The 115,343-nt window shown below is 49.7% G+C and carries 109 protein-coding genes, 1 tRNA gene and 7 pseudogenes (1 of these 117 running past the window's edge); 56 read left to right on the top strand and 61 right to left on the bottom strand.

The features are described from left to right. From DXA36_RS14870 to DXA36_RS14840, 7 genes are all read left to right on the top strand, one after another. Positions 1-142, top strand: the 3' portion of a protein-coding gene (locus DXA36_RS14870) for a hypothetical protein (RefSeq protein WP_118680307.1). Its footprint begins 1,007 nt before the window's first position; the window shows 142 of its 1,149 coding nt (coding positions 1,008-1,149); its start codon lies beyond the left edge, outside the window; the stop codon is at positions 140-142. 32 nt (positions 143-174) lie between these two features. Next, on the top strand, positions 175-633 hold the full coding sequence (locus tag DXA36_RS14865) for a hypothetical protein (protein ID WP_118680306.1): 459 nt from the start codon (positions 175-177) through the stop codon (positions 631-633). Between the two features lie 43 nt (positions 634-676). Continuing rightward, a complete protein-coding gene (locus DXA36_RS14860; protein ID WP_118680305.1) occupies positions 677-1,234 on the top strand; it encodes a hypothetical protein in 558 nt (185 codons plus the stop codon). 218 nt (positions 1,235-1,452) lie between these two features. Continuing rightward, positions 1,453-3,654, top strand: coding sequence for a helix-turn-helix transcriptional regulator (locus DXA36_RS14855; RefSeq protein WP_118680304.1), 2,202 nt, complete (start codon positions 1,453-1,455; stop codon positions 3,652-3,654). Between the two features lie 139 nt (positions 3,655-3,793). Continuing rightward, positions 3,794-4,762 (top strand): ABC transporter permease, encoded by a 969-nt coding sequence (locus DXA36_RS14850; protein ID WP_118680303.1) that lies wholly within the window; start codon positions 3,794-3,796, stop codon positions 4,760-4,762. A gap of 12 nt (positions 4,763-4,774) precedes the next feature. After that, a complete protein-coding gene (locus DXA36_RS14845) occupies positions 4,775-5,671 on the top strand; it encodes a carbohydrate ABC transporter permease (RefSeq protein ID WP_118680302.1) in 897 nt (298 codons plus the stop codon). A 41-nt stretch (positions 5,672-5,712) separates the two neighbouring features. Next, entirely contained in the window at positions 5,713-7,251 is a 1,539-nt protein-coding gene (locus DXA36_RS14840) for an extracellular solute-binding protein (RefSeq protein WP_118680301.1), read from the top strand. Between the two features lie 163 nt (positions 7,252-7,414). Here DXA36_RS14840 and DXA36_RS14835 read toward each other — a convergent pair whose 3' ends face one another. Then, on the bottom strand, positions 7,415-9,034 hold the full coding sequence (locus DXA36_RS14835; RefSeq protein ID WP_118680300.1) for a glycoside hydrolase family 32 protein: 1,620 nt from the start codon (positions 9,032-9,034) through the stop codon (positions 7,415-7,417). 12 nt (positions 9,035-9,046) lie between these two features. Further along, positions 9,047-10,066, bottom strand: coding sequence for a LacI family DNA-binding transcriptional regulator (locus tag DXA36_RS14830; RefSeq protein WP_182479084.1), 1,020 nt, complete (start codon positions 10,064-10,066; stop codon positions 9,047-9,049). Positions 10,067-10,402: 336 nt separating this feature from the next. Here DXA36_RS14830 and DXA36_RS14825 point away from each other — a divergent pair, with 336 nt between their 5' ends. From DXA36_RS14825 to DXA36_RS33580, 6 genes are all read left to right on the top strand, one after another. Then, a complete protein-coding gene (locus DXA36_RS14825; protein ID WP_118680298.1) occupies positions 10,403-11,329 on the top strand; it encodes an ABC transporter permease in 927 nt (308 codons plus the stop codon). 14 nt (positions 11,330-11,343) lie between these two features. Then, positions 11,344-12,240 carry a carbohydrate ABC transporter permease gene (locus DXA36_RS14820; RefSeq protein WP_118680297.1) on the top strand — a complete coding sequence of 299 codons (897 nt, stop codon included), beginning with the start codon at positions 11,344-11,346 and terminating at the stop codon, positions 12,238-12,240. 39 nt (positions 12,241-12,279) lie between these two features. Further along, positions 12,280-14,046, top strand: coding sequence for an extracellular solute-binding protein (locus DXA36_RS14815; RefSeq protein WP_118680296.1), 1,767 nt, complete (start codon positions 12,280-12,282; stop codon positions 14,044-14,046). A gap of 64 nt (positions 14,047-14,110) precedes the next feature. Continuing rightward, complete coding sequence (locus DXA36_RS14810) at positions 14,111-15,838, top strand: family 43 glycosylhydrolase (RefSeq protein ID WP_182479083.1); 1,728 nt, start codon at positions 14,111-14,113, stop codon at positions 15,836-15,838. 52 nt (positions 15,839-15,890) lie between these two features. After that, on the top strand, positions 15,891-16,349 hold the full coding sequence (locus DXA36_RS14805) for a SulP family inorganic anion transporter (protein WP_243114664.1): 459 nt from the start codon (positions 15,891-15,893) through the stop codon (positions 16,347-16,349). A 5-nt stretch (positions 16,350-16,354) separates the two neighbouring features. Continuing rightward, positions 16,355-16,633 carry a hypothetical protein gene (locus tag DXA36_RS33580; RefSeq protein ID WP_243114663.1) on the top strand — a complete coding sequence of 93 codons (279 nt, stop codon included), beginning with the start codon at positions 16,355-16,357 and terminating at the stop codon, positions 16,631-16,633. Positions 16,634-16,837: 204 nt separating this feature from the next. On the opposite strand, the gene DXA36_RS14800 is transcribed toward DXA36_RS33580, so the two are convergent. Together DXA36_RS14800 and DXA36_RS32715 are read right to left on the bottom strand one after the other, a co-directional pair. Next, entirely contained in the window at positions 16,838-17,629 is a 792-nt protein-coding gene (locus DXA36_RS14800; RefSeq protein ID WP_147366602.1) for a hypothetical protein, read from the bottom strand. 176 nt (positions 17,630-17,805) lie between these two features. After that, on the bottom strand, positions 17,806-18,075 hold the full coding sequence (locus DXA36_RS32715; RefSeq protein WP_182479082.1) for a hypothetical protein: 270 nt from the start codon (positions 18,073-18,075) through the stop codon (positions 17,806-17,808). A gap of 176 nt (positions 18,076-18,251) precedes the next feature. Between DXA36_RS32715 and DXA36_RS14785 the strand changes: the two genes are divergently transcribed. Both DXA36_RS14785 and DXA36_RS14780 read left to right on the top strand, forming a co-directional pair. Next, entirely contained in the window at positions 18,252-18,599 is a 348-nt protein-coding gene (locus DXA36_RS14785) for a hypothetical protein (RefSeq protein WP_147366600.1), read from the top strand. After that, a complete protein-coding gene (locus tag DXA36_RS14780) occupies positions 18,599-18,892 on the top strand; it encodes a hypothetical protein (protein WP_118680290.1) in 294 nt (97 codons plus the stop codon). Before DXA36_RS14785 ends, DXA36_RS14780 begins: the two co-directional genes overlap by 1 nt. Before the next feature lie 8 nt (positions 18,893-18,900). Here DXA36_RS14780 and DXA36_RS14775 read toward each other — a convergent pair whose 3' ends face one another. Further along, complete coding sequence (locus DXA36_RS14775) at positions 18,901-19,269, bottom strand: helix-turn-helix domain-containing protein (RefSeq protein WP_118680289.1); 369 nt, start codon at positions 19,267-19,269, stop codon at positions 18,901-18,903. A gap of 309 nt (positions 19,270-19,578) precedes the next feature. Here DXA36_RS14775 and DXA36_RS14770 point away from each other — a divergent pair, with 309 nt between their 5' ends. The 11 genes from DXA36_RS14770 to DXA36_RS33570 all read left to right on the top strand — a co-directional run bounded on the left by DXA36_RS14770 (position 19,579) and on the right by DXA36_RS33570 (position 29,611). Then, entirely contained in the window at positions 19,579-19,854 is a 276-nt protein-coding gene (locus tag DXA36_RS14770) for a helix-turn-helix domain-containing protein (protein WP_182479081.1), read from the top strand. Between the two features lie 93 nt (positions 19,855-19,947). Continuing rightward, positions 19,948-21,648 (top strand): hypothetical protein, encoded by a 1,701-nt coding sequence (locus DXA36_RS14765; RefSeq protein ID WP_118680287.1) that lies wholly within the window; start codon positions 19,948-19,950, stop codon positions 21,646-21,648. A gap of 89 nt (positions 21,649-21,737) precedes the next feature. After that, positions 21,738-22,694 carry an ABC transporter permease gene (locus DXA36_RS14760; RefSeq protein WP_118680286.1) on the top strand — a complete coding sequence of 319 codons (957 nt, stop codon included), beginning with the start codon at positions 21,738-21,740 and terminating at the stop codon, positions 22,692-22,694. Positions 22,695-22,712: 18 nt separating this feature from the next. After that, positions 22,713-23,618, top strand: coding sequence for a carbohydrate ABC transporter permease (locus DXA36_RS14755; protein WP_118680285.1), 906 nt, complete (start codon positions 22,713-22,715; stop codon positions 23,616-23,618). A gap of 171 nt (positions 23,619-23,789) precedes the next feature. Then, positions 23,790-24,818, top strand: a complete 1,029-nt coding sequence (locus DXA36_RS14750; protein ID WP_118680284.1) for a hypothetical protein — start codon at positions 23,790-23,792, stop codon at positions 24,816-24,818. A gap of 332 nt (positions 24,819-25,150) precedes the next feature. Then, complete coding sequence (locus DXA36_RS14745; protein WP_182479080.1) at positions 25,151-26,260, top strand: C45 family autoproteolytic acyltransferase/hydolase; 1,110 nt, start codon at positions 25,151-25,153, stop codon at positions 26,258-26,260. Positions 26,261-26,554: 294 nt separating this feature from the next. Further along, a complete protein-coding gene (locus DXA36_RS14740; protein ID WP_118680282.1) occupies positions 26,555-27,127 on the top strand; it encodes a hypothetical protein in 573 nt (190 codons plus the stop codon). Positions 27,128-27,248: 121 nt separating this feature from the next. Further along, the gene (locus DXA36_RS14735; protein ID WP_118680281.1) at positions 27,249-27,890 is read left to right on the top strand and encodes a class I SAM-dependent methyltransferase; all 642 of its coding nucleotides are present in this window, start codon (positions 27,249-27,251) and stop codon (positions 27,888-27,890) included. A 17-nt stretch (positions 27,891-27,907) separates the two neighbouring features. Further along, complete coding sequence (locus DXA36_RS14730; protein ID WP_118680339.1) at positions 27,908-28,837, top strand: class I SAM-dependent methyltransferase; 930 nt, start codon at positions 27,908-27,910, stop codon at positions 28,835-28,837. A 196-nt stretch (positions 28,838-29,033) separates the two neighbouring features. Further along, positions 29,034-29,330 (top strand): hypothetical protein, encoded by a 297-nt coding sequence (locus DXA36_RS33575; RefSeq protein WP_243114662.1) that lies wholly within the window; start codon positions 29,034-29,036, stop codon positions 29,328-29,330. Between the two features lie 44 nt (positions 29,331-29,374). Continuing rightward, positions 29,375-29,611 (top strand): hypothetical protein, encoded by a 237-nt coding sequence (locus tag DXA36_RS33570; protein WP_243114661.1) that lies wholly within the window; start codon positions 29,375-29,377, stop codon positions 29,609-29,611. 122 nt (positions 29,612-29,733) lie between these two features. On the opposite strand, the gene DXA36_RS14720 is transcribed toward DXA36_RS33570, so the two are convergent. The 7 genes and pseudogenes from DXA36_RS14720 to DXA36_RS14690 form a co-directional block, all read right to left on the bottom strand. After that, positions 29,734-30,279: a GrpB family protein gene (locus DXA36_RS14720; RefSeq protein ID WP_330425038.1), complete on the bottom strand. Its 546-nt coding sequence runs from the start codon at positions 30,277-30,279 to the stop codon at positions 29,734-29,736. 163 nt (positions 30,280-30,442) lie between these two features. After that, positions 30,443-31,723: pseudogene (locus tag DXA36_RS14715) on the bottom strand (tyrosine-type recombinase/integrase). Between the two features lie 106 nt (positions 31,724-31,829). Then, on the bottom strand, positions 31,830-32,060 hold the full coding sequence (locus DXA36_RS14710; RefSeq protein ID WP_040412913.1) for a helix-turn-helix domain-containing protein: 231 nt from the start codon (positions 32,058-32,060) through the stop codon (positions 31,830-31,832). Positions 32,061-32,584: 524 nt separating this feature from the next. Then, positions 32,585-33,100, bottom strand: coding sequence for a sigma-70 family RNA polymerase sigma factor (locus DXA36_RS14705; RefSeq protein ID WP_118680279.1), 516 nt, complete (start codon positions 33,098-33,100; stop codon positions 32,585-32,587). 450 nt (positions 33,101-33,550) lie between these two features. After that, positions 33,551-34,126, bottom strand: a complete 576-nt coding sequence (locus tag DXA36_RS14700) for a helix-turn-helix domain-containing protein (protein WP_243114660.1) — start codon at positions 34,124-34,126, stop codon at positions 33,551-33,553. A gap of 205 nt (positions 34,127-34,331) precedes the next feature. Further along, a pseudogene (locus tag DXA36_RS34245) lies at positions 34,332-34,442 on the bottom strand (glucan-binding protein); the annotation flags it as partial. Next, positions 34,443-35,393, bottom strand: coding sequence for an S-layer homology domain-containing protein (locus DXA36_RS14690; protein ID WP_243114659.1), 951 nt, complete (start codon positions 35,391-35,393; stop codon positions 34,443-34,445). It abuts the pseudogene before it with no gap. Between DXA36_RS14690 and DXA36_RS14685 the strand changes: the two genes are divergently transcribed. After that, entirely contained in the window at positions 35,349-35,918 is a 570-nt protein-coding gene (locus tag DXA36_RS14685) for a response regulator transcription factor (protein ID WP_243114658.1), read from the top strand. The two genes, DXA36_RS14690 and DXA36_RS14685, sit on opposite strands and share 45 nt — an antisense overlap. Before the next feature lie 353 nt (positions 35,919-36,271). Here the strand turns inward: DXA36_RS14685 and DXA36_RS32935 are convergent, their stop codons facing one another. The 16 genes and pseudogenes from DXA36_RS32935 to DXA36_RS14605 all read right to left on the bottom strand — a co-directional run bounded on the left by DXA36_RS32935 (position 36,272) and on the right by DXA36_RS14605 (position 48,427). After that, positions 36,272-36,430, bottom strand: a complete 159-nt coding sequence (locus DXA36_RS32935) for a hypothetical protein (protein ID WP_182479088.1) — start codon at positions 36,428-36,430, stop codon at positions 36,272-36,274. A 57-nt stretch (positions 36,431-36,487) separates the two neighbouring features. After that, positions 36,488-36,916: pseudogene (locus tag DXA36_RS14675) on the bottom strand (RNA polymerase sigma factor). A gap of 612 nt (positions 36,917-37,528) precedes the next feature. Continuing rightward, complete coding sequence (locus tag DXA36_RS14670) at positions 37,529-37,939, bottom strand: hypothetical protein (protein ID WP_118680277.1); 411 nt, start codon at positions 37,937-37,939, stop codon at positions 37,529-37,531. Between the two features lie 56 nt (positions 37,940-37,995). Then, positions 37,996-38,430: a hypothetical protein gene (locus DXA36_RS14665; protein WP_118680276.1), complete on the bottom strand. Its 435-nt coding sequence runs from the start codon at positions 38,428-38,430 to the stop codon at positions 37,996-37,998. Between the two features lie 197 nt (positions 38,431-38,627). Further along, positions 38,628-39,926 carry a flagellin hook IN motif-containing protein gene (locus tag DXA36_RS14660; RefSeq protein WP_182479078.1) on the bottom strand — a complete coding sequence of 433 codons (1,299 nt, stop codon included), beginning with the start codon at positions 39,924-39,926 and terminating at the stop codon, positions 38,628-38,630. Positions 39,927-40,005: 79 nt separating this feature from the next. Continuing rightward, positions 40,006-41,325, bottom strand: a complete 1,320-nt coding sequence (locus tag DXA36_RS14655; RefSeq protein WP_118680274.1) for a sensor histidine kinase — start codon at positions 41,323-41,325, stop codon at positions 40,006-40,008. Then, positions 41,325-42,032 (bottom strand): LytR/AlgR family response regulator transcription factor, encoded by a 708-nt coding sequence (locus DXA36_RS14650; RefSeq protein WP_118680273.1) that lies wholly within the window; start codon positions 42,030-42,032, stop codon positions 41,325-41,327. The genes DXA36_RS14655 and DXA36_RS14650 overlap by 1 nt, the downstream gene beginning before the upstream one ends. Further along, positions 42,029-42,250 carry a helix-turn-helix domain-containing protein gene (locus DXA36_RS14645; RefSeq protein ID WP_118680272.1) on the bottom strand — a complete coding sequence of 74 codons (222 nt, stop codon included), beginning with the start codon at positions 42,248-42,250 and terminating at the stop codon, positions 42,029-42,031. Before DXA36_RS14645 ends, DXA36_RS14650 begins: the two co-directional genes overlap by 4 nt. Before the next feature lie 173 nt (positions 42,251-42,423). After that, positions 42,424-42,504, bottom strand: a pseudogene (locus tag DXA36_RS34420) (Maff2 family mobile element protein); the annotation flags it as partial. 36 nt (positions 42,505-42,540) lie between these two features. Then, a complete protein-coding gene (locus tag DXA36_RS14640) occupies positions 42,541-44,151 on the bottom strand; it encodes a recombinase family protein (protein WP_055222985.1) in 1,611 nt (536 codons plus the stop codon). A gap of 111 nt (positions 44,152-44,262) precedes the next feature. Beyond that, positions 44,263-44,451 (bottom strand): transposon-encoded TnpW family protein, encoded by a 189-nt coding sequence (locus tag DXA36_RS14635; protein ID WP_002569233.1) that lies wholly within the window; start codon positions 44,449-44,451, stop codon positions 44,263-44,265. After that, a complete protein-coding gene (locus DXA36_RS14630; RefSeq protein WP_118680271.1) occupies positions 44,448-45,302 on the bottom strand; it encodes an ATP-binding protein in 855 nt (284 codons plus the stop codon). The genes DXA36_RS14635 and DXA36_RS14630 overlap by 4 nt, the downstream gene beginning before the upstream one ends. Next, positions 45,299-46,048 (bottom strand): phage replisome organizer N-terminal domain-containing protein, encoded by a 750-nt coding sequence (locus DXA36_RS14625; RefSeq protein ID WP_006555734.1) that lies wholly within the window; start codon positions 46,046-46,048, stop codon positions 45,299-45,301. Before DXA36_RS14625 ends, DXA36_RS14630 begins: the two co-directional genes overlap by 4 nt. Then, on the bottom strand, positions 46,038-46,250 hold the full coding sequence (locus DXA36_RS14620) for a hypothetical protein (protein WP_005927784.1): 213 nt from the start codon (positions 46,248-46,250) through the stop codon (positions 46,038-46,040). Before DXA36_RS14620 ends, DXA36_RS14625 begins: the two co-directional genes overlap by 11 nt. Positions 46,251-46,434: 184 nt before the next feature. After that, positions 46,435-48,057 carry a relaxase/mobilization nuclease domain-containing protein gene (locus tag DXA36_RS14610; RefSeq protein WP_055261120.1) on the bottom strand — a complete coding sequence of 541 codons (1,623 nt, stop codon included), beginning with the start codon at positions 48,055-48,057 and terminating at the stop codon, positions 46,435-46,437. After that, positions 48,029-48,427 (bottom strand): plasmid mobilization protein, encoded by a 399-nt coding sequence (locus DXA36_RS14605; protein ID WP_117907923.1) that lies wholly within the window; start codon positions 48,425-48,427, stop codon positions 48,029-48,031. The genes DXA36_RS14610 and DXA36_RS14605 overlap by 29 nt, the downstream gene beginning before the upstream one ends. Positions 48,428-48,500: 73 nt before the next feature. On the opposite strand from DXA36_RS14605, the gene DXA36_RS32930 reads away from it, so the two are divergent. After that, positions 48,501-49,013 carry a hypothetical protein gene (locus tag DXA36_RS32930; RefSeq protein WP_172679137.1) on the top strand — a complete coding sequence of 171 codons (513 nt, stop codon included), beginning with the start codon at positions 48,501-48,503 and terminating at the stop codon, positions 49,011-49,013. On the opposite strand, the gene DXA36_RS14595 is transcribed toward DXA36_RS32930, so the two are convergent. The 15 genes and pseudogenes from DXA36_RS14595 to DXA36_RS14525 all read right to left on the bottom strand — a co-directional run bounded on the left by DXA36_RS14595 (position 48,958) and on the right by DXA36_RS14525 (position 58,608). Beyond that, positions 48,958-49,368, bottom strand: a complete 411-nt coding sequence (locus DXA36_RS14595; protein ID WP_015527903.1) for a hypothetical protein — start codon at positions 49,366-49,368, stop codon at positions 48,958-48,960. The two genes, DXA36_RS32930 and DXA36_RS14595, sit on opposite strands and share 56 nt — an antisense overlap. 57 nt (positions 49,369-49,425) lie before the next feature. Next, positions 49,426-49,623 (bottom strand): helix-turn-helix domain-containing protein, encoded by a 198-nt coding sequence (locus tag DXA36_RS14590; RefSeq protein ID WP_005921293.1) that lies wholly within the window; start codon positions 49,621-49,623, stop codon positions 49,426-49,428. Then, positions 49,601-50,059, bottom strand: coding sequence for an RNA polymerase sigma factor (locus tag DXA36_RS14585; protein WP_023921375.1), 459 nt, complete (start codon positions 50,057-50,059; stop codon positions 49,601-49,603). The genes DXA36_RS14590 and DXA36_RS14585 overlap by 23 nt, the downstream gene beginning before the upstream one ends. A 158-nt stretch (positions 50,060-50,217) precedes the next feature. After that, entirely contained in the window at positions 50,218-50,922 is a 705-nt protein-coding gene (locus tag DXA36_RS14580; protein ID WP_005921297.1) for a zf-HC2 domain-containing protein, read from the bottom strand. Beyond that, positions 50,915-51,400 carry an RNA polymerase sigma factor gene (locus tag DXA36_RS14575; RefSeq protein ID WP_008818014.1) on the bottom strand — a complete coding sequence of 162 codons (486 nt, stop codon included), beginning with the start codon at positions 51,398-51,400 and terminating at the stop codon, positions 50,915-50,917. The genes DXA36_RS14580 and DXA36_RS14575 overlap by 8 nt, the downstream gene beginning before the upstream one ends. 272 nt (positions 51,401-51,672) lie before the next feature. Then, positions 51,673-51,813 carry a Maff2 family mobile element protein gene (locus DXA36_RS14570; RefSeq protein ID WP_118680270.1) on the bottom strand — a complete coding sequence of 47 codons (141 nt, stop codon included), beginning with the start codon at positions 51,811-51,813 and terminating at the stop codon, positions 51,673-51,675. A 69-nt stretch (positions 51,814-51,882) separates the two neighbouring features. Next, positions 51,883-53,387, bottom strand: a pseudogene (locus DXA36_RS14565) (type IV secretory system conjugative DNA transfer family protein). Next, on the bottom strand, positions 53,384-53,695 hold the full coding sequence (locus DXA36_RS14560) for a PcfB family protein (protein WP_330425036.1): 312 nt from the start codon (positions 53,693-53,695) through the stop codon (positions 53,384-53,386). Before DXA36_RS14560 ends, DXA36_RS14565 begins: the two are co-directional and overlap by 4 nt. 33 nt (positions 53,696-53,728) lie before the next feature. Next, on the bottom strand, positions 53,729-53,863 hold the full coding sequence (locus tag DXA36_RS34415) for a hypothetical protein (protein ID WP_330425035.1): 135 nt from the start codon (positions 53,861-53,863) through the stop codon (positions 53,729-53,731). 90 nt (positions 53,864-53,953) lie between these two features. Beyond that, positions 53,954-54,184 (bottom strand): annotated as a pseudogene (locus tag DXA36_RS14555) (DUF7768 domain-containing protein); the annotation flags it as partial. Between the two features lie 47 nt (positions 54,185-54,231). Further along, a complete protein-coding gene (locus DXA36_RS14550) occupies positions 54,232-55,125 on the bottom strand; it encodes a DUF6017 domain-containing protein (protein ID WP_118680269.1) in 894 nt (297 codons plus the stop codon). 6 nt (positions 55,126-55,131) lie between these two features. After that, positions 55,132-55,413, bottom strand: a complete 282-nt coding sequence (locus DXA36_RS14545) for a DUF5720 family protein (protein ID WP_118680268.1) — start codon at positions 55,411-55,413, stop codon at positions 55,132-55,134. Beyond that, positions 55,410-55,766, bottom strand: a complete 357-nt coding sequence (locus DXA36_RS33565) for a hypothetical protein (RefSeq protein WP_243114657.1) — start codon at positions 55,764-55,766, stop codon at positions 55,410-55,412. The genes DXA36_RS14545 and DXA36_RS33565 overlap by 4 nt, the downstream gene beginning before the upstream one ends. A 320-nt stretch (positions 55,767-56,086) precedes the next feature. Then, positions 56,087-57,046: a ParB/RepB/Spo0J family partition protein gene (locus DXA36_RS14535; protein ID WP_118680267.1), complete on the bottom strand. Its 960-nt coding sequence runs from the start codon at positions 57,044-57,046 to the stop codon at positions 56,087-56,089. Between the two features lie 788 nt (positions 57,047-57,834). Next, positions 57,835-58,608: a helix-turn-helix domain-containing protein gene (locus DXA36_RS14525; RefSeq protein ID WP_118680265.1), complete on the bottom strand. Its 774-nt coding sequence runs from the start codon at positions 58,606-58,608 to the stop codon at positions 57,835-57,837. A 99-nt stretch (positions 58,609-58,707) separates the two neighbouring features. Between DXA36_RS14525 and DXA36_RS14520 the strand changes: the two genes are divergently transcribed. The 3 genes from DXA36_RS14520 (at position 58,708) to DXA36_RS14510 (ending at position 62,230) form a co-directional block, all read left to right on the top strand. Next, positions 58,708-60,549, top strand: coding sequence for a beta-L-arabinofuranosidase domain-containing protein (locus DXA36_RS14520; RefSeq protein ID WP_118680264.1), 1,842 nt, complete (start codon positions 58,708-58,710; stop codon positions 60,547-60,549). Positions 60,550-60,682: 133 nt separating this feature from the next. Beyond that, positions 60,683-61,540: a hypothetical protein gene (locus tag DXA36_RS14515; RefSeq protein ID WP_118680263.1), complete on the top strand. Its 858-nt coding sequence runs from the start codon at positions 60,683-60,685 to the stop codon at positions 61,538-61,540. Between the two features lie 111 nt (positions 61,541-61,651). Further along, the gene (locus DXA36_RS14510; RefSeq protein ID WP_118680262.1) at positions 61,652-62,230 is read left to right on the top strand and encodes an NUDIX hydrolase; all 579 of its coding nucleotides are present in this window, start codon (positions 61,652-61,654) and stop codon (positions 62,228-62,230) included. Positions 62,231-62,371: 141 nt separating this feature from the next. Here the strand turns inward: DXA36_RS14510 and DXA36_RS14505 are convergent, their stop codons facing one another. The 4 genes from DXA36_RS14505 to DXA36_RS14490 are packed head-to-tail and all read right to left on the bottom strand — an operon-like array spanning position 62,372 to position 67,004. Then, complete coding sequence (locus tag DXA36_RS14505) at positions 62,372-62,797, bottom strand: VOC family protein (RefSeq protein WP_118680261.1); 426 nt, start codon at positions 62,795-62,797, stop codon at positions 62,372-62,374. 26 nt (positions 62,798-62,823) lie between these two features. Continuing rightward, positions 62,824-64,566, bottom strand: coding sequence for a [FeFe] hydrogenase, group A (locus DXA36_RS14500; RefSeq protein WP_118680260.1), 1,743 nt, complete (start codon positions 64,564-64,566; stop codon positions 62,824-62,826). 31 nt (positions 64,567-64,597) lie between these two features. Continuing rightward, entirely contained in the window at positions 64,598-66,526 is a 1,929-nt protein-coding gene (locus DXA36_RS14495) for an NADH-quinone oxidoreductase subunit NuoF (protein WP_118680259.1), read from the bottom strand. Then, positions 66,516-67,004, bottom strand: a complete 489-nt coding sequence (locus tag DXA36_RS14490) for an NADH-quinone oxidoreductase subunit NuoE family protein (RefSeq protein WP_118680258.1) — start codon at positions 67,002-67,004, stop codon at positions 66,516-66,518. The genes DXA36_RS14495 and DXA36_RS14490 overlap by 11 nt, the downstream gene beginning before the upstream one ends. A gap of 508 nt (positions 67,005-67,512) precedes the next feature. On the opposite strand from DXA36_RS14490, the gene DXA36_RS14485 reads away from it, so the two are divergent. From DXA36_RS14485 to DXA36_RS14455, 7 genes are all read left to right on the top strand, one after another. After that, on the top strand, positions 67,513-68,265 hold the full coding sequence (locus DXA36_RS14485) for an alpha/beta hydrolase (protein WP_118680257.1): 753 nt from the start codon (positions 67,513-67,515) through the stop codon (positions 68,263-68,265). An 18-nt stretch (positions 68,266-68,283) separates the two neighbouring features. After that, positions 68,284-69,882: an extracellular solute-binding protein gene (locus DXA36_RS14480; protein WP_118680256.1), complete on the top strand. Its 1,599-nt coding sequence runs from the start codon at positions 68,284-68,286 to the stop codon at positions 69,880-69,882. Further along, positions 69,883-72,039, top strand: a complete 2,157-nt coding sequence (locus DXA36_RS14475; RefSeq protein WP_118680255.1) for a helix-turn-helix domain-containing protein — start codon at positions 69,883-69,885, stop codon at positions 72,037-72,039. It begins immediately after the preceding gene. A 208-nt stretch (positions 72,040-72,247) separates the two neighbouring features. Beyond that, on the top strand, positions 72,248-72,775 hold the full coding sequence (locus DXA36_RS14470; protein WP_118680254.1) for an RNA polymerase sigma factor: 528 nt from the start codon (positions 72,248-72,250) through the stop codon (positions 72,773-72,775). Beyond that, entirely contained in the window at positions 72,765-73,571 is an 807-nt protein-coding gene (locus DXA36_RS14465; RefSeq protein ID WP_118680253.1) for a hypothetical protein, read from the top strand. Before DXA36_RS14470 ends, DXA36_RS14465 begins: the two co-directional genes overlap by 11 nt. 118 nt (positions 73,572-73,689) lie before the next feature. Then, the gene (locus tag DXA36_RS14460; protein WP_118680252.1) at positions 73,690-74,601 is read left to right on the top strand and encodes an ABC transporter ATP-binding protein; all 912 of its coding nucleotides are present in this window, start codon (positions 73,690-73,692) and stop codon (positions 74,599-74,601) included. After that, positions 74,598-75,839, top strand: a complete 1,242-nt coding sequence (locus DXA36_RS14455) for an ABC transporter permease (RefSeq protein WP_118680251.1) — start codon at positions 74,598-74,600, stop codon at positions 75,837-75,839. Before DXA36_RS14460 ends, DXA36_RS14455 begins: the two co-directional genes overlap by 4 nt. A gap of 100 nt (positions 75,840-75,939) precedes the next feature. On the opposite strand, the gene DXA36_RS14450 is transcribed toward DXA36_RS14455, so the two are convergent. From DXA36_RS14450 to DXA36_RS14435, 4 genes are all read right to left on the bottom strand, one after another. After that, positions 75,940-76,230, bottom strand: a complete 291-nt coding sequence (locus DXA36_RS14450) for a helix-turn-helix domain-containing protein (RefSeq protein WP_118680250.1) — start codon at positions 76,228-76,230, stop codon at positions 75,940-75,942. 2 nt (positions 76,231-76,232) lie between these two features. Next, positions 76,233-76,463 carry a type II toxin-antitoxin system RelE/ParE family toxin gene (locus DXA36_RS14445; RefSeq protein ID WP_118680249.1) on the bottom strand — a complete coding sequence of 77 codons (231 nt, stop codon included), beginning with the start codon at positions 76,461-76,463 and terminating at the stop codon, positions 76,233-76,235. Positions 76,464-76,525: 62 nt separating this feature from the next. Then, positions 76,526-76,864: a helix-turn-helix domain-containing protein gene (locus tag DXA36_RS14440; protein WP_118680248.1), complete on the bottom strand. Its 339-nt coding sequence runs from the start codon at positions 76,862-76,864 to the stop codon at positions 76,526-76,528. A 132-nt stretch (positions 76,865-76,996) separates the two neighbouring features. Next, a complete protein-coding gene (locus DXA36_RS14435) occupies positions 76,997-77,263 on the bottom strand; it encodes a helix-turn-helix domain-containing protein (RefSeq protein ID WP_118680247.1) in 267 nt (88 codons plus the stop codon). Positions 77,264-77,444: 181 nt separating this feature from the next. Here DXA36_RS14435 and DXA36_RS14430 point away from each other — a divergent pair, with 181 nt between their 5' ends. From DXA36_RS14430 to DXA36_RS14380, 11 genes are all read left to right on the top strand, one after another. Beyond that, positions 77,445-78,419: an ABC transporter permease gene (locus DXA36_RS14430; protein WP_118680246.1), complete on the top strand. Its 975-nt coding sequence runs from the start codon at positions 77,445-77,447 to the stop codon at positions 78,417-78,419. Positions 78,420-78,429: 10 nt separating this feature from the next. Beyond that, positions 78,430-79,347, top strand: a complete 918-nt coding sequence (locus DXA36_RS14425) for a carbohydrate ABC transporter permease (RefSeq protein WP_243114656.1) — start codon at positions 78,430-78,432, stop codon at positions 79,345-79,347. A 135-nt stretch (positions 79,348-79,482) separates the two neighbouring features. Next, entirely contained in the window at positions 79,483-81,195 is a 1,713-nt protein-coding gene (locus DXA36_RS14420) for an extracellular solute-binding protein (RefSeq protein ID WP_118680245.1), read from the top strand. A 172-nt stretch (positions 81,196-81,367) separates the two neighbouring features. Further along, positions 81,368-83,710, top strand: coding sequence for a glycoside hydrolase family 95 protein (locus tag DXA36_RS14415; RefSeq protein WP_118680244.1), 2,343 nt, complete (start codon positions 81,368-81,370; stop codon positions 83,708-83,710). Beyond that, positions 83,707-84,522: a tautomerase family protein gene (locus DXA36_RS14410; protein ID WP_147366598.1), complete on the top strand. Its 816-nt coding sequence runs from the start codon at positions 83,707-83,709 to the stop codon at positions 84,520-84,522. Before DXA36_RS14415 ends, DXA36_RS14410 begins: the two co-directional genes overlap by 4 nt. Positions 84,523-84,904: 382 nt before the next feature. Beyond that, entirely contained in the window at positions 84,905-85,165 is a 261-nt protein-coding gene (locus DXA36_RS33560) for a hypothetical protein (protein ID WP_243114655.1), read from the top strand. A gap of 351 nt (positions 85,166-85,516) precedes the next feature. Beyond that, positions 85,517-87,199 carry an extracellular solute-binding protein gene (locus tag DXA36_RS14400; protein WP_118680242.1) on the top strand — a complete coding sequence of 561 codons (1,683 nt, stop codon included), beginning with the start codon at positions 85,517-85,519 and terminating at the stop codon, positions 87,197-87,199. Positions 87,200-87,263: 64 nt separating this feature from the next. After that, the gene (locus DXA36_RS14395; RefSeq protein ID WP_118680241.1) at positions 87,264-88,175 is read left to right on the top strand and encodes an ABC transporter permease; all 912 of its coding nucleotides are present in this window, start codon (positions 87,264-87,266) and stop codon (positions 88,173-88,175) included. 55 nt (positions 88,176-88,230) lie between these two features. After that, complete coding sequence (locus tag DXA36_RS14390; protein WP_118680240.1) at positions 88,231-89,124, top strand: carbohydrate ABC transporter permease; 894 nt, start codon at positions 88,231-88,233, stop codon at positions 89,122-89,124. 41 nt (positions 89,125-89,165) lie between these two features. Continuing rightward, positions 89,166-90,854, top strand: coding sequence for a sulfatase family protein (locus tag DXA36_RS14385; protein WP_182479077.1), 1,689 nt, complete (start codon positions 89,166-89,168; stop codon positions 90,852-90,854). 16 nt (positions 90,855-90,870) lie between these two features. Then, entirely contained in the window at positions 90,871-92,490 is a 1,620-nt protein-coding gene (locus DXA36_RS14380; protein WP_118680238.1) for an arylsulfatase, read from the top strand. A gap of 10 nt (positions 92,491-92,500) precedes the next feature. On the opposite strand, the gene DXA36_RS14375 is transcribed toward DXA36_RS14380, so the two are convergent. The 3 genes from DXA36_RS14375 to DXA36_RS14365 all read right to left on the bottom strand — a co-directional run bounded on the left by DXA36_RS14375 (position 92,501) and on the right by DXA36_RS14365 (position 95,767). Beyond that, positions 92,501-93,787 carry a hypothetical protein gene (locus DXA36_RS14375; protein WP_118680237.1) on the bottom strand — a complete coding sequence of 429 codons (1,287 nt, stop codon included), beginning with the start codon at positions 93,785-93,787 and terminating at the stop codon, positions 92,501-92,503. A gap of 82 nt (positions 93,788-93,869) precedes the next feature. After that, positions 93,870-94,769: a carbohydrate ABC transporter permease gene (locus DXA36_RS14370; protein WP_118680236.1), complete on the bottom strand. Its 900-nt coding sequence runs from the start codon at positions 94,767-94,769 to the stop codon at positions 93,870-93,872. 56 nt (positions 94,770-94,825) lie between these two features. Beyond that, the gene (locus DXA36_RS14365) at positions 94,826-95,767 is read right to left on the bottom strand and encodes an ABC transporter permease (RefSeq protein WP_118680335.1); all 942 of its coding nucleotides are present in this window, start codon (positions 95,765-95,767) and stop codon (positions 94,826-94,828) included. 301 nt (positions 95,768-96,068) lie between these two features. Here DXA36_RS14365 and DXA36_RS14360 point away from each other — a divergent pair, with 301 nt between their 5' ends. Both DXA36_RS14360 and DXA36_RS14355 read left to right on the top strand, forming a co-directional pair. Then, complete coding sequence (locus DXA36_RS14360) at positions 96,069-97,784, top strand: sensor histidine kinase (protein WP_118680235.1); 1,716 nt, start codon at positions 96,069-96,071, stop codon at positions 97,782-97,784. A 13-nt stretch (positions 97,785-97,797) separates the two neighbouring features. After that, complete coding sequence (locus DXA36_RS14355; protein WP_182479076.1) at positions 97,798-99,375, top strand: response regulator transcription factor; 1,578 nt, start codon at positions 97,798-97,800, stop codon at positions 99,373-99,375. Positions 99,376-99,453: 78 nt separating this feature from the next. Here the strand turns inward: DXA36_RS14355 and DXA36_RS14350 are convergent, their stop codons facing one another. Further along, complete coding sequence (locus tag DXA36_RS14350; protein ID WP_118680233.1) at positions 99,454-101,031, bottom strand: ABC transporter substrate-binding protein; 1,578 nt, start codon at positions 101,029-101,031, stop codon at positions 99,454-99,456. Positions 101,032-101,271: 240 nt separating this feature from the next. On the opposite strand from DXA36_RS14350, the gene DXA36_RS14340 reads away from it, so the two are divergent. After that, positions 101,272-102,147, top strand: a complete 876-nt coding sequence (locus DXA36_RS14340; protein WP_118680231.1) for an alpha/beta hydrolase — start codon at positions 101,272-101,274, stop codon at positions 102,145-102,147. Between the two features lie 126 nt (positions 102,148-102,273). On the opposite strand, the gene DXA36_RS14335 is transcribed toward DXA36_RS14340, so the two are convergent. The 4 genes from DXA36_RS14335 to DXA36_RS14320 all read right to left on the bottom strand — a co-directional run bounded on the left by DXA36_RS14335 (position 102,274) and on the right by DXA36_RS14320 (position 107,677). Continuing rightward, positions 102,274-102,957, bottom strand: coding sequence for an ABC transporter ATP-binding protein (locus tag DXA36_RS14335; RefSeq protein WP_118680334.1), 684 nt, complete (start codon positions 102,955-102,957; stop codon positions 102,274-102,276). A 19-nt stretch (positions 102,958-102,976) separates the two neighbouring features. Then, the gene (locus DXA36_RS14330; RefSeq protein ID WP_412250089.1) at positions 102,977-105,448 is read right to left on the bottom strand and encodes an ABC transporter permease; all 2,472 of its coding nucleotides are present in this window, start codon (positions 105,446-105,448) and stop codon (positions 102,977-102,979) included. Between the two features lie 108 nt (positions 105,449-105,556). After that, positions 105,557-106,969 carry a sensor histidine kinase gene (locus DXA36_RS14325; RefSeq protein WP_118680229.1) on the bottom strand — a complete coding sequence of 471 codons (1,413 nt, stop codon included), beginning with the start codon at positions 106,967-106,969 and terminating at the stop codon, positions 105,557-105,559. Positions 106,970-106,975: 6 nt separating this feature from the next. Next, positions 106,976-107,677 carry a response regulator transcription factor gene (locus tag DXA36_RS14320; protein ID WP_182479075.1) on the bottom strand — a complete coding sequence of 234 codons (702 nt, stop codon included), beginning with the start codon at positions 107,675-107,677 and terminating at the stop codon, positions 106,976-106,978. A gap of 280 nt (positions 107,678-107,957) precedes the next feature. Between DXA36_RS14320 and DXA36_RS14315 the strand changes: the two genes are divergently transcribed. The 4 genes from DXA36_RS14315 (at position 107,958) to DXA36_RS14300 (ending at position 114,369) form a co-directional block, all read left to right on the top strand. Next, positions 107,958-111,224: a DEAD/DEAH box helicase gene (locus DXA36_RS14315; RefSeq protein WP_182479074.1), complete on the top strand. Its 3,267-nt coding sequence runs from the start codon at positions 107,958-107,960 to the stop codon at positions 111,222-111,224. A 95-nt stretch (positions 111,225-111,319) separates the two neighbouring features. Next, entirely contained in the window at positions 111,320-113,485 is a 2,166-nt protein-coding gene (locus DXA36_RS14310) for a glycoside hydrolase family 95 protein (RefSeq protein WP_118680227.1), read from the top strand. Positions 113,486-113,522: 37 nt separating this feature from the next. After that, positions 113,523-113,594, top strand: a complete 72-nt coding sequence (locus DXA36_RS34410; protein ID WP_118680332.1) for a M55 family metallopeptidase — start codon at positions 113,523-113,525, stop codon at positions 113,592-113,594. After that, positions 113,572-114,369: a M55 family metallopeptidase gene (locus DXA36_RS14300; protein ID WP_243114669.1), complete on the top strand. Its 798-nt coding sequence runs from the start codon at positions 113,572-113,574 to the stop codon at positions 114,367-114,369. Before DXA36_RS34410 ends, DXA36_RS14300 begins: the two co-directional genes overlap by 23 nt. A gap of 169 nt (positions 114,370-114,538) precedes the next feature. On the opposite strand, the gene DXA36_RS14295 is transcribed toward DXA36_RS14300, so the two are convergent. Further along, positions 114,539-114,612, bottom strand: a tRNA-Arg gene (locus tag DXA36_RS14295). 185 nt (positions 114,613-114,797) lie between these two features. Next, positions 114,798-115,343: pseudogene (locus DXA36_RS33555) on the bottom strand (hypothetical protein); the annotation flags it as partial.

Genomic DNA, 115,343 nt, shown 5'->3' with positions numbered 1-115,343 from the left:
CGCGCAATGTACCCGCGGTCAGGCTTATATCCTTGATGGTAGAGAGTATTGGCATTGTGCCTGCTCCGGCGGATTGTTTACCATGCGCCCCGAAATAAGGTATTTAAGCGATTACATCAATTTGGTGGAAATTGGAAAATGAAAATCAGGAAGCACTAATAAAAGGAGGAAACGTTGGAAAAAACACCAATAGAAATGATACGTATTTTACCTGCAGATAAATTTGCAGACGCGGAAAAATTTATAAAATTAGGGGAACAGTTGAATTGCAAAAGCAAGGTGCGTTTTGCCGTTGCTCATAAAACGTGGAAATGCGTTTTCTCGAAGAGGAAGCCATCCAGAGTACTCTTTACGGTTGAATGTACCGATGCGATCTGGCAAATTAAAGCGATGCTCTCCAATATTGAAAAGTATAAGGATGCGCTTGATCATTGCTCCGATCATTTGATTCATTTGATAAAAACGGCCTACGATTGCCATAAGTGCAACAACCATTGTAAAGGTCCTAATCCGTTTACTATAGATGGGATTGAATATCGAAAATGTCTTGGATGCAGCTTCTATTTCCCAGAGCTGGATTGTGCTGACCAGGATAGTTTACTTGCTTTGATAAAGAGGGAAGCTGTTTACTGATGCCGGAAGAATGGTATTTATAATGATTAGAAGGAGGTACAAAATGCAAAATACGAATCATCCGCTGGAAACGCTTGTACAAACGCTCACCTGTAAGGGCGTGACATTTGAAGTGGTAGAGCGCCCTGATGTGCTATGGGTGGGCTGCGTGGATTACGCCGAAAACAACACCGATGAGTCGGATATCGGCGCTACGCTGAAACGGTATCGGGAAGAACTTATCGGTATTCCGAAACAGGATCTGGTTCATCCCGATTGGAGCGCCGCTCTTTCAATTAACTATGGGAATGACAACAAACCCTGCGGTTTGATGTTCGCCCAGGAAACGTATTCGGACAAGCAGGATGAACGGTATGACCTGCTCATACAACCGGGCGGATTATGGCTTAGGGTGAGCATCACCGCGGAAACGGATAACGCTCTGCTTGGCAGGAGCAGCAATGGTGCTTGGGAGTATTTCGGGGTATTGGAAGCCGTGGCGGAGGAAAACGGTTATAAACAAGCTCCTGATATTCCGGTTCAGGTGGAGTACCAGTGCCATGCCGAGTATGGCAATCTGACGCATACGAATTACGCTTACATAGCTGTTAAAAACAAGTGACAGTACAGATGAATTAGGACTCAGGCGTGGCATTCAGCTCATTTTGCTTCTATAAATTTCATACAGCAATTATATGGAGAAAGCTGCCGCTTTACTGATTAAAAATCATAAAGCCGGCAGCTTTTTCTGCAGAGTATGATATAATGTAAGAGCTGTAATTTATTAGTTGTTTACAAATAAGATGCCGAAGGGGCAACAGGAAATACAGGTATATAGTCATGGCAAAATATTTTAAGCTAGATATTGCAGATAAGAAATACAGATCCGTATTACTGCTGAGTTACAGTATAATCGCCATTCTTGCAGTTGCTATTGTAATAACCGGGGTTTTTGCCTGGTTCAATTTGTATACGCAAAAGGTGGTATATGACATGTCCATGGTCCAGCTGCAGAATCTGGATACCACATTTACGAACAGGATTGATACGTGCCGGACACAGCTTCAGACAGCCTGGCAGGATTCCAATATTAAGCAGCATATCTATACACAGAATGAGAGCTGGAAAAATGAGAACTGGATTGGCAGTTATTTTCAGCGTCTTTGCGTAAATAATGGGTTTGCAGAATATATCTGCCTGTTCCGGAATGAAGAGGAGTTCCGGTATTATGGCTGGCGTTATCCTTCCGAGACAGAGATGAAGCAAATAGAACAGGGCATCATGCTGACCTCTAATGATACGCAGCAGATACTTATACATACGGATACCCGCAGCAATCTGTGCATTTTTTTCACGGAACGGAATGCGTTGGGGGAGAAACCGGTGCGCGGCATCATATATTCCCTGGATTTGGATGCCTTGGAAAAGACACTGATTTCGCAGGACGTTGAGGATACCACCTTGCTCGTATATAAAGCGGATGGGCAGGCTGTGATGAAAGGAAAGCTGTCTTTGGAACAGAGGGAAGAGGTATGGAATTATGTAAGCAGAGAGGATTTTGGCGGCAGCAGCCGGGAAATATTTCTGAATGATACGAAGTACCTCTGCAACAGTATCTATAATGATACCCTGGATATGCATTTTGTTATGCTGCAGGATTATCATATTATGCAGACAAAGCTGTCCGAGATTAAAAAAGCGGCTTTTTTCAGTGTTATCATTAGCTTGATTACGGCGTTGCTTTTAGCCGTATTTCTGGCGAATAAGCTGTATTATCCTCTGGAGGATTTTTTCAGGCGAATCAGTTCCGGACCGGAGCTGATTCCGGGAAATGAAGAATACAGTAAAAAGCAGGCCGAAATTACCAGCGATAAAATAATCAGTCAGATACATATGCTGTCCCAGCAATACCATTCCGATAAGGTTCTGGGTTTTCTTGGCGGGAATGAGGCTGATACGTTATTACCGTCTGTTCTGAAGCTGAAGGATCGGACAGAGCACTGCATACTTATTTTATTCTGGACGGATGAACATGTGATGGACAGCCGGGTTACCAATGATATTTATCGCACGCTGGACGAAAATCATGCAGGCTGCAAAATCAGTTCTTTTTCCGATGCAAGATCCTCTTTCCTCTTAATTCTGATAAAGGAGCCTGTGAGGATTGGCATTCTAAAGGACAGATGCAGGGTATCCGGGATGTTAAGCAAGGAATGCGGAGAGATACAGAAAAGGGTCCCTGTCCGGATTTATTATGCGTTATCCTGTCTGTTGTCAGATGAAAAGGAACTCAGACCGGCCTTCAGGGATCTGCAGACATTGCAGAAATACCATCTTTTGGGCAGGAGTTCGGCCGGCATGACGGTTGAGCTTCTGAATGACGGGAAGGAGAATACAGTCCCCGGAAAAATATATGATGGTATTCTAAATAATATCCGGGCAGGGAAAACGCAGGATTCCGTGGCATGTATCTCAGGAATACTGGATGAATTGTCCGGCTATGAAATAAGAAAGGTTCTGTTATCCCTTTCGGATCTGTGCGTTCAAATTGAGCAGTGTATTATGGGATGTGAGCTGACCGGAAGGCAGAGACAGGAAAAATATCTGGATCATTATGTTAAAATTACATCTTTATATGATAAGAGCGATTTGGAGCACTATCTGAAGCATTTAACAGAAGAGATTTGTTTTGAAAACAGTGTTTTCCAGGAAAAAACATTGCGTATGAATATGCTGGATGCGGTGGAATACATCCGGAATCATTATAAGGATGATGACATCTGCGTGGAACTGGTGGCGGGTCAATTCCATATGTCGGTCTCCTATTTCAGCAAATTATTTAATGAATATGTAGGTATGACCTTTCCGGAATTCATTAATGATCTTCGTCTTACCTATGCATCCGGGATGCTCAGATCAAACCCTGAGGTGAATATCAAGAGGGTTGCGGAAATATGCGGCTTTGGAAATACTTCCTACTTTTCTTCGCAATTTAAGAAAAAATTTGGCATTTCTCCATCTGCTTTCAGGAACAGCAGATAAAAACAACATAAAAATATAAAATTGATACGCATTCTATTCCTATTTTTGCGGGAAAATGAATAGAATGCGTATCTTTTTTATTTTCAACCGCAGCCTTCGTATACTACAATAAGTCCATCAAAAAACGGGAGGCAAAAAGATGTTCAGACAAAAAAAACCATCTGCGCCGGTCAGTACTATACGAAATAAGTCCGGTTTCAGAAAATTCCGGCAGGATATTCCTCTTTATATCCTGGCTTTGCCCGGAGTAATTGCCCTTCTTCTATTTTCTTATTTTCCGATGGCCGGAATTGTCCTGGTGTTTAAAGATTACAATTTCAGGGGAGGGATATTCGGAAGCCCATGGGCGGATCCGATTTATAAGAACTTTCGTTTCTTCTTTAATAACATTTCCACGGCCATGCGTTCCACCGGTCTTACCGTAATGTATAATCTTCTTTTTTTTACAGTAGGAACCATTTTTGCAGTGGCAGTTGCCATAATGCTCAGTGAGATAAAAGGGAAACTGTTTATTAAGATTTCCCAGAGCCTTATGTTTTTGCCATATTTTATTTCATGGATGGTTATGGGGGCAATTCTTTACGCGTTGCTGAATGCGGATTCGGGACTCCTGAACCAGATACTGGTGTCATTCGGAAAAGAGCCTGTTGATTTTTATGCGAGTCCTAAAGCATGGGTAGCAATTCTTACTATAGTTAATACCTGGCAGAGCTGCGGATATACATCAATTATATATTATGGTGTTCTGACAGGGATAGATTCTTCCCTTTATGAAGCTGCGAAGGTAGACGGCGCGTCCAAGCTGCAGTGCATCCGCAAAATAACCATTCCGCTTCTGAAGCCTACAATAATTATTCTCTTTCTGCTGTCGGTTGGAAATATGCTGAAGGGTAATCTGAATATGATAATCGGACTTACCAATTTAAACCCCGTATTATTTTCAACAACGGATTTAATTGATGTATTTGTGTACAGAAGCGGCGTAAGAAACGGAGAAATGGCTTTTGCCTCCGCAATATCCTTATATCAGTCCATCTTTGGTTTCCTTCTCGTGATTACGGCAAATAAAATTGCGGGGAAATTTGATAAAGATGCCACATTATTTTAGAAGGGAGTCAACATGATACATAATAGAAAGAAATCAGGGGCAGATACTATCCTGTTATTTATTTTTTATTTTTTACTCACTGTTATCGCGGTGCTCTGTATTTTTCCGATTATTTTTGCGGTGATAGGTTCCTTCACTCCGGAAAGCGAAGTTGCCGTCCATGGATTTACGCTTTTTCCCGGGGAGCTATCCCTGGAAACCTATCATTATGTATTCCAGTCCCAGGGCAGCAAGCTTTTAAATGCATATAAAAACAGCATACTCACAACCTTATGCGGAACCGTCCTTTCCGTATTGATAACGGTTTGTTATGCCTATGTCCTGTCTGTAAAGGGGTTTCGTTTCGGAAACAAGCTGGCATTCTTTGCATACTTTACCATGCTTTTTAACGGAGGAATGCTGGCCTGGTATCTGGTATGCACTAAATATCTGGGTATGAGGGACAATTATGCGGCAATGTTCCTTCCTTATGCCATGAATGTATTTAATATGTATCTGATGAAAAACTTTTTTAACGGGCTGCCCTATGAGCTTGTGGAAAGCGCAAAAATTGACGGCGCAGGCCATTTCAGAATTCTCGCACAGATAGTACTGCCGCTGTCCAAAGCCGGTATTGTGACAATCACCCTGTTTTATGCGCTGCAGTACTGGAATGATTTTTACCTGCCGCTGATGCTTATTAATGACGAGAAATATTATACGATTCAGTACATTCTCTATAAAATGATGTCAAACATCCAATATCTGGCGGCAAATCCGTCCAGCAGTGTGGCATCTCATATAGTACTGCCTGCGCAGACGATAAAAATGGCAATTACCTGTATCGCTATCGGCCCGATTATACTGATTTATCCTTTTATCCAGAAGCATTTTGTAAAGGGAGTAACGGTGGGCGCATTAAAGGGTTAATTTGGTGAAAACCAAACTATAAAAAGGAGGAATTAAAGGATATGAAAAAAAGGAATGTTGCAGCGTTTATTGCCGCTGCGGTAATGACCATGTCGGTATTGCTGACCGGCTGCGGGGGAAAATCGGATGCATCTGGAGATAATAATGCTGCAGGAAGCCAGGAAACGTCCGGAGAAGAAGCTCCCACACAGGCTACACTTATTCTGTATGGAGAGGCATCTGCAAGAATGTCTGATTTTGCGGAAAATGAGTTTCATGACAAGGTGCTGGAGGCCATTAATGTGGATGTTAAAGTGCAGTATCTTCCCTGGTCCGAATATGCGGGAGGAAAAACGGAACTGATGCTTTCTTCCGGTGAGAAATTTGTGACTTATACGGATACTGCATTTTTGTCCAAATGTGTCTCGAAAGGATATTATGCGGATATCACGGACGCGGCGGAAACGTATGCAGGGGATTTGAAGAAGAACTGCGGCGGGGAAGAAGCATTTGATATCTGGAAGGTGAATGGAAAGCTGTATGCGCTCCCTTTTGGAAATAAACCAAATGCAGGCGAGAACTATGTAATTACAACCAGACAGGATCTTCTGGAAGAGGTTGGAATGACAGAAATTAAAACTCTGGAGGACGTGGAAAAATTCTATACGCTTGCCAAAGAAAAACATCCGGATATCATCGGTTTCGGACGCGGGGGAATTCTCCCGCAGATGGTAAATGGGGCGATTGAAAGCGACATGAATGTATTCCGCCTGAACAATTTCGTATCCACGGATGGGAACAAGGCTGACGATCCCACCGTATTTAATTATTATGCATCTGAGGAATATAAGCAGGCCTGCAGAATTTTCAGGGAATGGTACCAGAAGGGAATGATTCCCAGTTATGTGATGTCCAATGGATCTCAGATTGATGCCGAATTTATGTCAGGGAAAGCCCTTTTTGCCGCAGGTGCAAGCTATCGTGTATTTGAGTATGAGGATGCCGTAAGGAAAGCGGATCCCAACGCAAAATTCAAAAACTATTATCTCGGAGATCCGTCCAAAAAGCCGCTCATGTCCAGGGGAACCTATTCAACGGCCTTTGCCGTAAGCGCCAATGTGGAAGGAAGGGAACTGGAAGGTTATGTTAAGCTGATTAATCTTCTGCAGAGCAGCCAGGAGTGGTGTGACCTTATTCTTTACGGGGTGGAAGGAAAGGATTATACAATTGGTGACGACGGCCAGCTGGAGATGATGAATACAGATACCTTATTCGAAACATGGCTGCCTGATAATATCAACTTCAAAAGGTATCAGAGCTATATTACGGACGATCAGATTAAGACCTATGAAAACTGGAATGACGGCTGTATCCCTCAAAAGGATCTGGGCTTCTCCTTTGATATGACGCCGGTACAGACCGAGTACGCACAGATGCAGGCGGTTGAACAGGAATATTTCAACCCGATAACCAACGGTCTGGTGGAATATGACGAAGCGATTGACGAAGCGCTTAAAAAACTGGAGGAAGCGGGAATCAATCGTTTCCTGGAAGAATATCAGAAGCAGTTTCATGCATTTTATGAGAGTAAAAGTAAGTAACAGATGTGGTCAGGTATAAGCGGTTCCTGCAGAATGCGGGAAACAGCATGGAGCACTCTTTGAAAAAGGAAATAGCGTCGTCTGTGTTTAGTATCAGTAAAGTACCGGACACAGGCAACGCTTTTTCTTTTGTGCGGGAGCTGCCTAATAGATTAGGATTTCTTTATTTAGTCCAGATGTTTTTCATTTTATAGCATGAATAAACGATATTACATTCTCCTTTTGCTATCAGGCTCATATGCGAAGGAGGCATGGCATAAGTGGCCATAACAGTATTCTCAAAACAAAACTCCATTGTCGTAGTGTCAATATACAAATCGAAGTTTAAGTCTTTTCCGTCACAAAGAACTTCGCAGCCGTTCTCAAAATGTAACATACAGGTACCTGCATTGTAATGTATTGTGTGAGAACCGGCGCGGATAGTAATAGTGTCCTTGATGTCCTTCAAGCTAACGTTATAGCAGGTAGGATTATGTATCGGCAGCGCAGTTTCCGAGGTCTGGGGGACTGAGCCCGTTTGAATCGGTTCTTTTGCAAGAGCTGCTATCCCGGAAATTGGAGTCCTGCAGACAAGCAGGCCATTGCGGCAGCGGCGGAGGGTAATTTCTGCAGGAATGGTCATACATTGGGAAAAGGGCATTCCCTCGTATCCGAGATCTTCTCCAACGCCTCCCATGCCGCGGACCCAGCTGATATGGACTCTTTTCCCATTCGGATGATGACTCCAGGTCTGGCCTGCATAAGTGGCATTGCCGTAGTCCAGAGGATTGTACAGGCCTGATTCCACGAAATGATACCCATCAAAATCGCCGATTCTCGCCATGCCGTCGGCACCATAGAGAACCCATTTCGTTTCTTCTTCCCCTTCGATCTTCAGCGGGAAAATATCAGGGCATTCGAACAGATCGTCATTGCGGGAGGTACGCTTCCAGGTATGAAAATCATCTGATACGTAAAAAGAAACACAATTGCGGCCGCACTCATCCGTTTCATAAACTGCCATTACATAATGGTTTTCATAGCGGAACAGCCGGGGATCACGCCAGCCCTCACCATTGCAGGTTGGTACTGTGGCTTCATGGGAAAAACGGAGAAAGGTATCGCCCCCATCAATACTTGCCGCAAGAAACTGCCCGCCGCTGGAATAGCCGGGTTTTTGAGGATCTAAATTTGGCGTGCCCAGAACAGTAAAAGCTGCAATGATTGCATTTTTTCCATAACCGGCTCTGTTTTCATAATCCACAACAGCGCTGCCGGAAGCAACAGACCAATCGCGGCGCCAGGGGCGAATGGCATCTTTTCTTTCCTCCCAGTGAAGCAGATCGGTACTGACCGCATGGCCCCAGCAGATATTTACGCCCCCGTGCGGCGTGCCCAGCGGATTATGCTGGTAATACATATGGTAAATGCCGTCCGAATATACAAGGCCATTTGGATCATTCAGCCAGCCCCGGCGGCTGGAAAAGTGAAAAGCAGGGCGAAGCGGTTCACGGTAAAGATTTGTATACAGCGGATTTGATGAAACGGCAGCTCCGCCGCATTGAATACGCATAAGGCTTTTTTCTGAAATGCCCTTCGGTTCGGGAACAAGAAAGGTAAGAATCCGGCCTTTATAATTACTGACATCCAGGAAAAAGAATTCACCGCCTTCATCTGTCAGGGCAAGACAGGGACTTAATATTAAATCTCCGTTATTCCAGATCTGCAGATCGTTCCGGGGGCCGCCGGGAATGATGGGAATGTGCAAAAAATCGGTTTCACATAACAGTTCTCTCTTGATCATCGGTAGTACTCCTTAGTTATTTTTTATTGGTTGGTTATTATCTTTTGGAACGTGTAACGGAAGGACAGATTGGCGCTCCACAAGAAACGGCTTAAAGCTTGTGGCAGACGGATAGACCTCTCCGTCTGCTGTTTCATAAGACAAAATCTCCCGTACAATTGAGGCGGCAAGCGCCTGGGTAGGATGTCCGATTACAGAAATCCTCATAAGCGCGAGCCAGCGTTCATCATCAAAAGCCAGGAAAGAGATATCTTCGGGAACCTTAAGCTTCAGTTCATTCAGTACCTCATAAGTTATATAGCTTAAAGATGTGGATACTGCAAAAACAGCTGTAGGCCTCTGGGCAAGGATTGCTGCTTTTATGCTGGAAAAGCTTTCTTCATCATTCTTCCCTGTAATATCATGATAGGCATGGACAGGCTTCTCATGATATTCTTCATAGGCGCGGAAGTAGCCTGCCGTGCGGTTTACGCCTCCCACCATAAGAATATTCCGATGCCCGTTGGAAAGAAGATGCTTTGTTCCCAAATATGCCCCCAGGTTGTCATCAAATTTAAAACTGGTGACATCCTCATAGTCGTCAGCGACTAACTGAATAAAATGGATATCTGTCTGCTGCATCCAGTTATGCAGCCTTTCTTTGTACTCTTCCTCGTAAATGAGGGGCGTAAAAAGTATGGTGTTTACCTGGGCGCTGGCCAGGGACTGTAAGATATTCCATTGCTGCTCAGGGTCTTCATCGTCAAAGGAAATCAGCAGACGATAACCATGTTTGGCGAGTTCTGTTTCTATGGAATGGGTAATCTCCAAAAACAGGGGGTTAAAACCGTGTGATATGATAAAACCGACGGTTTTTGTTTTTTTCTGCCTTAAACTGGAAGCAATCTGATTGGGAACATATCCCAATTCTTCAGAAATTCTCATGATACGTTCATAGGTTTCAGGCTTGATTTTAGAATCATTCCGAAAGGCCCTGGAAACGGTGGTATGGGAAACTCCGGCAAGTCTGGCAACGTCTTTGCTTGTTATCATATATTTATACCTGCGTTCTATAGTATTTGGAAAAAATGTGATACTGTCCGGTAAAAGGAATGCGAAACATATGGGGAGACAGCAGCGCACACACTTTCCATGTGAAAAGCATAACATTTTGAATTAACGTTGACAATATAAAAAGTATATGATACTATTTAGAAAATGTCAACGATAACATTTTATAATATAAATTACATAAAATTATTTGCCAAAATGATTAAAATATATATAGATATTTCTATATTACTGCTGTATATCACATAAAATACGCGATATAAATTTATATATACGCAAGATATGTTGTGCCAACGTTAACATATTAGGAGGAGAAATATGAAAGGAACAAAGAAAAAGAAAAGGGGATTTTTCAATTCAGTTAGAAGAAACTGGCAGCTATGGTTATTACTTACTCCGGCACTTGTGTATATTCTGATATTTGCCTATCAGCCCATGTATGGTGCGCTGATAGCGTTCAAGGATTTTAATCCGCGGCTTGGTATTATGAAGAGTCCCTGGGCCGGGTTTAAATATTTTCAACAGTTTTTTCAGACAAGCATTTTTTCAAAGACTTTGATCAATACAATACTGCTAAGTGTATTTAATCTGCTATGGTCATTTCCCATTCCGATTATCTTTGCGCTTCTCTTAAATCAGGTCAGGAATAAGCGTTTTAAAGCGTTTATCCAGACTGTGACCTATGCACCGAACTTCATTTCTGTTGTGGTATTAGTCGGAATGGTTACGCTATTTTTAGCTCCCGGTTCCGGTTTCCTGACAGGCGTTTTCCAGAAGATGGGGGCAAAGGACTCTCTGTATTTAGTTAGGCCGGAATATTTCAGGACGATTTATGTGGCCTCCGGGGTATGGCAGACGATGGGGTTTTCCTCCATTATCTTCCTGGCGGCGTTAACGGGCGTGAGCCCGGAGCTGCACGAATCCGCTATGATAGACGGTGCAGGCATTGTAAAGAGAATATGGCATATTGATATCCCGGCTATTCTGCCTACAATAGTCATCATGCTGATTATGGCGATTGGCAATATTTTGAGTATCGGTTATGAAAAGGTATACTTGCTGCAAAACGGTATGAACTTGGAAGTGAGCGAGATTATATCCACCTATGTCTTTAAAACAGGGATTCGGAGCGCACAGTACAGCTTTGCAACGGCGGTGGGATTGTTTAATTCCGTAATTAATTTGATTCTGCTGGTAGCTGCCAATTTCATTGCAAAAAAGACAACGGAAATCAGTCTGTTTTAGGAAGGAGGCGCAAAATGAACAGAAAAAGGAAAAAACTGAGCTGGGAGGACAGACTTTTTCATATAGGGAATACGGCCATTATGATTTTGATTGGAATTATAATGGTATATCCTCTTTATTATATTGTGCTGGCCTCCATTACAAATCCAACAGTCGTAAATTCGGGAAAGCTGTTGCTTTTTCCGGAAAATATATATTTAGAAGGCTACAAAGCGGCGTTTGAGTATAAACAGCTTTTTACAGGTTTTTTTAATTCCATAGTTTATACCTTTACAGGTACCGTTATCAGCATTGGGCTGACGATTCCCGGAGCCTATGCTCTTTCAAGGAAGGAGCTGAAAGGACGAAATGCAGTGATGTTCCTTTTTACCTTTACGATGTTCTTTTCCGGAGGAATGGTACCGGCCTATATGCTGGTAAATAAGCTTCACTTTATTGATACGATGTGGGCCATGGTCCTTCCGGGAGCATTATCCGTATATAACATGATTGTGGTACGGACTTTTTTCCAAACCAATATTCCGGATGAATTATTAGAAGCGGCTAAGGTGGACGGCTGTTCGGATCTCCGGTTTTTCTGGAGTATTGCGCTGAAGGTATCCGGTACAATTATAGCTGTCATGGTGCTTTTTTATGCGGTAGCGTTGTGGAATTCTTACTTTAACGCAATTATGTACCTGAATAGCCGTTCCAGGATGCCGCTGCAGGCGGTCCTGAGGGATTTGCTGATATTAAATACGGTGACAAATGAACTGCCGATTGATGCAACGGAGACAGTGGATAGAATGATGAGGGCGGATCAGCTGAAATATTGCGTAATCATCATTTCTACGGTACCCATGATGATATTGTATCCGTTTATCCAAAAACATTTTACAAAAGGAGTTATGATCGGTTCTATAAAGGGCTGACATAAAAATAAAAAAGAAAAAAAGAAAAGAGGAAAAGGTATGAAAAAACAGATTGCATTATTCATGGCGGGACTGATGGCAGCTGTTTCCCTGGCTGCATGCGGGAGTGCGGATAATCCGACGCGGGCGGCGGAGGGAACGGTGCAGGAAACGGCTGCTTCAGAGGGAACGGTGCAGGAAACGGCTGCTTCAGAGGGAACGGTGCAGGAAGAGGGGTGGTTTGCCGAGACAGGATATCCTATTGTTACAGATACAGCTAAGATGCCGGAAATTAAGGTGTATAAAGGAATAGCGGATCTGGAGCCGGAGGATCCCAATGAAAATCTCTGGATGCAGAAAGCAGCAGCGGATACGGGCGTTACATTCAATTGGATAACGGTTCCTAATAACAGCTCTGCGGAGCGCGTTGCTATGATGCTGGCAACTAATGATTTGCCGGACGTATTCTGGGGCGGTGTTACGAGAGAACAGGTGCTTCAGTATATGGATGCGGAACTATTTATGCCTGTAGAGGATCTTGTGGAAAAGTATATGCCTAACCTTCAGAAAATTTTCGAGGATAGGCCTCAATATAAGGCGATGTGCACAGCGCCGGACGGACATATGTACGGATTTCCCCGGGTAGAGGAAATGAACGGCCTGACAAGTACACCCGGAGGGGTTTATGTAAATCAGGATTGGCTGGATCAGGTTGGCTTGTCCGTTCCTGCAACTTTGGATGAGTGGGTGGATATGCTGTATGCATTTAAGGATGCGGGTGATCTGAACGGAAATGGTGTGGCAGATGAATACGCAATAAGCTGGGACTATTCGGAAGGCTGGGATAATATTTTTGCATGGGTATCCGGCTGTTACGGTACTCCTGATGTAACAAATGGGCCAATCACCGCGCAGGAATCCCTGACCAATCATCTGTTTGTTAAGGATAATAAGATCGGATATGCCCCTTTGGAGGAATCCTACCAAAAAACGGCGGAGCTTTTCCATCAATTTTATGTGGACGGTATTTTAAATCCTGATTCCTTTGCACCTGCAACAAGCGGTACAAGCCTGCATAAGCAGAAATTACAGCAGGATTTGCCGATGCTGGGAACCTTCATGGCCTGGGGGCGCGATGGAAATATTACAAACAGGGATGTGCTGGCAGCATATGTACCGCAGCCCAGAATTCAGGGACCGGCAGGGAAATCAGGTTATATAAGGAACACGTCCGAGCTTTCAACCACAAGCCTGGGCATGATTACTACGGCATGTGAATATCCCGAGCTTGTAGCGAGATTTGTAGATTACTGTTATGCGCCCGAAAATTCGGTAACATTAAACTGGGGGGCAGAAGATTTTGTATACAAAAAGGATGAAAATGGTATTCTGCGCTGGGATGTGGATGAAAACGGAGATATGATATTTAAAAATGATTTTACGGAATTTTGGCAGATGCGCGAACACTCCACTATCGGCGGGCCAAATATCATTCTGAATGAGTATTATGACACAGTTGTAGAATATCCGTTAGATGCACAGACGCTTTATGACGAACAGGTGGCGTGCGGGAAAAAAGAACTGCTTGAAGAGTATACGGCTGTTACTCCCAGGGTGTGGTTTCTTTCCGAGGAACAGGCACAGATTGATCAGCTCCGGCCGCAAATCAACAATGTAGTGGATGCCACTATACAAAGATGGATTATTGACGGCGGTGCGGATACGGAGTTTGAAAAATTCAAACAGGATCTGGACGGAGCGGGACTTCAAACCTTCCTTCAGGTTTATCAGACAGCGTATGACAGATATCTGGAAAATATGAATTGAGTAATTTAATACAATGGGCGCGGCAGTGACGCGCCCATTTCCATATATTGAAAGGAAAGAAAAGATGGACTTTGTGGAAAACGGGAATCGGTGGACACTGAAATTTTTTTTAAAAGAGTCAGGCCGCGATTTCCTGAAAGAAAAGGAACTTCTGTGGGTGGAAGAAAAGGGTGAAAACCCTATATGTATTTGGTGTGAGGATGGAATATTGTATGCCGTCCTGAAAATGAACGGTACAGATACGCCTTTAACATTAAAAGCAGAATTTGGACCGGAAACAAAAGAAGTGGAATTGGTCTGGCTTGGCTTTAGGACAGAGCTTTGGACAGATGGAAAGCTCAGAGATGAAGAGTGGCCCGTTGGGGACTGCCTGGAAAGCAGAGAACCCATCATACATAGTGCGGAAACGGTAGAAAAAAAAGAATGGTTTGACTTCGTACAGAAGAAAAAAACGGAGCATGCCCTTATAAATAATATTCAATATTGGGCGCCGGAGCTTGGAAAAAACAACGTTGGAGATTGTATGCCTTTTTCGGATCAGGGAATTTATCATCTTTTTTATTTAAAAGACCGCCATCAGCATCAAAGTAAATGGGGAAAGGGAGCTCATCAGTTTGCCCATATTTCCAGTACGGATTTGATTCACTGGCAGGAACATCCACTGGCAGTGGAAATCACCCATCAATGGGAGGGGTCCATATGTACCGGATCGGTGATTAGGGCAGATGATACTTACTATATCTTTTATGCGGTGAGAATGATGGATGGAGGCAGTGCGAAAATAAGCTGGGCAACAAGCAGGGACTGTATTCATTTTGTAAAATCGGAACAGTATTTTACATTAACTGCGCCTTATGAAACTACATCGGTAAGGGATCCTGAAGTTTTTTTGGGCAAAGACGGAAAATATCATATGCTGGTAACTACAAACTGGGAAATGGCAGAGCCTGTGGAAAGAAACGGGTGCCTGGCACATCTGGTCAGTGATGATCTGCGCAATTGGGAGCAGAAGGAACCTTTTTTAATTCCCGGATACACAGATCAGCCGGAATGCTGTGATTATTTTGAATGGAACGGATGGTATTATCTGATTTTCAGTAATTATGGAACGGCGAAATACAGGTATTCCGAACATCCCTTTGGCCCCTGGCTCTGTCCTGAAAACGAAATAATTGATGGTCTTTTATACCGGGTACCTAAAACGGCGGATTTTCATGGCCGGCGGATTGCTGCAGGATTTTTATGTATCAATACAGAAGGCAGCAGCTATGCAGGGAGTCTTGTCCTGCGGGAATTGAAGCAGCATGGAGATGGCACGCTAAAGACGTGCTTTGTGAAAGAATTAACTCCTGAGTACAATACCTTTGAGAAAAAAATCATTTTGGATACTGAGTATTTGGGAGGCTATTGTGATCGGAAAATACGAGATGGAGGGGATCATCTGCATGCCGTAATCAGGAGCAACAATAACAGCGGTAGCTTTGGTATAACCTTCGGTGTGCCGGGAAAACAAACTTATGAAATCCGCTTTGCTCCGGCCTTAAAAACAGTCGGAGTATATCCGGAACACAGTAACCTCTACTATTTTCCTACCAAAAGGATCCTGCTGGGGGTAGACGGACTGAAAGGGGAATGCAGGCTGGAAATTATTCTTGCAGATGATATTCTGGATATCTGCGTTAATGAAGAACGGACGCTGGTATGCAGACTTGAGGAAAAACAAACCGGAGAACAAAATATTAAATGGGGATGTTTTGTGAAGGACTGCCGGGCAGAATTTGAGGTTAAGTAATTTGACCGTAAAACAGTACTTAATTATTGATGTATAAGGCTGCCGGAGAACTATGCGGGGATACCGTCTGGATCTTGCAGCGCTGAATCCCGGGGATATAAAAGGGCTTCTCGGCCCGGCGGTGAGTATTGCCCTGCTGGGTATGATTGAAAGCCTGCTCTGTGGGGCCAGTGCCGGAAAAATGGCTAATGTCAGGCTCAACAGCGATCAGGAGCTGGTGGCGCAGGGGATCGGAAATATTATCCTGCCCTTTTTCGGAGGGATTCCCGCGACTGCGGCTATCGCCCGGACAAGCATTGCACTGAAATCCGGGGCGCGTACAAGGCTGACCGGGATATTTCATGCGCTTGGGCTTCTTGTTTTTATGTTTATCCTGGGGCCTGTAATGGCAAAGATCCCGTTGTCCGCCCTTGCCGGGGTTCTGATGGTGACAGCTTTCCGTATGAATGACTGGAAAGAAATCAGGTATATTTTTTCCATCATTTCAAGGGTGCCGCTGCCAAATATCTGATTACCATGGCGGCTGCCATTGTATTTGATCTGACCATGGCGATCCTGCTGGGCGTAGTAACCGGACTGGTTCTTCTGGTCAGCCGTTTATCCCATATAGAAATCAACTATGAGAAAGTGGATATGAGCCGTATCAATAATACGGACGAAAAGCTGAATAAGAAGTACGAAAATGCGGCGGTCGCCTATCATCTCCAGCACACCTCCATTGCCGTCCGGTACAAGAATGCTGAAAGTACGGTGGGCATAAATTATGTTTTGAGGAAGTTCAAACATCAGCCGTAAAGGCTCCTGCGTATTTCTGTCCGCGCTGACCCTGCTTCCTTCTGTCTGCAGTCCTGCCGCCGCTTCAGCCTGTTCTTTTGCCATTATCACAGCAATTCCGTTTATCTGCCGGGCTGAATATACGCCTGCAAGAGTGGAAACAACAGTTCTTCCGTCCGTACCTTTTACCTGATTGGCATTTATTTCAGGAGGGAGATCCTCCTGCTATTCCTTTGATTGGCCATGACTTCCCTCCGACTGTAAAGGACTTTCCGTCTTTTCTGGATCCGGTCTTGGATACAGATGATTTTCCAGGAACCGGCGCATTTCCTGTATCCTGCCTGCCGCCTTGTCAATCTTTTCCGACAGAACGTTCAGGGACTCCCAATTTCCCGTTTTGTCGGCACTGTTCAGCGTATCACTGCACTCCTCTAATGTTTTATAGACCCAGTCCATATTCTCGGCTTCATTCCCTCCCCAAAACTCATGCCAGGCATCAGAAAGAATCCAGTAATGACCCGACGGAATCAGGGAATTCATTCCATTAATAAATGTCTCATTCGCTGTTTCCCCTTCCTTCAATTCAATCACATGGACATTTTTCACGCTGCTGCTTTCGTCCTCCGCATCTTCATAGCTGTCCGTAAGGCTGTTCACTTTATTCCAGGCATTTTCCAGTTTATCATAAAGCGAATCCAGGGCGGCCGGACGCGGCCCGGTCTTAATATTATCCTCCACATCCTTCACACACTGTTTCAGCGCTTCATACAGCAACTTATGGTTATCCGTATTTTTAGGTGCGTTAAACTGTTCTTTGGCTTCATCACCGGCGTCTCCTGCTGCCCATAACTCGTCTGCTTTTTCCCTAAACGCATCAACAAAGCTCTTACCGACATATTCCTGTCCTTCCGGAATATCCTTTGGATCCATTGATTTCCCATCTTCATACACCGCCTCATCCAGACTTCTGCCCGGGATATAGGAGCGCAGCATGTGTTCCTTTCCGGCTTCTTGCATGTAGAAAACAGCCTCCGGGAGTTGGTGGTGAGAAAGCGTCCGAAGAATCCGGAATTCTTTTTCCAGGGAATCCGGCTGTCCCGCAGGCCGTTAACCGGCATCTTTCTTTTATGGCTTCGGGAAGATATACTTTGCTCAAAATATCCTGTTCATACCGCCTGGCAAATTTTTCGGCTTCACTCATCCCGTTTCTCTCCATACATTGGATTTTCATCCAATTCTTCTAACAGCAGCTCGGCTTCTATAAGCGTGCTTTTTTTATCCAACGCATAAATAATTGCCGCATCCCTTCTTACCTTAGGATAAAGAACACTGTTGCCCGAAAGGGTAAGCAGACGCTGTGTTTCCTCAACGGAAAGGCGCATTCCAAAAGCAATCCGCATCATCACGTCCCTTCCGGCCTTTCTTTTCCCCTCAAAGATCTGATAGATATAAGACTTACTCAACCCGGAAGATATCATTATCTGGGGAACTTGCTGGCGGATATTACAGGTGCAAATTTTTGAAAAAGGATACACAAAACGCACATCGCTGTATTGGAACCGGTCTTACAATTACTCTGCTCCTTCCCGGCTTTTATGCTGATGAATAGGATGAACCACAGATTATACGCGACGGAGGAATGATGAATATTTTCCGTTCCATAGGCTGCATCGGAGACAGCCTTTCCCGCGGGGGGCTTACGGCCTGTCAGCTTTATAGGGAGGCGGACATGCAGACAAGCCCTGTTGCGGATATCAACCGGCTATTTGACCCGGCATCTGCCAAGCAGGGATATATCATAGCTCTGGGGGTTAATGATCTGAAAGGGAAGGATAACCTGAAAAATATCTACGGGGGCGAGGTTGGAAATGTGCAGACGGATATCGATCGGGTGAATTATAAGAACAACAAGGGAACTCTGATGGGGGGTATGCCAGGATCATACAAAGACTGCAGTCCATTCAGCCGGACGCCAAATTTTTTCTGATGACTATGCCGAAAGAGGACGGGAGCGAAGAAGCCTTTGCCGAGGTGATAAAAAGCATAGCGGGCAGGTTAAGAAACTGCTATGTCATTGATTTATATACGTATGCCCCTCCTTATGATGAAGCCTTTAAGAAAAAATACTTCTGCGGGCATATGAATGCCATGGGTTATCTGCTTACGGCGCATTATGTTATGACGTATATTGATTGGATTATCAGACATAATGCGGATGATTTTGCGTTTGTACAGTTTATTGGAAGCGGTTATAAGCCCTTTGACGGAAGGGGATCATAAAACATGCTTTAATGGCCCGAAGAACTTCTGTATTTTGCAATAAGTGTTAAATTTTCCAATTGCCGTGCCGCTTCTTTTTTCCCTTTCGCGTTCAGCTTCCTGAAATAATGAAGCATGCGTTCTTCCTCCCCGGGAATCTCCGGCGGCGGATTCGTCATAGACTCCCATCCCAGCAGATAAGGCGGAGAACACTGGAGAATCTCCGCAAGCATAGCCAGCTTGTCATAGGGGATATTCTTGATTTCACCGCTTTCGTATCTTTGGGCAGTGGGCTGTGTGATATCCAGTGCTTCAGCTATTTCGGTCAGCGTTATATTTAATATCGTTCTGCGTTCTTTCATACGTGAGCGGAATGTTTCGTATGGATTCGGATTCATGAATTATCACCTGTTTACAAAATGTTTCTCATGCTTAAAAGTCAATACTGATACATAGTAAATATATCATAAATTTACACGCTAAGCAACGAATGTGGGTGCAGATAAAAATTCTGTGTGCCCTCTGAACGATTCCCTCTGGACGGCATGCAGAATTTTTATCCATACCCCAAAACAGGAGACAGGGGACTACGAATGGGAACGGAAATAGAATGACACGATCTTACAAGACGGATTGACATTTTCCTGAAGATTGTGTTACTATAAATATACTTATTGAGCATAATTTTGCGTTAGAGATAAATGCGTATGAAGTATGTAGTTGATTTGAACATATTAAAATCGGAAATCGAGCGGAAAGGAATTCAATCCGTAGAAGAGCTTTCCCGGAAAAGCAGGATTAACGAAAGCCAGCTTATGCGTGTGCTGAATGGGAAGCAGATGCCTGCAATGGATGAAATGGTGGAGTTAGTCTCCGTGCTGGATTTGTCCCCGGAAAAAGCGAAAGAAATTTTTTTTAAATCAATTATGCGTGATACGTATAAAAAAGAAGGGAAATACGGGGAAGGAAAAAGCAACTGTTAAGAGGGATTTAACAGGGGAATCAAAAAACGGGGAAACCCGTTTTATGGGGAAGCTGTTGAACAAATAAAACTATTTTAAAAAGGAGAGGGTTACATGAAAAAAAGAGTTACATCGATCCTGGCACTGGGGATGTCAGCGGTTATGCTGCTGTCCCAGGCAGGCTGCGGCAGCGGCGCGGGGGAAAAAGAAAACACGGCGGCATCCGCGGCGCAGACAGAAAACACGGAAAAGCCGGACGACGGCGGGGAAGCTGTCACAGCGGAAGCAGGAAGCGTCACATATCCGTTAAGCAGCGATAGAAAAGTCCGCTGGTATGCACAGGATAATATACTGCCTCATGAAAAATTTGCGGATGCATCGGAGTCTCCATTCCACATCGGACTTGCCGAGAAATTGGGAGTGGATATCGAATGGATGTTTCCCACCACCGGTTCCGACGGGACAACCTTTACCACGACTCTGCTGGCGGACCCCGCTAATCTGCCGGATATTATGGGCGTATATTGGATGAATAACGCCAACCAGTATATAGAGGACGGCATCATCTGGGATCTGACAGATTATATTCAGGAATATGCGCCGGACTACTATACCTGGCTTCAGACCAATCCTTCCTATGACCGGGCCATGAAAACGGACGACGGCCGGTATTATGCATTTGGTTTTTTCCGGGAGGACGGCGGCTGGAATGACAGCTACCAGGGTCCTGTGCTGCGGGAGGACTGGCTGAAGGAATGCGGGCTGGAAATTCCGGAAACGATTTCCGGGTTTGAGAACGTGATCCGCATGTTCCATGAGAAATACGGCGCAACCTTTAATTCGGCCTATTCGGTCAGGTATAAAGCGGAGGGTGTTGCCGGCGCATTCGGCGCTTATGGGAATGCGGATGCCGGAAACGGCTGGTACGTGAAGGACGGCACGGTCGGATTCGGCCAGGCGGAGCCAGAGTGGCGCGATTATGTAAGCTGGCAGAATAAGCTGTGGGAGGACGGACTGATTGACCAGGATATCCTGACGGAGGACGACACCACGATCAAGGATAAGATCCATAATGACAAGTGCGGCGTGGCAATTACCTCCATGGGACAGATGAATATCTGGAATACGGAACGGGAAGCGGACGGCAAAGAGCCGGTATGGATCGGGATTCCTTATCCCAAGTCGGATGACGGGGAAATCTCATCTATATTCGGCGGCCCCGGTATCGGCACGCAGACGTCAGTCATTACGAAATCGGCGGATGAAGAGACGATGAAGCTGTGCCTTCAGATATTGAATTATTCTTATACGGAGGAAGGTTCTCTGTACTGGAATTACGGGACGGAAGGGGTATCCTGGGAATATGATGATCAAGGCGTTCCGGCCTTTACCGCTCTTGTCACAGAAGATAAGGATACGGATCCGATGACCAAATATAACGGCCTGACCTGGGGGGCTCCGGGAATTCAGGCAACCAACCTGCTGTATCTGAAGAACAGCGAGGCGGCGATTGCAGCCAACGATACATGGTATTATGTATATCCGGAGGATGAGGAAAAGAATCTGGCGGTTACCAGCGGCTGGAAATGGCCGGTGGGCGTTACTTTTACTACGGAAGAGGCGGACGAACTGGACGAGATCGCCCAGAATATCCCCACCTTCGTGGAGGAAAGCTATGCGGCCTTCCTCACAGGTTCCAAAGACATCGATGATGATGCCGTATGGGAAAAGTATCTGGCTGATTTGGAAACCTATCATTTGTCCCGTATCCTTGCGATCCGTCAGGCCTGCTATGATCGGTATAAGGAGCGTTAACGGAAAGCCGAGAGCTTGCGGCAGCAGTGAAAGACGCATGTCTTTCGCTGCTGTCCGGTTTTATGCACTTTGAAAGGAGAAGAACACATATGAATGCTGATGCTGCAAAAAGCGGTGCCGGAATGCTCGGAAAAAGGCTGCGCAGGGATTGGAACATGAATAAGTGGAAATATATCATGATCCTTCCGGTTTTGGTTTATCTGGCCCTGTTCTGCTATAAACCCATGTACGGCCTTATCATAGCTTTCAAGGATTACAAAATCACAAGGGGGATCCAGGGATCGTCCTGGGCCAATCCCTGGTACAAATGGTTTGCCAATTTTGTGACCGATCCTTATTTCCCGCGTGTGATTAAGAATACCTTCCTGCTCAGCGGGCTGACAATCGTATTCAGCTTTCCTGCGCCGATCCTTCTGGCACTTCTCATAAATGAGGTGCGTCACAGGACTTTCAAAAAAACCGTACAGACGATCACCTATATGCCGTATTTTATTTCCATGGTGGTCCTGTGCGCGATGGTGAAAATATTCTGTATGCAGGACGGCCTTTTCGGGCAGATAGCCTCCCTTTTCGGGGGAACAGCGGAGAACTATCTTGTGAATCCGGGCTATTTCAGGACGATCTATGTGGTGTCGGATATATGGCAGAAAATCGGATGGGATTCCATTATTTACCTGGCAGCGCTGGCCGGCATTGACCAGGAGCAGTATGAGGCGGCCCGCGTGGACGGTGCTAACCGGTTCCGGCAGATGCTTCATATCACGCTGCCCGGCCTGCTCCCCACGATCATGATCCTTTTTATCCTGCGTATGGGAAATATCCTGAATGTAGGCTATGAGAAAATCCTGCTGCTGTACAATGCCTCCACCTATGATGTGGCGGATGTGATTTCCACCTATACCTACCGCTTGTCATTTCCCACCAGCGGTACCCCCATGTATTCCAAATCAACCGCTATCGGGCTTTTTAATACGCTGGTCAATGTGGCCTTTTTGCTGATAACGAATGCCGTCAGCAAGAAATCCACCGAATCCAGCCTGTTCTGACAGGGAGGAAACAATGACATGAATAAAAGCTATTCCAAACGACTGCAAAAAACAGAATCCCGGGGAGACAGGGTATTTGCCGCAGTAAACGCGGTTATCCTGATACTGCTGTGTATTGTGACCTTATATCCCATCTGGTATGTGCTGTGTGCATCCTTTACCTCCAACACATATCTGATCTCCCACCCGGGAATGATACTGTGGCCCCATGAATTTACACTGGGCGCCTATAAGCTGGCCCTGACACACCCCCTGCTGCTTTCGGGATATAAAAATATCCTGATCGTGCTGTGCGTATCCCTGCCGCTCAATATTCTCCTGACGCTGTTTACCGGATATTTTATGGCCGCGAAAAAAATGATGTGCAAGCCGGCTGTCCAGTTTTTAATCCTGTTTACCATGTTTTTTTCGGGCGGCATGATCCCGTCCTATCTGAACATCCGCAGCCTGGGCCTGTATAATTCCCTGTTTGCCCTGATCCTGCCGGGAGCCATGAGCGTATATAATTCCATAATATGCAAAACCGCTATCGAGGCTCTGCCGGATTCCCTGATGGAATCGGCGTACATAGACGGGGCAAATGACCTGTCCATCTTGTTCCGGATCGTCGCCCCCCTGATCAAACCTACCATGGCGGTGCTCCTGCTGTATTACGGCGTGGGGCACTGGAATTCCTGGTTCAATGCTTCTATTTATCTGCAGGATAATGATAAACTTCCGATCCAGAACATTATGAGGGCAATCCTGATAGCCAATTCCAACGTTCTCAATTCCGCAGCAGCGGAAAATGATCAGGTCAACCAGTTCGCGGAATCCATTAAATATTCCACCATCATACTCACCACCGTACCTGTCTTATGTATTTACCCGTTTGTACAAAAATATTTCGTAAAAGGAGTGATGATCGAAGCCGTCAAGGGCTGATGGTTTTATCTTTTTTACAGCGGTACCTCATAATATCCCGATAAAAATACATATCGTATCCCGTAACACCGCAATTCCAGGTTTTTATTGCTTTTCGGGATTAAATATTATATGATAAATTCAGGTTATTATTGTTTACGGATTTTTTTACTGCTTAAAGGAGGTACCGTTATGAAAAAGTGCGGAATCGCAAAACTGTGTCTGACAATCTGCCTTATGCTGGGGCTTATCATAACGCCTGTAAACCGTCTTGAGGTACAGGCGGATGAGATTATTGCAACCGTTTATGGAACGATTTTATCGGGGACAACCTCCGAACTGCTCCGGCTTTCCACGAAGCAGGGGAATATGGAGATTAAGCTGGACAGCACAACGGATACCAGCGCCTGCAAGATACTGCTCCCGGGCAAGAAAATCAGCGTTTCGGTTTCCCGCGGTTCCGATGCCTATCTCCATGCGGTTAAAATTACCACGGATGCGCCGGTTTCCAATGCATCGATTGATTCCTCCACGACGGTTACGGTAACCGGTACCATAGGGGACAAGACCACGGATGAACTCATATATTTTAAGACAAAACAGGGGAATATGGAAATCAAGCTGGATACGACCACCAGCTTAAATGGTGTTTCTTTTCTTGTACTGGGGGAAACCTATCAGATTACCTGTGCGAGAGGCTCCGATGCTTATATGCATGCGATAACGATTTCCGACACGTCAGCAACCACAAATTCCCCCAACAATTCCGCATATATGTCAGTTTCAGGAACGGTCGGCAGCAATACGAAGGATAATCTGCTGTATCTGTCTACGAAAGAAGGGGAGATGCAGTTTGTGATTGATTACAACGCGGATACAAGCAAAGGGATGGTTCTTACCCCGGGAAGAAAACTGACAGTGTATTTCTACCGCGGTACGGATGCGTACCTGCATGCTACCATTCTTACAGGCGAAAAGAACGATCCTTCTTCTGTTACGATGGATTCTTCGTCCGCAGTGACCGTTACCGGAACGGTGGAAAGCAGATCTGATGAAAACATGCTGTATCTGAGTACCCCCCAGGGTTCCATGGAGCTTAAACTGGATGCGGTAAAGAATCTTAATAACTGCAAGGTACTGATCAGCGGAAAGAAGATTTCGGTAAATTGTATGCGCGGTTCGGATGCGTACCTGCATGCCATTGATATAACAGGGGTGTAATACATAAACGGCATATACCAATCCTGGCTCCGGCAGATTTCTGCCGGAGTTTTTTTGTGTGCACCCGTCAGGTGCATGTCCGCAATGGAGGGGCAGAAGTGCAAATACAGCTTTCCGGCAGCCGGTGCATCATATCTGAGACATGGGGCGGCAGACAATTCTGTGCAGAAAGTGACAGGATTAAAAATGCGTGGAATTGTAAAATGGATAGCAGCTGTGAAGGCAGTGAACGGTTACAATGGGTCCGGCTTCGGAAGAAGCAGGAAACCCCCACAAGAGCACAGCCCTGCCCGCTTCCGACAAAGCGGAGGAAAGAAAGGATGAATCGCTATATGGAAAAACAACAAGTAGGTTATTGGGAACTGGAAGGGACTTACCGGGAAATCGGAAAACAGCTTGCCGGACAGCCGGGGGCAAAGCCTGTATATAGTCCTGCCCCGAAGAAATTCACACAGGAGGATCTGCAGGAAGCTCTTAGGCTGTATGACAGATACTGCCCCGGTATACGGGAGGAGCTGGAAGGGTATGCGCAGGAGGCCGGCATCGCGGTGCAGGATATTGCCTATACCTGGATGACTTATCTGCTTCCGGGCTGTTCCGGATTGATCCTCACCGGGAAGAAAACGGATGACGGCCATACCAAGATTGCCAGGAATTATGAGTTCACCCTGGAGGAAGAGGATCTGAAGCTGTACCGTACCGCCCCTGCGGGTAAGTATGCCCATATATCCGGATCCATTGCGGAATTCGGAAGAACGGAAGGGATTAATGAAAAAGGGCTGGCTGTTTCCATGTCCTCCTGCGGGTTCCCCGTAAGCAATATGCCGGGCATGCGTGCTCCTGCGCTGAAAGGACTGCAGTTCTGGGCCGTTATCAGAAGCCTGCTGGAGAACTGTGCCGATGCAAAAGAAGCGTTGGAAAGAGCGATGGAGATGCCCATCGCCTATAACATCAATCTGTATCTGGCGGATGGCGGCGGGACAGGCATCCTGTTTGAGACTATGGAAGGGGAGAAGGCGTACGCCTGCATCGGGCCGCAGGGAGGAAACCAGTATTTATGCGGAACCAACCATATTGTTCTGGAAAGCCTGGTGGCCCGGGAACCTGCCGCGATGGAAAATTCCATAGTCCGGCGGGATAAGCTTGCCGCATTTGCCGAAAAGAAGGCTTGCCTTACAGAAAAGGAAATCCGGGAGTTTATGCTGAAAAAATACCCGGAAGGAATGACGGTACCTTACTATAAAGAAGGCTTCGGGACGATTAAAACCGTGATTCTGGATACGGCGGAAAAACGGTACAGCATCTGCTGGCTGGGACAGGAAACAAACGGCTGGACGGATTATCGTGTTTCGGAAAAACGAGGAAACCATACGGAAGAGAAGGAAGTACAAAGGGAGACTCCCAACCCTGAATTTTTTGCCTGTAAACCTCTTCCGGCCTAGTACTACAGCGAACTTTTCAAACATGCTCTGATCGGTGTCCGCTGTGTTTTCTGTGGTCTGCGCATTTACTGCGCAGACCTGCCTGAACGGTAACGAACGGTTACAATCTGTTTTAAGTTTGGTGATCCGGCACTTGCGGAGGGGTAACTGACTTGTTATAATATGGTAGGAAAGTGGTTCAGGAGTGCATAAATCCTATCGCCGGAGACGATTTGGACGGATTTCTGCAATAACTGTGACGGTAGGGAATCGTTGTAACAGTAACATAAACGGAAAAAAACAGGGGGTTACAGTTTGCGGAATAAATATGGGGTTTTACTGGTTATACTGATCGTGTGCCTGATAGGATTTACCGGCTGTCTGGGTAACAAAAGTGCGGAGGTTATGAGTAACGGACAGAGTGCCGTGGAGGAAGAAACGGTAATCGAGCACACATTCGTACATCACAGGTTTGTGGATAAAATCTATATGACGCTTCCTTCAGGATGGACATACAGCACTTATGAAAAGCTGAACGCAGGGGATGAAATGGAAAGCCATGAATGGGGCTTTACGGTTTATATAGAAGGAAACGAAGCCGGTAAAATTACGGTGTCCGGTTCCTATGAAACGGAAGAGCCGGAGGGAGAAGCAGGGACGGATTTTATCACCAACACCGGTCTGCTTGGAAAACGGTATAGGAACCAGGGGATGGAGGACACGGAGGAAGCTGTCGTGGAAGAATACATATCCCTTACCATACCTGGATTTGATTATGCATATTATGTTGTGACCTGTACGGTCTCCCGGGAACTGTACCTGGAAAACAAAGAAATCCTGGAGAGCTTCCTGCTGAATGTGGGAGTTACTGCCGCTCCTCTGGAATAAAGACGGCATTCGTTTTTGTATCTGTACCTTGAGGAGCCATCCGGTTGGCAAGAGAGTGGATGTTGCTATGGGAAAAGGTTAGAGAAAGCTAACATAAAGCGATGCAGGAAGAAGGAATAATATGAACGGCAATGCGAATAAAAAATTCTGGGAAAAGGTGGCTTTTCTTTATGGCCCTTTTATGAAGAACAGCCATAAACTTTATGACACTATATGTGAGCAGATAAAGCCGGATCTGAACCGGGATATGGATGTGCTGGAGCTTGCGTGCGGATCCGGGCAGCTAACGTTTGCCTTGTCCCAATATGTAAAGCACTGGGAGGCAACGGATTTTTCGGAAAAGATGGTGGAGGAGGCAAAAAAGAAATCCCATTCCGCCAGATTGTTTTTTTCCGTGCAGGATGCCACGTCGCTGCCTTATGCACCCGGAAGCTTTGATGCCGTGGTTATTGCCAATGCACTTCATATTATGCCGTATCCCGCAAAGGCCCTGGAGGAAATATACAGGGTGTTGAAGCCCGGCGGAATCCTGTATGCTCCCACTTTTGTACGGATCGAGGGGAAAATGCCGAAGGTAAAAATCCGGATGATGGAGGCAATCGGATTTCATACGTATCACAAATGGAACGCAGGAGAATTGATTGCTTTTGTTTCGGAGCATGGGTTTCACACGGTGAAGCATGCTGTTTTATACGGAGGGCTGATGCCTCTTTGTTTTCTGAAAGCAAGAAAAGAGCAGAAGGAAGGAGCGGGCTGTAGATGATAAAAGGGGGAGGGCATATGGATTATAGCAGGAAGATAGCGGAGCGTTTGTGGAATTTACCGGATAAAGGGGAACGGGAAAGCCATCGGGAAGAAACCTTTATCGACGACATTATACAGAAAAGCCATATAGAAAGAGAACTTCTTCATAATTTGGAGGGGATAAGTACCGTGTTTGACGGCGGGGCGGGCTGCGGCAGGTTTTCCATTCTGCTTGCGAAACAAGGCTGCAGGGTTACGCATTTCGATATATCCCAGCCTATGCTGGATAAAGCAAAAGATTTGGCGGAAAGAGCCGGTGTCCTTGAAAATATCACCTTTATCAAAGGCGCCCTGGAAGATCTGAGTGCCTTTGGCGACCGGGCATTTGATTTGGTTATTTCCTTCGACGCTCCGGTTTCCTATACATATCCCAATCAGGAAAAGGTGATAGGGGAGCTTGTGCGGATAGCCGGAAAGCGCATCATCCTGAGTGTATCAAGCCGTTTGGGATACCTTCCGTATCTGGCGAATCCGCTGCAGAAAAATCAGTTTATTCTGGATGAAAACTGCAAGGACCCTTGGGTGAAATGGTGTGTTGCCAATAAAAGCAGCGCTATCCGGTCTTTCACCTTTGATAAAAGCATTGCGGAAAAACAGATGGCGGACGGCCTTATGGGCGGCGAAGAGGAGATCGCAGAGTATGAAAAGGGCGGCGCCCCCTGGTGTATCACATATGCATTCATGCCGGATGAATTAAAGACTGTCCTTGAAAGCTTCGGTGTAAAAAATGTGGAACTGGCTGGGCCGGGGGCTTATGCGAGGACGATACCCCGTGAGCTGCTTGTAAAAATGATGAATGATCCCGTACAGCGTTCGGATTTTCTGGATTTTTGCTATGAGTATGACAGAAATCCATTTGTCTGCGGTATGGGAAAAGATAATCTGCTGGCTAAGGGTGATGTATAGCTTTGGCGGGAGGGCCGGGACCTTGCGTCCTATAGTGAGGGGAAAGAAGATGCTAGGTATAAAAGAGCCGTGGCAGTTCCAATGCTGTTTGGAATAGAATTAAATTTGTTCGGATAACGGAAAACTGAGAGGAACCCACCTATTTCAAAAAATGGTGCGCCAGTTAAAGGCGCGTATCGGGAAGTTGCGTGACTGGTTGACAGAAGAAGCCGCCAACACTGAAACGCCTATCCTTGCGGACTACATTCAGGACATTCTAAGGCGCAAGGCACAGGCGGGGAAAGCCGGCTATTCGCAATCGCTGTATAACCTCAAAGACGCAGCAAATATGCTGAACTTCCTCACCGCCAACAACATCATGGACATGGCGGGACTTGATGAAAAGTTTTCGTCCATGATTGGGGAGCAGATGGATATACGGGATAAGCTGAAACCCATTGAACGGCGTTTGGCTACGCTTAAAAGCATATCGAGCAAGTTGACATTTACATGAAGAAGGGCTAAAAGGCGTTACCGGATACAGAGCAAGCCTTATTCGTGGCGGTGCACAGCTGCCTCAAAGGCGTGATGAACGGCAAGACCGCCCTACCGACAAAGGCATGGAAAGCGGAGTATGCCAAGCTGACCGCCGAGCGAAAAACGCTCAATCAAAGGTATCTTGCACTTAAAGACGAGGTGAAAGAAGCCGAGCAAATCCGCAAGAGCGTTTACCGTATCTTGCGGCAGGAACAGCGGGAACAGCAACCCCGCAGGGCGCAGGACGTGGAGCATTGAAAAACAGTGCCGCGGGATAGATAACACTTACCCCACCGCACTATTTTAGTTTGTTGACTAAGTACACATTTTTTATCGATTTTTTATCAATAAGGCATATCAAATTAAAACAAACGGAAATTTTACGCATAACGATTTTTATATTTCTCTTTTGCCTTTACAGTGTATTTTTCAACAAATTCATTTTTAGCATCGGTATAAGAGTCTCTATTATGCTCGTATTTTTTCCATAGCGAAAGCTTCAATGTTTCGTATTCTTTAGCAACATCGGGATTATCATTCAAATAATCTCTAAAGTACAACTCGTTATTATCTCCACGGTATCGCAAGTGTAAATGAAAAACCCTTTCTGCAAATCCTTCACTGTTATAACCTCTGTTAAATGACTTTCGGCAATCTGATTCCGACATACAAATATATCCATTATCAACCAACATATCTTTTACCGTTTCCATAGAAATAGTTTCACGTATTTCCAGTAAAATATCAATGATAGGTTTTGCCCATATATTATGAATAGCCGTACTTCCGATATGACTGATTCGTGCATTATTTATCGGTAAAAATGCTTTTATTCGTTTTTCTTCTTCAACATACCAATCATTCCAAAATGCTTTATGTTCAGAAAGAATGATAGGAAACAGTTCCCACAATTCATCCAATGTCATTTCTGATAATAATTTTCCTATATTTCAACCTCATAAATTTGTATTTGTAGGAGCGATTTTCTGAAATGCCCGTAAACACTAATGTTTCCGGGTGTCTCGCCCCTCCATTAAAACCTGTTTCCCTTGTTTTTTCCCTTGCGGGAAGAAATAAGGGAAACTTTTCTCAAACCGTGCCTACCACCTTATCCAGCAGCCGCGCGGAGGTTCGTTTGTCCTCCTTGGTTGCATGGGCGTAAATGTTCATTGTGGTGCTCACATCGGCATGTCCAAAAAGTTCCTGTACGTCCTTAGGGCAGCGCCTCCAGAGAGCAGGTTGCTGGTGTATGTATGGCGGAGCTGGTGGAAATGGAAGTCGTCCATGTCCTCCAGCTTCTTCTTTGCCGTCCTGCACATGGAGCTGACGGTGCTGGAGGATTCATAGGCCCCATCGGGCCGCAGGCATACAAAAGAGACTTCGTTGTAGCCCTCCGGGGCAGGGTGTAAAGCTCGTAATAGGTGCGGTTCTTCTCCTTGACGACCAGATAGTAATTCTGGCGGTACAGCGCCCCATACTTGAAGCGGCTTTCGAGCTGTTCCTTCTTGACCGCCCGCAGGATGGCGGCGAGGGTGTCGCAGAAGTCCACCGTGCGGATTTTCTTGCGCTTGGTCGGCCCGATCTCCATCTTATGCCGGGAGGCGTTGTAGCGCATACTGCGGCGCACCGTCAAACACTGTTCCTTCAGGTCAATGTCCTGCCATGTCAGAGCACACGCCTCGCCGATGCGCAGGCCCGTAAAGTACGCGATCTGGATAGGGAGCAAGGCCGGGTTTTCTTTTCCTTTGAGAAAGTCAATCAACAGTTGATACTGCTCATAGGAAATCACCGGGATTGGGTTTTCCTCGCCGCACTCGTCCGCGAATAGCTCGTATTCGTCGGCGGTTCCTCTCCATGTCACATAGTCCATCGGGTTGAAAGAGATGTACTTTTTCGGGAACACGGCGAAGCGGAAAGCGCCGCGCAAGACCGCTGAATACTGCCTCAGATAGCCGATGATCAACGGCTCCGCCGCCGTCCCGTCCGGGCTGGTTCCGCCCAAGCTCAACAAGTCCATATAGGCTTGCAGATGCTCCGCCGTTACCTTTTTCAGCTTCCGATTCCCGATGGGGTGCTTCTTGATGCGCCCGACCACGCCGATGTAGGCATCGACCGTTCCGTTGCTGTGGTTGCTCGGCTTCAAATCTTCCTCTATCCACTTGTCCAGCAGGCCGCCCAGCGTGAGGTTTTCAGACTTAGCGAGAAACTGCGTCCGCTCGTATTCCTCCATTGCTTTGCGAAGCATGGATTCCGTTTCACTCTTGCTCTTTGTACCGGGGAACTCGTGCTGGGCGCGGTTGCCGCTTTCATCTTCAACGTAAAAGCGATAGTACCACTTCTTTCCCTTTTTTAAACAGAACCTTTTGCCATAACGTGCTCCTTTCCATGCGGCAAATGGAGCTGTTGTGATGTGTTGTTTTCATTATAGCAAAAGGCAGCACAGGCTTCAATTCTGCCGCTGAAGTTTAGAGAAAACTCAATCCGCCGCGCGCACCTGTTCACACTCCAGCAGGTCGCGACCCTGGTTGAGCTGCATGAAATAGTCCATGACATCCGCGCGGATAATCGTCTTGCGCCCAATCCGCAGGACGGGGATTTTCCCCCAGCCCACCAGACGCCGGAGTGTGTTGCGCCCGATGCCCGTATACTCTGCGGCCTCGTCTATCGTCAGGCCGATCCTGCTCGTGCAGGCCGCCGTGTTTCCCAATCTATTGCGCCCGGAAGGGCGGTAATCATATTCGTCATAGTGATGCCTCCTGTATTTGAGAAAAGGAAGCAGCCGCGCCAAAAGGTTGGAGCCGTCATAACATACGGCACACTTCGGCGCGGCTGTCCCTATTCAATTTCAACGATTCCGCCGTATTTGCCACGCGCCCCCGGCGATGCGCCATAAAGATGGCGCGGGGGATATTGCAGGCCGTCCCTGGCGGGACTGTCATAACTCCGCCGCACCGCTGCCCCGTGGGGCTGGCGTATGCGGCAGGGTTCCCCTTCAAGTCTGTGAGGGGTCGTGAGAAAGTTTCATTGTCCCCCGCGCTGTCGTCGCGCCCCAGGATTCCATCCCTGGGTGCAGGGCCTCGTAGATCGCTCAGATAGCTTGTCCATCCACCTCCTGAAGCTATCGTCTTGGCGGCGCGCCCTGCCCGCTATCACGCGGGTTTTGTGCCTGCAATACCGTCTATTCAATTTTCATGGTACAGTGAAGGAGGGGGAAAGCATGTCCTTCACTATTCACGTTTTGAAGGGCGGTTTCGCACCCTGTTTTTCCTTATATGCCCAAATTTTTTGAAGTTTTTTTCTGGCCTTGATGATGGACTTGGACACATTCTGATGGGTCACACCCTCCGCCGCAGCAACGGCCTCCACGCTCATTTCTTCCACGCACAGCAGCCAAAGGCGGCGGAACTGTTTCTGTGTCAGGCAGCTTCTGATCTGCACCATCTGGAGGGCACGGGTTCGGGCGCGCTCGGCTTCGGCCAGCCGCAGGAACAGATCGTCCTCTACGGACGGGCCGGACGCGATGAGGTCGAGGTATTCCGCCATCAAGGGGAGGCAGTTGTCGCTATGGCAGCGCCCCGCTTTTTCGGCGGCGTGATAATTGCCGTCAGACCAGCGTTTCCATTTTAGGAACTCGGCCTCGCTGGGGAAGTCGGCGCGGGTCAGCCGGACGGGGCCGGTGACGCTTATGTAGACGATGCTATCTTTGTCGCGCTTGTTCTGTGCGTAATCGCTTCTGTTATCAAACATTTTCCTTTCCTCCGTATCAGTCTTGGGTCGTTGCGGACTGATACGGAGGCGGGGAGCGGCACCAGGGGAAGCGGCTGCGGCCCTCCCGTCTGCATTTGGGCGGAACTGGAAGAAGTATGCAAGTTGCGGGAGAGATACGGCGGCACGAGACGCATTGTGTCGAATGAAAAAGCGCCGCATTCCCCTTGAGGATTGCGGCGCTTGATTGGCCTGCTCGATTCTGTTTTCAGTTTTCCCCTCCTGTGCTTGTCCCCTGCAAAATTGTCCCCCCGTGTTGGGGACACCGTGTTCAGCCGTCGCGCTCTCCACGTTTCCCCTTTTGTCTCAAGGGGAAGTATACTGGGAGAAACTGTCAACAGCCTGACCGCAGGCTGTCAGGAGATAAGCAAATAACGCAAGTTGCGACGCAAAAGCGGCTTAATCTCAAGGATTAAGCCGCTTCTTGCCGGTTCATGGTTCCTCTTGCAGAAAGCAGTAGCCCACGCCGCGCGTATTCTGTATCGTGCAGGGCGCGCCCGCCGCCTCCAGCTTCCGCCGAATCCGGCGCAGACAGGAGTGCAGGCTGTTTTCGGTGGGGAGGTAGTCGCCGCTCCAAATCTTTTCATAAGCTGTTCCTGGGTGAACACGCGGCCCGGATTGGACGCCACCAGATAGAACAGGTCGAACTCCCGGCGCGGAAACACCACCTCCTGGGTATTGATGAAAACCTTGTGATAGTCCACGCTGATGAAGATGCTCCCGCGCGACAGGATATTGAGCTGCTTGTCGTCCTGCCGGTTCAGCTCGGTGTAGCGGCGGATGAGCGCACGGCAGCTCGCCACGCCCTCCGGGATGGTGTCGGGCCACTGGATGTACTCGTCCGCGCCCGCTTCGATGGCGGCGACTTTTTCCGCGCCGTCGTATCGGTGGCGCATGACCAGAATCGGGGCCTTTGTCAGACTGCGGAGGATTTTCAAGGGAGGCAGGAAGTCCGAGGCGTCTAAAAAAAGGACGGCAAGCAGGAAATTGTTCTGTTTTGCCAGCCATGCTGCGGCTGCCGACAGGTCGGGGGCCATGCGGATCAAGATACTGTATTTCAAGGATTCGCGCTGGGCTTCGTTGAACTTTTCTTTGTCGTAACCGATGGCCAATACCCATTTTTCCATGACAACCCCTTTCCCGAAACAGGGCGGCGGGCAAGGGTACTCCCTACGCCCGCTGCCCCGTCCGTATGTGTGACGCACTTGTTTTGTTAATCTTCTTTCCGCTTGCCGTCCGGGCCGACCTCATAGCCGTCCACCTTGGTGTTCACGGCCATGCTGCCGTCCGGGTAGAAGTAGTACCAGCTATCGCCGATCTGCTTTCAGCCCCCGGCTTGCATGAGGCCCGCAGCGTCAAACCAATACCATTTGCCGTCAAGCTGTTTCCAGCCGGTGACGGGCTTGCTGTCCAGATAATAGAGCCAGCGCCCCGCGTCGTTCTGCCCCCATCCGCCAGCGGCGGCGGGGTCTATGACGATCTCCACGAAACGCCGCAGGACGGCGGCGGCCTCGGCGCGGGTGGCGGTGTCCTTGGGGCCGAAACGGTGGCCACCCTTGCCGTTCATCACGCCTGCCTGCTGCATGGCCTGTACCGCGTTTTTCATGCCGTTGGTAATCTGCCCCTCGTCCGCGAAAATCTCCGCTTTACGGGCCACGGGAAGGGTGTACCCCAGTTTGTCGGCGTAACGCTGCATAATGGCCGCCATCTGTTCGCGGGTGATGGTGGCGTCGGGGTTAAAGGTCTTGTCCCCGGTGCCGGTGACAATCCCCTTAGAGGCCTCCCACTCCACATAGGGCGCATAGTAGGCGGTGGCGGCAACGTCATTAAACCGACTGGAAGAGAAGGCTAAGGGGTCTATCCCGGCCAGCCGTCCCAATGCCGTCACGAACATTCCCCGCGTGGTGGTGCCGTCTGGCGTAAAGGTGGCGTCGCCGGTTCCAGCCAGCAGGCCACGGCTTACCACAAAGTCAATATCCGCTTTGGCCCAATGGTTCACGGTGTCGGTAAAGGCCGGGGCGGGCTTATATCCCACACCGTACACGCTGAAATGCCCGGTGGAGGCAATCACATTTCCGCTGTTCCTGTCATAGCTGGACTGATACAGCCACTCCGCGCCCCTACCGTCCGCGCTGTAAACAAGGAACAGACGGCCGGTCTGCTCGGCAGTGGCGGGCTTATAGGCCAGCCCCACGGTGACGCGGCCCGGGAATGGCTGGACCGCTACTATGTGACGGACACCGACCATATTGAATTTTTCCGTTCCTTCCAGCACTTCACCACCGCGCGGGCCTACGCCGCGCTGTACTGGACGTTAAACCGGAAGAACGAAGCGGAGGAAGAGCTTACGGAAACGCTGGAAGTATTGCAGCCCTATGGCTTTGTCCGGGTGGTCGCCGATGAGGGCGAGGCCGTGGTGCCTGTCCTGAAGCGCATCCTCTCAAAAGTGGGCGGCAAAGAATACACCGGCCCCCTTACCCGCGCCTATGTAAACGCCGTCATGCTGGCGGCGCACAGCTTCGGCACCAGCCACAGGGGATACATGACGGAAGCAGGCGGGAAAACGGATAAGCCCGTCAAGCTGTCAAAGCAGCAGACGCTTATGCTGGAGCTGCTTGCCCAAGGTTACAAGAACGCGGAGATTTCCGAAATGACGGGCCTCAGTATTCCAACTATCAAATCCCATACGTCCCTGGCCTATAAAAAGCTGGGGGTGAACAACGCGATGGACGCCGTGCTGAAAGCGAAGGAGCTGGGTCTGATCGGGCAGGCTCCCGATGGCAGAGAAAGCGCGGAGTGATGGAAACGGATGGCTTGGAGCAGAGAAACCGGCAAGCGATGCCTGTGTTAATACACACAGGCCAAAATGGGAATCCCGCTGACGCGGCGATCCCCATTTTGCTTGTTGGTGGCAGCGCCCCCAATCCCCCTTGAACAGCTCCGTGCCGGAGCTGGCTGCGCGTCCTTCGGACGCTTATGCGGGCGCGGCCCGCAGGAGTAGCACAGGGCGGAAACCGCGTCAAGAGCAAGCCGCCGATGGCGGTGCGGCGTCCCGCCGCACTCTTGACCCGGCCCCCGCCCCGCGCAATTACGGCAGACAAGAGGGAAAGGCGCTGTGCGCTTTCCCTCCGGGAAAACCACGGCGGGGGAACGTCACCGGGCCGGGGATTTCTCTTTCTCCTGCTCGGCGCTTTTCTCGTCATAGCCCATGAGCCGGTCAACATTGGCCTTGACGGTCAGCAGCTCCTTCATCTCGTCGCGGGCCTTGCGGTAGTCCCCATAGTAGTAGAGTTTCAGATTGATTACCGTCATGGGCTGACCTCCTAAAATGGCAAGAAGGGCAGGCGGTAAAGCCTGTCCCTCACTTGGTTAGCCCGAAAACGGCGTTTCGTTAAGGTGGTTTTTGAAAAACTTTTTAAATTTCTTTCGTACAGCTTCTATGCTGTAATGAACTGCGACTCTTGAGCAGCCGTCCAGCCGGGCGATCTGTTCAAAGCTCAACCCGTCCAGTGCGTAGAGCAGGAACCGACGGCGCTGCGCTTCGGTGCAGCTCTCCAGAACGGAAAGCAGTTCGTCCCGCGTTTCTTTGCGGCAGACCTGTTCTTCCGTCGTTTCTTGATAGGGCGAATGTCCCTCGGTAGCGACTATGTACTCGTCAAACTCCCGTATGTCCCAATGGCGGCGCTTCTCGTGCGCTAGGTTTTCCTCTTAGTGGTCGGCCCGGTCAAGGCACTCGTAAACCTCGACACTGACTTCCACGGACAGGGCTTGTCCGTTTATTTTGATGGTGACTTCCATCTGCCTTTCCTCCGTTTCGCTTTGGGTTTGCGCGAATCGAAACGGGGGAGGCGGGGAACGGCAGCGGGGCCGAACATCGGGGATTGGGGGTCCCCACAAAATCGCAGATTTTGTGGGGAGAGGAGGAGCAACGGAGCGGGCGGATTTCGGACGCGAAGCGCCCGAAGGAACATAGCGCAGTTTGCGACGACGAGGCCCGAACCTGACCGGCTGGAAAAGAAAAGTTTCCGGCCCTCCTGTGCCGGATTTTCTAAACTTTTTATAAACTGGCGGCCCGGTTAAAAGGGCGGTGCGGAATCCTTGCAAATATCCCCGGCGTTCGGCTGCAATCGCAGACGAATCACAACGGAATAGATCTGGTCTTGTCGCATAAAAATAGGGCGCAAGTGATTGGTCTTTCACTTGCGCCCTGTTGGACTTTTTCGCTATTCTGTTGTGGCTTGTCCTCCGGTTAGGGGGTAATGCAAAAGGGGGATCTGCTCATGTGCGGCCTCCAATGGCCGCATAAAAATGGCGGCTTTGATTATCCTCAAAGCCGCCATAAAAGGGCATAGAACCACTCCACTGCACGACGGCTTTAAAGTTTACTGTCGTGTTGTGAAAAATCATTTACTATTGGTCAGAATAAGGGGAGAAAAGAACCTGATATTTATCTTCGTCCTGCTGTATTTTGTAGAGGCCGCAGGAATCTACTTCTTCTTTGGCAGGCTCATATGTGTCAAATCTTCTCCTCATCGACTGGGTATCTGCCGCCTGTACTGTCTGAGATTTTGCAGCTTTCAGTTCTGTGGAGATTTCCTCCAGCTTCTGCTCCAGCTCTTCAGTTCCGGCAGTTCCGGTTGAGGTGGTGCTCTTCATCAGCAGAATTTGATTTTGAAGACCTTGCTGCTTTGTCTCCAGGTCTTTCACATCGTCTTTTTGCTCACCTTTCTGCTGTGTGTGTACTGCCGGTGTCAGTCCAGTCTTTTTTTGTCCCATCATTGTCAGGGGATTTACATAGCCCGGTTTTACTACCATTGACATTTTGTATCCGTCCTTTCTACAGCAATTTTAGACTCATTTTCAGTAGTACGCCTTACTCACGCTTTTATGTCCAGTCTCTTTTCAGGAGAGAGAACTGCTTCTTTGACCTCGCCCGCCGCGTCATAGATCGCCGGTGCATTGCTTCGGATCGCCTTGCTCTCTATCGTTGCGTCTGATGGCTTAGACAGTTCCACCTGATCGGTATCCGGAACTTTATCGCCTTTGCTTGTATCTTCCTCGGGCTTTGTGGGCTCCTTTTCCGGCTTCAGTGTTTCGTTGACGCCGCTCAGTTCACCCATCAGATTGCCCGTCAGGTTGGCGGACTGCTCCTCCAGGGCATTGACCTGTTCTTCCTTTTTGGAATCTCCGCCGTCTTGCTTGATCTCCGCGTTTAAGACATCAATTTGCCCTTGGGTTTTGGAGCGGACAGACTGCATTTTTTGAATACGGCTCATAGACGCGCTTGCGGACAATATTGACTGCATTGACATAATTTCACCTCCAACAAAAGTTAGAAAGGAAAAACCTTTCTATATATGCTATATCGCACGTATTCAGTGGAAAAAAAGGGCCGTTGCGTGAACGGTCAGCTATGCTCCGTATCCGGCGAATTACCACATAAAAGCTCTGGAGAGGAGTTGTAGCAAACAAAGATTTTGCTACAACTCCTCTCCAGGGCTTTTGCGGTTTAGACCAGGTAACTAAAGAACATTCCATGTATATTGGGACTAACATATTTTCGGTTGCGTCCATACATATAGTTGGAATCAGATAACGATTGAGGTTTGGGATAAAAACTGTGAGCCTGCCGCTGAATGAGTATGCTTTCGGTTCTGGCATAAGGGTTAACCGAGCGGCCTAGAACCTTTTCCACATCCTCACGGGTATTTCTGAGCGCATCCTTGAGCCTCACTTCATCGACGGAAAGGGCTCCCTTGCCGTCTACATTAATGCCAATATGGGAAAGGGTTCCCGACATCAACCGCGTGAGGCCATAAGAATATGCCATACTGTTCAGCGAGCTGGATTTATCTTTGTACTTGCCCAGAAAGCTCAACACCTTGTTATAACTGTCTGCAAACTTCTTCACCGCTTCCACAGTCTGGGCGTCGTCTACCGTCCTGTGAGCAATGTCTGTGCTGCCGGTCCCTCTGAGCGTGACGCCCAGATCGCCGTCCAGCAGCTTGATCTCGTTGCTCTGTGACACCTGTTCTTCGCCGCCATCCACCGTGTATTTGGAGTCCCTGGCCTGCCGCTTTTGTTCCAAACCGACTCTTGCGGAACTTTCGCCGCTCAGCTCCGCTGTAAATGCGTGTTCTGTGCCCGTTTTGTCGGCAGTAAAGACCAGGGTGCTTTTGCCGTCCGATTCGGATACGGAAGCCGTAATACCCAGATTCCTTTCGTTAATCGCCGCAGCCATCCGATTCAGATTGGTTTTATTATCTTCCGTAGAGTCAAATTCCACATGGATTGAGGTGACGGTTCCATCGGAGCCGGTGATGTTCAGCGTATGCCGCCCCTGCAGTGAATTCCCCTCGGAACTCAGCGCCCTAGAGGCGTAGGACGTGGAGGCCGCTGTTTGCGTAACTTCTAAATGGATTGGAGCCGTCACCGCCGCCGTATTCTCCGTCACCGTTGCCACATCGGAATTGCTGCTGCCATAACCTATAGGGTGGAAAACACTGTCGCCGCTATAAGGCTTCAGGGCCGATGATGATGCTTTCAGCTCACCGAATACGGAATCAAACTCAGAATCAAACGCTTTCGATTCACGCTCATAGGCGGCAAGCGCATCTATCTGATCATTCATGCGTGAGTATTTGTCAAACAGAACACGGCCCAATATTCTGTCGTTCATCTGCGCATAGTTTGGAACCATACTGCGCCAAGGGTTCAGAACGGGCCTTTGCGTTTGGAAGCGTAGGGACTGCATGGACTGAATCTGGTACATGGCCGTACTGGCGGATAGCATGGACTGAATTGACATAATTTCACCTCCCACAAAAATCTTTCTATATGCTATATCGCACACATTCGGCATAAAGAAAGCCCTGTAGCGTGAACGGTTATTTTTCCTGCGTATCCGGTGAAATGCTCGTTGCTAAGCAAAGTAAAACGCTGATGCGATAGCGCCCAGCGTCATTCCCAATTTCCATTGTACCTTGATATTTTTCCACTGATCTGACCACATTTTTAAGACCTATCCCTAGTGTCGTCGTAACCATAGGTGGCGCTGTATTGGTGATTTCAATCAATAAAAATTGACGCCGTACTTTTATTGTAATATCGATCTTTGGCTCACATTCCCTTGTCTTCGCGCATGCTTGAATCGCATTATCCAAAGTGTTTGAAACAATAATGCACAAATCCATATCATCAACAGGTAGATTGGGAGGCAAACTCGCGTGGCATGAAACCGCGATTTGATTTTGCTCAGCATAGCCTATTTTTTCTCTTAGTAAGACGTCAAGCACCGCGTTACCGGTGTGTATATTACGGCGCAGAGCGGTAGAGGCTATCTGTAATTTTTGAAAGTATTGTTCAGCGTCGCTGTATTTTTTTTCTTTCAGCAATCCAAATAAAACGGAGAGATGGTTGTCAATATCATGCTGAAAGGAGGATAACTGTTCATCGCGTTTTTGCGCCTCTGCCAGATACATTTTCTGCACACGTAATTGATTATCCAATAAAGCCTTTTCCGTTTTCTGCTGCGATAATGTCATAATGTTTTCAAATACTTTCAGAACAATAAAAAAAGTAACGGCTGCGCCGCTGATTGCAAGCAGCGCCCAGGCCAAGGGGAGCCCGGAAAAGGGAAATTCCGCATTTGTTAGATTCGTGTTATCCAAGCCAAATCCAAACCGCACCACCCAAACGATAAATGTACATGGCAGCAGAAGCACATATAAGTAGGAGGAAGCGGCCTGACCAGCCGAAGATTTATGCCAGCTTACCACATAGCGAAGAATGAAATAAAACAGCAGAGCAAGTACAACGGACAATGACATCTGAATGATGTTGCCAAAGACCGATGCAGTAATTCTCCCCACGATCCAGCGCATTAGAATGGCAGAAGTGCCCTCCATGAAAGTTTCCAAAGAAAATATAATAACGATTGGAGTAACACCTTCTAAACTTTTGTACTTGAAAGAGCAGGCCATAAATACATACATAATTGCTGCATGAAAAAACTCGCGCAGCAAAGCAGGTGGTCGTACAGAAAGTTCAATGATAGTAAAAAAGCAGATAATTCCAATGTAAAGCAACAAATAGCGCAGCTTGGTTTTTCTGAATGCAAATCGAGAGAAAAAATCATACTCAGCAAAGCTATAAAACGCGTTTATCAATAGCCACCATATGTAAAACATTATGGTAAGAAAATTCATTATAGCAGCTCCTTTCTTACAAATTTCAAAAGACTTTGTGCAAATTCCTGCTGTTTTCTTCTGGATATTAAGACTTGGCCGCCCCCTATTACAGTGGCAGCATCCCCCTGCTTACTGACGACCTTTTCCATATTTACAATATAGCTTTTATGGCACCGAAAAAAGCGGCTGTCCAGTTTCTTATGTAGTTCGTCTAACGTACCCAAATAATTATATGTCGTGTCTTTTGTATGGATATAAAGTCTATGATCCATAACTTCACAATATAAAATATCCTTAATAAAAACAATTTCTGTGCAAGCCCCCTTTGTTATAGTCAGTGTTTTTGAGTCGGTTTTTCCCATGCGTTCAATGGTCCGGTCAAGGGCTTGATACAAATTTTCGTCCGTAATGGGTTTAAGCAGATAATGAACCGCATCAACCTGAAACGCCTGTAAAGCGTACTCTTGATAAGATGTAATAAAAATAACCTGACATCTGCACTTTTCTCTGCGCAACTGTTGAATAATCTCTAATCCATTTTTGCCCGGAAGTTTTAAGTCCATCAGAATCATATCAAAATTTTGCCCGCTTGATAGTAACGATTCTCCATTATCAAACTCAAAAATTTGAATTTCCTGCTTTTGTATAAAAAAATAGTGTTCCACACTTTTGCGTAAGTGGACTAAAAAATACGGCTCATCATCGCAAATCGCAACTGTTATCATCTTGTGCCTCCGTTGCCGTCATGAACCAGCTCAATCACATCGGAGATATCGCAGTTCAGCGTATCGCAAATTTTTACCAAAGTCTGCAAAGAAATATATTCGCCCTTGCCCATATTGGCAATATGGTTTGTTGTTAAATGTGCTTGCAGACGTAAATCCCGCTTGCTCATATTCTTGTCTATCAGTGTTTTCCATAGCGGCTTATAGCTGATTTTCATAACGTTGCTCCTGCCTTTCTAGTTGGTATTCCGGTGTTATGGCTAAGGCTGTCCCTATTGCTAGCTATTATACCGCTCTGTTTGATAAAACACAATGTTTGCTTGCAATCCAACTCCTAAAACTGCGGCATACACAACTGTTTTATTTGTATTTTCTTATGCCTCTAATTGGGTATCAAGTGCTTCATGCCCTGGCTTTTTACTGATGTGCGATAAAGAAGTAATAGAAGTGTAAAAAATTTTGCCGTTCCTATCCGGCACTTAGCTCTTGTGTCGGATAGGTCGGGCGGTTATTCGGGCAAGTCCACCTTGCCAACAAAAGAATAATAAATCTCAATGTCCTGTCTGCGGGTCTTGTTCTCGTCATAGCTGCACTCATGTACAACGATTTTCTCTACAAACTCCCGCAGCAGAGTAGGGGTAAGTTCTTCAAAGCTGGTATGCCGCCGAACAACATTCATAAACTTTTCTGCGTTCACGGTGGCTTCCTGTGCTTTGGAAAGCTCCGCTTGGATAGCGGCGGCTTTTTCTTTCAGTTCCCGTTGCTCTGCTTCATAGTCTGCCGACAGCTCTGTGAAACGCTCGTCTGATATGCGCCCGGTCACGCTGTCCTCATACAGCCGCTTGAAGATAGCGGATAACTCGGCTATGCGTTTCTCGGCGGCTTCCAGTTCCTTTTTCTTGGCGGCGTTCCTGCGCTTGCCCCCGTCCTCGTTCTGCTCAATCAAGAGCTTTATAAACCGGGCTTCATGCTTTGCCGCATAGCTGGTCACTTTCCGCAGATTGGATAGTACACCAGCGGTCAAGAGGTCGGTGCGGATAAAGTGCGCTGTACAGTCATGGGTGCGTTTCTTGTAGTTGCCGCAGATATAACAGTCCTGCTTGCGCTTGTCCGTCTGGTATCGCTGCTGATACATCACACTGCCGCAGTCTGCACAGAACAGTATGCCGGAGAACAAGCCCACTTCATCATAGCGGTTGGGGCGTTTGCGCTGCTTGCGAAGCTCCTGCACCCGTTCCCATGTTTGGGTGTCTATGATAGGCTCGTGGTGGTTCTCGAATATCGCTTGCTTTTCCTCCGGGTTTTCTACGCTGTGCTTGACTTTATAAGAGAGTTTTTCCGTCTTGAAGTTTACCAGGCAGCCCGTGTATTCCCGGTTTTCAAGGATATGCACAACGGTATTGGTTGCCCACTTGCACTCATAGCCGGGGTGGTAGCGGCGGGTGCTGCCCGTCCTGCGGTATTCCAGCGTCCCCGGCGTGGGGATTTGCTGCTCTGTGAGCATACGGGCTATCTTGGTCGGACCATTCCCGGCAAGGCAGAAATTGTATATCTGCTTGACTACGGGTGCAGCTTCCTCGTCAATGATGAAATTTTCGTCCTCGTCCATGAGGTAGCCATACACAGGCTTGCTTGTGATAGGCTTGCCACTCATGCCTTTTGAGCGTTTCACTGCTTTGATTTTCTTGCTCGTATCTCTCACCAGCCATTCGTTAAAGATATTCCGCAGCGGGGCAAAATCATTGTCGCCCTGTGCGCTGTCCACTCCGTCATTGATAGCGATGAAGCGGACACCTTTCTGTGGGAAAATCATTTCCGTGTACATTCCCACTTGCAGGTAGTTTCGCCCTAACCTCGACATATCCTTTACGATAACTGTCCCGACTTTTCCGGCTTCAATGTCCGCAAGCATGGCTTGAAAACCGGGTCTTTGAAAGTTCGCACCAGAATAACCGTCGTCCGTGTACCAGCGCAGATTGGAAAAGCCGTTCTGCTTTGCATAGGTTTCAAGGATACGCTTCTGATTGGAAATGGAATTGCTTTCGCCTTGCAGCTCGTCCTCATGGGATAGTCTTGGGTAAAGGGCGGTAATTGGTTGTTGGTTGGTCTGTCTTAACATAAAATCCTCCGTTTCCGACAGCCAGCCCCACTATTCCGTACCTTGATTGTACCACATGGGGCGGCTGTCTGTATAGCGGCAAAAGCGTCAAATCTGCTTCTTTATGGTCGGTCAAATCGCCGTTTTTTGTGTAGCAGCTTCCGCTTCCAGCACTTTCATCATCTTGTCGGCTGCGGTGTCGGTTGCGCCCTGCTTGAAGAAGCCGGAAACGGTAAGGACGGAGTTGCCCATGCGGATTTCCGTTACACAGTCCGGGCGGCGGTCTGTTTTGGTGGTGCTTGTCTGTTTGGTTTCTGTCATAGGCTCTCCTTTCGCTGCTTCATCAGTTGCTTTAAGCGTTCCAGCTTTTCCTGTGCGGTTTCCTTTCGGAAGTTGCTGCCCGTGAAGCGGACGGGGGCGCACATGGAAGTCAGCCTGTCATAGATACGGGCGTGGGGCGTGTCCTGCGGGTGCTGCAATTCCTCCAGCGTGAGGTTGGTCGTGGCGATCAGCGGCTTGCCGCTTCGGTAACGGCTGTCAATCACGCTGTAAACCTGTTCCAGCCCGTATTCTGTCCCTCGCTCCATACCAAAATCATCAAGTATCAGCAGGGGGTAGCTGCAAAGGCGGGAAATATATTCGTTCCTGCCCTCAAAGCTGGCGGCAAGGTCACCCAGTATCGTTGCAAAGTTTGTCATGCAGACGGCAACCTCTTTTTCCATAAGGGCGTTGGCGATACAGGCGGCAAGGTAGCTTTTTCCCGTCCCCACGCCTCCCCAAAACAGGTAGCCGATATTTTCAGCCTGCATGGTTTCCCAGCTCTCCACATAAAAGCGGGCGGTTTCGGTCTGTGGGTTTCTGCCGTTGTCATGCTCAAATGTCCAGTTCCGCATAGCAGGGTCAGTAAAGCCCCGGCGTTTCAAGTCCTCCACTTTTTCAAGGTGCTTCTGTCGGCTTTCGGCGGCTTGCTGCTTTTCACGGGCTGCCCGCTGGCAGTCGCAGTCTGTTGGGTGGCGGTCACGCCCGAAACAAGTCTTTCCCTCTGCAAAATAGGCTTCTTTGGGCGTATGGCACTTACCGCAGTATAAAAGCCCGTCCTCGCCTGTGTAATCCTCCGCTTCGGTGGTAGTGGTTGTAATGTCCGTAATCATAGCTTCAATCTCGTTTTTCATAAGCTCTCGCCCTCCTTGCATGAATAATCGGGTATGCCCTGTTTCGGGGCAGCCTTGCCTTTGGCAGCGTCCTCCTGCGCCCACTTGTAAATGGTGGCTGCATGGCTGTGGTACTGCTTCCCGGTGGAAGCGATATGGCAGGAAAGCCGGTCAAGGTAATACTCCCACTTGTCGGGCAGCTCTGTTTTCAGCCCGGAAAGCTCTGTATCGGTCAGTATCACATTGTTGTATCTGCCATAAGCAGCGGGGGCGGGGTGTCCCGTTTCTCCCTCTCTCTCTTTTTCTATCTCTATCTCTTTCTCTAACTCTATCTCTATCTCTGGTGGACGAATGTCGGACAAATGTCCGCCTTTTGTCCGGGGCGGTAAAAGTGCCTTGTTTTCCAGCCTTGCAGCCCGTTTCCTCTCGGCTTCGGTAGAGGACTGTCCTATCATCAGCTCAATATCGGTCATATAAAAAGCCCCGCTGTCAAGCTGCTCCACAAGCCCCAACTGCCGGAAAATCTCTAAAGCCCTCTCAACCGTCCCTATCTGGTGGCGGGTCAGTGTCGCTATCATCTGCGCTGTGTAGGGGATATGCTCGTCAAGCTGCAATTTCCCGCCGTTTTTCAGCGATTTTAAGTACAGCTTCAAGAGGATATTGGAGTATAAAATCCCGTCTTTCATATCTTCCAGCAGCACAATGGAGTCGCTGTCAAAAAAGTTCTCTTTCAGCTTGAGGTAGTAATACTTGCGGTTATCTGCCATTGTCCCTGTCCTCCTTTTTCCGGCGTTTGGAGTAGTAGCGGGGGCAGAGTATGATAACCGCCCGGAAGCTCTGCTTGCAGCTATGGGTACAGCCCCGGCAGAGGTCGTTGTATGTGATACGGTCGCAGGTGGTATTCCCAACTTTCACTTGCCGCAGGAAAAAAGACCATTCCAGCCGCCGTTTCTTGCTCATTCTTGGCATGGGTGCGCTCCTTTCTGCCGTTTCCGCTGGTGTGGCGGTATCGGCGGTAATTCTGTATCATCTCGGTATCATTTTCGGGGTTTTTCTGCCCTGTAAGCCCGTTAAAAAACCCTTTGGTATTGCGGATAGGGTACGGGGCAGCCCCCTTGTTCTGTATAGGTTCGGGTACATTTTGGGGCGGTTTTTATCGTTCCTGTTCCTGCCTTTTCACAGGCTTGCGTTCCCGGCGTAAAATCTGGTCGATATTGCCCTTGACAGTCTGTAAGCGGCGGTATTCCTCCCGTTTTGCCCGGTAATCGTTGTAGCCGCTGTTTTTCTCTTTGATAAGGGCTTCAATCTCTGCTTGCAGGGCTTTATAGCTTGGCAGCTTGGAAATGCCGTTCTCCCTAAAATAACGGGCGGCTGCGTCTGCTATGATAAAGTCGCTTTCGTGCTTCTGTCGGTAGGCTGCTTTTGCTTTGGCGTTTTTCTGCTGTTTCAGCCCGTCCCGGACAGGGCGGGTCTTGGAATAGGCAAGCACCTGCCGTTGCAGCTCCTTTTTCCCGTCCAGCGTCTTTTCCACCTGCTTCAGCTCTGTAAGGCTTTCCCGCATGGCGGTATAGGCGGCAGAACAGGCTTCGTCCAGTTCCTCCGGGGAAGAAAAGCCGTACTGCTGATAGGCGGTAACGGTAGCCGCCATTTGCTTTAGATTGTACTTTGCCGCCCAGCGGTCATAGCCCACGCCCTTGCCCTCGGCTCGCTTAGCTTCCCGGTCAACCATGCGTTGCAAGGTGTTGTCTGCCGGGGTGGTTTTTGCGGCTTTTTCCTCCTGCAAGCGTCCCTTTTGGGTATGTGGGTATTCCGGTATGGCTTTGGGCTTTTCGGCGGCTCTGTGGGCGTTCTGCGTGAGCAGGGCAAGGACAGCAGCCTTGTCAAAATCGTCCCCCAGCTTCCGGGCTGTGATAGGCTTTGTCCTGTCCGGCGTGAGGTAGGAAAGCCGCCCCCGGCTCTCCTTAACGGTCACACCCTCCCGCAGCAAAAGGGAAGAAAACTCGTCAAAGCTGGCGGCTTGGGAAAGTGCCTGCCGTATCGTCCGGCGCAGCTTCGCCTTGTCCGTTTCAAACTTGGTAGGCTTGGTCGGCTGTCCGGCGGCTTCTCTGGCGGCATTCTCTTTATCAAGGGCAAGCTGCCCTTTCTTTGCCGCCCAGTATTCCCGTTCCGTTATCCGTTCCTTGCTGCCGTTCAAGAGGTCGATTTGGTAAAGCCCCTCCCGGTGGCACATCTCCATGACTTCACTCTTGAAATATTCCATAGCGGCATTGGTGCAGCGGTGCTTGCAGCCCTCCCTTGTGTCGGCTGGTCTGTCCATGTAGGGCAGAAGCGGGACTTCATAAATCCGCAGGGAGTTGATGACGATATGCACATGGATATTCCCGCTGTGGTTATGCCCGTCCGGGTGGGTGCAGATTAGGGCTTGGTGTCCGGGGAAATGTGCCTTGCAGAACTGTTCCCCCAGTTCCTGCGCCCGGTCTGTGGTCAAGCCGTTGTCTGTCCCGTCCCGTGGGTCAAAGCTGATGATATAGTGGTGGCTTTTCACATCTTCCCGTTTTTGGTTTTTCTCATAGCGGAGATTAGCCCGCATACAGGCAACAGCGAAATCCTCGCCCCCGCAGTTAAGGGAAGAAATGCGGTAATCCTCCCTCGGTATCAGCCGCCCGTTTTCATCAAGGGTGGGCTTCATGGTAAACTCGTCATGCTCAAATGTGAGGTAGGCTTCCGCTGCGCCATAGTCCGCATTTTTAGAGCTGATATGTTTGAATGTTGCCAACAGCGTCACCTACTTTCTGCAAGACTTCAAACTTTAGGGCAGCAAGGTCGGAAACCACCGCCCGTACCTCCCCGGCAAGCTGCGGGTAGGGGCTGTGCCACTCGTTCAGCGTCCGGGCTATCTGGTTTAAGTTGCCGCCGATCCTGCCGTATTCGGCGGTCAGTTTCCCGACAGCGGCAAGCAGCTCGTCATTGACAGGAGAAACGGTTATGATGGGGCGTATGGCTGCCCCGGTTATGGCTTGCCGGATAAACTCGGCTTGGCTCATGTTGTAAGCAGAAAGCCGTTGGGCAAACTCGGCGTATTCTTCCTCGGTCATGCGTGTTTTGACTACCCGGCTGCGGTGCGGTGTGTTGTATCGTTTTCGCATGGTAAAACCTCCTTTCTGTGCGTGGTGTCCTCTCACTAATAGGAGAAAAACGGGGTGTGAAGCGGAACTGTTTTTGAAAAATCCGAAAAAATATTTTGAAGGATTTTTAAGCGGCGCAAGCCGCATAAGCAGGGTTTGGGGAAGGCACTCCCCAACAAGATTCCCGCAGGGGCAAAATGAGCGAAAAGCGAATTTTGGTACTGCGGTAGAATCTTGCTCTAAAAAACTACCGCTTTCCTCGGCGGCTCTGGTTTGCGGATATACTGGCTTGCTCCACCAATATAGCGATTGCGGCGGCGTGTTCTGCCCGCTGTTCACCACTACAACGGTGAAAAGGGGGCGTTTTGGCAAACGCAGCGAAAATTTTTTTATTTTCCCTGTCTGCTCCCTACAACAATCCGGCGGTGTGGTTTGCCAAAGATTTTTGAAAATGGGCGCAAAAAAAGCAGTAAACCTTTTCAAGATTTACTGCTTATCTTCCGCTGTGATGGGCGGCGGTATTAAATTGTCAGCCGTTTTTCAAATGGAATTTATCTGCAATCGCTTTCTTTCCGCTTTCCAATTCCTTTTCTGTAATCTTCCATAATCCTAACGCAATGATCTGCTATCTTTTGCATTCCGAGTTCTTCAAAAAAGGCAATTTGTATTTTCATCAGTTCTTCACAAACAGTCAACTTCTGCTCATCCATATTGCTAATAGCAAGCCATGGGAACGCTTTATATTTCTTAGTGTCCCCAATGAGAAAATTGTACCCTATCAACTCATTTTCACGGAAAACGAAATAGAATTGTGGGCCTGAACCTGGAACTGACTTTTCCATAATTTGCTGCATTGTTCTCACGCCGCCGTATGCCGGAAAAAAACCTATTCGCTCAAGAGCATTTAATATGTCAATCCTTTTATCTGTGGGTATGTCTCTATAATTGATAATCTGTTCCATTTGCTCTACCCTCATTGAAGTTTAATTTGTCAGGCTCTAATTATACAACTTTTCTGTTTAGCGGTCAAAGCGGAACTTCAACAGGCTTTCTATCAGTTGCCTGACGATATGCTCCTGCATATCCGTGTTAATCTGTCCGTCCATTTTCGCACAAGAGCGGACATATCCCGCATAATGGGATAGGACGGCGGCAACAGCTTCCGGGTCGCCCTCGCTTGCCTTAACGATTGTCTCATAGGGAAGTAGCTGGCTCATAGGACAAACCCTCCAACTCTGCCCGTAGCCGCCGTAAAATCATCTGAATACGCCGCCCGGTTGTGTTGCCAGCCCGTCCATATCTCCGTCCAATCTCCCTATGCGTCAATCGTTGGAAGTAGTACAAGAAAATGATTTCCTGTTCCATCTGTGATAGTGCGGACAGGGCTGCGGCAAGCTCTGGACTTTCCAAAAGCACCATCTGACCACAGACGAAAAGCGGATAGCTGGTCATGCCGGATTGCTCCGCAAAGTATTTATCTGTGGTACTGAATGGATAGTGTTTTTCTTCTATCAGATATTCAAGCGAGATTTCCCGCTTGCGGCGGCTCCGTATGCTCCGGGCTGCGTCTATGGCAGCGTGGCGAATAACAGTCTTGCAAAAGGCATCGTGTGTATGCCGGATATGTTCTTGATACTTTTCGTGTTCGGTCATGGAAAATCCCCCTTTCTGAATAATGGCAGAGGGCGGCAGCATCTTGTGCTGTCGCCCTCTTGATTACCGAACAGCAAAGACGGGCGGGGCTGTCAACGGCGGCGCATTTGCGCCGTTCATCTTGACCGTTGACAGGCTCGGCTGGGTTTGCTATCTGCTCACGGCAATTCACTCTCATTGATAGGAATTGCCTCAAGTTCCGTATTCAAATTGTTCCAATAAGAGCCGATATCCGCACTTGTGAAATACTTAAAACCGCCTGCTGCTGACTTCAATTCGCCGTTTTTAACCCCATAGCAGGCGTAAATCAAATCGTAGCTTGTTCCATCTGAGAGGTTAAATCTAAAGCTGGTCACATCTGCTCCGGCAGTTTCCTCAGTCGTTTTGTCTTTTAGGGATAAGCCCTTGAACTTATCATACAGGGTCTTTATATCATTTTCAGCAACAACTACTTTCTTTTCTGCTGATTCAGGCACTCCGTCATAGTGGTACATTTCAACGTTTTCGACATCTTCAACCTCAAATGGGAAGTCGATTTTGACAGGCTCATAAGCAATGTTTATAGGTAACAGAAAGAGAGCTGTAAAAATTGCAATGATACAAAGAGCGATGGAAACGAGAACAGCAATCGTTATCTTTTTTCTGCCTCTCTGCTTTTCTTTTGCCTCATGGCGCATAATAACGCTTTCGCTTTCTTCGTGAAGAACATCTTCGCTCGTGTGAGAAAGCAATTTCTGATAAATTGCGTTACAGTCAGCACAGGCGTTCAAATGCTCTTTTACCATCTCTGCGCTTGCTTCGCTGCAAGCACCGTCAACATACAGCGGAAGAATATCTCGAACAATATCGCATTGTTTACTCATGCTTTTCATCCATCCTTTCTTGAATTTTTAGCTTTGCACGATGATAAGTAACTCTCGCCCATGATTCTGTTTTTCCAAAAATTGCAGCGATTTGTGAAAAAGATAGTTCCCCGAATACGCGAAGCTGAAAGACTTCTTTGTATGGTTCTTCCAAACGGTGAAGAACGAGGTGTATGCGGAACGCCATGTCAGAATCTGCAACTGAGTTCTCAACATTTTCATTTGATGGCAAGTCATTGATTTCACTCACATCAGCTACTCGCTGACGGCTTCGCATTTCATCATGGTAAAGGTTTTTTGCTATGGAGCAGAGCCATGTCAATTCATCTGACTTACCTTTGAATTGTGATGTTGTAGAAACAGCCTTATAGAATGTGTTCTGCGTGATTTCCTCTGCTATCTCACGATTTTTGGCAAGAGAAATAGTATACGAGTATACCTGTAAATAGTAGGCTTTATAGAGCTTTTCATAGTCCATACTTGTCATCACCTCCTTCAGCTTCATAGGTTAGACGGAGAAATCGGAATTTCGTTACAAAGAAGTTTGAAATTTTTATACCTTTACGCTACTCTTGCTTTGTGCGGACTATTGGTAGACGCGCATTAACGGCAAGCAAAGAGATTGCTGTGTCAGCTTGATATGTTCAAATGCTAATTAAGTATAGCATACAGCTATGAATTTTTCTATTGCGTTCCCCTGACTTCGGAATAGTGGCAGGGCTGGCTATCCTTGTTTTGCTTTGTGCTTCTCTACCGTACATGAGCATTGGCTCCGGGGTTGTCGTTGCCGTAACCTTCCAGAAGGTTGATGGCCCCCCAAATGCCCAGGCCAGCGCCCAGGGCGACAACGAGGGTCTGAAGAACGTCCACAGCAGAGTTGAAAAATTCCATAATGTACCTCCAAAAATGTTTTAGATATTTTTGAAGGACACGCTTTCCCGTTGCGGGGGTTGCCGCCAGCTATGAGGTGGCGGCGTCCTCCCCGGAAACGTCCACTTCGTATGCGTCGTAGACCTCGCCGGGTTTCGGTTTCAGCCGGGTGGAAAGGAAACGCTCTATGTTGAAGGTGTTCCGCTTGTCCGCGTCGGCCAGATATTTGTAAAGCGGGTGGCGGGTGATGTCGTACTTGTCCGACAAAAACGGCCTAACTCCGCGCAGATGGAGGATGCACTTGCCGCCGTCCAGGACGGCAAGCTCGTCGATGCTCAAAAGCTCCTTGCCCAGTTTCTGATAGTTCAGCGAGTGGGAAGTCTCCCGGCCCCGGCTCTCGCCGGTGTTGTAGGTGTCTATTGTCTCCTTACCCAAAGCGGCGGACAACTCCTTGAGGGTGGTCGGCTCCTTGCCGCCGAGAAAAATGGAGCAGTCGCAGTTGCCGATGATGATGTCGGCGTTGTCCTTGTAAATCGCCTTGAGCTGGCTCTGCGCCTGGAGGACGAGGCAGGCCGAGATTTCCCGGCTGCGGATGGTCGCCATGAGCTTTTCCAGCTTGGGAATCTGGCCGATGTTGGCGCACACTTGAGGTATTGGCGCACGGCGAAGTGATCCGGGTCGCGTTCCCGCAGCTCCGTAAACATCAGATCGACGGTGTTCTCGAACTCCTCGTCGTCCTCCCGCACCTCCATCGCATTGATGAACTCCAGCAGGGTGGAGAAGTTTTGCTCCTCCTCCGGGGCCTCGAAGTGTATGTACCCGATGAGCGCCGTGTAGAGCAGCGTCTCCGCCTTCACCCAAAAATCGTCCCCGGCCTTGCCCTCGCCCTTGGTGTTGGCGATGAGCGTCGTCACCAATTTAAGCACATCCTTCTCCGAGTGGATATAGGCGAAGGGGTTGTAGTGCATGGACTTCTTGAAGTTGATGGTGTTCAGAATTTTGATGCGGTAGCTCTTGTGCCGCAGCAGCTTCCCGACCTCGCAGACGAGGCTGCCTTTTGGATCGGTGACGACGAAACTGACAGGGTAGGTTTTTGACGTACACTGCATGAGGTTGGGCTTGATAAAAAAGCGGGTCTTGCCGCTGCCGCTTCCGCCCACCACCAGGACGTTCTTGTTCCGGGCCGTCTTGGGGTCTTTCGGGCGGCTGTTCATCGTCAGGCGTTCCGTCTGTGTGAGGATGATGTTGTCCTCGAAGGCCGGAGCGATGTAGGGTTTGATGTCCTCCGGGGTTCCGAATCGCGCCGAGCCGTACTCCATGTTCTTGCGGTATTTCTTGGCGTTCTTCCCCTTGGTGTAGACCGCCAGCCGCAGGGCCACGGCGCAGGCGACGCCCACGCACAGGTCAATGGGGTGGAAGCTGGGGGCGAAGGACTGGAACGCGGCGGCGAAGCCGTCCATCAGGTGCAGCACCTTAGCGGAGAAGTCGGCCCCCGGCGTCAGCCGCCACGCCACGCCCAGCTTGGTGGCGAACAGCCCGATGAACAGGTACGGAAGGTTGGGGAGAATCAGCTTTTTGATATTCACCTGTCTCATAGCTCCATCTCCTTCCGCTTCGTCCTGTCCACGATGGGCTTTTTCACCATCTCCTTGAACTTTGCCAGCTTTGCCAGCACCGAGGGGCGCTGCGCCTTTTGCAGCTTCTTCCCGGTGAACTTCTCAAACGCCTTCTGCATGTTGGCCTCGTTGGGGGCCTTGAAAAACACCTGATACTTGCCCTTGCCGTTGGTGCGCACCGAGTAAGTGACCCGGTATTGCCGCGCGTAGCGGTCGAAGCTGCGCAGGCTCTTGTCCTGCACGTCCACCTCCCGCATGTCCCCGTACTGCTTTTTCAGCTCGTCCATGCTGACCTTGCCGCAGCTCTGGACATCGGGGCTTCATCGGCCCTTGTGCAGCTTCTGCTCCTTGCGGTGGGCCAGATATTTGGAAATGGCGGCTTTCAGCAGACGCCCGGTGAACTTGCTCCCGCTGATGATGAGCGTCAGCGTCCGCTGCTCAATATCCTCCTGCATGTGCCATCACACTCCTTTCCGTGGGATTGCAGGGCGGAAAGGCCGGGGCAGGAGGTCTCCGGATGCGGGCGTGGCGGGCGCTCAGTTGCCGCCGCAGACCACCAGCACATGGGCGCGCCGGAGGTAGTCGCGGGCCGTGTCGATGCCGTCCTTGTGCTCCTGGGGGATGCCGTCCTTGAGGAACAGCGGCAGGAACAGCAGCGGGCAGACCGGCGAGAGACCGGCGTCGTAGACCGCGCGGCAATACTTGGCGGCGTTCTCAGTGTTCTCGTACTCGTCCTCGCCCCGGGGGGCGGTGATATAGGCCAAAAGTCTTTTCATGGATTTTTCCTTTCTTCCGATTCCGGGCATGAAAAATGGCGGCCTGTTCAGCCGCCGTCGTGATGGAAGTCGTGATTCACCAGCATGGTGTAGTGGTTGTCGGTGGTGGCCGGGGCGTTGAACAGCGCCGCCAGCAGATAGGCCCTGGTGTTCCAAACGCGGGTGGTGTTGTCCTTGATGCCGTCCAGCACCTTTTCGATGTGGGAGGACGTGAGCTGGGAAAACCGCTCCTGCACAAAGGCGGTGGGGTACTCGACGTCCCGCCCGATTTTCATGGTCGGGCTGCGGGACAGGGCCACCTCCAGCATCAGCTCCACGAACTCGTCCACCTGCTCCCGGTTGTACGGGGTGCAGACGTACTCGTACTCGATCTGCTCCCTGATTTTTTCTCTCTCCGCAAGGATGTCATTCTTTCCTTCCGTCCCTCCCTCCGCCGCAAGCGGGGAAGGAACGAATGAATGAGTGCTTGATGGATAAGTAATTGATTTTTGAGTATTTGATTTCTTAGTATTTAATTGCGCGGGGGTTTCCAGATGTGGCGCTTCCATATCCGGCCTGTCCAGATACGGATTTTCCGTATCTGGTGAAGCCATACCCGGTGGAGGCGTATGCGGCGCACCCTCCGGGGTCGGTGTGTCCGGCCTGGGGCGGGGCTGCTCGTAGATGATGTACTCGGTGTCGGTAATGCGCCCGCCCGCGCCGCGAAGCTGGTGCCGCTCGATGTACCCGGCCTGTTCCAGTTCCCGGAGCGCCGCGCCGATGGCGTCCACGCCCTCCTTGCAGATGGCGGCGAGGCCCCGCGTGGTGTAGTTCCACTCGTCGGGCAGGGAGAGCATCATGGACAGCAGGCCCTTGGATTTCGGCGTCAGGCCGGTGTCCTTGAGGTGGTGGTTGCTCATTACGGTGTAGTCCCGCGTCCGTTCTACTCGAAAGACCGCCATAACTCGCTACCTCCCGCGCCGCCGCTTTTTCGGCTTTTCGGGGAGGATGTGGCCCTCGATGATACGGGAGTGGCGGCAAATCCTGATCTCTCCCCGCCGCTGGGCGGCCAAAACTTGGGCGTACCCCTCGTCGGAGAGGAACAGCCGCACAGTGTCGCCCCTGCCGCCCAGGGTGGATTTCCGGGAGAGCACATCGAACTCGGCCATGTGGAGGGTATCGTCCGCGAAGCGTTCCACGGCCATGAGGCCATGCCCCTTGATACCCGGCTTGTCAGGGATGCGGTTCATGCGGTGCGCCCCCTCTCCCGGAGGCCCAGGGCGGCGGGGCCGTACCGGGTGATGAGGACGGCGTTGACCACGAGGCGCAGCGCCTCCGGGTCTACCACCTCCATGTCCGCGAGGTCATTGAGGCCGATCCCCGGCGCGCCGGTGCAGATGCTTTTCGCCGCCATGAACAGGGTGTACCCGTGGGGGGAGACGCCCCGCAGACAGGCGTAGCCAAACTCCATGCCGTGCTTGCAGAAGCAGTTGGCGGCGCGGGCGAGGATATCCTCGTCTGCGGTGAGCAGATACAGCGCCGCGTGGAAGGCCGGGGTGTCCCGGTGGCGGCGGTAGCCAAGGCGGGCCTGCATCCCCTCCATGCGCCACGTCCCGCAGCGCCCCCGGAAAGAGCCGCACCAGCAGATGCAGGCGCGGCAGCAGGGCGGAGCAGCCGCTGAACGTCTCCATGACGGCCTCCCGGTAGCCGATCACTCCGGCCTCAGTGCGCTCGGCCAGCCACGGGCAGGTGCAGGCGGCGCACCCCGTCTTTTTCCGATACTCCGTGCAGAGCTTGCAGTCCACGTCCTCCGGCGAGTATCTGAATGTATTGATATAAATGATTTCCTCCTATCTCCGGACATGAAAACAGCCGGACAAAGAGTAAAATACTTGTCCGGCCCGTCCGTTTTGATATTTGATTTTATAGCTCCCGGTCGCGCTGGCGCTTTTTCATCCACGCCTCCAGCAGCTTGATGATGGTTTGCTCCATCCTCTGCGGGGTGTAGCTCTTGGGGAAATACTTGCGGAGCTTATCCGTGGAGAACGTCACCTTGTCCGTCTCCGGCCCTTTTTCCTCCGACATGACGGCGCGCGCGGCCTCCGGGGTCAGCACCCCCTCCTGGCTGGCTTTCTTCAGCCGCTGGGCCTGGGACACGGAGGGGGTGTTCTGCGAATACGCCATCGCGTCCAGCACCGGCGCCTGCTCGTCCTTCGGCAGCACCGCCAACTGATATGCCGGGGAGAGGCCGATTTTTCCGTCATCGACCATTTGCAGCAGCTCCGGCAGAAGCTCCGTCAGCGAGGCATAATTGCGCAGGATGTCCCCGCTGATGCCAAGTGATTTCCCGATTTCATCGTCGCTGCGATAATTCGCCGAAATTTTCGGCGAATTATTTTGCGGCCTCCCGGATTGCCGTTTTTCGACCTCCAACCGCATCCGATACGCCCAGGCGCGCTCACTCGGAAGCACGTCCTCCCGTTGGATATTGCTGTCCACCAGATCCGTGACGGCCTCCTCGTCGCTCACTTCCCGAATGATGACCGGCATATCTTTCAGGCCAGCCAGCTCGCTGGCCCGGTGGCGGCGTTCTCCGGCGATAATCTCATACCCGCCCTCAGGGTCGGGCCTCGCAAATCCGGGCTGACGGACGCCCCGCTCCTTCACCGTCGCGGTGATCTGGAGCATGGAAGGGTCGTCGTCCCGCACATGGTACGGCTGATTCCCCGGCATGATGCCCCGCAGCGCGGGGTAGCCCTTGAACGGGTGCAGCTCCCCCAGCGGGAGCCATACCACACGTTCCTCCCGTTCCGGCGCGGAGGGCTTATCCTGCGCCGGTTTTCTCCCCCTCTTTTTGGGGGTGGCCGTTGCTGTATCGCTCATTTCCTACACCTCCCTGAAATGAAAAGAGGACGCTCAACATGAACGTCCTCTGGTGGTGTCTATTAACTTTTTCGGAGATGGAAAACGGGCATCGCTCACCGATGCCCGTTGCGTTTGATTCTGCTGTTCGCTGTCAACCGAGGGGATGGAGGGGGAATCTGCAACACATCACACAGTCCCATTTTGCTACGTCCTTTTACGGGTTTTCCCTTGATTTTTCCCTTGCCAGCTCCCGTGAAGCACATGGAAAGCTACAAAATCTGGTAACAGCGAACAATGAGGTCACTCGCATAAATCCTTGTGTCCATGCGGCTTTCCGCCTCTTTTTGCGGTAAGCTATAACACGCCGTGAAACCTTAGAAAACTAGCGAGTGGAAATTCCGATTTGTCTGAGTTTCTATTTGCTCTCCAATTTGCGTCTGATTATATCAATCTTTAGTAAAAATAGAAAGACATTGCAGGAAAGAAAAGTATCTCGAAAAGCCATCACGGTAACAGTTCAGACGGCCTTCTCATCCACTATAAGCGGTTTACCGCTTGCATTTTGTGTCGCCGGAAATTTTTCACCAAACAGGCCGCCATCTTGATGTTGATTTTATACTCATAGGCGTTATCCGGTTTCTCCCCGCCAGCGTAGCCTGTAACAGTCCGGCTCTTTTAGTACCAGTTTTGCAATGTATTCTCCTGTTTTTGAACTTAAAAACAAAGGAATTTCATACTATGATAGAGGTATGGTATCGGTGTGCCGGTGCAAAAACCGGTATTTTTCGAAACCGTTCACACAAGCCTTACCTGCTGCCTTTTTTCCGCCATTCGCTGGGACTTAGGGAGAAGCTTTTCTTAAAGGCCTTGTAGAATATGGAGTTGTCGGAAAAGCCGCATTCCAGGGCAATTTTCTGAATGGGCTGATCGGTGCGTTCCAAAAGCTTTTTGGCATTCTGCAGGCGTATGGCGGTGAGATAGGCGTGGGGTGTCATACCCAGCTCCTGCTTCATTTTCTTATCGATATATTCGGAGGAATAATGAAAAATTTCCGACAGATGTTCCCCCGTGATGCGGGAAGCATAGTTCTCATTTACATAACGCATGAGAGCGGCTGTCAGCGGGGTATAGGACTGTTCCTGGGTATACAGCAGGCCAAGCAGTCTGAAAAATTCACTCTGAAGCTCCAGGTGGCTGCAGGGGGTCTGGTTCCGAAGGCGTTCCAGATGCTGAAGGAGCGGAAGGAAAAGGACGGGGCGGAAGGTACCGCGGATAGGCAGCATCAGCCGGCTGGTGCGATCCTCGGTATAGGAGGCTTCAAAGTGGATGTAGTAGTATTCCGCCTTGGGACTGGGAAGAGATGCGTCCTGCCAGGTGTTTTTCTTCTGGATATACCAATCGCCCGGACGGAGGGTGGTCATTACCTCATTCTCGGTAAACTGCAGGGTATTTTTGAGCATGAAAATGAGGACAAAGTATCCGCAGAAACGGGAACAGTGGTATTCATTTATGCCGAAACGTTTCAGCTGGCAGTCTGTCAGATAGGGCATGGGTGCAGGAGAGAGAAAAATAGTTTCCATAGCATAACCGCCTTTCCTGAAAGGGTTGAGGTTGCTCTATAGTTACAGAATAAAACATTTACAGAAAAAAAGGAACAAAAAGAATGAGGAGATGGAAGGATGAAAACAAAAAAATTTATTCCGCTTACCGCAAAGGAGCTGAAGCCGCAGGGATGGCTGAAGCGGCAGCTGGAAATCCAGGCGGAAGGGCTTTCAGGCCACCTGGATTTGATTTGGCCGGATATCCGCGACAGCAAATGGATCGGCGGTGACAAGGAGGGCTGGGAACGGGTGCCTTACTGGCTGGACGGTTTCATCCCGCTTGCTTATCTGCTGGAGGATGAGGATCTGATCAAGAGGGCAGGACGATATATAGATGCGATTCTGGACCGGCAGGAGGAGGACGGCTGGATCTGTCCGTGCCCGAAAGAAGAGAGAGAGACCTATGATGTATGGGCGGCTTTTTTAATATGTAAGGTACTGGTGCTCTATCATGACTGTACAGGGGATGAGCGGATCGAGTCAGCGGTCTGCCGGGCTATGAAAAACCTGCTGGGGCACATAACCCGCAACACCCTTTTTAATTGGGGAGCGGCGAGGTGGTACGAATGTCTGATCCCTCTTCTGTGGCTTTATGAAAGGCGTCCGGAGGAATGGATGCTTCAGCTCATGTATGTTCTGGATGCCCAGGGGCTGGATTATGAAAAGCTTTATGAACATTTTGACTTCGGACATCCTGCTGCAGACAAATACTGGACGCAGCTGAATCATGTGGTGAATACGGCAATGGCGCTGAAATCCAGGGCGCTGATGTCTCTTGTCACCGGGGAGGACGGGGATGCCTTCGCCCGGAAGATGTATCAGAAGGTGATGCGGTATAACAGTATGGTGACAGGACATTTTACGGGGGATGAATGCCTGTCCGGGGATTCGCCCGTCCAGGGAAGCGAATGCTGCAGCGTGGCGGAAGCCATGTATTCCTGCGAGATCCTTCTGGCGGTGACAGGCGATTCCTTCTGGGGGGATCTGCTGGAAAAAGAAGCCTTTAACTGTCTTCCGGCTACGACAACACCGGATATGTGGGCGCATCAGTACGTACAGATGACCAATCAGATCAGCGGCCGGAGAATTCCTGAGGAAGAGGTTCCTTTTAATTCCAATACCGGAGAAGCGCATATGTTTGGCCTGGAGCCTAATTTCGGATGTTGTACGGCGAATTTCAACCAGGCCTGGCCCAAATTCGCTTTATCGACGCTGATGCAGAGCCGGGAGGGGCTGGCGGTGATGTCCATGGTGCCTGCCCGGGCGCAGGTGATGCGGGACGGGACGGCAATCTGCCTTCAGGTAGTGTCCGAGTATCCGTTCCGCGATGAGGCGGTGATCGAGGTGACTGCCGATCGGCCTGTGACCATGGAGCTTCTTCTCCGGATACCAGGCTTTGCCGACGAAGCCTGGGTGGATGGGAAAAAAGCGGAGCCGGGAAGCTTTTTCAGGCTCCACAGGACCTGGGAAGGCAGTACCCGCATTATCGTCCGTTTTTCTTATGAAACAAAGCTGGCGGAACGGCCCTTTGGAGCCAGAGCCGCCGTGCGCGGGCCTTTTGTCTATTCCCTGCCTGTAAAGGCGGAATGCCGGCTGCTGGAATACAGCAGAAACGGAGTGGAGCGGAAGGCACCTTACTGTGATTACGAATTCACCCCGGTTTCAGACTGGAATTATGGTTTCTGTTCGGAATACTTTGAAGTCATTCCGCAAAACATGGGAGATTATCCGTTCTCCGTGGAAAAGCCTCCGGTGCGCCTGAAAACGAAAATGGTAAAGGTGCCCTGGGAGGAGAAAGGCGGCGTCTGCCATGTGGAGCCTTCAAAACGGATTGCCCTGGGAGAGCCGGAGGACATGTATCTGCAGCCTTATGGATGCACCAACCTGCGTATGACGGAAATGCCTTTTATCGGGGACTGAGCTGCGGGCGGAAAACAGAACCGCTTCCATTCAAACCGCTTCATTTCCTGAAAATCATCTTTTCTTTTGCAGGGGATATGATAAAATAAAAAAGAGTATGATATACTTTTTCAGAGGGAAAAGGAGTGAGCGGATGAAAAAAGGTTACAGAATGACAGCAATGGCGGCAGCGGCGGTTCTGGCAGCGGCAAGTCTGTTCCCGCCCGTACCGGCGGAGGCGGAGGAACCCGCGCCGCAGGCGTTGGGGGAACCCGCTGCCGGTGAAGCCCCCGGAAACGGTATGCTTCTTGGCGCGGTTGCCGCGGGCAGCATGACGGCGGAAGGGAATGAGCTGAAGGTCTATGTGGCTGTACAGGCGCTTCCGGGAACTGCGGGGATCGATCATATTAATATCCAGTTTAAAAATCCGGTAAATGACAGAAGCGTTACCAAGATACTCCGGGACAGGGACTATGCCAACGGTGTGTATGCGGGATGGATAACGATGAGCATTTATGAGCCTGCCGGCAATTATGTGCTGGATAAGGTGATCCTGCAGGATACCAACGGCGCTTACCTGAAATACTGCAGGGCGGAGGACCGGGAGGAAAATGACAAATACCAGACCCTTCCGTTTACGGCGGGTTTTACCATTGCAAACGGTGTGGCGGTGCTGGATGAAACCCCTCCTGTACTGGGGGCGGTGACGGTTGCTCCCGTACAGGCGGCAAAGGAGTCGCCGCTTACGGTGACCGCTGCGGTTGCGGATGATTTTTCCGGTGTGGACACGGTTGCGGTGCGCTTTGAGAATGAAAAGGGAAAAGCGATCAGCATCGACCTGGAATATCAGGGAGATATGCTCTATTCCGGCACCATCAAAAAGAGCCAGACGAAGGAAGCGGGTACCTATCGGATCAAACGGGTTTCGGTTGCTGACCATATGGGAAACAGCAAGATATATTACGGCGGTGACGGACCCTTTGCCAGTGATATTTTCTTTGTGATACAATAAGACCGGACTCATCTGCAGCAGCCTTCCGGGCTGCTGCAGTGTTTACCTAAGACAGAAGTAACGGTTTGCCCCATCACAGTTACCGACAGAAACACATATGAGGAAAACAGAATGGAAATGTTTGATATCCGCACGCCCGAAGGGGTGCTTACGGGGGAAGTGAAGGAAAGAAGCGCCGTCCACAGGGACGGGGACTGGCATGGAACAGCCCACATCTGGCTGGTACGGCAAAACGGCGGAAAAACAGAGGTGCTTTTGCAGAAGAGAAGCAGCAGGAAGGAAACTTTTCCGGGATGCTACGATGCTTCCTGTGCGGGGCATTTATCGGCAGGGGACAGTTTTGCAGAGGGAGCGCTTCGGGAGCTGGAGGAGGAGCTGGGGCTGGAGGCGAAGGAGGAGGATCTGTACCCGGCGGGTATTTATCCCTGTCAGGTGGATGATTACTTCGGCGGGGTCCATGTCCTGGACAGGGAAATCTCCGCGCTGTTTTTGTATGAAAAGCCCGTCAGGGAAGAGGAGCTTACGCTGCAGGAGGAAGAGGTGGAAGGCGTGTGCTGGATCGCTTTTGAGCAGCTGAAGGAGCTGGCGGCAGCAGGGGCGCCGGGATACTGTATTTTTCCATGGGAAACGGATGCGCTGGAAGAGGTATTCCGGAAAAGGTATCCGGGGCCGGCGGAAAATACGGTATAAGGAGCCGTCAGAGTGAGATATACAAATGCCGGAGGCGTTTTGTGCTAATCCGTGGATGAATACATAAAAGTACCCCTGTTGGAAACTTCGGAAAAAACGAAGCTTCCAACAGGGGTATTATTCTTTTGGGACGAAAGGTTTTTACTGCAGAGTCTGCTCCGTCATGATTTCCCACCGTATCCCGAACCGATCGATCAGGGAAACGAAGCAGGAGCTGTAGGTGGTGCTTTGCGGCGTCTGCCGGATAACCGCTCCCTCCTTCATGACTTCATAAGCCTCCATCACCTGTTCTTTTGTATCCATGGTTACCACCAGGGATAAGGGCGGTGAAACCGGCTTTTCCGCTATTTCTGCGGGTTCCATGTCAGACATCATCACCCGGATTCCGTACAGAAGCATTTCTCCATGATAGACACGGCCGCCTGACCGGCTGTCGGCAACGTAATCCCGGGGATTGGCATCCCGGTAATGCAGGAGACAGGTGATTTCCCCATGGAAAGCCTTTTGGTACAGATTCATGGCTTCTTCACAGTCTCCCTGGAAATGAAAATTCGGTGTGATTATCATAGGGTCCCCTCCCGGTAACGCCGGATTTACTCGTGTACGTGTGCCCCGGCATAATGGACATGAAGCAGTTCATGCTCCCTGCCTTCCAGCAGTCCGCCGTTGTAGAGATTGAATATGACAGGGTTTTCTTCGCTTCGTTTGATGGGGGCTGCTTTGTCGGAGCGGTACATTCCGGCCATACGTTCTTTTTTATCCACCTTGTGGCAGAAGGGCTGGCCGGCGCCTGCGATACAGCCGTACGGACATGCCATAACCTCTACGAAGTCAAAATGCTCTTCCCCGCTCTTGATTTTTTCCAGCAAATCATCGGCATTGCCCAGCCCGCTTACCACACCGATGCGCAGGGTACGGCCATCCATTTCCACGATGGCTTCCTTCACGCCTTCCATGCCGCGGATACCGGAGAATTTGATATCGCGCAGGGTCTGGGTGCTCTTTTCCTGTACCAGACGGCGCAGGGCCGCTTCGGTAACACCGCCGGTAACGCCGAATATAACGCCGGCGCCGGAGGAAATGGAGAAGGGCATATCGGGGGCTTCGGGGTCGATTTCGTCAAACTGGATGCCGCTTTCCCGGATCATGCGGATCAGTTCTTTTGTGGTGAGTACATAATCAACGTCCGGGACACCGTTTCGTTTGAATTCTTCCCGTACCGCTTCCATTTTCTTTGCCACACAGGGCATGATGGCAACAGAGATTGTTTCTTGGGAAACAATCTCTGTGGAAATTGTTTCCTGTTCTTCTTCCGCGTCTTTTTCCTTATAGTATTCCTTTAACACCGCGCCGAACATTTCCATAGGTGATTTACAGGTGGAGATGTAGGGCATGATATCCGGATGCTTGGTTTCCGCAAAGCGTATCCAGGCGGGGCAGCAGGAGGTGAACAGAGGGAAACGGCCGTCGCCGCTTTCCAGCTTTTCCGCCAGCTCCCGGGCTTCTTCCATAATGGTCAGATCGGCGCCCACGCAGGTGTCATAAACGGCATCGAAGCCCAGCATACGGATGGCGGTGAAAATCCTGCCGATGCTGTCTTCACCGGGCGGAAGGCCGAAGGCTTCTCCCAGGGCCACACGGACGGCAGGGGCAACCTGTACCACCACGCGTTTGGCCGGATCGTAGAGGTGGCGCCATACTTTATCCATATTGGTTTTTACCTTGATTGCTGCAGTGGGGCATACGGCCGCACACTGGCCGCAGTTCACACAGTCGGTCTCCGCCAGTTTCTTGCCGAAGGCGGGAGTGACCACCATGGAGGAGCCGCGTTCCGCGAAATCAATAGCTCCCACGTGCTGTACTTCATTACATACCCTCACACAGTCGCCGCAGAGAATACATTTGCTGGGATCCCTCACGATGGACACCGAGGAATCGTCCACGGGCTGAGGGGTTCTTGTATTGGGAAAACGAACGTCCGTCAGTCCCAGACGGCCTGCCAGCTCCTGCAGGCGGCAGGTCTGGTTCTTTTCACATATGGTACAGTCCCGGCAGTGGGAGGCCAGCAGCAGCTCCAGGATCATTTTGCGGTGATGCTGCAGGCGGGGGGTATTGGTACGGATGGACATTTTATCCTTGGGAGGGGTGGAGCAGGAGGCAATCAGGTTGCCGCGCTCGTCCTCAACCATACACATACGGCAGGCGCCGTAAATGGAAAGGTCGGAATAATAGCAAAGGGTGGGTACGTGGATTCCCACGCTGTTGATTACCTGCAGGATATTTTTTTCCTGGTCGAAATCCGCCCTTATGCCGTCAATAATCATGTATTTTGCCATTTCAGATTCTCCTTTATGCGATTGCATGAAATCAGTAAATTGCATGGAATGGACAGCCGTCCTTACAGGTGCCGCACTTGATACATTTGCTGACATCGATAGTATGGGGCTTCTTCAGTTCGCCCGTAATAGCGGACACAGGACAGAGCCTTGCACACTTGGTACAGCCTCTGCAAAGGTCGGGATCGATTTGCAGGTTGACAAGCGCCTTGCATTGTCCGGCAGGACATTTTTTATCCACAACGTGGGCAATGTATTCTTCGCGGAAATATTTCATGGTGCTGACAACCGGGAAAGCGGCTGTTTTTCCAAGGCCGCATAAAGCGGTATCGGAAATGGTCTGGGAGAGTTCCCCGAGCATATCCAGATGCTCCATGGTTCCCCTGCCCTCCGTGATATCGGTTAGAAGCTCCAGCATACGTTTCGTGCCTTCCCGGCAGGGAACGCATTTGCCGCAGGATTCGTTCTGGGTAAAATTCATAAAGAAGCGGGCAACCTCCACCATACAGCTTTTGTCGTTCATGACAACCAGGCCGCCGGAGCCGATCATGGCGCCCACTTTTTTCAGGGAATCAAAATCCAGGTGCATATCCAGGTGATCCTCGGTGGCGCTGATGCACAGACAGCCGCCGGAGGGGCCGCCGATCTGGACCGCTTTGAAATCGCCGCCTTTTACACCGCCGCCGATGTCGAAAATAACCTCCCGGAGAGTGGTTCCCATGGGAACCTCGATGAGTCCGGTATTATTGACATTTCCGGTAAGGGCAAAGGCTTTGGTGCCGTGGTTGTTTGCCGGCCCCATAGTCTTGTACCAGTCGGCGCCCTTCAGGATAATGGGAGCTACGTTGCAGAAGGTTTCCACGTTGTTCAGGACGGTTGGCTTTTCGAAAAGCCCTTTTTCCACAGTCCTGGGGGGTTTTACCCTGGGCATGCCCCGGTTCCCTTCGATGGAGGAGGTGAGGGCACTTCCCTCGCCGCATACGAATGCACCCGCCCCCTGGCTTATTTTAACGGTGAAATCAAAACCGGAACCCAGGATGTTTTCACCCAGGAGGCCGATTTCTATGGCCTGGTCAATGGCATTCTGAAGACGGGATACAGCCAGCGGATATTCCGCGCGCACATAGATATAGCCATAATGTGCACCGGTAGCGATACCGGATATAAGCATACCTTCCAGCACACGGTGGGGTTCGCCTTCCATCATGGAACGATCCATGAATGCGCCCGGATCCCCTTCGTCGCCGTTGCAGACGACATATTTAATCTCTTCGGGCTGACGGAGCACCTGCGCCCATTTACGGCCGGTGGGGAATCCGCCGCCCCCTCTGCCACGCAGGCAGGAGTCTGTGATTTCATCCACGATCTGCTGGGGAGTCATATCAAATAAAGCCTTAGCCACGGCGCTGTAGCCGCCTTCGGCAATGTATTCCTTTACGGATTCCGCATTGATATGGCCGCAGTATTCCAGGGCCACACGGGTCTGTTTCTTATAGAAAGGAATATCTTCCTGTTTGGGATAGGATTTGAGGGACTGATCCTGGTAAACAAGGTGCTCCACGATTTCATCCTTCAGAATGCTTCTTTCGATGATTTCCTCGCAGTCTTCCACTTTTACCTTTATGTACAGAAGCCCTTCCGGATCGATGCGCAGCAGCGGCCCCATTTCACAGAAGCCGTGGCAGCCGCTTTTTTTCAGGCCGACGGGCTGATCCTTGCAGCCGCAGCCGTCATTTCCGGCGGAATGAAGGGAAGGATCGTGAGGCTCTTCCTCTAAGACTACCTCACAGCAGATTCCTTTTTCTTCCATAAGCTCTTTCAGGCGGTCATAAATCAGAAGGGAGCCGCCTGCCACACAGCCGGTTCCCGCACAGACCAGAATCCGTTTCTTCTGGGCATTCACCCGGCTGCTGTAGTATTCCTGCAAGTGGTTTAATTCGTCGCGGCTGTTAATTCTCATTGGCTGCTTCCTCCCTCAGTTCGCTTATGAGTTCTCGTGCTTTTTCCGGTGTCATGGCGGCATGTACCTTATCGTTAACGGTGCATACCGGCGCCAGACCGCAGGCTCCCAGGCAGGATACGGTTTCCAGGGTAAAAAGCATATCGTCCGAATTGTGCTTGGTTTCGGACAGGCCCAGGATATTCCGGAACTCCTCCAGGATGGGAATAGATTTACGGACATGACAGGCAGTGCCGTCGCATACTTTGATGACATATCTGCCCTTCGGTTCCAGAGAAAAGTTCTCGTAGAAGGTGGCAACGCCGTAGATCTTGGCTTCGCTCAGCTTCAGCTTCCCGGCAATGTAGGTAAGCGCTTCTTCGGGAAGATAACGGTACTTCTTCTGGATGTCCTGCATGACTGCGATAACGGAAGAACTGTCGTAATCATGGCTTGAAAGAATCTCATCGAGGCTGGTGATTTCTTCTTGCGTTAACATGTGAACTCCTTTCGTTCGTGCGGAAATGCTGCGGGAAAACAGCCGGCATTTCAGGCTTTGCCCCAAGGCCGGCGGAAAGAGGTATTCCGGCAGCTGTCCGCAGGGTAACCCCTGCTTTCCATTAAAATTTTCCTTCTTGTAACCCCATGGCTTACTGCGGGGTATAGGACGCCTGCTGTCAGTAGATGGACTGCCTGGCTTTGCGGCCGGGCAGATGATCAGCAATGGTTTTAATATTTTACCATAAAACCATGGTATGTACCATTAAATTTCTATGAAATTTGATAAAAAAACTCATATTATCATAAAATATTTAAAGAATATACAAAAGATACAATGAATTTGTAAATAAATATACATTATGCCTGAAAATATAGCCCGGAAAAATGGGAGTATTCTTGTTTGCTCAGTATGGCACATGATCACGGAGGGATCCGTAACTTAGTAGTTGCCCATCCTGCATTTTTTCTATAGAATAATAGAAAAGAAGAAAAGGAGCCTTTATCTTATGAAAGGGAGGAAATACAGCAAAGGGAAAAGGGCGGGAATGATACTGGCGGCAGCTGTCTTTGTAACTGTTGTTGGAATTTTCGGGTATATAGAAGATTATTATCATGCGCTACCCGTTATGCAGGAAACTTTGTCCGCAGCGGAGGAAGAGACGGCTGCGGAGCAGGCGGGGAAAAAATGGATTACCTATGGGGATCCGGAATGCGGCAGGGGGCTGGTATTCTATCCGGGAGCCAAGGTGGAGGAAGAGGCATACGGGCCGCTGCTTCGTGAAATCGCGGGGCAGGATTTTTTCTGTGTGCTGGTAAGGATGCCCGGCCGCCTGGCGGTGTTCAACAGCGGCGCGGCGGCGCAGGTGATGGAGGCCTATCCCGATATGGAGGAATGGTATCTGGGAGGGCATTCCCTGGGAGGGGCGATGGCCGCTTCCTTTGCGGCCTCCGGACAGGAAGAAAAGATGAAGGGACTGGTGCTGCTGGCGGCATATGCGGCAAAACCTCTGCCGGAGGAACTGGCTGTCTTAAGCATATATGGAAGCCGGGATGTGGTACTGAACCGGGAAAAATATGAGGAATACCGGGATAACCTGCCGGAGGGCAGTGTGGAATATGTGATAGAAGGCGGCAACCATGCGGGATTTGGCTGGTATGGGGAGCAGGATGGGGATGGAGAGGCCGGGGTGACGCCCCCGGAGCAGTGGAAAATGACGGCGGAAAAAATAGGAAGCTGGGCGGATGGGATGGAAGGATAAAGAACGGGGAGATATGTTATGAGGGGAAAGCGGTTGTGGAAAAGAATCGGCAGTATTCTGTTTGCGGTATGCCTTGCGGGTATTACCGCCGCCTGTCAGTTAACGGGTAATACGGTACAAGGCGGGAAGAAGGGGGATGAGAAGCCGGAAGAGGTGGTCATACATGTACTTGTAACCACGCATGCCTGGACAAAGGATATGGAGGACATCCCCAGTTTTCAGGCGCTGAGTGAAAAAACAGGGGTAAAAGTGGTATGGGAGCAGGTCCGCTCCGGCTGGGAGGAAAAGAAAAATGCTATCCTTTCCAGCGGGGATGTGCCGGATGTTTTTCTGGGCGGGGCCATTACGGATGCCGATATATCGGCGTATCAGGATCTTTTTCTGCCGCTGGACGGGCTGATAGATGACCAGGCGCCCTATGTATGTAACATGTTTGAGGAAAAGCCGGATACCAGGATGCTGGCGACTTTTACCGACGGGAATATCTATGGCCTTCCGTCTGTGAAGTTCCACAGGCCGGACAGTACTTCCATGATGATGATTAATCAGGAGTGGCTGGATACCCTGGGTCTTGAGACACCCCGGACATTGGAGGAATTCAGGGAAGTGCTCAGGGCCTTCCGGGACGGGGATCCCAACGGAAACGGAAAGGCGGATGAAATCCCCTTTGATTTTTCCAATAACAGGGGATTGTTTACCGCTATGAATCTGATAGGAGCTTATGGAAGATGTGCCGAGGATTTTTCCGGAGAATGGTTTGGTATGGATCAAGGAGAGATTCTTTTTCTGCCGGTTACGGAGGAATATTACCAGTTGGTAAGCTATCTGCACAGTTTATTTGAGGAGGGCCTTATCAATCCGGATGTGTTCAGCCAGGATTATTCCCAGTTTCAGCTGAAATCAAAAAATCCGGAAGCCATGACGGTAGGAGCGACTCTGGGCTGGTCCATTGAGGATCGCATGGGGCCGGATTATGCGGAAAGTTACCGGGTCCTTCTGCCGCTCAGTGCTTCCGAAGAGATGGCCCCTTATTGGCCTTCCCACCCGGCACGGTGCAAATATGAGACAAACCGTGTGGTGGTAACTGCCAATAATCCCTATCCGGAGGAAACCATGCAATGGATTAATGAAATGTATGGGGAAGAATTTTCCGTACAGGCTATTTATGGTTCTTTCGGCATAGGGGTGGAAAAAACAGAGGATGGCTATGAGGTACTGCCCGCTCCGGGAGGAAAGACGGCGGATGAATGGAAATGGATGAATTCCCTGGGAGGGAACGCCGTATGTTTTGCTTCGGATGAACTGGACAGCCGGTTGAAGCCACCGGCTTCCATAGCCCTGAGTCTGGAGCAATACCGCCTGTATGAGCCTTATTTCCAGCCGGAGGAGGATATTCTCCCACGATTGAAATTTACCAGGGAGGAAGCGGACCGTCTTGCCATAATAAAAACCGGCATCCTGAAGCTTGTGGATGAAAAATGGGTAAAATGGATCGCTTCGGGCGGAATCGAGGAGGAATGGGACGCGTATCTGGAAGAAATCGGGCAGATGGGATTTGAGGAAATGATGAAAATCTATCAGGACGAGCTGGAGAGTTACCGGCAGGAGGAATCCTAAATGAATGAAAAGGAAAGGCGGAAAAGCAGTTACTTAAAATTCCTTTTTTCATATGTTATTGTATTTTTGCTGCCTGTCATGGTTATGCTGATTTATTTTTATCCGGCTGTCAGCAGGAATATGAATGAAAGTGCGCTAATAGCAGGAAAGCATTCTCTTACTTTGCTGAAAAATTCTGTGGACACTCAGTTCCGCATGATATCCAATTACCCGTCGGCCATATGGATGGATCCGGATATCACAGCAAAAATGCTGCATGACGGAAGTTCTTATGACCATTATCTGCTCCAGACAGAACTGAAGAAAATCGTAGGTACGAATCCTTTCCTGGAAAAGGTGCTTCTTTTTAACCGGAATGACGGATTGTTCTTTGGGACGGATACTCTTTATTCCTCTTGGGAAATCAATAATCCGGGCAGCGCCTTTTTTTATGATAATTGGGATAAGGAAGCCTTTATGACGTATTTTCTGGGCCTTAAGAAGATGGATGTAAGGGAAGCGGAGCCTGTATTTATGAATCAGACTCTGATGAATGATATAATTACCATAAGCCTTCCCATACCGGTGGGAAATCCACAGGCCGAACTGGTGCTTATTGTTTTAATCAGGGAAAAGAATCTGTTCTCTGATATGGGATCCCTGCAGGGAGAAGAAGGGGAAGGGAGTTTTTTTGCGGTGCTGGATGAAAAAAACAGGCCGATTGCGCTATCCGCCCATGAAGCAGGACTTACGGAAGAGACAATCACCGGATTGGTAGAAAGCGGGATAAAGGAAAACGGGCAGTATCTTATTTCTTCTCTGGATTCCAACTATTATGATATGAAATATGTTATCATCCAGGACAAAACGAAAATACAGCAGGGAATGAACCGGGTGAGCCGTAATACGCTGGTGCTGTTTGTGCTGCTGCTGGCAGGGGGAGCCGCCCTCATATGGAGTTTTGCCCATATCAGCTATAAGCCCATTCTTCTTTTGAAAAAGAAGGTATCGTCCAGGGAAGAACAGTTGAAAAATTATTTTTTTACCCAATGTATGGGCGGTGTTTTTACAGAAGAAGAGCAGGTCAGGGAAAATGCGGAGGCCTGTTCGGCCGTGCTTTTCCCATGGAATTGCTGTATTGTCTGTCAGGGGAAGGACAGGGAAACCCAGAAAGCGGAGGTAACCGCTATCCTGGAAAAAGTAACTCAAAAATGGCTCTCCATGATGGGCGGCGGGGGAAAAGAGAAGCAATTTCTTTGTTATCGCCCGGAAGGATTGAATAAAGAATATGAAACGCTGTTGGTATCCGCAGAAGAAGAAGGTATGCTGGAAACATGGATAAAGATGTTCCGGGAGGTTTACCAAAGCGAAACGTATTCGTTTTATGCCGGGATTGGACGCAGTGCGGCGCCGCCGGATATCCATACCTCTTATATGCTGAGTGTGGCAGCTGTTGAATATGCCATGACCAGAAAACGCCCTTCGGCGGTAAGCTATGACTGTATAGAAGTGAAACGGGTGGAAAATCTGAACGAGATCTTTGAATGCGGAAGGCATCTGGAAATTGCCGTCCTGCGGAAAAACGGGGCGGAGCTGCGCAGCTGTACCGGCCGGATGATTAAATATCTGGAAGGTCTGAGAGGAGCGGAGGAAACCTATAAAGTAGTGTACCGTAATATGTATAATCTTCTTGCCAGGGAATGGAATGCCAGAGGGGCGAAAAAGGAATATATCTATACCATTGCCGATAAGAAAAGACTGGATTATGAGGTGATGGAACAGACTTTTTCCTTGCTGGCGGATCAGCTTTCCCGAATGTGGGAAGAGGGGAAAACGGAAAAGGGCAAGGATTTGGATATCCGGGATGTATTCCGTTATATGGAAGAAAATGCCGGGGATTATAATCTTTCCCTGCAGTCCGCTGCAGAGCAATTCGGTATGTCTTATTCCAATTTGAGTCATTATTTTAAAAATTCCGCCGGGATGAATTTTTCCACCTGGCTTGAGCGTCTGCGGGTGGAGAAGGCAAAGGAATACCTGGAGAATTCCGAAGATTCGCTGGAAAAAATAGCGGCTGAGGTGGGATATTCCACAGCCAATGGGTTGGGAAGAGTTTTTAAAAAGCATTGTGGAATGACGCCGGGAGAATACAGAAAAAGCCTGCGGCATTCAGAATGATGGCAGGATGGCAGGTAACGGGATACCTGCCATTTATTCCCGCGGACAACGAGCCAAACGGATGCACGAGTGCATCCGTTTGGCGACTGCCGCGAGGGTCAAATACCCCGCAGCGAGCTGCGGGGTATTTGACTTTTTAGAAGCTGAATCATTTACCCTCTTTTCATACGTTTATATAGATAGAGGGGACGCCCTCAGGAGGAAACACTTGACGCGTGAAGATGAATTATTCAAAAAACTGAAGCAGGGTGAGGAGACGGCACTGGAGGATCTGGTGAAGCTGTATTATCCGGAAATACTGAGGTACTGCCTGTGGCATGCGCCCGACCGGATGGCGGCGGAGGATGCCGCCCAGGATACCTTTCTGAAGGCGGTCCGTTTGCTTGACAGGTATGAGCATAAGGGGAAATTCAAGCCTTTTCTGTACCAGATAGCAAAAAACACCTGTATTGATTTGTGGCGGAAAAAGAAGGCGGATCCTTTGCCGGAGGAGCTGGAATATACGGAGCGGGAATTCGTCCGGGCGGAGGAAGACGCGGATTTCTGTCTGCTTGTGGGAGGGCTGCCTGAGAATCAGAAAGAAATCGTACTGCTGCGTTTTGCCCAGGAGCTGACGCTTCGGGAAATAGGAGCCGTACTGGATCTGCCTCTGCGGACGGTGCAGTCTAGGCTGCGCAGGGCATTAAAGCAGCTGAAAAAGGAGATTCAGGAAGGAGGAGGGAAGCATGGGAAATAACTGGAAAAAGCAGTTGGGTGAACAGCTGAAAGCGGCGGGGGCCGGCCGGGAAACGAGCGGCATGGAAAGGACGATAGCGGCCGTACAGGAGGAATATGGTAAGATAACGGATGCCGCGCTCCGGGAGACATCCTTATGTGCGGGGAATAAAAGGGAAAGAATCCGGTTCGGGGAGTTCCTGCTTTTGCAGATTCGGTTTACCGGGTGGAAAATATGGATTCTGCAGGCGGCCGTGTTCGGGGCTGCGGGTCTTTTCCTTTTCCGGGTTTCCGGGGATATATACCAGATCAGCCGGGATAAAATCCCGTTCCTGCTATGCTGCTGCGCGGTATTGGCTGCCATGACGGCGATTCCTTTCCTGCAGAGATCCCTGCGCTGCCGGATGTATGAAACGGAGGCGGCTTCCAGGATGTCTGCGGGAAAGCTGCTGGCCTCCTGGATCGTACTTGCCGGGGCGGGGGATATGGCCGGCCTTCTTACGCTTTTGGTTCTCACGGTCCGTAAAACGCCTTTGGAGTACGGCAGCGCGGTCCTGTATCTGGCGGTCCCGTTTCTTGCGGCAGCAGCGGTCCTGTTTTATCTGCTGGTCCATTTAAAACTGCGTTATTTTCCCCTCAGCAGCGTCTGTGTATGCGCCGCCCTGCTGCTGGTCTTCGGGATATGCAGTGAATACTATCCGGTCTTTTTCCGCCAGACGTTCACAGCCGGATGGGGGCTTGTATGTCTTTGTCTTCTGGCTTTTATGGTACGGCAGTATGGACAGCTGCACAGGGCTTATGCTCTGTGCGGGATATAATACCGTACCTCGCAGGCTGTATCTCTGGGGGAGGGAATCAGGAAAGAAATGTAACGGCTCGGATGTATCGGAACTGTTATAACGCAGCGGAAAGGATTTTCCGGGAATCGAGGTTATTATGGAATTATGTTTGGAACAGGTGAGCAAGCGCTTTCAGGATAAAAAAGCGGTGGATAGTGTCTCTTTGCGGATAACGCCCGGTGTCTGGGGGCTTCTTGGCGCCAATGGGGCGGGTAAAACAACGCTGATGCGTATGATAGCGGGACTCCTGAAGCCAGATGAAGGGCGGATTTCCTATGACGGCGTGCGGATAGACAGCCTGGGCGAGGCGTATCGGGATATCTTCGGATACCTGCCCCAGGAATTCGGTTTCTATCCGGAATTTACCGTCCGGGATTATCTGGAATATATCGCGGCCCTGAAGGGGCTTAAGCCCGGGCAGTCCCGGGAAAAAATAGGAGAGCTGCTGGAAACGCTGACCCTGAAGGATGTGAGGAACAAAAAGATTGTGAAGCTTTCGGGAGGTATGAAAAGGCGGGTGGGGATTGCCCAGGCACTGTTAAATGAGCCGGAAATCCTGATTCTGGATGAACCCACAAGCGGTCTGGATCCGGGAGAACGGGTCCGCTTCCGCAACCTGCTTTCCGAATTTGCCCATGACAGGATCGTGGTGATATCCACCCATATCGTGCCGGATGTGGAATACATTGCTATGAAAAACGCTATTATGAAGGATGGAAGGATCATAGAAACCGGGACCACCCAGGAACTGGTAACGCGTATGGAAGGAAAGGTTTTTTCCGAAAAGATCCCGGCCGGGATGCTTATGGAATATGAAAAAAGGCTTCGTATCGTCAATTTGAAAAACGAGCCGGACGGAGAGATTACGATCCGTTACCTGGGGGATAAAACGGAAAGCGGTGTTTGGCAGGAACCCCGGCTGGAGGATCTGTATCTCTGGCTTTTTCCCCAGGGGACCGATAAAGAAGGGGAAGAAACGGACAGGACGGAAGGAGGAAAAAAACGATGAGATTGTTCCGGTTGGAAATAAAGAGAGTACTGCACACCAGGACAACCTGGATTCTGCTGCTGGCCGCCTTTGGGCTGTCCACGCTGATGGCCTGGCTGCCGGTGACATTTGAAATCAGGAATATCGGAGAAGAGGGAAAGGAACAGGAAATCACGGGACTGGATGCAATCCGGCTGACAAAGCAGGCCCAGGCGGGGCTGTCCGGGGAGATCACACAGGAACAGCTGAAGAAAGCGGTTGAAACCGCCGGGCAGATGCTTGCGGAATATGATAAGACCTATGCTTATCAGCTGCCCACAGAGGTTTACGTGGAAAAAATACTTCCCGTGGCGCCCCTTCTTTCCAGGATAACGGAGGTGTATGCAGATGCGGAAACGGGTATGGCGCCAGGAATAATCGGCCTGGATCCGGAATGGCTGGATCATTTTTATGAACAGTGTCCTGCCCATCTTAACGACCTGATGAAGCTGGAGCAGAAAAATCACCCGGAGGCGGCACAACAGGCGGAGAAGATGTATGCAAAGGTAAAAATGCCTTTTACTTATTATCCGGGCTACAGCACAAATGCCTATGATTACCAGATGCTCACGGTATTTCTTTTGACGCTGTTCTGTGTTATTATCGCCGCACCGGTTTATTCCGCCGATTACCAGACCCATGCGGATGATATCCTGCGCTGTACCAGGTATGGAAAAAGGAGGCTGGCGGTAGTGAAGCTGGCGTCTGCGCTGGTGATCACATCCGTTTCCTTTCTCCTGTGTGCGTCCTGGCATCTGGTCCTTTCCAACAGCTTTTTCGGCTGGGATATGCTGAAAAGTTCCATGCAGCTGGTCTTTTCCACGGTGAGCTTGAGCGATTTGAATATCGGGCAGCTTCAGCTCATTGTGACTGCGGCCGGTTTTGCATGCCTGCTGGCGTCTGTCTGTTTTACGCTGTTTCTTTCCTCGCGTTGTAAAACCACGGTAAGCGCGCTGGCTCTGTCGCTGTTGTTTTTTCTCAGTCCCATCATTTTGTTCATGTCCTCTTCAGGAAATGGGGTGTCCTGGCTGCGGTGCATTCTGCCGTCGGGAGGTATCTCGATATTGGGAGGTTTTGCTTCGGAGGTAACCGATTTTAATTTCCTGCATATAGGCGGATACAGCCTGTGGGCGCCTTTCGTGATTCTTGGCGCGGCCTTGGCGGAAATTCCGGTGTTTGCGGGCCTTTCGGTGCGGGGATATTGCAGACATTTTCAGTAGATGGGAAGGGGGAAGATCCCTGCCTCCACCGTATCCAGTCCGATACTGTATCCGAGAGCAGAACTTTATCTGTCCCGGATACAGATACGGTGGTTTAAAATTAACGAGAGGGCTGTTTCTTGCCGGAAACCGTCAGAGTTAAACCAAGGGGCTGTAAAATTTTAAGCAGGGTATCCAGATTCGGTGTTGTTTTAAAGGATTCAATTCTTGCAACAGAGGACTGGGGGATTCCACAGATAGCGGCAAGCTCCCTCTGGCTGATTCCAAGGGCATTGCGCTGTTTTATCATGGCTCCTACAATAGAGGCCAGATTTTCGGCCTCCTCGAAATCTTTTTTGCTTTCCGGATCAATAGCTTTTACGTGTTCTTTGTAATCTTCCCATGTTTTCATGTTTAGTCATCCTCCTTTCTGGAAAGGTAATCATCACGTTCTGCTTTCGCTTTTTCAATCTCGCGTCGTGGTGTTTTCTGTGACTTCTTACGGAAATGATGAAGAAGGACGAAGGTGTCATTTTTATAATAGAAATAAAATACACGGTTATTCCCTGGCCGCAGTTCCCATATTCCGTCTTCCAGATGCTTGGTTATATTTTCCGGCAGACGGGTTCCGTTATCATAAAGCAACGGACTTTTTTATTTCCAATTTACAGGGTGTTCTTTAAGAATTCTAGTTAAAAAGGCATTTATCACTTCTTTTTAGCTGTATTATTTGGCGTCCCGGGGAAGATTTGCCCCCCAACCCCAGGATCAGAAGAGGATGGGCGGGGAATTGGTGGAAGTTCATCTATATTTTGCAGCATTTCCTTGATATCCACTCCAAGAATATAACAAAGGCTGGCTAATTCATAATCGGTTACAATACGGGCGTTATTTTCAATTTTGCTGATCATTTGTTGGTCAATATTAACATTAAACGTCTGCATTTTGGCAGCCAGTTCACCCTGTGTCAAATGCCTTTCTTTTCTTATGCTTTTCAGATTTTTCCCAATTATATTTTTGTTATCGCCAAAAGTTATTTTCTTCATTTCGTTCCCTACGTTTATGTGACTTATTTTTATTGACTTTATCATGAAACATGAGTTATAATACGTCACATAAACGTATTGTACATTTTGGCATTAAGTAACTAAAAAAAATAGGTAAATCTCACTATTGTTTTATTTACCTGGTTTTAAATTGTTGTAGAAATTTTGCAGCATCGTATTTACGTCTACCTCGAGAACCTGACAGAAACAAACCAGTTCATAGTCTGTTACAATGCGGGTATTGTTTTCAATTTTGCTGATCATTTGCTGATCCAAATTAACATTATAGGTTTTCATTTTAGCTGCTAATTCACTTTGGGTCAGATTCCGTTCCTGCCTGATTGCTTTTAAATTATCATTAATTACGTTTTTATTATCACCGAAACTTATTTTTTTCATACGCACCTCACGTTTATATGACCTATAGCATATATTTTGCAAAAAAATACGTTACATAAACGTATATCGCTTTTAAACCTGATTTATAGAGAGAAGTTTGGAAGGGAAATACGCGCCGCATACCGTCATTACGTATGAAGCGTATCTATTACATTTTATTTTTATAAGGGAGGAATTGTTTATGGGGGTGAAAACTACCAGGGAGAAGGGAATGGTTATGAACAGCCGGCCGAATGCTAAGAAAAGCTTGGGAAAAAGAATATCTGTGGAGGTAAAAAGGCACTGGCAGTTATATTTGATGCTGGTTCTGCCGGTTACCTATCTGCTTATTTTTGCTTATCTCCCGATGGGAGGGGCAATTATCGCGTTTAAGGATTATTCTATCCGGGGAGGAATCTGGGGGAGCGACTGGGTGGGGTTAAAACACTTCAAAAATTTCTTTACCACACCGGATTTCAGGAATTTAATGAGAAATACACTGATTCTCAGTCTGTACAGTCTTATCATCAGTTTTCCTATGCCAATCCTGCTTGCATTGGCAATCAATGAAATGCGGGGGCGGCATTATAAGAAAATGGTCCAGATGGTTACCTACCTGCCTTATTTCATATCCACAGTGGTATTGGTTGGGATCATGCAGAATATTTTTTCGGTTCGGACAGGTCTGGTCAACAATATTATTACCCTGCTTGGAGGGACGGCCGTTGATTTTATGGGAAAGCCGGAACTTTTCAGAAGCCTGTATGTATGGTCGGGGGTCTGGCAGGGGATGGGATACAGTGCTGTTATTTATATTGCGGCACTTGCGAGCGTTGATATATCTCAGACAGAGGCCGCGATTATTGACGGCGCGGGCCGTTTCGCAAGAGTATGGAATGTAGACATTCCTGCAATTATGCCGACGATTGTCATTCAGCTGATTCTGGCGGTAGGCAGCATTATGAGCCTGGGGTTTGAAAAGGTATATTTGATGCAGAATCCCGTGAATATGCAGTCTTCTGAGATTATTTCCACCTTTGTGTATAAACGGGGCCTTATTAATTTCCAGTATTCCTATGCAACAGCGGTGGGATTGTTTAATTCCGTATGTAATCTGGTATTGATCGTGCTTGCAAATATGTTTTCCAAAAAAGTGAATGAGACCAGCTTGTGGTGAGGAGGCAGCTATGACAAAGGTAACTAAAAAGAATAAAATGTCTGTCCGGTATTATACAAAACCGAAGGATTACTTATATATGGCATTGGTACACATTTTGTGTGCCGTGTCAGTCATCTGTATTCTGATTCCGATGATTTATGTGGTGGCGGCCTCTTTTTCATCGCCGAAAGCACTTCTTTCCGGCCAGGTTTTTCTGCTGCCTGTGGATTTTACCCTGCGCGGCTATAAAATGCTTCTCAATCATGAACTGTTGATGTCCGGATTCGGCAACTCCCTCTTATATACGGTGGTGGGTACTGTGATTAATCTGGTTATGACGGTGCTGGCAGCCTATCCGCTTTCCCGTAAGGATCTGGCGATCCGTAATCCCATCATGCTTTTGTTTACGTTTACCATGCTGTTTAACGGCGGAATGATTCCCACCTATATTCTGATTAAAAACCTGGGGATGCTTGACAGTATCTGGGCGCTGGTGATACCGACCTCTATATCGGTCTGGAATCTGATTATTACCCGTACCTATTTCCAGTCCACAATTCCCGGGGAAGTGCAGGAGAGTGCCAGCGTGGACGGCTGTGATGATTTTACATTCCTGATTAAAATTGCCATTCCTCTTGCGAAGCCGATCCTGGCCGTGAATGTCCTGCTGTATGCGGTGGGGCACTGGAATTCTTATTTTAATGAAATGATGTATCTGAGTACGAATACCAAGTTCCCGCTCCAGCTGGTTCTGCGGGAGATTCTGGTTAATATGGGCACGGCCGGCATGACTCTTGATGTTACGAAACAGCTTGAGATGCAGGAAACAAAATATCTGCTGCAATATTCAAGTATTATTGTGGGTTCTGTGCCGGTTATGCTGCTTTATCCTTTCGTTCAGAAATATTTTGTAAAAGGAATTATGGTAGGGGCGATTAAGGGGTAAGGCCTGTGGGGGGTATCATTGGAGCCTCCTTTCCCGTGACGGGAAAGGAAAGGTTTCCGGATAAATAAAAGGAGGAAAATCCTCTGCTCGCAGAGACTCGCATTTTCCTTCAGAAAACAAGGAGGATTTGTAGCTATGAAAAAAAGAGTGTTAGCTTTGCTGTTATCTGCGTGTATGGTAATCAGCATAGCAGGATGTTCGTCCGGGAAAACAGAAACCGGCGCGGACAGCAAAGGAGGGGAAGGTTCTGCTGCAGCGGCTTCTGAGGCGGCGGACGCTTCCGGACCGGAAGGTTTTAACGCCACCGGAATGCCGATCATGAATGAGAAAATTACGCTGAAGGTATGGATTGAAGGTGGGGCTGATATCGATTGGGAACAGAATCGGTTTGTGAAGCAGATTGAAGAAAAATCGAATATCAAGATGGAGATTATTTCAACGCCTCTTTCCGATGCGCTCCAGAAGAGAAACCTGATGCTGGCCAGCGGGGATTACCCGGATCTTATACTGACGGACTGGCCGACCGTATTTACCAAATCGGATGTTATGCAGTATGGGGTTAAGGAAGGCGTGTTACTTCCTATTACCGATTTCATTGATAAGTACGGCAACAATATGAAGCGTATTTTTGATGAGAATCCGAACTATAAGGAGAGCTGTATTGCACCGGATGGGGAAATCTACGGATTCGCACGTTTTTCAGAGTGCTATCACTGCAGTGCCTATCCCAAAATCTATCTGCGCCAGGACTGGATGGACAGCCTGGGGCTGGATATGCCTGAAAATACGGAAGAGCTGAGAGAAGTATTAAGGGCTTTTGTAAACGACGATCCCAACGGAAACGGAAAGAAAGATGAAATCGGTATGATCGGTGCGACTACCTGGAATACGATGGTTGAATACGCATTGATGGGTATGTCTTTCCAGACGGTAAAACCGGATTTCTGGCTCAGCCTCGGCGCCGATGGGAAAACGGTGGAATTTTCTCCGTCGACGGATGCTTACCGGGAAGGACTTCGTTATATTAAGAGCCTTTATGACGAAGGGCTGATTGACGGTACTTCCTTTACCCAGAAGGACGATCAGATGGCACAGACGATCCGGACAGAACCGCATGTGGTGGGGATGTATGTCTGTGATCATGCGGGTATGGGTTATGACAATAATAATCCGGAAGAAGCGGAAAATTATCAGATTCTGATTCCCGTGGCAGGGCCGGACGGTTTCAGGCGTCAGGGACAGAATGCAAATGAGGGTGAAATACAAGGGTTCCATGCGGTGATTACAGATACCTGTAAATATCCGGAAGCCGCTTTCCGCCTGATTGATGAGTTCTTCTATGATGACGATTATAATATGGAACGTATGTATGGAGAACGGGGGCTTGGCTGGGATTATGCTCCTGAGGGAACCAAGAACGTATTTGGCGGCGAAGCCAGATATATTGTGAATTCCGTTACGGAAGATCAGAGTGCGGAGATCAAGAAGGGTACGATGGGGGTAGGGCCGCAGGCGGATTTGGCTTCTTTCCGTCTTTCCATGCTTCCTGAGGCGGAGGATATTTATCTGCCCGGAAATTATGAGCAGCGCATTACTCTTGATACCCAAAAGGTAGAGCAGTACATACCGGAAGAAAGACTGGATTATATGGTATACATTCCTATAGACATGGCGGATGACTATGCGGAAATCCAGACGAATCTTAACAACTTTGTCCGTATGGCTACCGTTCAGTTTATTACAGGGGATCGTGACATCGAATCCGGCTGGGAGCAGTATCTGAGCGAACTGGATTCGTACAGAGTTGATCGGTATATAGAAATATATAAGACGGCTGCCGGCAGATAAAACAACGGACGCTCTGCTGCGCGGGCCAACCTTATGTTCAAACGGATAAGACGGTCAGGCTTCCGGAATTTTCCGGGGCCTGACTGTTTTTATTTATTGGAAGGGACTGGCGCAGGAGGGATTCTATCTTTAGAAAGCATTTATTCTTAGGTTAGGGAAAGGAAGGAACAGGATGATGGAATTATGGTACAAAGAACCGGCATCATATTGGGAAGAGGCCCTTCCGCTGGGGAACGGAAGGCTGGGGGCAATGGTATGGTCAGGGATCGGGCAGGAGAAGATTTCCTTAAATGAGGATTCCCTGTGGTCAGGTTATCCCAGGAGCTATGACATTCCCGGAGCAGCCAAATACTACGAACAGGCACGCCAACTGGCTATGGAAAAGAGATATGAAGAGGCGCAGGAACTCCTGGAACAGAATGTGCTCGCAGAATATACACAGAGTTATCTGCCGTTAGGGGAATTGACGCTGGATATGGTGCATCCGGAAGGAGAAATCCGCAATTACCGCCGCTCCCTGGATCTTGAAAAGGCGCTTTCCAGACTGCAGTATTCGGCAGGAGAGGTTACTTACGTCCGGGAAATGTTTGTCAGTGCGCCGGATCAGGTTATGGTGATACACATTTCCGCCGACCGGCCTGGTATGGTGTCTCTGAAAGCCGGTTTTTCCAGTCAGCTTCGCGCGGGAGTAACTACGGAAGAAAACAGAATGATTCTGGATGGAATCGCTCCTTCACAGGTAGATCCTTCCTATATAGATTCCCCGGATCCGGTTATTTATGAGGAAGATCCAGAAAAGAAAGGGATGCAGTTTTGTGCGGTAGCAGCGGTTGATGCAAAGGGAGGGGAAGTGAAAAGGCTGCCGGATGCGCTGGAGGTAATACATGCGGACAGCATCACCTTGTATCTGGCGGCCCGGACAAGCTTCCATGGCCCGTTCCGGCATCCGTTCCTGGAGGGGAAGCCTTATAAAGAACCATGCTTCAGGGAGCTTCAGGCTGCACAGAAGATGGGATATGACAGGCTTCTCGCACGGCATATAGAAGAATATCAGCAATATTTTAACCGGGTCTGCCTCGATCTGGGACCGGGAAGAGAGGAATTACCGACTCCGGAACGGCTGGCTGACTGGGAAAGGGATGTGGATCCGGCACGATTCACCCTGCTTTTCCAGTATGGGCGTTATCTCCTGATCTCTTGCTCCCGTCCGGGAACACAGCCTGCCAATCTCCAGGGAATCTGGAACCAGCATCTGCGCGCCCCGTGGAGTTCCAATTATACAATCAATATCAATACGCAGATGAACTATTGGGGAGCGGAAACGGTGAATCTGCCGGAAATGCATGAGCCTTTATTTGACCTGATTAATAATCTGCGGATCAGCGGAGGGAATACCGCCCGAATCCACTATCATGCCGGAGGGTTTGTATCCCATCATAACAGTGATATCTGGTGTCTTTCCACACCGGTAGGGGATCATGGGAAGGGGACGGCCGTGTATGCTTTCTGGCCTCTTTCCGCCGGCTGGTTAAGTGCGCATGTTTATGACCATTACCTGTTTTCCGGGGATTTGGAATTCCTGCGTCAGACGGGTTATCCCATCATCCGGGACGCGGCCCGTTTTTTCCTGGATGTCCTTGTTGAGAATGAGGATGGCGAACTGATCTTTGCGCCGTCTACCTCCCCGGAGAATCAGTTTGTCCGTCACGGCAAAATTGGTGCGGTCAGCCAGACGACTACGATGACGATGGCAATCGTCCGTGAGACATTAGAGAATGCTGCCGCCTGCTGCCGGCTGCTGGGAATCGACCAGGAATTTCTTGCAGAAGTGGAAAAAGCACGGAAACGCCTTCCGTCTTACCGGATGGGATCACGCGGCGAACTGCTTGAGTGGAATGAAGAACTGGAGGAAAGCGAGCCGACGCACAGGCATACTTCCCATCTCTATCCCTTATATCCGGGAAGGCAGATATCTGCGGAGAAAACGCCCGAACTGGCAGAGGCCTGCCGCCGGACACTGGAACTGAGAGGGGATGAAAGCACCGGCTGGGCGCTTGCCTGGAGAATCTGTCTGTGGGCCCGTCTGCATAACCCGGAAAAAGCTTATGGAATGCTGAAAAAACAAATGCGTCCTGTGGACGGCAGCGATCCTATGAATTACCGGCAGGGGGGAGGCTGTTATCCTAATATGTTCGGCGCGCATCCTCCGTTCCAGATTGATTCCAATTTCGGTTCCTGTGCAGGTATCGCGGAAATGCTGCTGCAAAGCACGGAAGGGGCGGTTGAACTGCTTCCGGCGCTTCCGAAGGCTTTTGGGACAGGTATGGTTTCCGGGCTGCGTACCCGTGCAGGGGTGACGGTATCTGTCCGTTTCAGGGAGGGCAGGCTTGAAAAAGCGCAGCTGAAGGGGACGATGCCGCAGGAAAGAGAGCTGATTATCTGTTATAAGGACAAAAAGAAAAAAGTCACTCTTGCAAAAGGGATGACATGCAGTGTAACGGAGGCGGATTTTTGACAGCGATGCGTAATGTTTTCCTATGCTTCTTTTCTATTCTGCTGTGCGCTGCCCTTTCCGGATGCACAAAAGAGGTACCTGAACAGCCGGAAAACGTGGAAATACATTTTTATTATGATGAACCCTGTGCTTCCTGCGATGGGACAAAAGAGATTTATGAAATCGTGTCGGAGGAACTGGACGATGTTTCCGGCCTGTATCCTTATACGGTGTCCGTTTATAATGTTTTTCGCAAAGCAGACGCGCAGATGAGGGATGCGGAGCTTAAAAAACTGGGATTCCAGGAAGAATTTGCCGGCTCTCTCACATACCCGGTTATGACAATAAACGGGAATATCTATTTGGGGATAGATTCCATCCGTGCATCCATCCGGGAAGCATATCTGACTGCGGGGGAGGATTTGTTTGTTTATGGGCGGGGCGTTTTTGATCCCACGAAGAAGCAGACGCTGAAACAGCTGCTTGCCGGTTATAAGCTGGAAAAAGGCGGCTCATCCGTTGTTTATTTTTATCGGACCGTATGCGGGGAATGCAGCAAAACCGGTGAGGAGGTTCTGGATTTGCTTCCGGAAACGGTGATGGTGGATGGCACTTCCTATCCCCAGCAGATAATTAGAATCAACACCAGGTCGGGAAGGAATGCGGAGATCCTTCAGGCATTTTTTGAAAGGTATGAGGTACCCCCGGAGGATCAGATGGTTCCGATCGTTTTTACCGCCCGGGGATATCTGGCTGGTTATGAAGCGATATCTTCTGCTCTGTATCCGGAATTGGAAAAAGGGGCCGGGCTTGGAATGAAATATCCTGAATAAAAAGAGAATTGGTGGAGAACCGGCAGAATTGTGTTAAAATAGGAGGGAAGATGTGTCATGAAAGTTATTGAAGTATAACGGATGCAGATAAGTTATCTGCAATTGGCGGAAGGGGGATAGGGATGAAAATCGGATTGGAAAGTAATATTATACGGTATTGCCTGCGGGATGTGTATTTTATTACAGGTACGGCCTATGCGGGGAAATCTACTATGGTGAAGATGCTTGCGGATAAATAGGGGATGGTTTTTTGCGGGGAGAATTATCATGACGGGCTGGGGGATAAGGTAAAGGAAGCGGACAGGCAGCCGAATTTGTGTTATTTTCAGACAATGAAGGACTGGCAGGAATTTGTGAACCGTTCTCCGGAGGAATATGACAGGTGGATCCGGGGCTGTTCTTCGGAGGCGGCGGAGGTGGAGATTGCAGAACTGCTGCGGCTTTCGGGAAGGGGCCGGAAAAAACACTGGCGAACTACAAGGCCTGCATTGCACGGGTAAACAGTGAGGAACGTTATCGGGAATATGCGGAGAGCGGGTTTTATGTTTTGGAACGCAGGGACTGCAGCAGGGATACCCGGCAGGAGGTTTTGACGGAACTGGAAAACCATTTCCGGCTGAATGAAGAAGAAGGAAGCCGGTAACTGGGAAGAAATCGGATGATACGGGAATATAGTAAGGCAGTATAGCTGGAAACAGGCAGAAAGAGGAATCGGACTGCCTGTTTTTTGTTGGGCGAAGTGCGGGGGACAATTGGGTGATGCGTAAAGGAGAATTGGATATATTGCCAAAATTGAATGCAACAGATTTTGAAAAATATGAAAAGAGTAATAAAAATGCTGTACTGATTCAAAATCCGCACGCTTAAAATATGCGATATTTACAAAAAAACAGCATGGAGATACACTGTTTTCAGGTTCAGAAGTGCTGCAGCAGAACGAACTGATACCGGTTAAAAAAGCAGAAAATGAAAAATGAATGCAGGAGGAAGTTCTATGAGAAGGAAAGTAATTGCACTTCTGTTGTCCGTATGTATGCTGGCTGTTCCATTGGCTGGCTGTGGTTCGCATGAGAATGCAGATTCGGAAAATACATCTGTAGTAAATGGGAAAGAAACGCAGACAGATAGAAAGGCGGAGGAAGGCGGGAACACGGAAACCATAAAATTGACCGGGCTTTATGTATCCCATTCCTTAACAAAGGATATGAATGAACTGCAGTGGCTGCAGGAGCTGGAGGCAAAAGCAAATGTGGACATTGAATGGGAGCAGATTTATTCCGATTGGGAAACGACCAAATCCACAAGGTTTGCTTCGGGGGATATACCGGATATCCTGATTAACGCCACGGTGGATTCCGATTATACCAAATATAACGGCTTATTTATGGAATTGTCCCAATTGATAGAAGAAAACGCACCTAATGTTATGCAGATGTTTGAGGAAGAGCCGGATACCAGAATCCTGGCAACCACAAAGGAAGGAAAAATATTTGCGGCCCCCAAATTCCAGGGGAAATGGCCGGCCACAAATACCGTCATGTTTATTAATAAGAAATGGCTGGACAATCTGGGACTGGAAATGCCGGAAACCTTCACAGAGCTTGAGGAAGTGCTGAAAGCTTTTAAGGATCAGGATGCCAATGGAAATGGGAATCCGGATGATGAGGTTCCGCTGGATTTTAATGCGTACGGCGGCAATAATGCATGGTTTAACAGCGCTTATTCCCTGACAAACCTGCTGGGAGCTACAGGAATACAGCTTACAAACTGGGGACAGGAAGGTTACTTTGCACAGGATGGGAAGGTTAAGTGCTATGCGGTGGACGACAGATATCGTGATTTCCTCAGATATATGTCTGAATGGTATAAGGAAGGGCTGATTAACCAGAAAGCGTTGACAAGTGATTACTCTGCCTATCAATCCTTGTCCCGCGGTGACGAGAACGGAAATGCCCTTGTGGGTGTGGCTTTCGGCTGGGAAGAAACCGATAAATTCGGGCCTGAATTGTATTCCCAGTATGTGCCGCTCGCACCTCTTGCATATGATGTGGACTGCGGGCCGGGTACCTATGATACCCGTTGGAGAAATGACTATTCCGGGCTGAATATGTCCGCAAACCGCATCTGTATGAGCGCCAAATGTAAAAATCCGGAAGCAGCCATGCGTTTTATCGATACCTTTTATGAAGAGGCTGCCAGTGTGCAGGTGCTGTTCGGAGGAATTGCGGACGGCTGCGTGGAACAGACCGGTGATCATTCCTTCAAGGTGCTTCCTCCCCTGGAGGCAGACATGGATCCGGGCACCTGGAAATGGACGAATGCCTTTGCGGGAAACGGCCCCATGTATATCCGCAGAAGCACGGAGCTGGAAATGGCCCGGGATATGACCTTTGCCGTGGAAGAAAGAAAAGAATATGATGCTGTTCTGGATAAAATGGACGAATCCGACTATTATCCGCAGATGTTCATGAAATATACGGATGAGGAACAAAATACCATGGCTCTTACCCAGGCGAATATCAATAATATTATTGACAATTACTGGTCCCTGTGGCTTACAGGGGAATCAGATATTGACAAGGATTGGGATACTTATGTGAAGAATGTGAACGATGCGGGGCTTCCTCAGATATTGGAAATCCGCCAGGCGGCATTTGAAGAATATCGGAGCAAATAAATCCTGCAGGGACCGTCTCTTTCAACGGCAAAGGGGCGGTCCCGCATGAAAAGAGAGGCGCGCTATGAAAAGGAAGGCAAATTACTGGAAAAAGAACTATCAGCTGTGGGTTATGCTTCTCCCGGCTGTTTTATATGTATTTATTTTCTGTTATATACCGATGTACGGGATGCAGTTAGCATTCCGGGAATACAGCTTTTCTGCAGGAATTACCGGAGGGGAATTTGTGGGGATGAAATATTTTAATCAGTATTTTTCCAGCCCCATGTTCCTTACAACCCTGAAAAATACCTTTGTGATTTCTGCGGTCAGTATTATTGTGGGTTTTCCGGCTCCGATTATTCTGGCTATGATAATCAATCAGATTAGGAATAAAAAATGGAAGCGTACGGTACAGACCACCGTATATATCCCGTATTTTATTTCGGTGGTGGTATTGGTATCAATGCTTACTATTATGCTTGCAAATGACAGCGGCGTTGTGGGAAATTTTCTGAAAAGTATTCATCTGGTGGCGGGAAATACCAACCTTCTCGGATCGGAAAAGGCTTTTGTTCCGGTATACGTATTGTCGGGGGTATGGCAGAGTATGGGCTGGAACAGCATTATATACCTCGCTGCACTCTCATCCGTGGATACCCAGTTGTATGATGCCTGTAAAATTGACGGGGCAAATAAATGGCAGACCATGTGGAATATCGATTTTCCGGCAATTCTTCCAACGGTTATCATTCTTCTGATCATGAATATGGGACATATCCTTGCAGTCGGCTTTGATAAAATCTATCTGATGCAGAACAGTCTGAATCTGGGGGCGAGTCAGGTGATTTCCACCTATGTTTATTCTGTGGGGATCAAGTCATCCCAGTTTTCCTTCGGCGCTGCGGTGGGGCTTTTTAATAATATAATCAACTTTTTATTTCTGCTGGTTACCAACCATATTGCCAAAAGGACGACCGGAAACGGATTGCTGTAGGAGCAGGTATCTGCATTTATGTCTGCGGGGAAGACGCAGACAGAAAGGAAAAAAATTGAAAACAGAAAGAAAAAAGATTTACTGGCCGGATACGATTTTTTCCGTTGCCGTTATTGTGCTCAGCATTATGATTTTTATCATAATCGCATATCCCCTCTGGTTTGTTGTTATCGCTTCTGTCAGCAATTCCAACATGGTCAATCTGGGGAAGGTTACGTTCCTTCCGAAGGATATCCGTTTTTACGGCTATGAACAGATTCTGAATGATGCGAGGATTTGGAAGGGGTATGCAAACACTATTTTCTATGTAGCGGCCGGAACTGCATTGAATATGGCGGTGACGCTGCCGGCGGCCTATGCTCTCTCCCGTAAGGATTTCCGGATGGCGGATAAAGTAATGCTTTATTTTGTTTTTACCATGTTCTTCAGCGGCGGGCTGGTGCCTCTTTATATGACGGTAAGCGCCCTGAATCTGATAAGCACCAAAGCGATATTGATTGTATATATGGCGATTAATATTTATAATTTGATTATAGCAAGAACTTTTATTTCCAATTCCATACCGGAGGATTTATATGAAGCGGCTATTCTGGACGGATGCTCTCATATGTCCTATTTCACAAAAGTGGTACTTCCTCTGTCCAAGGCGTTGCTATCCGTTCTGCTTCTTTATTATGCGGTGGCCCATTGGAATGATTATTTTAATGCTCTGATTTTTAATAATAACGGAGGCAATGATCCGCTGCAGATTGTGCTGCGCAGGATATTGCTTTTAAATGAAGCTTTTTCGGGCGGCAACGGAGGGATTCAGGGCGGCTATGCCCAGGACAGTGCGGATCAGGTGAAATATGCGGTAATCATTGTATCCACCCTGCCGATCCTTTGTGTTTATCCTTTTGTACAGAAGTATTTTGAAAAAGGGCTTATGATAGGGGCCGTCAAGGGTTGAGTGTTGGTGAATTGCATAAAATTTTTGAAAAGGAGGAAATGATGGAAGAAAAAACAAAAAAAAGGCCGAATGTACTGCTGCTTCTTTCCGATCAGCAGCGGTATGATACCATCGCGGCGGCGGGTTTTCCCCATATGCATACCCCGAATCTGGATCGGCTGGCACGGGAGGGTGTCCTTTTTGAGCAATGTCATTCCACCAATCCGGTATGTATGGCATGCAGGCATGATTTAATCACAGGGCGGCCTGGCCGGGATCATGGTTACTATACCAATTTGGAAGAAAAGCCTATTGATAAGTATGCAACCCCTACTCTGCCCCGTATTTTCAGTGAGAATGGCTATCGGACTGCAGCGGTGGGGAAAATGCATTTTTTCCCTGCAAGGGAACATCATGGATTCGGGGAAATGTATCTGATGGAGGAACTTCCCAAAAGAAGACAGGATGATCAGTATCTGCAGTATCTGAAGGAAAAAGGGCTTGGAGAGATCCAGAATCCGCATGGCGTCAGGCCGCTTTTGTATCATGTGCCGCAAAACTCGGTTCAGAAGCTTGCGGACCATGGAACCATGTGGGTCGCTGACAGAAGCATACAGTGGCTGGAAGAAAACGGAGAGGAGCCATTTTTTCTCATGTGCGGGTTTATCCAGCCGCATCCGCCCTGGAATATTCCGAAAGAGCTGGATGATATGTACCGGGAGTCTGCGGTTCCGGAACCGGTACCCCGTTCCAGGATGCCAATGGACGGCAATGAGCCCAATCCCTGGTTTGGGGATTGGGACAGCAGGGAAGAGAAGGAAGCGGTTAGAAAAGCATATTATACCGCGGTGAGCATGGTGGATATGGCGGTGGGGAAGATACTGGATGCCCTGCAGGACAAAGGACTATTAGACAATACCCTCATTATTTTCACCTCTGATCACGGGGAAATGCTGCAGGACAAGGGGTATTACAGTAAGGAGCTGCCCTATGAAGGCGCAGTGCGCGTACCCTTGCTTCTGCGTTACCCAAAGAGGCTTGAGGGAGGAAGAAAAACCGGCGGATTTGTGGATACCTTTGATCTGCTGCCAACTTGTCTGGATGTCTGCGGCCTTGCTTATCCGGCAGGAGAACTGCGGGGAGAATCCCTTTTCCGGCTGGCGCAGAAGAATGACCGGGAATTCCAGTTCTCCTCCTCCGGCCTGGGATACCGGCGCTGGGTGATGTGCAGGAATAGCAGGTATAAATATGTTTTCCATTATAACGGCGGGTACGAAGAACTGTATGATATGCAGCAGGACAGCGGGGAAGAACGTAACCTGGCGGGGGAAAAGGCGGAGAATATCCGGGAAACAGTCAGCCGTCTGCGCGGGGAAGCTCTGCGTTACGAACAGGAATGCGGGCCGCAGGACATTACCCGCGGCGGGGATTTTGTGCCGGTTCCTTATAAGCCTTACCACGGTTCCATACGGGGAAAGTTCCATTTTTGGGCCAATTATCAGATGCAGAAGTTTTATGAAGGGGAACGGGCCGGACATCTGTTGCAGGAGCTTTTGTACGCTTCGGACAATCCGGAAAAATCCGGTGCAGGCCGTACCGTGCTTTTTAACGCCGAAAGCTGGCAGAGGGATTTTATGACTCGGTTCCGGGAATATACGGGAAGAGAACTGACGCAGGCGGAGCGTGAGCTGTTATTTGATAAAGAGGCGGCGCAAGTCCCGGAAAAAGAGGCGGATACTTATTATTGGTGATACGGGAAGGTGGTATATGAAAGAGGAAAAAAGGCCCAATATTATATTATTTCTGGCAGATGATATGGGGTTTTCCGATATCGGGTGTTATGGTTCGGAAATCCCTACCCCCTGTATTGACCGTATGGCAGCCTGCGGTCTGCGGTATACCCAGATGTACAGCAATGCGAGGTGCTGTCCGAGCCGTGCATCCCTTCTGACAGGGTTGTATCCCCATCAGGCGGGAGTAGGGCACATGACCGGTAATATAGGGATTCCCCAATACCAGGGATATCTGAATGAAAACTGCCTTACCCTGGCGGAAGGGCTGAAAAACTGCGGTTACCAGACCGGAATGGTGGGTAAATGGCATGTGGGAGGCGAGTACGGACACCGGAAAGAAGCCGAAAGCATAGCCGGGCAGGAAGGCTATCCCACGCCCCTGCAGAGAGGTTTTGACCGGTTTTACGGCACGTTGGAGGGCGCGGGGAATTATTATAATCCGGTCACTTTGACAGAGGACGGGAAATGGCTTACCGTCCGGCCCTCCGATGACTTTTATTATACAGAAAAAATAGGGGAAAAAAGCTGTGAATATATCAAACAGTTTTCCGGCAGCGGAAATCCGTATTTTCTATATGTGGCATTCAATGCACCCCACTGGCCTCTGCATGCAAGGGAAAAGGATATCAGGGATCGGGAAGGCTCCTATCTGTGCGGCTTTGATGAAATCCGCAGACAGCGGTACCGCCGGCAGGTGGAGATGGGAATCGTACAGGATATCTGGGATATGTCGCCAAGAGATGCGCAGTCACCGGATTGGGAAAGCGTGGCGGATAAAGACCGGGAGGATATCAAAATGGCCGTTTATGCCGCGCAGGTGATGGAAATGGATCGGGCGGTAGGACAGATTATGGAAGCGGTAACCGGCGCCGGGGAGGAAGAGAATACGGTTTTTCTGTTTTTATCGGATAACGGAGCCTGTGCGGAGGAACTGCCCCCGGATGGATGGATTATGAATTTTGCGGAGGAAAAGACGCGGGACGGCAGGGTGGTCGCTGTGGGAAACCGTCCCGGGATCCGTCCCGGCGGAGAGGATACCTATATGAGCTATGGCCTTCCCTGGGCAAATGTGAGCAATACGCCGTTCCGGCTGTTTAAGCACTGGATTCATGAAGGCGGGATCGCCTCCCCTTTTGTGGTACAGTGGAAAAATGGAATCAGGGAAAACGGGGCGCTGCGGCATACGCCGGTGCATTTTATTGATATCTTTCCAACCCTTCTGGAACTGGCGGGGGCAGAGTACCCCGGGCAAAAGGAAGGAAAGACTCTGCTTCCCCTCCAGGGAGAAAGCCTTGCGGCAAGCTTTGCCGGACTTCCCGGGAACGGGAAGGAGTGGGGACGGACACGGCCTATTTTCTGGGAGCATGAAGGCAACGGCGGGGTCAGGCTGGGACGGTACAAGCTGGTACGAAAATATCCCGGTCCGTTTGAACTGTATGATATGGAAAAAGACAGGACGGAACTTCATGACATTGCGGAGGAGGAAAAGGAAACTGCGGACAGGATGAAAGGTCTTTTTTATGACTGGATGCAGAAAACACAGGTCAGAGACTGGGATGAAATGCTTATGTGGATGAAACATAGTAATGGATAAAATGCAGCTGTTATCCATGAGACAACGTCCCCAGTCTCTGCGCCGCAATCCAGTCAATGATGGCGGCCGGTTTCCCATGGCACATCACCGGTTCCCCGTCGAAATCGAGAGTGCAATGGTTGTTCAGCATAGGAATCCAGGACCAGTGCCCCATGTAGGTATAAGGCGTGCCGTCTTCATTAAAATACAGGCCGGTCTGATCCGTAATATGCTCCCAGTATGTAAAATGAATATTTTTTCCGCCGGCAGCAATCAGTCTCTTATAGGTAGGGACGACATACTGATCCGGGATCACCACCGGGTCATCCTCGGCGTGAGTGAACCAGATGGGTTTGGAAGCAATGGCGGCGATGTCTTCATCTGTGATGAAGCAGTCCGCCAGTGCTTCACATACCGGGAAGGCCGCCGCATATCTGCCGGGATTGCGGATCAGCATTTTCATAGTCATGAAGCCGCCGTTGGAGTCTCCGCCCAGATATATCCGAGCCGTGTCAATATCATCATGATCCCGGATAAAAGCGGCAATCAGCCGTTCCAGAGGTTCCACATACATGGAGGACCCGTCTTTCGTATAGCCGCCGCTACCGTCGTCCATCCACATGGTTGGCGTCTGGGGGGCCAGCAGATAGGCGCCTCCGAACTTTTTCTGGATATCGGGAGAAATCAGGTTAACCACCTTGTTGCCGGTGGCGGCGATGAGGGGTTCCTTTCCCCCTTCCCCGGCGCCGTGCAGCCAGATTAACAGCGGTACTTTGCGGGTATCGGCTTCTTTGGGGCGGTAGAAGCAATAAGCCAGCGAAGCTTCCGGATCCTCATGCACGGCGGTCTGTAACAGATCGCCGTATAGAAATAAGTTCCCGTCGTTTTCATCAAAAACCAGCCCCTCCAGCGTACCGGTGCCGGTTTTTATGGGTACCAGCTGCTCGGTCTGGTAAGCGACATTTACGGTCACGTTAAAGTTTCCGTCAAAACGGATAAGGGAGCCAAGGCCTTCTCTGGGATCGCAGTACAGGCAAAGGGTGATGTATTCCCCGTTTTCCGAGCGGTTTCCTTCCGCGTCCGACACATACAGATCGGTGACTTTTCTGGTTCCCTTCATGGAATCGTCAGGTTTTTCACCCATGAAAACAGGCCAGGCAAAATCCGCTCCCGATACGGCGGTGCGCGTCACAGATACGCGAAACATATCTTTGGTAAGTGCAGCACCTTTCAGGCCGGTTCCCACATGCAGGATGACTTTGCTGATGTGGGGGCCGAAATCAAAACTTTCCGTTACTGTTACATAATGTTTTCCCATCTTTTTTCTCCTGTTCTTGTTGTTGTCCGCAGCCGTTCTGTGTCTGCCGGGATACCTTCCGGCAGCCCATACGGCCGGGGTTTTAGCCCTTTACGCCGCCTAGTGTGATGCCTTTTACAAAGTTCTTCTGGATGAACGGATAGATGATGACGATGGGCAGGATGCCCAGCGTTGCCATTGCCATACGCACGGAAACGGAAGGAATTTCCGACAGTCCCTGGTTGACATTGCCCACCTGGCTTGCGTTCTGGGTCAGCGCGTTGATATTCTGCATCAGACGGTTTAACAGATTCTGAATGCTGTATAGATCGGTTCGTTTCACCAGATAAATGTATCCGTTGTTCCAGTCATTCCAGTAGGCAATTCCTGCGAACATGCCGATTGTGGCGATGATTGGCTTGGACAGGGGAACGGCGATTTTCTGCATGGTCTTGAATTCGCTGGCTCCGTCTATATAAGCTGCCTCCAGAATCTCGTCCGGCACGCTGCTCACAAAATAACTCTTCATCAGCAGGACATTAAACGCATTCATCAACAAGGACGGGATCAGCAGGGCATAAATCGTATCCTTGATGTGGAAGACATTGGTATAGTTGATGTAGGTAGGGACAAGACCGCCGTTAAAAAGCATGGTGAACACGACGAGGAAGGTGAATATTTTACGGCCCGGCAGGCTTTTTTTTGCCAGGCCATAGGCCAGGCCGATGGTCAGAAGAAGGCTGCAGGCAGTTCCTGCCGCCGTGATCAGAAAAGAGATGCCATAAGCCTTCAGTACCATGCCGCCGTTGGATGCGAAAATCCATTTGTAAGCATAAGCACTCCATTCCCCGGGGAAAAAGGAATAACCGTCCCGAAGCAGCGCCCCGTTTGATGTCAGGGATGATATGACCATCAGGATAATAGGAATGATGGCAGCAGCTGATAATAGTATTATGATAAGGTGTCCGACCGCATTAAATATCTTATCTTCTCTTGTTTTCATAATTGATATCCTCCTATTTCGTAACGGTCCGGACTTGCCGGAACCGTTACGCTGTTTTACCACAATGCGCTTTCCGTATCGACCCTGCGCACGACCAGGTTGGCAGCCAGAATCAGGACGAAACCGACAACGGACTGGTATACGCCGGCAGCGGCCGACATGGAAATGTTGCCTAACTGCAGCAGCCCCCTGTAAACATAAGTGTCAATGGTCTGCGTTGTGGAATACAACGCACCCTGGTTCATGGGAACCTGATAGAACAAGCCGAAATCCGAGTAGAAAATACGGCCGATCGCCATCAGGGTCAGCATGATAATGGTAGGCCGGAGCATGGGAAGCGTGATGCAGCGGATCTGCTGCATTTTGCTGGCGCCGTCTATCTGGGCCGATTCGTAGTAGGAGCGGTCAAAGCCCATCAGGGTGGAGAGGTATATAATACAGTTATAGCCGATGGCTTTCCATGCATTGACCAGAATCAGGAGGAACGGCCAGTATTTCGGTTCGGAATACCAGCTGATCCCTTCCTTTCCGAACAGAGGCAGTATCGCATTGTTTACAAAACCGTTTTCCACGGAAAGGAATGCGAATACCAGATAGCCGATGATAACGGAAGAAATGAGGTAGGGGAGCAAAATGGCGCTCTGATAGACCTTTTTTGCTTTGCCCCACATTTCACTTAAGAGGATTGCTACAAAAATGGCAAGGATGGTATTGATCACGATAAACGCCAGGTTATAGCAGATAGTATTCCGCGTGATCACCCAGGCATCGTTTGTGGTGAACAGGTATTCAAAGTTTTTGAAGCCGATCCAGTCGCTTTTGTAGATCCCCTTTCTTGCATTATACTGCTTGAACGCCACAATCAGGCCGGGCAGCGGCATGTAGTTATTGATAAACAGATACACCAGTCCCGGAAGCATGATGAGGTAAATCGGGATATAGCGGCGGAATTTCCGCCATGTCATTTTGGAACCGCGGTCCGGCCGGACCGCCGTCATGTTCTGCGCTTTGGACATCGTCATGGATACTCCTTTCGTTACAACAGGCAGCCTGTCAGATTTGCTGCCGTTTTGCTTTCGTGGTAACAGTTCAGACGGCCTTTTGCGTCCTGCGTCATGCCTGCCTGCGTCCCTGTGTCCTGATTATACCTGCCTGTCCAGACGCAAAAAAACAACAATCCTGACTTGTATTGGCATTATCCGGACATTATAATCTGCATTTCTTGACATTGGAAAAAGGAATGACTACACTGATAATTACGAAACATGGTTCTGGCAATATGCACAAACGGAGGATGGAATGAAGAAGAAACTGCAGCAATTATCCGTCAATACCTATACGCTTTTTCTTTTGTTTGCCGTCCTTTTATTTTTTCTTGCGCTCATAGCCTTTAACAATCACAGGGCGGTATCGGTATTGCTGGATCATGTATATCACAACACACAGGACACGGTAGTGCTGTATGAAAAGCAGATTGATACGGAACTGGATCGTATGGAGACCTTTCTCTATACGGTTGCGATTGACAATGCGGATTATACAAACCTGATCTACGGGGATTTTGGTTCCACTTCCTGGTACAGCTGCCTGTATCATCTGAATAAGGACTTTACCAGTGCATTATCCGTATATACGGCGGATGGTTTTTTGTTCTATCTGCCGGAAAACGATACCTTTCTGTTCTCCAACCAGATTGCAAACATCAGCGTGGTTCTGCAGAATACACTCAGAAAAGAGATTTCCGGGGAAGAAAAATCCAGGGACTGGGAAATTATGGAGATAAACGGTTCCTGTTATCTGATCCGTTTTATTAACATAGGGGGCGCACGGCTGGGGGCGCTGGTTGGCATCCCTTCGTTAATCGGGTCTCTTACGGATACCGGTTCCGAAAGGGTGGATTTGTACGTGACCACACCGGAGAATCGTTTATATGGCCTGGATACAGGGCCGGTGACATTGGACTTTGAAGTCCTTACTGATACCTATGCAATTAAAAACATAGACGGACGGAAAATGTTCCTCGTTCAGCAGCCCCTTTCCAACGGTGCGCTGTACCTGACGAGGATGCTGCCTTATTCAGAAGTGCAGGCGCTGAATGCCGCTTTAAACCGGGATGTCCTGATTACAACAGTTTTGTTTCTGCTAATTTGTTTCTCTCTTGTTTTTTTCGTGAAAAAGCAGATCATCCGGCCCGTTACGAATCTGACGAAGGCTTTGGAAGAAGTATCGGAAGGCAACCTGGAAAATCATATTTCCATTTCCGGGCAGCTGAAGGAATACCGGCAGATGTCAAAGACCTTCAATGAAATGGTAACGGAAATCAAAGATTTAAAAATTGATGTATATGAAGAGAAGCTTCAGTATCAGCATCTGGAAAACCAGTATCTGAAACAACAGGTCACACCGCATTTTATGATAAACTGTCTGAACACAGCCTACCAGCTTTCGGAACCGGAGCATCTGGAGCTGTCCCGCTCCATGCTGATGGATCTGAGCAGACATCTGCGTTATACGCTGTCCTCGGGTCAGACGGTTCCGCTTTATGAAGATCTGCAGCTGGTCAAAAATTATGTGGAAATGTCAGAAATCCGTTATCCCGGCTGTCTGGCTCTTTATGCAAACTGTCCCGATGCCTTCCGCCAGGCCACGGTCGTTCCGCTGCTCATTCTGAATTTCATTGAAAACACGATCAAATATGAGGTAGTGATGGGAAAGGTTCTGGAAATGCATATAGACGTCACCTCTTATGAAACAGAAGAGGAAATCCGGCTGCATATCTGTATCTGGGACAACGGAAGGGGATTTTCACCGAAAATGCTGGAACGAATAACGGCTCCTTCTTATCCTGAGCCGGGAGATACTTCGCATATCGGAATGACCAATGTGATTTTCCGCATGCGCCATATTTTTCCCGATACCCGGTTTTCGTTCTGTAACCGTCCGGGAAAAGGGGCGCAGATAGATATGGAGTTCCCTTATCAGCCATATGGGGATGCAGCGCGGCAGAGCCTGTAGAAAAGGGGTACCGATGAATTTATTGATTGTAGATGACGAATATTACAGCGCGGAAGGCACAAAGAAAAAAATAGCGCAGAAGGGCCCGGTGTTCGATGAGATATTCTGCGCATACAACATGACCCAGGCCCTGGAATATTTTGCGGGGCATAGCGTTGCTGTTATGATCCTGGATATAGAAATGCCCGGCGGCAGCGGTCTGGAGCTTCTGGATCATATCCGGCAGCAGGGACTGGATACAATTTGTATTTTTTTGACCGCCTATGCCAAATTTGAATATATCTCAAAGGCCATGCGTCTGACCAGCATCGATTATCTTTTGAAACCGGTGGGGGAAGAGGAGCTTTTGGGCGCCGTCACGAAAGCGGTTAATCAGTACCGCCAGCAGAAAAATGCCAGACTGGACACCCAGCAGGCCAATTACTGGAAGGAAAGCGAGCTGTATTTGTGGGAGCTGTTCTGGCTGGACCTTTCCGAAGGTGCAATTTCCAGCAGGAAAGAGGGAATTGCAAGTGAACTGAATCTGCGCAACCTCAACCCGGCGGCCGCCGAGCTTTCCTATCTGATCCTCCTAATCCAGTGCAACGGCATGGAGAAGCTTCCTGTGGAAAAGGATCTCTATGAATTTTTGCTGAAAAATATCGCCAGGGAATATTTTTATAACAGAGAGGAGATCCCGGTGGCGGTACGCCAAAACAGACAGTTTTACTTTCTGCCCCTGCCTGAAGCGGGGCACAGCAGGGAAGCCCTGCTGTCCCGGTGCACGCAGGCACTGACGGATTTTGTGCCCCGTTTTCCCAATACGTTCAACTTTTATATTGCCGCATCCGGGTGCAGGATTTCGGAATTCCAGGAAACCTTAAAAGAGCTGCAGGATGCGGCCATGAAAAATGTATCGCTGGAAAATCATGTATTCGATCTTGCGGAGAACGCGAAAACGGATACAGCAGGGGCGGAGGTCGCTTTTTCTTCGAAACGCTGGAGCGATCTGCTGCTTTCCCGCAAAATCAGCAATCTTGCGTCGGAGGCGGATATGTTTTTGAACACGCTTCAGCATTCGCGGAGTATAACAAGGGACACGCTGTCCCATTTTTATTACGGCTTTCTGCAGACCTTGTTCCGTTGTATGGAAACCGCGAACGAGGACGCGCTGCCCCTGTTCCAGAAACGGATCGCGCAGTTTTCCGTGGAGCAGGCCTGCTCGTCCATCCAGAATCTGCGGGACTGGGTCGATGCAGTGCTGAAGCTGTATGAGGAATACGGCTTAAATGCATCGGGCCGGGATGCGGCTGTAATAAGTGTTAAAAACTATATCCATACCCATCTGGATCAGGAGCTGACCCGGGAATCGCTGGCGGCCATGGTGTATCTCACGCCGGATTACCTGTCTCATCTGTTCAAGCGCGAGACCGGTTTTTCATTGACCAACTATATTATTTATGAACGGATAGAAGAGGCGAAACGGATGCTGGCGGGAACGGATCGCAGCATCAGTGAGATAGCAACCAGATGCGGGTTTCAGAATATCTCTTATTTTTCCAGGCAGTTCAGGCGTTTTACGGGAGTTACGCCGAGGGAGTTCAGGGGATGACGTACCAGGACGATTGTCGGAAAAAGAACCGTTGAAGCTTTGAAAGCCTCACCGGTTCTTTTTTATACAGTATTTTAGTTATTTTGCCGCCGCCCAGGCATCCAGCTGTGCCTGTTTTTCAGCGATGATTTTCGCAAGCCCTGCATTGTTCATTTTTTCCAGCATTTCGGGAATCCCCACTTCCGGATCCACGAAGCCATATTCCAGGCTCTTCTGGTATTCTTCATACACATTAGTTACCGCCGTGAGTTCTGTTGTGATTGTTGTGCTGTCAAAGGCAAATCCCATGGCGGGGGATTTTATTGCTTCCTCATTAAATTTCCTGGTACGATCCCACAGATCCGCCGTATTTCCCACCAGGACGGTGCTGGCGAACTGATTAGGGTACAGCCAGTTTAATGTGGAGTAGGTATCCGGGCTTGTACCGGCGTTGGCATCCAGAAAGCCATCCTCTGTAATTTCATAATGCTTCCCCTCGATACCGTAAATGATGAGGTCGGAAAGCGCGGGATTGGTATACAGTTCATTTAACAAAACCATGGATGCTTCGGGACTTGCTGTCGTTATGGGCATAACCCAGGGATAGCTCGATATGGAAGAGGAAGAGATATAATCCTCCCTGGTCTGGAAGATGGTCATATCCCGTCCGCCGCCGGTGGATTCCTGCACCTTGCTGCCCGGTTTGCCGCCGGTGCCGTAGGCCATCAGAACATTTTCTTTTACCAGGGTTATGACGTTTGTGGTATCAGCAGCGGCGTCCTTGCTGATATAGCCCAGCTGGTTCCAATTATATACCCTTTTGCAGAAGTTCATATATTCATCGGATTCGAACAGGTTTACTATTTTTAATTCCTCACTTGTCCCAAGGAGGACGCCGAAGTTATCGCCGCCGATCTGATCGATCATCGTCTGCTGGACCAGGTCGTTCGCCGCAGGACGGTATACCTCAAGCTCCGGATATCCGGCATGGAGCTTTGCGAAAATTTCATTCAGTTCTTCTTCGGTTATTTTAATAATTTCTCCGGCATCTGCGGGGGCTTCATACCCGATACCATCCAGATATTCGGTGCTTACCGCGATACAGCCGCGGCCCGATGCATAATCGCGGGTATTGGTGAGTCCGTAGAGAACACCGCCCACGCGGCAGGCATCTATATATTCCTGACCGAGGACTTCGATGATTCCCTGTCCATAGGTTTGAAGCAGCTCGTCCTCCTCCAGATCCATCAGATACCCCTGGTTTACCATATTGGAATAGCTTGCAAACAGGGTGCTCAGGATGTCTATTTGTTCCCCGCTGGAAAGCGCGAGTGTCATATTCTGCTTATAGGATCCAGAGTCGCTGATCTGGAATTCCACTTCTATATTGTATTTTGCCCGTAAAATTTCGTTGACCTTTTCCGTAACCATTTCCAAATCCGCCGGCGCGCCTGTCCAGGTAGGGAATGCCATAACCAAATGCTGCAGCTCTTCAAAATAATATTCTTCCGGTGTATCGGTATTCCCGGCCTCTGAACTGCCGGCCTCCGTTGTCCCGGATTGCCCGGCGGAGGCAGATGCGGTACCCGACGGACTCCCGCTGTCCTTACCGCCGCAGGCTGTGAGGCCGATTGCCACAGCCGCAGCGAGTATAAGCGCTAACACTTTCTTTTTCATAGTAAATTCCTCTCTTTCTGAATCGTACGGTGGAACCGTTCCTCTGATGGTAAGTTTATTTTATGGGAAGCCTTCGTTTGATAAAAGAACGATTCTGCTGTCAATTGACACAATACTGTCAAAAGGGGACAGCTTTGTTCTGTTTTTCAGGCGGCACAGTTTTTATACTTATTATGTCACCGTTCAGATACGTCTGAACCGTTCCTTTATTATATCATTTTCTGTGAAGGAGGCTTTCCTATGAAAAAAAATATTTATGTACCGTTGACCGGCACGCCGATCACTTTGCTGTCCGGCATTACGTTCGCCAGAGTGCCTTACTGGTTTCCCTTTTATAACTATAAGGATCTGAAGCTGGATCTCCTTCTGCCCTTCAGACCGGAGGAGGGAGAGAAAAGGCCGTTGTTTGTTTGGTTATGCGGAGGAGGTTTTGCAACAATGGAACGTTCCGCTTATATTCCATGGCTGACCTATTTTGCAAAAAGGGGATATGCGGCGGCGAGTATTGAATACCGGCTGTCCAACAGCGCCCATTTTCCGGCGCAAATCGAGGATGCCAAAAAGGCGATCCGTTTTTTGAGGGCACATGCCGATGAATTCAGGATTGATCCGGAGCGGATCGCTGTCGGAGGCGAATCCGCCGGCGGTAATCTGGCAGCTATGGTGGGTGTCACAAACGGTATTTCTGCCTTTGATGTGGGAGAATATCTGGAACAGTCCAGCCGGGTATCGGCTGTGGTAAATTATTATGGTCCCGCAGCCCTGAGACGGAAACCGGCACGGCAGTCCATGGACGGCGTGCCGCTGCCGGAAACCACAGGCGATTCCCGCACAGTCCAGCTTCTGGGCTTCGATCCGGAGGCGGAACCCGAAAGGGCGGCAAAAATGGAAGCACAGTATTATGTCAAGGAAAATACGGTTCCGTTTTTCCTGGCCCACGGAACTGAGGATACGCTGGTGGATATTTCAGGCAGTGATGCCTTTTATGAGGTCCTGACACAGAATAAGGTGCCTGTGGAGTATTACCGCATACAGGGGGCCGGGCATATGGGGATGGAATTTTACCAGGAGGAGATGTCACAGAGGATTCTGGAGTTCCTGGATCGAATGCTGTAAGGCATAGAAGGGAAAATACGCTTCAGGCCGGACAGGCCGCCTGCAATTGTTGTTTCTTTGTAACTGTGAGGGTACTGAACAGTTACGTTTCTTTGTTATAAGCTGTCCGGCCTTTTGGAGGATATATCAACAGATAACCCCGTCCCGTACCGTTATGATCCGGCTGCTGCTTTCCGCGGCCTCCGGCGAGTGGGTGACCATGAGGATAGTCTGGCCGCTGTCCCGGTTTATTTCCCGGAGAAGCTCCATGATTTCGGCGCCGGTTCCGGTATCCAGGTTGCCGGTAGGCTCGTCGGCAAAAAGGATTTCGGGCCTGCCGATCAAGGCTCTGGCGATGGCCACCCGCTGCTGCTGGCCGCCGGATAATTCCCGGGGGGTATGCCTGCGGCGGTGGGAGAGGCCCACGACATCCAGGATGTGTTCCAGATCCTTTTTATATTCCTGCTTTTTCCTGCCGTCCAGCAGCAGGGGGAGCAGGATGTTTTCTTCCACGCTCAGGTTGGGTATGAGGTTGTAAAACTGAAAAACAAACCCGATTTTCTGTCTGCGGATCCGGCTCATTTTTGCATCGTCAAACCGGGAAATATCGGTTCCGTTGAGAAGGACGGATCCGGACGTGGGGGAGTCCAGGCCGCCCAGGATATAGAGGAGCGTGCTTTTCCCGGAACCGGAAGGCCCCATGATGGCTGCGAATTCCCCCTGCGCCACCTTAAGGGAAACGTCTTTGAGCACCTTTGTGGGGGTGCCGCCCGGATTAAAATCTTTGACAAGATGTCTGCCTTCCACGGCAATATTTTTTTCTGCTTTCATAGTATCTGCCTTCACTTTCTTATTCAAATTTTATTTCTTCAATCAGGTGCATACGGCGGCTTTTCCAGACAGGGACAGCGGAGCCGATCAGTGTCACCAGGATTCCCATCAGTCCGGCTGTCAGAAAGTCGGAGGCTTCCAGACGGGGGGACATGGAAATTTTCGGACCGGCTGCGAGAAAGATTGTCTGTATTTCCTGCCAGGAGATAACCATAGCGAGCAGGGCGCCCAGCAGACCCGAGGAGAACCCTTCCAGCAAGGTCATAATCAGGTTTTGGCGGCAGCTTAAACCTACGGATTTATACATGGCGATGACACGCCGTTTCTGCATATAGTTGATCAGCAGGTTGTTGATCACGCCTACGGCAGCCAGAAGCAGAATAAAATAGGTCATGCTGTGCATGGGCTGCAGGAAAGCGCCGACGGTGGAAAGCGCGTCCGTATTGAATTCCTCCACCGTCCGGCTCCAGTTGGGAGTGTCGGCGAAAAGGCTGCGTATCTGTACCATGACGGCTTCAGGATCGGCAGCGGTATAGGCGAGGAAGCCATAAGCCGGAGGGGTGAAATCGGCGGCGGCACAGGCGGAGGGAATGACGGCTTCCACATCGGTTGCCCTGGATTGAAAGCTTCCCGCCACGGTATAGTCTTTCTGTACGTTTCCGTCGGACAGGGTTATGGTGTCTCCTGCACAGAAGCCGGTGCGCTCCATACAGTCCTTGCTCAGAAGGATGGCACGGCCGGAACCGAAGGCGTCAACCGCCTGTTCTTTTTTATCCGGATCGGTATAATGAATGGCGAACATGGCGTTGTATAATTCCAAATCCGGAGCGGCTTCCAGGCGGGAAAATGAGTGGCCGTTTCCCTGCAGCTGCTTGTCAAAAACATACAGAGGCAGGACATCCTCCACTCCGCCCATGGCTTTCACCGCATCCACAAAACCCTGATCCATGGTCCCGTCCGCAAAACCCTCCAACGCGGCGCCGTTGAAAACATCGCTTACATAGGTGGTTACAAAGTTTCCCACAACCTGGATGGCAATGACGGCGGATATGCTGATGAACAGCAGCGTGACATTCTGGGTGATATTTTTGTTGTCCCTCATATTTCTGGCAGCGAGCCGGCCTTCATTTCCGGGAAGGAAACCATAGAGGAATTCCAGTAACCGGGAAGCCGCATTGGTCAGCATCGGGACAAGCATGATTGCCGCACAGAGCAGTCCCAGCAGAGATAGGGCACCCGCCGGATAAAGCAGGTTATCGGGGGCTGCTTTGGGCAGCAGGATGGAAAGAAGAAACAGGCCGGCACCTATAAGGAGCAGCAGCGGGCGGGACACCTGTTTTTCTTCCACGGTTCCAAGCACCACTTCTTTTACCGGCAGGCGGCTCGCCCTGTGTACCGGCAGCCAGGCGCTCAGAAGGGAGATGATAACGGCTACGGACAGGGAACAGAGGATGCCCGCAGGGGATATCACCACCGGTATGGCGATGCCCTGGGAAAGGGTTTCGCCCATGCCCTGCAGCAGAAAACGCAGAACCAGGATGCCGCAGGGTATGCCAAGCAGCCCTCCGGTAAAGCCGTACAGGAGGCTTTCCAGCAAAAGGATACCGGAGACCGCTTTCCGGGTGGCGCCGATGCTGCGAAAGGTGCCGATAACGGGCAGGCGGTCCAGGGTAATAACCTTATAGCTGCTGAAAATGAGGAAGATACTCATGGTGAGAGAGAAGAAGCTGATCAGGAAAAAGGGCATGGATTTCTGCCTCGCTTGTGCGGCGACGCTGGTTTCATCCACCACCTCGGTTACCTGATACAAGCCGTCAGGAAGGGCTGCCTCCAGTTCCTGCTTCAGGGTTTGTGCAGGCACCCCATCCGAAGGTTCCACCAGGATCCGGCTGCAGCCGTCTCCCGCACCAAGCAGCCCGGCCAGGGTGTCCATAGGAAGAAGGGCGGTGGCTCCTCTTGTGTGACGCAGAAAAACGGTATCGTAGGCAGCGATATCCGCCACTTCCAAGCTCACGGCTTCTCCTTTCAGCTGCACAGTGATGGTATCTCCTTTTGCAATCCCATATTTGGAAGTAAAACGGTCAGGCAGCAGGATACGGTTTCCGGTAAAACCGGAAAGCTCTTCACCGCTTACCAGGCGGGGCGGATTGATTTCGTTCAGCTGCTCCAGAGGTGCGGCTACCAGATCAATGGTTTCGAAATAGCCATTTTCCTGATAGAGGGCCGCGGCCTCCAGGATTTCCACGTCTGCCCGGACAGAAGGGAGATCGGGGATGGCGTCAGGCGCGGTAAAGCCGGCAGGATCGGATGAGGCAACGGACAGAACGGCGCTGCCGGCCATTCCCCGGGCCATTTTCCGCTGGGCGCTTTCATAGGATGCACCGATGGAAAAAGACACAAAAAGCAGCATGGAGGACAGCAGGATAGAAAGCAGCATGACCACGGTACGCATTTTTCGTTCCTTTACGTTGGTGAGAATGTATTTCCATATAACAGGCAAGGTTGCACCTCCTTACGATGCGAAAAAAGGTTGACGGTTATCATAGGAACATGATAAACGGCCAACCTTAACTACATTTTCAGGCAACCTTAATTAACCTTAAGACAAGGGGAAACAGATACGGAAAGAGGTTCCTTCCTCCGGACGGCTGGAAACGGAAATGGTGCCGCCGTGCAGTTGTACGATGTTTTGAGCGATGGCAAGCCCCAGGCCGCTCCCTTCCGGTTTTGCACCGGCACCGGTCCCCCGGTAATAGCGGCAGAAGACGTTCTCCAGATCTTGTTCGGGAATCCCCCTCCCGTCGTCGGATACAAGGATAAGTTGGGTATTGCCCTCCCTGCTGATATGCAGGGACACCTGGGTATCCGGCTCACCATGGAGAAAGGCATTCAGGATGAGATTCCGGAACGCTCTGGTAAGGAGAGTGGAATCAAAGGAAAAAAGGAGCGTATCCCCGGCGGTCTCAAAGTGGATAAGGCGCTGCTCATATTCGGGGGTGTTCAGGATGTCGATGACCAGTTCCCGGAGAAAACGGACCAGGTTCTGCTCTTCCTTCTTTAGAGGGATCATGCCATTTTTCAGCTGGTAGGTCAGCTTCAGATCATCGATGAGGGTTTCCATATACGAAGTGTTTTTCAGGATGATCCGCGCATATTGCCGGCGCTGCTCCTCTTTGAGCGGGGAGCCGTCCTGCATAAGCTCCGCATAGCCCCGGACAGGGGAGAGGGGCGTTTTCAGGTCATGGGTGATATTGGCTATCCATTCCTCCCTCATGGTATCGGTCTGCTCCCGCAGCCGGTCACCGGCACGGATTTCCCGATCCAGGGCGTTCAGGCTGTCATAGAGATCACGAAAGGCGCCCCCGCTTTTTACCGGCAGGTAGCTGCGGGTTGCAATTTCCTCCACGGAGACGGTCAGCCGCTTCATACTATGGGTGGTAAAGACACCATAAGCAAGCCCCGAAAACAGCACAACGAGAAAAAGCACGCCGGCAGCAGTCAGGATAACCGTTTTTCCGCCGGTGAACCGCAGCCCGTTCAGATACATGGTGGTTTTGGAAACTTTCATGGGAAAATGGAGGAGATAACAATAGTCCCTGCCGTTTTCCGATACCGAAGCGGCGAAACAGCTGCCCTGCCCCTCCCGTATCCGTCCTTCTCCGGAAAGCAGCAGCAAATCCGGGGCAGAATAGATGTCAGGCGCCTGCTCCGGCTTCCGGAAGCTGTAAAGCTCCCGGCCGGATTCGTCCAGGATCTGCAGCCCGACGCCTTCTTCCTGCAATAGCCTCATTCCCGCCTGACGCAGCTGCGGCTGTCCGTCCGAAATAACGATCTGCTCCCGGAACTGTTCCGTAAACGCGGCGGGCCAGTCACTCCTTACCAGAGTCCCATCCGGCCTGCGCAGCGAAAAGAGCAGGAAAAATAGTACGAATGCCGCCGCCAGCGCCCCTGTAAACGACAGGAAAAAAATCAGGTAAATATGAAAAACCGTACGGTAACCGGAGCTGTTCATCTCGCCTTATCCCATCCTTTTCTTTAACTTATAACCCAGTCCCTTTACCGTAACAAGCTGCCGTGGATCAGAGGGCGTGTCCTCTATCTTTTCACGCAGATGCCGGATGTGGACCATTATCGTATTGTCACAGATACTGCTGTATTCCCCCCAAACCTGCTCATAAAGCTGTTCCTTACTGAGAATCCGGTCCGCATGCTCCATCAGACAGGCCAGCAGCAGAAATTCCCGTCCTGTCAGGCACAGTTCCCGCCCTTCCTTATAGGCACGTCCGCTTTCTCTGTCCAGAGTCAGCGGGCCTGCCGCCAGAAGACCTGTGTCCCGGGAAGAAGCGGACTGATACTGCTGCCTCCTCAGCTGCGCCCTGACACGGTAAACCACCTCCCGCGGGCTGAAGGGCTTGGTAATGTAATCATCCCCTCCGCAGGCCAGTCCCAGGATTTTATCAATATCATCGTTCCGTGAAGAAAGGAAAAGAACAGAACAATAAGAAAATTCCCGTATTTTCTTACAAACCTCCAGGCCGTCCAGATCTGGAAGCATCACATCCAGAATCACAATATCCGGACAAAATTCCCTGCACATCCTGATGGCGTCCATCCCGCAATATGCCTTCTCCACACATGAAAACCCATCCTTCCCCAAAACCTCTTCCAGCAGATCCACAATATCCTTTTCATCATCCACAAGCAAAATCCTGCCGTCCATAGAAATCGTCGCTCCTTATTCCCGCGGGTTAACTGAAGGCATCAGGAAAAAACTCCTGCGCCTATGCCTTCGGCTGCCTCTCAATTATATCCGTTTCTCACTGCGGAGAACACCTATTTTTTGTGTTTTTTATATACCGCCTGCAACATAACATAATATCAATCCTCCCGTGATACATTTTTTATAGATATTTCCCGTGAAAAATGATATGATTAACCCGGTTCATCCTGTACCGGGACCGGACAGGAAAAACACAAGGACAGCGGAGGAAACCGAGAATATGCTTAACCGGACAGATATCCGTCGGGAATGTCATAAGGGCACCTTTCAAAAAGGGGAAGAATTAAGCCGGAGAGGATCCGTGCGAAACCTTAACTGGACAAAGGAAAAAGAAGACGGCTTCGAAGTGGTTTCTATGAAGGCCGGTGTGAACGGCAGCCATGGAAACCTTTATGAAGTGAAAATTAAAATAGATGAAGACTACAGGGAGATTCTGGAATACGAGTGTGAATGCCCTGCTTTTTATAATTATGCGGGGCTGTGTAAGCATTGCACGGCTGTCCTGCTTACGTATCTGGATATGCGTAAGGCCGGTAAGACGGTATCAGGGGCCGTGCCCGTGAGCAGGGCGCAGATTCCCTCCGTCCGCGCCACGACCTATGGCTTTGACGGAATACTGGGGCAGTATATGATGCGGGACAAGGTGAACCTGATGCAGCAGGAAATCCTGGGAAAAGTACGGCTGGAACCTTTTTTCCAACTGGTTGGAGGGGTCATGAAGGTGGAATTCCGGATAGGGATCACAAGGATGTATGTGCTGAAAAACATCGGGGATTTTGTAAATGCGGTTGCCCGCAATGAACGGGTGAACTATGGAAAGGAACTGGAATTCTACCATCATCCCGAGGCGTTTGCACCGGAGTGCAGGCCGATGGTACGGTTCCTGCAGTATACGCTTCTCAAGGGCAGCAGCTATATGGGGAATTATCTGTCTGCCGTATACAAAAGAGAGCTGACCATTACGGGGGATTTGGCGGACGATTTCCTGGAAGCTGCTGAAAATGCCCCTCTTTCCGGTATGACGGAGGATGGGGAAAGCTGTGAATGGGAAATCAGGGAAGGGGAACCGGAACGGCTTCTGGAAATCTATGGGGACAAAGCCGGGATTTCCATAAAGCTGCAGCGCATGTCCCTTATGACCGGAAAACGATACGCCTGTTTTTTTGACGGCGGGATTATCTGGAAGGCGGACAGGGAGCGGATCGAGGAGATACGGGAATTCCTTCTCTATATGGACAGCTTCGGAAAGAACGGGCTTTATGTGGCGGCGGGGGAGCTGCCGGCTTTTGTCCGGGATATGCTTCCTGTGCTCCGGGAGCATTTTTCCGTGAAAATGCAGAATTTTGTACCAAAGGAATACCTTCCGGAAGAAGTTGTATTTGAGATTTATCTGGACGCGCCTCAGAGGGATCTGCTCACCTGTGAGCTGTATTCGGTCTACGGGGAGGAAAAACACAATCTTTACGAGAATTTCAATCTGGCGGACCGGCGGGACGCCCACAGAGAGATGAAGATGGCGGGGCTGGTGGGCGGTTTTTTCAATGCTTATGATCCCGATAAGCATCAGATGGTGATTTCAGCGGATGAAGATCGGCTTTTCACGTTTCTTCAGGAGGGGATTCCCCGGCTCCAGGAGCTTTGCGATGTGTATATTTCCGATGCGGTCAGAGGCATGCGTGTGCTTCCTGCGCCCCATGTGAATGTAGGAGTATCCCTGGAGGGGGATTTGCTGGAGCTCACGCTGCAGTCGGAAGAAATGCCGGTGGATCAGCTGGTTGATATCCTGTCCAGATATGACAGGCGCAAGAAATATTACCGGCTGAAAAACGGCAGCTTTGTGGATCTGAGTGATGACGGCCTCCGCACACTGGGCAGGCTGAAACAGGATCTTATGTTAACTGATTCTGCCATAAAGGACGGCAGAGCGGAGCTTCCCCGTTACCGTGCCATGTATCTGGACAACAGCCTTAAGGAAAACAGCAGTCTTTCCCTGCAGAAAAATAAAAGCTTCCGTTCCCTTGTGCGGAACATGAAAACAGTGGAGGACAATGATTTTGAGATACCGCAGGAACTGGACAGCATTCTCCGGGGATACCAGAAGCAGGGCTTTTTATGGATTAAAACCCTGAAAGCCAACGGTTTCGGCGGCATTCTGGCAGACGATATGGGGCTAGGGAAAACCCTGCAGGTCATAGCCTTCCTCCTTTCGGAATGGAAGGAAAGCGGGGGAAAACCGGGAAAGCCCTGGCTGATCGTGTGCCCCGCTTCCCTTGTTTATAACTGGAAAAGCGAGCTGGAACGTTTTTCCCCGGCCCTTCCCGTGTACACGGCCGCCGGAAATGCCGGGGAACGGGAGGCTCTCCTGCGAAGGGCAGAGAAGGACGGAAAGGGCGTGATAATCACCTCTTATGACCTTCTGCGGCGGGATGTCCTGCTTTATGAAAAAGTAAGCTTTGCCTGTGAGGTAATAGATGAGGCCCAGTTTATCAAAAACCATGCCACCCAGGCATCCAGGGCGGTAAAACAGATCACCGCGGACTTTCGGCTGGCCCTCACCGGTACGCCGGTGGAAAACCGTCTCAGCGAGCTTTGGAGTATTTTCGATTTCCTCATGCCGGGATTCCTTTTTTCCTACAGCCGTTTCCGGGAGGAGCTGGAAACTCCCATTGTGACCGGAAGGGAGGAAGAGACGGCGGCGCGCCTGCACCGGATGATCCGTCCCTTTGTCCTTCGGAGGCTGAAAAAGGATGTGCTCACGGATCTGCCGGATAAAATCGAGAAACATATGGTGGCTGTTCTGGAAGGGGAGCAAAGCAGCCTGTATGATGCCCATGTACAGCGGCTTCTGGCAATCCTTTCCAAACAGACGGAGCAGGAATTTGCCGGCGCGCAGATCCAGGTGCTGGCAGAGCTTACCAAGCTGCGGCAGATCTGCTGCGATCCGGCCCTGTTGTTTGAAGGCTATGCGGGAGACTCGGCCAAGACCCGGCTTTGCATGGAGCTGATACGCAATGCGGCGGAGGGCGGACATAAAATCCTGCTTTTTTCCCAGTTCACCTCCATGCTGGAACGGCTGAAACAGGGGCTGCTTCAGGAGAAAATCAGCTTTTATGCCCTGGACGGAAGTACCCCGAAGCTGAAACGAATGGAGCTGGTGGAACGCTTTAACAAAGATGAAACCCAGGTGTTCTGCATATCTCTGAAGGCGGGGGGAACCGGGCTGAATCTGACGGCGGCGGATATTGTCATCCACTTTGATCCCTGGTGGAATGCGGCGGTCCAGAACCAGGCCACCGATCGGGCGCACCGCATCGGCCAGAAGAATGTGGTGACGGTATACAAGCTGATTGCCAAAGGGACGATAGAAGAAAAGATCGTGGAGCTTCAGGAGAAAAAGAAAGAGCTGGCAGACCAGATTCTGGGAGGAGAGGAAATGGGAACGGCCTCCTTTACCAGGGAAGAGCTGATGGAAATTCTGCGTGTCTGAACAAGTAAGGTTTTATTGCTGTTCACGGCCCCTTGTGCCGCCGCCCTGTGGTTAGGAAACTGCCGTGACAGCTCCTAAGGAAAGAGAGGAAAAAAATGAAGGATATGCTGCTTTGGTATCAAAAAAGCGCCCGGTGCCAGGAAGAGAGCCTGCCTATCGGAAACGGCAGCTTCGGGGCCATGATTATGGGAGGCGTCGGGGAGGAAGTCCTGGGACTGAATGAAGAAAGCCTGTGGTCGGGCTATTATCAGGATAAGAATAACGAAAAGGCCGCGGCCTGCCTGGAGGAAGTGCGCAGGCTTGTTTTTTCCGGGAAAAACAAGGAAGCGGAACGGCTGATTCAAAATAATATGCTTGGAGAATACAACGAGTCCTATCTGCCCCTGGGGAATCTGCTGCTGCAGTTTGCCCGGGAAGGCGGCGGTGGGGAAAACGCAGAGGCATACAGGAGGGAGCTGGATCTGGAACGTGCGGTGGCCCGGGTTTCCTACACCTGCGGCGGAGTGAAATATGAACGGGAATATTTTGCCAGCTACCCGGCAAAGGCTATTTTTGTCCGGCTTACGGCGGACAAACCGATCCTGGGTTTTACTGCATCCTTTGACTCCCGGCTGTGCGTTTCGGTGAAGGCGGAAAACCGTGCGCTGCAGATTACGGGACAGTGCCCGGAGCATGTGGATCCCTCTTATGTCCCCCTGCGGGAGAATTCCGTCATCCAGGGAACCCGGGGAATGCATGTGGAGGCGGCGGTCCGTGTGCTGGACTGCGACGGCCGTATCACAGAAGAGGGAGACAAGCTCCATATCGCGGAAGCCTCCCGCTGCGTACTGATGCTTTCTGCTATGAAGCGGGAGACAGCAGGGGAAAATGCAGATTATGAAACCCTGAAGGAAGAGCATATCCGGGATTACCGCAAGATTTATGATAAAGTGGAGCTGTATCTGGGAGAACAGAAAGCGCTTCCCACGGACGAACGTCTGGAGCGGTTGAAGAAAGGGGAAACGGATAACGGACTTTACGCCCTGTATTTCCAATATGGGAGATACCTGCTCATTGCGTCCTCCCGGAAAGGGAGCCTGCCTGCCAATCTGCAGGGAATCTGGAGCTGGGAGCTGCGTGCGCCCTGGAGCAGCAACTGGACCATTAATATCAATACCCAGATGAATTATTGGCATGCCCTGAGCTGTAACCTGGAGGAATGTCTGGAGCCGTATATCCGTTTTGTGGAAAAGGTGTGCGGGGAAGGAAAGAAAACAGCTGCAGTCAATTATCATTGCAGAGGAAGCGTAGCCCACCATAATGTGGATTACTGGGGGAACACCAGCCCTGTGGGCCTGCTCCCCGGAGAAACGGCAGGAGGAGACGGCTGTGTAAACTGGGCTTTCTGGCCCATGGGCGGAGCCTGGCTGACCCAGGAAATTTTCCGGGCCTATGAATACAGCGGGGATGAGGATTATCTTAGGGATACGGCAGCCCCCGTCATCCGGGAATCTGCGCTCTTTCTCAATGACTGGCTGGTGGAATACCAGGGGGAATGGGTAACCTGCCCTTCCACCTCTCCGGAAAACCAGTTCCGTCTACCGGACGGGCGGACCACCGGTGTAACCTATGCGTCCTCCATGGATATGGCAATCGTAAAAGAGGTGTTTACCCATTACTGTAAAGTATGTGAGATCCTCGGCATCCAGGATGCGCTTTACCACGAAATCCGGGAGAAGCTGCCCCGCCTTGCCCCTTTCCGTACGGGAAGCTTCGGACAGCTTCTGGAATGGCATGAAGAATACGAAGAGCCGGAGCCCGGGCACCGCCATGCATCCCACCTATACGGTTTATTCCCTTCGGAGCTGTTTGCCGGGGATGAAAAGCTTACGGAAGCCTGCCGGGTATCCCTTATGCACCGGCTGGAAAACGGCGGCGGCCATACCGGGTGGAGCTGTGCCTGGATCATTAATCTGTTTGCCGTACTCCGGGATGGAGAGAAAGCCTATGAATACCTGCGTACCCTGCTCACCCGTTCCACCTATCCCAACCTGTGGGATGCCCATCCGCCGTTCCAGATAGACGGCAACTTCGGCGGTACCGCAGGGATTGCCAATATGCTGGTACAGGACAGGGGAGGCAGTGTGTCGCTGCTGCCGGCGCTTCCCCGGCAGTTTCAGGAAGGCTATGTGAAGGGGCTGTGCATCAAGGGAAGAAAATGCGTGGATATCTCCTGGAAGGATGGGAAAGAGACACAGCACCGGATCTACGGGAAAGAGTAATCCGGATGCATAAAAAAAGAAAGGCGGGATATGTGCTATGAAGATTTATATTTCTGCGGATATGGAAGGAATAACCGGTATCACCCATAAAAACTTCCCAGTGCCTTGAAAAGGCACTTGCTCCTGGTAGGGAGGAGTACGAAAGGGCGAGGAAGCTTATGGCCGGTGATGTGAATGCAGCCATTGAGGGAGCCCTGCTGGCCGGCGCGGATGAAATCGTGGTAAATGATGCCCACGGTACGATGCGCAACCTGTGTATTGAGGATATCCATCCGGCGGCCCGGCTGATTTCCGGCTATCCCAAACCCCAGATGATGATGTGCGGACTGGACGGCAGTTTCGATGCCGCGGTGTTTGTGGGCTACCACAGCCGCAGCGGGACGGGCGGTGTGCTGGCACACACAATCAGCGGCGGCGTTTTTTTCAATGTCAGCTATAACGGAAAGCCGGCCGGCGAATTTGCCATAAATGCCGCTTTGGCGGGCGCCTATGGGGTGCCTGTCATCCTGGTATCCGGTGATGACTGCCTGCAGGAAGAAGTGAAGGAATGGAATCCGGCTATCGGCTATGTTACCACAAAGAATGCGATAAACCGGAGCTGCGCCAATTGTCTGCATCCTGAGACTGTCACCCGCAGCATCAAAGAAACGACGGAAAGAATGGTGAAATGCTGCCGGGAGATACCGCCGGTAAAGCTGGAGGAAGTTGATGTGGAAATCACTTATAAATTCCCCGGTTTTGCCCTTGCCGCCGCCTCCATTCCGGGAGTGGAAATGATGGATCCCATTACCAGCCGTTTCCATGCAGCGGGTCCGGTAGAAGCGGTGGATCTCCTGATGGCGGTTTCCAATGCATCCAATGTATACAGCAACGGTTTGTATTAAGGAAAAACAACGGATGCCCTGACCCGCCGCGCTTTTAACGCTCTGCGCAGTGAATGCGCAGACCTGTCTGAACGGTTGTAAAAAAAGAACCTCCGGAAGCCAGACGGCTTCCGGAGGTAAAAAAATACTGCAAAATGATAAATAACCATTCTGCAGCATTCTCTGTCAGCGTGCGCGAGAAGATTCGAACTCCCGGCCTTCTGATCCGTAGTCAGACGCTCTATCCAGCTGAGCTACGCGCACATCACGTTACGGATTAACTCCGGCAACGTTCTATATTTTACCCGATACAGCAATAAATGTCAATAGGGGTTTGGTAAAAAAATATTTTTAAGGTTACAATCCGCAACAGTTCAGGCAGGTCTGCGCATTTACTGCGCAGACCGTAAGACAGGGCATATGCCGGAAGCACGAAATTACAAAAAAATTCAGAGGATGTCAGGCAATCCTGCCTTTTCTATGAATTCCCGTATAGTTCCTGCTTTAGCCGCCTGCTTATGCCACTGATTCAAAAGCGCAAGGTCGGTTTCCGAAAGGATTTTCTCCCGCAGCCCAACCGGAATTTCACCCAGATCCTCCAGCAGATCAAGCACATCTTCTGCCTTTCCTTCCGCTTTTCCCGCATCTTTTCCAATACTGAATTCGTCGGCCCGGATTTTCTTCATTTCTTCTTCTTTGTTATATTCAAAGATTGACATGGCTATAACCTCCGCCCTCTGTGCGGATAAAAAATCCGCAAGAATATCTTCCCGGATACATTCTGTCACCGCCCGCTCCACGGCGTCCGCAATCTCCAACTCTTTGGCGTATCCCCGGATACGCTCCACAAACATACAGTATTCCCTAAGGGTTCTGCACTTCTCCATCAGCTCCCGGTTTTTCCCCAGATTAATATTAAGCATCGTTACCTTTACTTCCAGCTCGGGGGATGGGACCTTCTTTTCAAACGCATCGGACAGCTTCAGTATCCGGCT

Origin of the sequence: Eisenbergiella sp. OF01-20 (assembly GCF_003478085.1) — a bacterium.
Lineage (GTDB): Bacteria > Bacillota > Clostridia > Lachnospirales > Lachnospiraceae > Eisenbergiella.
The sequence above is the reverse complement of the archived record's forward strand: the minus strand, read 5'-3'. Positions and strand labels throughout refer to the sequence as shown.

Coding starts and splice junctions, on each gene's coding strand:
- DXA36_RS14810 (WP_182479083.1), top strand. CDS start 14,111: ATGGACTTTGTGGAAAACGGGAATCGGTGGACACTGAAATTTTTTTTA.
- DXA36_RS14380 (WP_118680238.1), top strand. CDS start 90,871: ATGAAAGAGGAAAAAAGGCCCAATATTATATTATTTCTGGCAGATGAT.
- DXA36_RS14655 (WP_118680274.1), bottom strand. CDS start 41,325: ATGAATTTTCTTACCATAATGTTTTACATATGGTGGCTATTGATAAAC.
- DXA36_RS14435 (WP_118680247.1), bottom strand. CDS start 77,263: ATGAAAAAAATAAGTTTCGGTGATAATAAAAACGTAATTAATGATAAT.
- DXA36_RS14510 (WP_118680262.1), top strand. CDS start 61,652: ATGGAAATGTTTGATATCCGCACGCCCGAAGGGGTGCTTACGGGGGAA.
- DXA36_RS14350 (WP_118680233.1), bottom strand. CDS start 101,031: ATGAAAAAGAAAGTGTTAGCGCTTATACTCGCTGCGGCTGTGGCAATC.
- DXA36_RS14780 (WP_118680290.1), top strand. CDS start 18,599: ATGACTATGCCGAAAGAGGACGGGAGCGAAGAAGCCTTTGCCGAGGTG.
- DXA36_RS14640 (WP_055222985.1), bottom strand. CDS start 44,151: ATGTTAAGACAGACCAACCAACAACCAATTACCGCCCTTTACCCAAGA.
- DXA36_RS14765 (WP_118680287.1), top strand. CDS start 19,948: ATGAAAAAAAGAGTTACATCGATCCTGGCACTGGGGATGTCAGCGGTT.
- DXA36_RS14635 (WP_002569233.1), bottom strand. CDS start 44,451: ATGACAGAAACCAAACAGACAAGCACCACCAAAACAGACCGCCGCCCG.
- DXA36_RS14815 (WP_118680296.1), top strand. CDS start 12,280: ATGAAAAAACAGATTGCATTATTCATGGCGGGACTGATGGCAGCTGTT.
- DXA36_RS32935 (WP_182479088.1), bottom strand. CDS start 36,430: ATGACGGTAATCAATCTGAAACTCTACTACTATGGGGACTACCGCAAG.
- DXA36_RS14750 (WP_118680284.1), top strand. CDS start 23,790: ATGAAAAAGTGCGGAATCGCAAAACTGTGTCTGACAATCTGCCTTATG.
- DXA36_RS14590 (WP_005921293.1), bottom strand. CDS start 49,623: ATGAGCCAGCTACTTCCCTATGAGACAATCGTTAAGGCAAGCGAGGGC.
- DXA36_RS14665 (WP_118680276.1), bottom strand. CDS start 38,430: ATGTCAATGCAGTCAATATTGTCCGCAAGCGCGTCTATGAGCCGTATT.
- DXA36_RS14465 (WP_118680253.1), top strand. CDS start 72,765: ATGGGAAATAACTGGAAAAAGCAGTTGGGTGAACAGCTGAAAGCGGCG.
- DXA36_RS14730 (WP_118680339.1), top strand. CDS start 27,908: ATGGATTATAGCAGGAAGATAGCGGAGCGTTTGTGGAATTTACCGGAT.
- DXA36_RS14395 (WP_118680241.1), top strand. CDS start 87,264: ATGAAAAGGAAGGCAAATTACTGGAAAAAGAACTATCAGCTGTGGGTT.
- DXA36_RS14820 (WP_118680297.1), top strand. CDS start 11,344: ATGAACAGAAAAAGGAAAAAACTGAGCTGGGAGGACAGACTTTTTCAT.
- DXA36_RS14835 (WP_118680300.1), bottom strand. CDS start 9,034: ATGATCAAGAGAGAACTGTTATGTGAAACCGATTTTTTGCACATTCCC.
- DXA36_RS14520 (WP_118680264.1), top strand. CDS start 58,708: ATGAAAACAAAAAAATTTATTCCGCTTACCGCAAAGGAGCTGAAGCCG.
- DXA36_RS14850 (WP_118680303.1), top strand. CDS start 3,794: ATGTTCAGACAAAAAAAACCATCTGCGCCGGTCAGTACTATACGAAAT.
- DXA36_RS14630 (WP_118680271.1), bottom strand. CDS start 45,302: ATGAAAAACGAGATTGAAGCTATGATTACGGACATTACAACCACTACC.
- DXA36_RS14745 (WP_182479080.1), top strand. CDS start 25,151: ATGGAAAAACAACAAGTAGGTTATTGGGAACTGGAAGGGACTTACCGG.
- DXA36_RS14670 (WP_118680277.1), bottom strand. CDS start 37,939: ATGTCAATGGTAGTAAAACCGGGCTATGTAAATCCCCTGACAATGATG.
- DXA36_RS14825 (WP_118680298.1), top strand. CDS start 10,403: ATGAAAGGAACAAAGAAAAAGAAAAGGGGATTTTTCAATTCAGTTAGA.
- DXA36_RS33565 (WP_243114657.1), bottom strand. CDS start 55,766: ATGGAGGGGATGCAGGCCCGCCTTGGCTACCGCCGCCACCGGGACACC.
- DXA36_RS14335 (WP_118680334.1), bottom strand. CDS start 102,957: ATGAAAGCAGAAAAAAATATTGCCGTGGAAGGCAGACATCTTGTCAAA.
- DXA36_RS14625 (WP_006555734.1), bottom strand. CDS start 46,048: ATGGCAGATAACCGCAAGTATTACTACCTCAAGCTGAAAGAGAACTTT.
- DXA36_RS14775 (WP_118680289.1), bottom strand. CDS start 19,269: ATGAATCCGAATCCATACGAAACATTCCGCTCACGTATGAAAGAACGC.
- DXA36_RS14720 (WP_330425038.1), bottom strand. CDS start 30,279: ATGACATTGGATGAATTGTGGGAACTGTTTCCTATCATTCTTTCTGAA.
- DXA36_RS14560 (WP_330425036.1), bottom strand. CDS start 53,695: ATGGACGAGCTGAAAAAGCAGTACGGGGACATGCGGGAGGTGGACGTG.
- DXA36_RS14490 (WP_118680258.1), bottom strand. CDS start 67,004: ATGTTAACGCAAGAAGAAATCACCAGCCTCGATGAGATTCTTTCAAGC.
- DXA36_RS14845 (WP_118680302.1), top strand. CDS start 4,775: ATGATACATAATAGAAAGAAATCAGGGGCAGATACTATCCTGTTATTT.
- DXA36_RS14360 (WP_118680235.1), top strand. CDS start 96,069: ATGAAGAAGAAACTGCAGCAATTATCCGTCAATACCTATACGCTTTTT.
- DXA36_RS14760 (WP_118680286.1), top strand. CDS start 21,738: ATGAATGCTGATGCTGCAAAAAGCGGTGCCGGAATGCTCGGAAAAAGG.
- DXA36_RS14475 (WP_118680255.1), top strand. CDS start 69,883: ATGAATGAAAAGGAAAGGCGGAAAAGCAGTTACTTAAAATTCCTTTTT.
- DXA36_RS14365 (WP_118680335.1), bottom strand. CDS start 95,767: ATGACGGCGGTCCGGCCGGACCGCGGTTCCAAAATGACATGGCGGAAA.
- DXA36_RS14425 (WP_243114656.1), top strand. CDS start 78,430: ATGACAAAGGTAACTAAAAAGAATAAAATGTCTGTCCGGTATTATACA.
- DXA36_RS14830 (WP_182479084.1), bottom strand. CDS start 10,066: ATGATAACAAGCAAAGACGTTGCCAGACTTGCCGGAGTTTCCCATACC.
- DXA36_RS14855 (WP_118680304.1), top strand. CDS start 1,453: ATGGCAAAATATTTTAAGCTAGATATTGCAGATAAGAAATACAGATCC.
- DXA36_RS14785 (WP_147366600.1), top strand. CDS start 18,252: ATGATGAATATTTTCCGTTCCATAGGCTGCATCGGAGACAGCCTTTCC.
- DXA36_RS14340 (WP_118680231.1), top strand. CDS start 101,272: ATGAAAAAAAATATTTATGTACCGTTGACCGGCACGCCGATCACTTTG.
- DXA36_RS14325 (WP_118680229.1), bottom strand. CDS start 106,969: ATGAACAGCTCCGGTTACCGTACGGTTTTTCATATTTACCTGATTTTT.
- DXA36_RS14415 (WP_118680244.1), top strand. CDS start 81,368: ATGATGGAATTATGGTACAAAGAACCGGCATCATATTGGGAAGAGGCC.
- DXA36_RS14505 (WP_118680261.1), bottom strand. CDS start 62,797: ATGATAATCACACCGAATTTTCATTTCCAGGGAGACTGTGAAGAAGCC.
- DXA36_RS14860 (WP_118680305.1), top strand. CDS start 677: ATGCAAAATACGAATCATCCGCTGGAAACGCTTGTACAAACGCTCACC.
- DXA36_RS14650 (WP_118680273.1), bottom strand. CDS start 42,032: ATGATAACAGTTGCGATTTGCGATGATGAGCCGTATTTTTTAGTCCAC.
- DXA36_RS14440 (WP_118680248.1), bottom strand. CDS start 76,864: ATGAAGAAAATAACTTTTGGCGATAACAAAAATATAATTGGGAAAAAT.
- DXA36_RS14705 (WP_118680279.1), bottom strand. CDS start 33,100: ATGTTTGATAACAGAAGCGATTACGCACAGAACAAGCGCGACAAAGAT.
- DXA36_RS14485 (WP_118680257.1), top strand. CDS start 67,513: ATGAAAGGGAGGAAATACAGCAAAGGGAAAAGGGCGGGAATGATACTG.
- DXA36_RS14400 (WP_118680242.1), top strand. CDS start 85,517: ATGAGAAGGAAAGTAATTGCACTTCTGTTGTCCGTATGTATGCTGGCT.
- DXA36_RS14545 (WP_118680268.1), bottom strand. CDS start 55,413: ATGAACCGCATCCCTGACAAGCCGGGTATCAAGGGGCATGGCCTCATG.
- DXA36_RS34415 (WP_330425035.1), bottom strand. CDS start 53,863: ATGCAGGAGGATATTGAGCAGCGGACGCTGACGCTCATCATCAGCGGG.
- DXA36_RS14420 (WP_118680245.1), top strand. CDS start 79,483: ATGAAAAAAAGAGTGTTAGCTTTGCTGTTATCTGCGTGTATGGTAATC.
- DXA36_RS14430 (WP_118680246.1), top strand. CDS start 77,445: ATGGGGGTGAAAACTACCAGGGAGAAGGGAATGGTTATGAACAGCCGG.
- DXA36_RS14310 (WP_118680227.1), top strand. CDS start 111,320: ATGAAGGATATGCTGCTTTGGTATCAAAAAAGCGCCCGGTGCCAGGAA.
- DXA36_RS14525 (WP_118680265.1), bottom strand. CDS start 58,608: ATGGAAACTATTTTTCTCTCTCCTGCACCCATGCCCTATCTGACAGAC.
- DXA36_RS14315 (WP_182479074.1), top strand. CDS start 107,958: ATGCTTAACCGGACAGATATCCGTCGGGAATGTCATAAGGGCACCTTT.
- DXA36_RS14620 (WP_005927784.1), bottom strand. CDS start 46,250: ATGCCAAGAATGAGCAAGAAACGGCGGCTGGAATGGTCTTTTTTCCTG.
- DXA36_RS14570 (WP_118680270.1), bottom strand. CDS start 51,813: ATGGAATTTTTCAACTCTGCTGTGGACGTTCTTCAGACCCTCGTTGTC.
- DXA36_RS14605 (WP_117907923.1), bottom strand. CDS start 48,427: ATGCGAAAACGATACAACACACCGCACCGCAGCCGGGTAGTCAAAACA.
- DXA36_RS14770 (WP_182479081.1), top strand. CDS start 19,579: ATGAAGTATGTAGTTGATTTGAACATATTAAAATCGGAAATCGAGCGG.
- DXA36_RS14515 (WP_118680263.1), top strand. CDS start 60,683: ATGAAAAAAGGTTACAGAATGACAGCAATGGCGGCAGCGGCGGTTCTG.
- DXA36_RS14800 (WP_147366602.1), bottom strand. CDS start 17,629: ATGCAAGAAGCCGGAAAGGAACACATGCTGCGCTCCTATATCCCGGGC.
- DXA36_RS14385 (WP_182479077.1), top strand. CDS start 89,166: ATGGAAGAAAAAACAAAAAAAAGGCCGAATGTACTGCTGCTTCTTTCC.
- DXA36_RS14595 (WP_015527903.1), bottom strand. CDS start 49,368: ATGGAACAGATTATCAATTATAGAGACATACCCACAGATAAAAGGATT.
- DXA36_RS14840 (WP_118680301.1), top strand. CDS start 5,713: ATGAAAAAAAGGAATGTTGCAGCGTTTATTGCCGCTGCGGTAATGACC.
- DXA36_RS14700 (WP_243114660.1), bottom strand. CDS start 34,126: ATGGCTGGCAAAACAGAACAATTTCCTGCTTGCCGTCCTTTTTTTAGA.
- DXA36_RS14460 (WP_118680252.1), top strand. CDS start 73,690: ATGGAATTATGTTTGGAACAGGTGAGCAAGCGCTTTCAGGATAAAAAA.
- DXA36_RS14495 (WP_118680259.1), bottom strand. CDS start 66,526: ATGAGAATTAACAGCCGCGACGAATTAAACCACTTGCAGGAATACTAC.
- DXA36_RS14550 (WP_118680269.1), bottom strand. CDS start 55,125: ATGGCGGTCTTTCGAGTAGAACGGACGCGGGACTACACCGTAATGAGC.
- DXA36_RS33580 (WP_243114663.1), top strand. CDS start 16,355: ATGGCGGCTGCCATTGTATTTGATCTGACCATGGCGATCCTGCTGGGC.
- DXA36_RS14735 (WP_118680281.1), top strand. CDS start 27,249: ATGAACGGCAATGCGAATAAAAAATTCTGGGAAAAGGTGGCTTTTCTT.
- DXA36_RS14370 (WP_118680236.1), bottom strand. CDS start 94,769: ATGAAAACAAGAGAAGATAAGATATTTAATGCGGTCGGACACCTTATC.
- DXA36_RS14575 (WP_008818014.1), bottom strand. CDS start 51,400: ATGGACTATGAAAAGCTCTATAAAGCCTACTATTTACAGGTATACTCG.
- DXA36_RS14805 (WP_243114664.1), top strand. CDS start 15,891: ATGCGGGGATACCGTCTGGATCTTGCAGCGCTGAATCCCGGGGATATA.
- DXA36_RS14450 (WP_118680250.1), bottom strand. CDS start 76,230: ATGAAAACATGGGAAGATTACAAAGAACACGTAAAAGCTATTGATCCG.
- DXA36_RS14500 (WP_118680260.1), bottom strand. CDS start 64,566: ATGGCAAAATACATGATTATTGACGGCATAAGGGCGGATTTCGACCAG.
- DXA36_RS14455 (WP_118680251.1), top strand. CDS start 74,598: ATGAGATTGTTCCGGTTGGAAATAAAGAGAGTACTGCACACCAGGACA.
- DXA36_RS14645 (WP_118680272.1), bottom strand. CDS start 42,250: ATGAAAATCAGCTATAAGCCGCTATGGAAAACACTGATAGACAAGAAT.
- DXA36_RS14755 (WP_118680285.1), top strand. CDS start 22,713: ATGAATAAAAGCTATTCCAAACGACTGCAAAAAACAGAATCCCGGGGA.
- DXA36_RS14535 (WP_118680267.1), bottom strand. CDS start 57,046: ATGAGCGATACAGCAACGGCCACCCCCAAAAAGAGGGGGAGAAAACCG.
- DXA36_RS14660 (WP_182479078.1), bottom strand. CDS start 39,926: ATGTCAATTCAGTCCATGCTATCCGCCAGTACGGCCATGTACCAGATT.
- DXA36_RS14355 (WP_182479076.1), top strand. CDS start 97,798: ATGAATTTATTGATTGTAGATGACGAATATTACAGCGCGGAAGGCACA.
- DXA36_RS14580 (WP_005921297.1), bottom strand. CDS start 50,922: ATGAGTAAACAATGCGATATTGTTCGAGATATTCTTCCGCTGTATGTT.
- DXA36_RS14320 (WP_182479075.1), bottom strand. CDS start 107,677: ATGGACGGCAGGATTTTGCTTGTGGATGATGAAAAGGATATTGTGGAT.
- DXA36_RS14375 (WP_118680237.1), bottom strand. CDS start 93,787: ATGGGAAAACATTATGTAACAGTAACGGAAAGTTTTGATTTCGGCCCC.
- DXA36_RS14480 (WP_118680256.1), top strand. CDS start 68,284: ATGAGGGGAAAGCGGTTGTGGAAAAGAATCGGCAGTATTCTGTTTGCG.
- DXA36_RS14585 (WP_023921375.1), bottom strand. CDS start 50,059: ATGACCGAACACGAAAAGTATCAAGAACATATCCGGCATACACACGAT.